We start from the raw sequence: 115,343 nt of genomic DNA, 5'->3' as shown, positions 1-115,343 counted from the left end.
TTCTGCTCGCATTCGTACACGTTTTCCACCCGAACCTAACGGTTATTTGCATATTGGTCATGCCAAAAGCATTATTATTAATTTTGGTTTAGCTAGAGATTATGGTGGTGTTTGTCATTTACGCTTTGATGACACCAATCCCGAAAAAGAAGACCAAGAATACGTTGACTCTATCAAAGATAGCGTCAAATGGTTAGGGTTTGATTGGAAAAATGAAGAAAAGAATTACAACAACCTTTATTTTGCCAGTGATTATTTCGACTATATGTATGAGTTTGCCATTGCTTTAATTAAAAGCGGTGATGCCTACATTGACGAACAAAGCCCAGAAGAGATGCGTCAAAATCGTGGTACATTGACTGAGCCTGGTACTGATTCTCCCTATCGTAATCGTCCTATTGAGGAATCTTTAAAGCTATTCCAAGAGATGCGAGAAGGCAAACATCCAAATGGTAGCATGGCATTACGCGCTAAGATTAATATGCAATCACCTAATATTAACTTACGTGATCCTGTTATTTATCGTATTCGTCATGCTGAACATCACCGCACTGGCAATAAATGGCCAATCTATCCAATGTACACTTACGCCCATCCGATTGAGGATGCATTAGAAGGGATTACTCACAGTATCTGTACACTTGAATTTGAAGACCAAAGACCATTCTATGATTGGTTACTAGAAAAATTAGTTGAATTAGGTTTATTAAAACAGCCCTTACCTAAACAATATGAGTTTTCCCGTCTAAAAGTTAAGCATATTGTGACAAGTAAACGTAAGCTACTACAATTAGTGACCGAAGGACTAGTCAACGGCTGGGACGACCCTCGTATGCCAACCTTAGTAGGTTTAAGACGACGAGGTTACACACCTACGGCCCTACGTCTATTTATTGAACGTCTAGGTGTTTCAAAATCTGACTCTAATATTGATTATAGTGAATTAGAGCAAGCTCTACGCGATGTTCTTGACCCTGTCGCCCCACGTGCGGTAGCTGTTCTAGATCCAATTAAATTAGTTATTACCAATCTTCCCGAAAATCATGAAGAGGCTTGCTTTGCGACTATTAATCCTCACAACCCTGAATTAGGTAAACGAGAGTTCCCATTAACTCGTGAGTTATGGATTGAACGAGATGACTTCCAGGAAGTCCCTCAAAAGAAATATTTCCGTCTATTCCCTGGCAATATGGTACGTTTGAAATATGCCTATGTAGTGAAATGTACTGGTTGCATCAAAAATGACCAAGGCGAAGTCACGGAAGTACATGTAGAATATATCCCAGACACGAAGAGTGGGACACCAGGATCTGATAGTGTCAAAGTAAAAGGCAATATCACATGGGTTAGTACAAAATACGCAACCTCAGCAACAGTTAATCTTTATGATAGACTCTTCACTGACCCATCTCCAGACAGTGGTAACAAAAATTTCCTAGACTACCTCAACCCCAATTCACTAAAACAAGTGAGTGCCTGGTTAGAGCCTGGATTAGATCTGACACCTGGCAATCAATGGCAGTTTGAGCGTTTAGGTTACTTTATTGTAGATCCTGACTCAACACCTGAAAAACCAATTCTTAATCGTAGCGTTACTTTACGTGATACATGGGTATAACATGTCTGATACATCACATATTTTAGAATTTAAAAGTACCAATATTTCTAGTCTTCGTTTGGTCTTAAAAACCACAGATTTTAGTGGTATTGTCAAAACTATTCATCAAAAAATGCAAGACTCTGGTAGCCTATTCGAAGGTGAATCTTTGGTCATTGATGCCTATGGTATTGTCCAACCACTCCCTTGGCGTAAGCTTGTGGATGTACTTGAGCAATACAAGCTTAATGTGCTTGGCATCTATGCCAATGAGCGTCTTCTGCCTACCGTATTAGCTGAAGGATTTGCACATATTGAATTAAGTAATCACCAAAAATCTGATAAGACCGTTGTTGTTGATAGCAAACCTGCTGCTCAACAAACACCCTCATCTCAAGATAAACCACAGGTTAGCCAGCCTGTATCGACAACACCGACAAATACTGACGCACAAGCAAGTTTGGTTGTTGATAGACAGTTACGTTCCGGTGAACGTATTTATGCGGCTAATAGCGATTTAATCGTTATCGGTAATGTAGGACATGGTGCCGAAGTTATTGCTGACGGCAACATTCATATTTATGGTAGCTTATTAGGTAGAGCAATTGCTGGCGCTAAAGGTGATACAAGTGCTAGAATTTTCACCATTTCACTTGATCCACAATTAGTGGCTATAGCTGGCATTTATCGTCTATTTGATGGAGATATTGCACCTGATACCCATAAAAAACCAACAATGATTAGTCTTCAAAACGATACTTTATCTTTTAATTTAATTAAATCTTAATAATTAGTTTTCATCTATCATCACTTTTTTACCCTATAAAAGTGATTTTTGCTTTAAGATTGAACAGTAATATTTTTATAAATAGGAAAACTTCATGTCACGCGTAATTGTTGTTACTTCTGGAAAAGGTGGTGTAGGTAAAACCACGACAAGTGCTAGCTTTGCATCAGGCTTAGCCATGAGAGGTCATAAAACGGTTGTTATCGACTTTGATGTTGGTTTACGTAACCTAGACTTGATTATGGGTTGCGAGCGTCGTGTTGTTTATGACTTTGTCAATGTCATTCAAAAAGAGGCTACACTCAACCAAGCTCTAATTAAAGATAAAAATTTAGAAAATCTTTATATCCTACCCGCTTCCCAAACTCGTGATAAAGAAGCACTCACCATTGAGGGCGTAGAGCGTGTTATTAATGAACTCAAAGAAATGGGCTTTGAGTATATTGTCTGTGACTCACCTGCAGGTATTGAAACTGGGGCGTTAATGGCTCTACATTTTGCTGATGATGCTCTTGTTGTCACAAATCCTGAAGTATCTTCTGTACGTGACTCAGATCGAATTCTTGGTATCTTACAAGCGAAAACAAAACGGGCTCAAGAAGGTGGTGAACCCGTAAAAACTTTCTTAGTAGTAACTCGCTATAATCCAAAACGCGTAGAAGACGGTGAAATGCTTTCAATTAACGATATCAACGATATTTTACATATCAATCTAATTGGGGTAACACCAGAATCACAAGATGTTTTACAAGCATCAAATACGGGGGTTCCTGCTATTCACATGAAAGAGACTGATGTTGCACAGGCTTATGCTGACTTGGTTGATCGTTACTTAGGCAAAGAAGTTCCTTTACGCTTTACTGAATATGTAAAACCTGGATTCTTCAAAAAACTATTTGGAGGTTAATTAAGCATGTCTTTCTTAAATTTCTTACTAGGTGAGAAGAAAAAGAGTAATGAGGTCGCCAAAGATCGTCTCAAATTAATCCTTGTGCGTGATCGTCAAGTTGACTCAGCTCCTGATTTTCTACCTCAGTTACAAAGAGAACTGATTGAAGTCATTTCTAAGTATATTAAAATCAACCCTGAAGATATTAAAGTCAATCTAGACAAACAGGACTCATTAGAAGTACTTGAAGTCAAAATTGAGATGTCTCCTGAAGAGATGCAAGCCGCACGAGTTAAACCATAACTCTTGGGTAATAGCTTCTCATAATCCCTGCTTCATAACCAAAGCAGGGATTTTTATTACTGACAACTTTTTTTGATTGTGATGTGTAGGTTTATACTCAAAAAATCAATAATTTATAATCTAACAAAAAATCTATCAAGCTAAAAATAGATTAAACAGAGTATGTCATACTGTTTAAAGCATAGTGTACTTAAACATTTCTAGCATCTCATCATGTTGCTTAGAGGATATGTCCACATCATTCAATAAACAATATCTCAAGAATTCTACCGCTAGCGTAGCAAACATATGTGCTTGGAAATCTAACTCTTGCTCTGTTTTTCCGGTTTTTGACCTTACGTGTTCGATATATTGAGTTTTAGCAATCTTCTGTAATTCTTGTACAAAATTCATCTCTGGCGTTTGTATTTTTAAAAATAATTTAATTAATGGTCTATACACCTTTACCATAGGGCTAACGCCATAGATAAACTCTCGAGCACTATAGTTAAATCGTTGTACAGAAACAGGAACCAAAAACTCTTTTTTAAAGTTATTCATCAATTCTGATGCTAAACCCTGCTTACTCTTATAATGTTTATAAAATGTTGTCCGATTAATATCTGCAGTATTTAAAATATCCTGTACGGTGATATGTTTATACTCCTTCTCAGCAAGTAATGTTAAAAATGCATTATGGATTAAACTTTTTGTCCGGATTATACGTTTATCTATTTTCTGCTCAGCCATAAATTCACCCAAAATAAACAACATTTTTATCACAAATATACTAGTAAACAACGTTTTATTGATTTTTAGTATTGTAAGCGATTAATGAATTTCATACACTATTAGATTAAGCTAAAAGTATGAAATGTAGGGATTTTTATGAAAAAGATAATACTCCTTCTGATAGCTGTTGCTATTGCAGGTATTGCTTATTGGCAAAACAAGAAGCTTCAAACTACCTCTTATGAAGGAATTGCACAAGTCAATGGTCGTTTAAATTTAAACCGTATTGATATTTCTAGTCTATATCCTGGTCGGATCGAAGAAATTTTGGTCAATGAAGGTGACAATGTTCAAAAAGATCAAGTCCTTGCAAAATTATCAGGATCTCAAATCAACACACAAGTGGCATTAGCCAATGCTCAGAAGCAACAAGCCCAAGAATCATTACAACGCGTTAAAGCCGAACAAGACGCTGCACAACAGCAATTGAACTTAGCGAAAATTGAACTGAATAACGCTCAAAAATTATTTAAAGATAATCTTATTTCACGTACAGAATTAACACGCCAACAAACTAATTACGCCGCTATGGTGGCAAAAGTCAATGCCACAAAAGCAGCTCAACAAGAAGTAGAGGCAACAATCTCGCAAGCCGATGCACAAATTGATCGCGTGAAAGATATGCAAAAAGACTATGCTATTAAGTCACCTATTAGCGGACGTATTGAATATAAAATTGCCGAATTAGGCAATGTAATTCCTGCTGGTGGTAAAGTAATGAGTATTTTAGATACGCACGATGTCTATCTCAATGTCTTTCTACCCTCTTACCAATCTAACCCTATTAAAATAGGCGATGAAGCACGCATTTTTATTGAAGGCATAGATGGATTATTCCCTGCTACCATAGACTTTATCGCCTCTCAGGCACAATTTACACCAAAATCTGTAGAAACTCAGGAAGAACGAGCCAAACTAATGTTCAAAGTTAAACTAAAGATTCCTGAAGATATCATTGCACAATATCCTGGTTTATTTAAAGGCGGTATGACTGCTATAGGATATGTTAAGTACGAAGCCAATGCTCAATGGCCAGAAAGCTTAGCGATTAAACTGCCTAATAAGTAATGATGACCATCACTGATTCTTCTCTTGCCGTTGCTATTGATAATGTTAGCCATCAATACGGTAAAGTTACTGCTCTCAATGCTGTTTCACTAACAATCCCTAAGGGAGCTAGCGTCGCTTTAATTGGACCTGATGGTGTGGGTAAATCTACCTTGCTCTCTCTTATTGCTGGAGTCAAAATCCTTCAGGCTGGATCAATCACAGTTCTGAATCAAGATGTTACTTTAAAGAAATCACGTGATTCATTAGCACATCAAGTTGCTTTTATGCCTCAAGGTTTGGGGAAAAACTTATATCCCACGCTGTCTATTTATGAGAATATTGATTTTCATGCCAAATTATATGGTTTAAATAAAGCCTATCGTAAACAGCATATTGAGCGTTTACTCAGAGCAACAGGCTTATGGCAATTCAATGCTAGACCTGCTGGCAAGCTCTCTGGCGGGATGAAACAAAAACTCAGCTTGTGCTGTGCGTTAGTGCATAACCCTGATTTATTAATCCTAGATGAGCCCACTACAGGGGTAGACCCTTTATCGCGTCGTCAGTTTTGGGAATTGGTTGATAGTTTGCGTCAAGATAATCCCGCAATGACCGTCATTGTAGCAACAGCCTATATTGATGAAGCAGAACATTTTGAACATTTAATCGCTATGGATGATGGTCATATCATTGCCAATCAGTCCACTCAATCGGTTATTCGTGATACACAAAGCAAATCCTTAGAAGAAGCCTATATCAAACTATTACCTGAAGAAAAACGAGGGGCACTGGATGGCTTAACTATTCCTCCTTTTGAGCCGTTAGCTAATGAACCTCCAGCAATGGAGGCAAAAGGGCTGAGCAAAATATTTGGTGATTTTAAAGCAGTTGATAACGTTAGTTTTACAATTCCTAAAGGGGAAATTTTTGGTTTTTTAGGCTCTAATGGTTGCGGCAAATCAACCACCATGAAAATGCTAACGGGTCTGTTAGATGCCACTGAAGGTACCGCTACCCTATTAGGGCAGCCAATAAATGCCAATGATATTTCGACACGTAAACGCGTTGGTTATATGTCGCAAGCCTTTTCTTTATATGAAGAACTAACGGTTTATCAAAACCTAGATTTACACGCCAAACTCTACGAAGTTCCTCAAAAAAAACAGGCGATTCAAGCGATTATGGCACAGTTTGATTTAACCGAACTTGCACATAAAACACCTTCATCTCTTCCTTTAGGGATTAAACAACGTCTACAGCTGGCCGCCGCCTGTTTACACAAACCTGAAGTCTTGATTTTAGATGAACCCACCTCAGGTGTTGATCCAGCCGCAAGGGATAATTTCTGGGAATATCTAATCAAACTTTCGCGTGAAGATAGAATTACTATTTTCGTGTCGACTCACTTTATGAATGAAGCACAGCGATGTGACCGTATTTCTTTTATGCATGCAGGACGTGTATTGGCTATTGGCACCCCTGAAGAACTCCGTCAAAATCAACAAGCGCATACCCTAGAAGAAGCCTTTATTCGCTATCTAGAACACGCCGAAGATAATCGCTCAGAAATCAGTACCGAAAGTGATAACAATGAAAATAACAATGCATTCACCACAGAAAACCCAGTAGAAAATACGCACGCCAACAATTCTTTCGGCGCATGGTTTGGTTTAGTATGGGCTTTTGCTATACGTGAAGGCAAAGAATTGTTACGAGATAATATTCGGTTATTTTTTGCCATCTGCGGTCCCATTATTATGTTATTGGCAATGTCATCCAGTATTTCATTCGATCTTAATCCTTCCAAATTTGCTGTTTTGGATTGGGATAATAGCAGTGAGAGCCGTGAACTCATTGAACACTTTCAAGGGTCTGCTTATTTTATTGATCAGGGACAAGTCTATTCTCCTGAGGAAGGGCAAAAACTCCTACAAAATGGTACGGTTAAACTAATTATTGAAATACCTGATAAGTTTGGTGAAAAAATCTTTAAACAAGAATCGCCTGAAGTCGCTTTCTATGTAGATGGTGCTTATCCTTTATTAGCTGAAAACCTCAGTGGTTCTATTAAAGGAGTCATTGGTGAATATACAATGGAATTTATAAGAAAACTAGGTATTCCGCTAACCATAAACCTACCTCTTGAAACGCGTTTTATTTATAACCAAAATTTTCGTAGTGTATTTGCCATTGCACCGGGGCTGATTATGCTCACCCTGACGCTTATTCCTGCAATGATGACGGCATTAGGTATTGTGCGAGAGAAAGAAATCGGCTCTATTATGAATTTGTATGGATCGCCTGCCAATAAACTGCAATTTCTACTTGGTAAACAATTACCGTATATTGGATTATCATTTATCAGTTTTTTATGTATGGTGGCGATTGTTATCCTTGTATTTGATGTTCCTCTAAAAGGAACTATGCTTGGCTTAAGTCTAGGAGCATTATTACTCATCTGCGCCTCAACAGGTTTTGGTTTGCTTATGTCTAGCTTCCTACAAACCCAAATCGCTGCTATCTTTGGCACAGCGATTGTCACGATTATTCCTACCCTTAACTTCGCAGGTCTTATTTACCCAACAGCAGCCCTAGACAAAGCGCTTTACATGGTTGGGCATTCTTTCCCCGCAACCTGGTTTCAAGGCATCACCTTAGGTGCTTTTACCAAAGGATTAGGTTTCACTGATTTTCTACAAAACTTTGCTATGCTAGCCTTGTTCTATTCTATTTACCTCAGCTTAGCAACGTTATCACTCAAGAAACAGGAGAAATAAATGTGGCGATGGATTAAAAACGTTTATTTTCTCACGATTAAGGAATTCAAAAGCTTATTTACAGATCCTGTATTACTAGGTTTAATTGTCTATATGTTTACGATAGGCATCATTATGGCTGTCAATGCAGCATCAACAGAATTAAAAAATGCTTCTATTGCTGTTGTAGATAATGACCAATCAACTCTTTCACATCAATTAAAAGACAGCTTATTAGAGCCTAACTTTAAACCTCCTGTTGATATCCAAACCAACGAAGTCGATAGAGGAATGGATGTGGGCAAATATACTTTTGTATTAGATATCCCTGAGAATTTCCAAGCAGATTTATTAGCTGGATTTAACCCTAAGATTCAATTATTAGTTGATGCCACAGCAATGACACAAGCCGCCATTGGATCATCTTATATTCAAGAGATTTTCAGCCGAGAAATCAATAATTACCTAAACACCAATAGTGCCTTAGCTAGTCCATTTACAACCTCAATGCAAGTCCTCTACAACCCAAACTTCTCCAGCAAATGGTTTATGGGAGTAATGCAAGTTGTAGGTAATTTATCATTAATCACCCTCTTGCTTTCAGGAGCTGCTGTTATTCGTGAGCGTGAGCGTGGAACTATTGAACACTTACTAGTAATGCCTGTTGTGTCCAGTGAAATTGCCATTTCAAAAATTTTGGCTAATAGTGTGATTATTATCACGGTTGCCATCATGTCATTATTTCTGGTTGTCCGTGGTTATTTACAAGTACCGATTGACGTCACCTCTGTTCCTCTCTTTGCATTAGGAGTATTTACCTTTTTATTCTCTACGGCTTCTTTAGGTATCCTATTAGCCATTATTGCACCTACCATGCCACAGTTTGGCTTGCTATGCCTACCCATTTATATTGTGATGTATATGTTATCGGGTGCCACCTCTCCTATTGAAAATATGCCTATATTTTTCCAAACTATTACCCAGTTTTCTCCACAAACTATTCTTAGTTCATTTGCACAAGAAGTTCTATTCAAGCATGCAACGTTTAGCCAAGCATGGGAATTTCTTGCCAAAATGTTTGGTATGGGTTCTCTTTTTTTATGCATTGCTTTAGTCCAGTTTAAATCAATGCTTTCTCGTCAAGGTTAATCATAATGAAACACTTTCGTTTAACGACTTCACTCCTACTACTAAGTATATTGACAGCGTGTAGTACCACAACAGTGAATATACCTCCCTCAAAAGTGACTTTACCAGACAGCTTTGAACATGGACAAAAAGCAAAAGGCGTTATTGATGTAAGCCAATGGTGGACTTTATGGAAAGACCCACAACTAAATTCCCTCGTTCAGCAAGGTATTGCAAATAACCTTGATATCGAATTAGCACGTACACACCTTGCCGAAGCACGTGCGACTGCTCAACTAGCCTCTGCAGATAAAGGACCCTCTATAGGACTTAGTGGCTCCGTAGGAGGCTTTGGCTCAAATGTCGATTTACCCTATATAGGAAAGCAAGATACAACAGGTTATAACGCTATGGGTGGTTTATCTGCCTCATGGGAACCTGATTTCTTTGGTAAAAAACAAAGTGATGCTGATGCAGCCAATTATGCGGCACTTAGCAAAGAAGAGGAAATTTATGCTACTCAAGTTGCCGTCGTCAGCCAAATAGCACAATCCTATTTCAACTACAATGCGTTGTGGCGACAACATGATTTATTAAAGAAAAATATCGATGTTCTTGAGCAGCTACTTCGATACATGAAAGGACGTTTCCAAGCAGGACAAGTCACTCGTTATGAAGTGGATGAAGTGGAAACTAAAATATCGGTGTTACATTCTCAGCAAGCTGCCCTACTAGCTCAAGCAGAAAACTATCAACGTCAAATCGCCGTATTATTGGGTAAACCACCCCAAGCCATCACCCTACACCCCAATACTAATGTATTAACCTATGCCCCTGCCGCACCATCTGGACAATTACCAAGCAGTGTTATGGAACGTCGTCCCGATGTTCGCGCGCATGCCTTAGGTATCAAAGCCAGAGCCGCACAAGTAGCAAGTGCTAAGGCTGACTTATTACCTCGCTTTGATATTAAATTTCTTGGACAAGGAGGACGCATTGGATTTGATAGTGATTTATCTGGGGTAAATATACTTGCCGGTGTTATCAGTGCCGGCGTACAACTACCCATCTTTACCAATGGTCGCATACAAGCCAATATTGATGCGGCTGATGCTCGTCTAAAAAGCAGTGTTATTGAATATGATAAAACATTGTTAAAAGCACTAGCAGAAGTTGAAAGTAGTTACCATTTGCACGATGCACTTTCAACACGTATTCAACTCTTGAAAAAATCAGCATCATTACAACAAAAACAGGCAAAAGACGCTTTCACTCTCTTTCAACATGGACACAAAACACTTGATAATGTCCTAACAGCCCAATTAGGTACATTAGACGTACAGAACCAATTAGATCAAGCGCAATTACAACGCCATGAAAATATGATTCGACTCTATCAAGCGTTAGGCGGAGGTTGGTAACGAGATAAGCTAATTTCTCTTATTAATTCCATAGGGTTATAGAAAAACTGTCATTAACCGAAATAAATAGAAATACCGAAGAGTAGACGACTACTGTCAATCTCTGATAATCTGAGTCCATAGTTAGCTTCTATGAGGAGAATATAATGAAAGCTCTAAACAAATTAACAATAATTTCACTATTAGCTCTTAGTATGACTGCTTGTGGTCATTTAAGCACTCGCGATAAAAGTACCATCGGTGGTGCTGGTATTGGTGCTGTTGCAGGCTCTCTACTTTCTGGCGGAAGTGCATTAGGTACTGTTGGGGGCGCTGCAGTGGGCGGTGTCATTGGTAACCAAGTTGGTAAATAATTTTCTACCTTTTCAAATTTTTCCCCTATAAAAAATAGCCTAGTTAGTTCATCTTAACTAGGCTATTTATTTTTTGTATTGGAAAAAGGTGTTCTCTTCTGACTCTAGACGTTATTCATCAAGAAAGTTCTCAAAACAGCACACTCTCCAAACATTGAGACGTTATTTCAATGCTTTATAACGAATACGTTTTGGTTGAGCACCCTCTTCACCTAAACGACGTTTTTTATCCACTTCATATTCTTGATAGTTACCGTCAAAGAATACCACTTGTGAGTCACCCTCAAACGCTAAAATATGCGTAGCAATACGATCAAGGAACCAACGATCATGGCTGATTACCATAATACTACCTGCAAACTCTAATAAGGCATCCTCTAAGGCACGGAGGGTTTCTACATCTAGGTCATTTGACGGTTCATCCAGTAACAGCACATTACCGCCTTTAATCAGCGTTTTAGCCATATGTAAACGACCGCGTTCACCACCCGATAACATACCGACTTGTTTATTTTGATCAGACCCTTTGAAGTTAAAGCGTCCTAGATAGGCTCGCGCAGGCATTTCAAATTTACCTACTGTTAATAAGTCTGCACCATTAGCAATATATTCAAATACTGTTTTTTCATTTTCCATGCCATCACGTGACTGATCCACAAATGAAATATTGGCTGTTTTACCAATAATCACCTCTCCTGAATCTGGCTGCTCTTTACCAGTAATCATTCGGAATAATGTCGATTTACCCGCACCATTAGGACCAATAATCCCTACAATAGCCCCTGGTGGCACTTTAAAACTTAAATCGTCGATTAATAAACGATCCCCAAATGCTTTGCTCACATTTTTAAACTCAATCACCTCATTACCTAAGCGATCGGCAACAGGAATAAAGATTTCTTGCGTTTCATTACGTTTTTGATAATCATAAGAAGAAAGTTCTTCAAAGCGTGCTAAACGTGCTTTAGATTTAGCCTGACGACCCTTAGGATTCTGACGCACCCATTCCAATTCTTTCTTAATTGTTTTTTGGCGAGCTGATTCTTGACTTTCCTCTTGTTCCAAGCGTTTCTCTTTTTGCTCTAACCAAGAGCTATAATTGCCTTTCCAAGGAATGCCATGACCACGATCTAACTCTAAAATCCACTCTGCTGCATTATCCAAGAAATAACGATCGTGGGTAACAGCAACCACAGTCCCTGGGAATTTTTGTAAAAACTGCTCTAGCCAATCCACACTCTCTGCGTCTAAGTGATTGGTTGGCTCGTCCAATAACAACATATCTGGCTTAGATAATAATAATGCACAAAGTGCCACACGACGTTTTTCACCACCTGATAGATTACCAATCACCGCCTCCCAAGGAGGTAAACGCAAGGCGTCTGCGGCAATTTCCATTTGGTGTTCAATATCATCTGAGCCACTAGACGCAGCAGCGGCAATAATCGATTCTAATTCTGCTTGCTCTGCAGCTAATTTATCAAAATCCGCATCAGGCTCTGCATATTCGTTATACACCTGCTCTAAGCGTTGACGAGCCGCAAAAACAGCACCTAATCCTTGCTCTACCGCTTGACGTACTGTATGCTCTGGATTAAGCTGTGGTTCTTGAGGTAAATAGCCGATATGTAAATTAGGCATAGGGATTGCTTCACCCTCAATTTCCTTATCCACACCTGCCATGATTTTTAGTAGTGTTGATTTTCCTGAGCCATTTAAACCGAGCACACCAATCTTAGCGCCGGGAAAAAATGATAAAGAAATATCACGAAGAATCTGACGCTTAGGTGGAACAATTTTTCCCACGCGGTTCATTGTAAAAACATATTGAGCCATAACTCACCATAAAAAAATTAATTAACTATCTTAATATTGTAAAAGATTGCTCTTTATTTTGTCTTTGTTCCCCCCTATTTGCTGTTGAACAAGTGATAAGACTATAATGGTCACGTGATAGACTTTACCTAAGGCTACTGTTATGCAACAAACCTTTACACCTGAAGAACTTGAATTACTTGCCAAAACTGTTGATGCGCTTAGTGCCTATATGGGGAAACCTGTGCTAGGCGAAATTGATCAGACCGAAGAGGGCTATGAGTGGATTGCCTTTGGTACACCACTAGAACAAGGAAAAGAGGTAGATAGTGATGCCGTTTTAATGCAAATGGGTGGTCCTGCTGCTCGTTTGGTTGGTGCTAGTGCACTCTTAGAAGATTTTAATCGTAGTGTATATCAGTGCGAATTCCTCTGGGGCATTCAGATTGGTGAACCACCGTTACGCTTTACGCGCATTGATTATCAAGGGGATGAAGTTGATTGGTCCGAAGATTTGTCCATGTTACTTCCCTTTGGTTTAGATGATACGGACATCATTGCCGAGATGGAAGCTCAAGATATGAATGATGACTATGGTGACTTTGACGATGATGATATCGATGAAGAGACTCCATCACCTGAAAAAGGGACTTATTTAGGCAGAAAAGTCTGGCATTAAGCCTGTGCTCTTATCAAGGGCTGAGTTTTGACAATCTTCTTTTAATCCGTTGATTGTCATCCTTCATAGTTTACCTGCTACTTAAACCACATCTGAACTATGCTATGCAAATTTGCTCAAAACGCCGTACCTTTGTGCATTATTGGCGTTTTAGCATATACTACATTGGCATCCTCTCCGTTCTAAAGGACGGGATATAAGGTATGAGTGGATAAAAAAACATTAGTTTAACTATAAATTAATGTGCCATGACATTATTATTTATACATTACCCTTGCTATCGGTGCAGTGATCGCCACCAAGAGTTTGGCTTTCCAGTCTGTTAATTGTCCCCACTCGGGTACTGCCTGACCTTGTTTAGCTAACACACGTTTAAAACGATTATAGCGAATCGCTGCTTTGATAAACTCTTTGGGCTGATATTTAAACCATGGTAGGCAATCATTGACCATATCTTTGGCAAGCCATAACAACCCCAAAGCATGCTTATCCCCTACACTATGCCCTTCTCTTGACAAAGAATCCTGACTATCAAAATAGGTACGATACACTTGATTAATAAATAAGGTTTTATACCCATCTCTGGCAATACGTCGCCACACCAAACTCTCTGGTACAAACCCAGCAATATCTTCAGGGAATGGATATTTTCTCAATACCGCTGTATTAAGACAGCCGAATTTCTCACCTCTGACTTTATATTTAAAATACATATCAATCGCTGGAATCGCCATCACATCACGAGGATACGGATCACCCACAATCTCCCCATTAGGCTTAGCACATAAGCCTGTAATCCCAATAAACTGCTCACGATTTTCAAGTTGCTGCCACGTACTCCACATATGCGCTAAGGCATCTGGCTCAATCGTATCATCACTATCTAAGGCAACTAATAACTCGCCATGAGCTTCTCGCACACCGTGATTAAAGGCTGTTTTTTTATGTTGATTAGGCTGCCATACATAGCGAATAGTAAGCTTTTGCTCATCTATCCATTGCTGAACAAGTTCTCGCGTATTATCTGTAGAACCATCGTCCACAATCAACCATTCAAATGATGTAAATGTTTGTTGTAATAAACTTTCATAGACTCGCGGTAATGTTGATGCACGATTATAGGTCGGTGTCATCACCGTTATCGGCAATTCAGATGTTTGTACTATCTCAGCCATCATCAATCCATAAAAAACTAAATTTCTTAATTTATAGCGTCTAGTGTATGGCTAGACTCATAAATAAAAGCCAAGAATCATGACGAATCTTGGCTTTAAATTTTTGCTAACAGCATAATAAATTATCTGTTATCGGCTAGGTTAAACTGATTATACGCGTTTAACTTTTTCTAGCATTTTAAAAGTACCCTTTGGAGCGCCTACAAACAAACGTTTGAATGCTTTACCTAAGCAACGGCGTTCTAGAGTATTACGACGATTGCGTTTGATTTCTGCCATCATGATCTCCGAAGAACAATTTTGAGTGAATTTACTAGTTTAGCCTAATTTTCACGTTATCGGGTTGTTTTTTAATTTTTCATGCTAAATCTGTTGTTTTTAGTATATTCATCTCAACCATTCGCTATCGTAGCACAGTTTATCAACTGTTCAATTAAGTAATTGACCAGTTAGTTCGCCATTTTTATTGCTAGTGCTATAGCCTCTCTTAACGAGCTTTCATCAGCAATGCCTTGCCCTGCAATATCAAAGGCTGTGCCATGATCCACACTTGTACGAATAAACGGTAAGCCTACCGTCACATTCACACCTGTATCCACGCCTAAATACTTTACTGGAATCAGTCCTTGGTCATGGTACTGCGCTACGACAATGTCAAACTCCCCCTGACGAGCCCGCATAAAAATCGTATCTCCGGGATAAGGACCTCTGACATTGATACCCTCTTGCTGTAGCTTTTGGATAACAGGCGTAATCACGTTGATTTCCTCGTGACCAAAGCGTCCCTCTTCACCTGCATGAGGATTAAGACCAGCCACGGCAATACGTCCATTCGATAGTCCTAATTGTTGACAAGCTTTTTGTGCTAAGCGAATCGTAATTTCTTCACGCTCTGCGGTCACTTGACGTGACACCTCAGCCAAGCCTATATGAATGGTTACTAAAATGACTCTTAGCTCATCATTGAGTAGCATCATGCCTACATGCTCTACCCCTGCTTGTTGGGCAAGAATTTCCGTATGACCGGGAAAATCGTACCCTGCCATTTTTAAAGAGACTTTATGCAACGGTGCTGTGACAATAGCGCTAATTTTACCTTGCATGGCATGCTCTATCGCTGTCGTTAAAAAAACATAGCTGCCATGCCCTGCTTCAGCACTCGTTTGTCCCAATATCAAACGCTCATCAAACCGTATCCCACTATCAATCACTGGGATACGAACCAAAGCATCAGCTTTCTTTTGCTTATCTGCAGTGACTGTGGCTTGTGTTTCTTGCCATAGTTGAAAAGCTTGTTCAGGTGTTTCACAGGCAATAATCTCTGGGGTTGGTAAGCCACAAAATGTAGCCGCACGCTGTAAACTAAACACATCTCCATACACAACACAAGGTCTATCTATCCCTTGATAAAACAATTTAACAATCAATTCAGGACCAATACCTGCAGCATCACCCATCGTAATACCAATAGGTGCTGATTGGAAGAAAAGAGGAAAAGAGGTTGTAGACATAAGATAAGCTGTAACTGGAATCACTAATACAATCAATATGCTATCTTACTCTTATTATGCCTATCATAGATTATAGGCAAAGTGTTTTGTATAAGTTTGTTTGAAATAATAGGTATTCTTAAATCCTAAATACTCAGCAACTTGGCTTGGTGTCCAATCTAATGCTAATAATTCTGAAGCTTTTAACATACGACATTTAAGTGCATATTTGGCAATGCTATCACCTGTTTTTATTTTAAATAACCGCTTTAAATCACACTCATTCAAACCTACACGCTGTGATAGTTTTCTTATCGTAATCGTTTGCCTATATTCCTGAGTCAAAATATGAATAGCATCATTAATAGCTCTTTCTTTATGACACACATTAGCATCTTGTTTATGTTGCAATAAAATAGCCAATAAGCTTAATACAGCCCCCTCTAACTGAATAAGACCTAATCGATTCTGAGCAATAGGCAAATGAAACAAGTAATTCGCATGATGTAAAAAATCCTTCTCCAATTCTGAAAGAATTTTTACACGGTTATTGGTTTGTCGAAAAAAATCTAAAATGGGACTTTCGTACTCTTTTCCAACTAAGTCATCAATCAAACTTTTATCAAAATCTATAGATAACATTATTAAATTTTCATTTGCTGGCAACTTAATACCTACATTACCTAAATTCCCTTGTCGAAGCATAACCATAGGAGACGTGACTCCATACGTCTTATTAAAATCAGAAAATGTAACCTCTTGAGAACCACTTAAAAAAACATTAATACCAAAATAATGAAGCGGCAAATTACGTTCAATATCAGTACTCTCATTTAGCCTTAATTCGCTACGAACAATATTAATATCCTTAAAATTAGAGTTATCAACGAAGCCTTTCCCATATTGTTCTTTCAAATGATAGACTTGATAGTTATTAAAATAGTGGGTCTCTACGAAGAACGTATCGTTTGCCATTGCTTTTTGATGTATATCAAAATAAGTAGATTTCATCATTTTACCTATCCTTTTAGCAAGTATATTGCTCTTAACATTCGTCCTCTACGCTGCATTCTCATGGAATGACAAAGGAATACACATAGGTATCCCATGGTATGGGTCTTGAATAACCTTATTTTTCAACTGAAATAGGTCATAAATTTTCTCTTCTGTCATTATTTCTTGAGGAGTACCTGTATACGCAATAGCATGATTTTTAATCGCTATCATATAATCGGCAAACCGTGCTGCTAAATTTACATCATGCAATACCATGACAATTGTTTTCTTTTCCTCTTTATTTAATTTACGTAATAACTCCAAAATATCTAGTTGATAAGGTAAATCTAAATAGGTAGTAGGTTCATCTAAAAATATATAAGGTGTATCTTGTGCTAATGTCATGGCAATCCATGCTCTTTGTCGTTGTCCTCCAGATAATGAATCTAGGGGTTGATCAACAAAAACATCACTTCCTGTCAAGTGCAATGCTTTTTGGACACACTCTTCATCAAGATGACTCCATTTTGAAAATAAATGATGGTATGGATAACGACCATATCTAACTAATTGTTTGACTGTCAGCCCTTCTAGTATGGCTTGATTTTGGGATAACAACGCTAAAACCTTAGCCATATCTTTTGGTGACGATTTATAAATATTTTTTTGCCCTAATAAGATTTCGCCGTGAGTAGGTAATAATTGACGCGCAAATGCTTTTAATAATGTTGATTTACCGCAACCATTTGATCCAATCAAAACTGTTATTTTCTCACTAGGTATGTCTAAAGTTAAATTTGAAAAAATTTCTTTTTGTTGGTATGCCAGGGTAATTTTCTTAGCTTTTAACATACTCTACCCCCTCTATCATGCATTGTATTCTTTGAGTAACTGTTCTTTTTGGGCAATTATCACATAAAATACCTTTTTCAATTCTAAATTCCTGACAGCAAGTTTGCCTATTAAATCCAAAACTCAATTGAGTCAATTTATTCAATGCTGGCAATGTTATTGTGCTAGCTTGAATAGGCAACTGACATGCGCTTAACCATTTATATGCTAACGTTTCTATCTCTTCTTGATGATATCTAGTTACTAAAGAATTATGATAATGTAATGCTGCATTTAAACAATCAGCACATAACTTATCTGCTAGCTTTCTTTTGAACACATACTGTTGATTAAACGCTTCATAGAGTACATGAATAAATTGTTGAATTTGTTTTCCAGCAAACGCAATTACCTCATCCTGATCAGCTGTAAACAGAGGCTGATTAGAAAAGCTATACCCTTTCACTTCATACTCTTTAATATGCAAACCAAAGTTTTCTAAGCTAGGAACAATGCTTGCAGATTGTGCAACCCCAACAACAACATAAATCGCTTGCCAAATTAATAAATTCCACGTTCGACAGGTCCAATGAATCGAACCTGATTCAGGATGTTGTTTAGATATTGCTTGATAGAGTTCATTAATTTTTTCAACTAGCTTATTCATTTCTTGTTTAGAAACTCGCGTAATATAAGCTTGTCCACAATCAACTTCACCATGTAAAAATGGTGCTAATTGATATATCTCCTCTACTATATGTTCAAGTACATGAAGGCTATCCGTGACTAAATCATGGGTATGTTTATTATCTAATAATGAATTTAATTGCATAATGATTTTTTCCACTCAACAATAAGCAAAACACAGAGATAAATACCCCCAATAAATGACGTAATAATACCGACTGGTAAGAATGCATCATAAGGCAATAGTCTTGAAATTAAGTCTGCTATTAGGACGAGGATAACACCAGTTAAAGCAGTAGGCATAATCAAAAAACGATTACTCTTAATCATACGTTTCACAATATGTGGTGATATAAGAGAAATAAATGCGATTGGCCCTGCCGCCACAACAGCTACAACAGCAAATAAAGTTCCCAATAATAGTATTTTTAACGAGACTAAAGGAACATTAACACCTAAAGTAGTAGCCATCATAGGACTTATATTTAGTAAATTAAGCGGTCGATAAAAAACAACTAGTGCTGACAGTAATAATGGCAAAGCCATCCAGATAGTTATCACATCAGACCAATCCCGTTGAGACAGACTACCACTCATCCATGCTGTTAGCTGTGTTGCCGCTTCTGGTCTAATTCCGATAATAACAAACTGTATTAAAGCCAGTGCCATTGCATTTAAAGCAAGTCCGGCTACAATGATTTGCACACTCGAAAACTGGCGACGCCCCTTAGCTAAGATAGCTAAAAAAACGATTATTAAAGCACCGAATAACGCCCCAATACTTTCAGAGACTAAACGAGGCCATATGATAGTAACCGCCGCAAGTCCTAAAGAAGCACCGGTATTAACACCTATCATATCGGGACTACCCAAAGGATTTCGAGTAAGAGTCTGAAAAATAGCACCCGCTAATGACAAAGCGATACCAACACCTATAGCAACCAATGTTCTTGGCAGCCATAATTGTTCAAATAACCATGTAGAAATGCCAGTAGCATTTCCTTGTATTAACTCGGACAATAAGGGTAATAAATTCTGACTTCGTCCAATAGTCATCGATAATAAAACCAAAGGAATCATTATCAGCACTAAAACAAGATTATAGTATCGCGCTCTTGATACAGGCAGTAGCATTAAATTCACCATTATTTTTGTTTTCCTAGACAAACTAAAACATACAGTAATGGTGCACCTAGCAAAGAAGCCATAATCCCTGTCGCAATTTCTGATGGGGCAATAACAATACGAGCCAAGATATCAGTACCCAATAATAAGCACGCACCAACAACCGCTGACACAGGTAATAATTGTTGATAATTCATCCCGCAGAGATAACGAGAAATATGGATCGCTCCAAGCCCAACAAAAGCAATTGGTCCTGCTAATACCACTGTTACTGCTGATAAGCTAGATGCTACTAATAGAGTAATAATTTGAATAAATAATATTCTTGCCCCTAATGACTGTGCTGATGTTTTTCCTAAACTCAACACATTAATGCTCTTACCCAACCCCATCGCCACTAACATACCCAATAACCATACTGGTAATATATGCACTATCTCTGAAAAAGTCACATTGGTAAATGTCCCACTTATCCAAAAGCGATATTTATCCATCATAGCTATATTAACTTGTGTCACAGTCTGTACATAAGCGAATAAGCTTACAGAGATAGCCGTACCAATTAAGATTAACCGAGAATAATTTTCATCATTACCATGTAACCCAATTAAACTGACAAATGCCGCTACCGTTGTTGACCCTAATAGTGCTACCCAGAAAAAATCAATCTGTAACCATGGAATAAATACTGTACTAACAACAGCAGCAGCCGCTCCCGCATTAATGCCCAATAAGCCACTATCGGCTAAATAGTTCTTCGTCAATCCTTGTAATAACGCTGCTGATACGCCAAGCGCAGCGCCACAGAGCATAACGGCTATACTACGCACCAATCTCATCTGAAAAATAGTTCTATAATAATCTTTATCAATAGAGGTGATGTGCTTAGAGAAAACCTGCCATAGATGCTCAATTGTCATCATTTTTGAACCAAATAAAATGCCACTCAAAAATAAAGCAATGATGATAAATAAACTAAATAAGACTATCTTAGTTTTGGTCAAATGTTTCACTACTATAATAATCTCCTCTTAATGCGATACGGCTAAATTCTGCTCTATGGTTAACAATAAAGGCAATAACCTCTTCAATAACCACGGTCTACTTATTGGAGAACCACATAGCATCGCCATTATGACACTTGGATCATGTATCCCTAAATATCCTCCTGTTTTCATGGCGTGAAGTGTTGAAAACAAAGGATGTCGTTGCATTATTTCTTGACTCTCTAAGCTAGGAAAACTAGCAATCACTATATCTGCTTGATTTAACAAGTCCACATTTTCAATGCCAATATTCACGGCAGCAGCTCCTGCATGAGTCGGCATGTTCGCCACTATTGGCAATAGAGTTAGTCCTAAACTTTCAAGAAAATCTATACGTTGATCTCCTCTTGAATAACACCAAAGATGAGGAGAATTTTGATCTGTATAAATAAAAACAAATGTTTTTTGAGCAAGCTGTGGATGATGTTCTTTAAACAGGGCACTTTGCTGTTTCTGATCCTCAATAAGTTGCAACCCTTGATCATATTGACCTAATGCCGCCGAAATAATTTCAATTTGTTGATTAATAGGTGTCAGCCAAGGTTTTTCTGGAAACGGGATAACATTGACAAAACTACTTAATTGTCGATACAAAGCTCTTGATATATCGGATTGTGGGGCTAAGATAAGATCAGGCTCTAGCTCAATAATTTTTTCTACATCTATTTCTGGAAATAAAGGGATAACAGGTGGCAAACTTAGCTGATTTTGTTCTGTATATTCCACCATCCAAGGTAGATAACCTTTTGAATCAGTTCCCCAATAAGTTGTAGAAATACCAACAGGCATTACACCTAAGCTCAAACAAATCTCATCAGCTCCTGACCCTATCGTAACAATCCGTTGAGGTAATGTATTAACAGATGTATACCCAAACGCATGTCGAATCTCTACAGGAAATTTCTTATTCTGCTGAGTATACCTAATCAGAGGAGATACAGCTGATGGTTGGGGTGAGCACCCAGTGAAAGAGGCCACCCCATATAGGCTTAAAATTGAGACAAATTGCCGTCTACTAATGCCCATAATTTACCACTTATAGGCGATATTCGCTAGGATATTGCGCCCTTCTCCATAATAGCAATAATTCAAACCTGCGCAAGATGAGACATATTTTTTATCGAATAAGTTATTGATGCTAATACTTGTTTGCAAACCTTTTAGTTGGCTATTTAAACTTCCTAAATCATATTTCACCCCAATATCCACTAGCGTTACAGGAGGCACCTTAAGCGTATTAGCATAATCTGCCCACACGCCGCTGACATGACGTACACCTCCATTTATAGATAAGCCATTATCAAAGTTGTAATTACTCCACAATGCTGCTGTTAGTTTTGGCGATTGGTAAGGTGTTTTTCCATCCAGACCGATGGTTGAGTGTTTAAATTTAGTCTGGTTATACGCAATAGCTGTTTGAACAAACCATTTTTCCGTTACATCAATCTTGGCTTCGAACTCAATACCTTTAGAATTAACTTGTCCACTAGGTATATAGTAGTTACCATTGACCACTCGATTAGCAACGTTTTTTTGACGTAAATCATAGAATGACAAGGTATACAAACTATTAGAACCCTCTGGTTGATATTTAATACCCGCTTCCCATTGTGCACTTTCAGTAGGTTGTAATAATTTGCCATTAATATCACTATATGTGTTCGGATTAAATCCAGTGCTATAGTTAATATAAGGAGAGATACCATTTTCAAAGGCATAAAGTAATGACGCATTCCATGTCGTTTTACCGCCATCATACTCTGATCCTCTTAAACCAGTTACTCTATTAGTAATGGACGTTGATACACGATCATGACGCAAACCAATACTTGCAAACCACTGACCGAACTGCATATTCTCTCTTACATAAAAGCCTAACTGGCGTAATCGTAGTGTTTGATAACTAGGATAATCTGTATATCCTACATTCATCCCATAACGTGGATTAAGCACATTCAACATAGGAATACTTGAATAATTATAAGCTGCATCAGACTCCGTCTTACGGTGTTGATAATCACTACCTATCACGACTTCATGCTGTAGTGAACCTGTTTTAAATTTGCCTGTAATTGAATTATCCAATGACCATGATTTCAAGTGTTCTGTGGTTTCTCCTCCAGCACGATATAAATCAAATGATGTATCCGCCCAACCTAACTGCCATGTTTGTTTACTATATGTATGAACATCGGCAAAACGAATCTTAGATGCAAAAATCCAATCTGGTGCAAACATATGAGTCAGCTGTGTACTGAAAATTTGTTGACGGCGATGGAATTGATCGCTAGGCTCTGCATCAGAAAAGCTACGGGAGAATTTAAACCCATTATATGAATTGATAGTCCCCTCAGCAGGCAATCCACCATGATAACCAGCTCTAGGATCATTTTGGAAATAGGCTTGTAATAATAGATTAGTTGATGGTGAAATATTCCAGCTGAGTGAAGGAGAAATGGCATATCGATTACTTCTATGATCATCATTTTGTGAATGCGATTTTTTCAATAATCCTGTCAAACGATACGATATATTCTTTGATTTATCAAAGGTATCTGTTAAATCAAAACTCATTCCATGTTGATCTCGATTGCCTCCAAATACATTAATTTCATGATAAGCCTCATGCAAAGGGCGTTTAGTTGTTGCTGCAACTAAACCGCCTGGAGTTGCGCGCCCATAAGAAGAAGAAACGGGTCCTTTAATCAAATCAATTCTTTCAATAAAATAAGGATCTATTTGCATAGAACTATATGTATTTGAATCACTCAACAAACGTTGCCCATCAATCAATACATTATCTGTCATATTTTCATTAAAGCCACGGATAGCAACATAATCATAGCGACGAGCGGCACCAACTAAACCACTAAATGCACCTGCAGAATAATTAAGTGCTTCTGATAGACTTTCTAGTCGCTGATCCTCTATCTGTTGACGTGTCACAACAGATACCGCCTGACCCGTATAAAGTAATGGCAATTTTGTTCTTGTCGCAATATTGGAACTATTCGTTGTATAGCCAAATGTTTGGCCTACTAAATCATCATTATTAAGCGTTGTTGCTGAGATAGTATCTAGTTTTACGACTTCCTCATCTGTTGTATCAGCATACACTAATAAAGGATTTGCTAACATAACCAACAAAATAAAAGGCTGTTTAAACGTTATTTTCATTCTAAAATATTCCTCTCATAAATATTTATTCGTATTTTAAATAAGAATAATTCTTATTTAAATATCATTTTTGGTAATTTTTTTCATAAAAACAGGAAATATATTGATTTTTAAAGACTTTATTAAAAAGTAAATGTTTTATCTAAACCACAGCCTTTTCAGCTAGTAATCGTTTTACAATTTACCTATTATTGATTTTTCTTCATAGCGTTATGTCTTCTCAAATTCGCATTTTCGGTGCCAAACAAAATAGTCTTAAAAATCTTAATGTTTCTTTTAATACGGGCGAAATCACCGTATTAACAGGTGTTTCTGGTTCAGGGAAAAGCTCTCTTGCTTTTGATACCTTATATGCAGAAGGACAGCGTAAATATGTAGAAACCTTTTCACCCTATGCTCGTCAATTCTTGGATCGTATGGATAAGCCTCAAGTCGATGCGATTGAGGGGATTCTACCGGCAATTGCCATTGATCAAACCAATCCAGTCCGTAACTCTCGTAGTTCAGTTGGCACGATGACAGAACTAAACGATCATTTGAAACTATTGTTCGCCCGTATCGCAAAGCTCTACTGCCGTCAATGTGGCAATGAAGTAAAAAAAGATTATGTTGGCTCAGTATACAAACAATTAGGTCTATTTAGCCAAGCTGCTAATGATCCACGCCTTGTACTCACATTTGCTGTTCGTGTACCGAGTAACTATACAGAGGAAGAAGTCAAAGGCTTTTTAGAACAGCAAGGGTACACTCGCATTCATGATGAGCAAATCAACACATCTAGTTCAAAAACAAAAAAATTCGCTAAATCACCTAAAGAGACAGAAAGCTATCGTGAATTATTTGTTATCCAAGATCGTTTCCGTTTTAGCAAGGCAGAAAAAGAACGCGTTTCTGAGGCAATTGAAGCGGCATTCAACTATGGACAAGGACATTTACGTGTCTATGCACTCAATGATGAAGGGGAAAATGCCTATCAATGGAATTTTAGCCAGCATTTACACTGTGCTAACTGTGACATCAGCTATTCACAAGTATTACCTAGCACATTCTCATTTAACTCTCCCTTAGGGGCTTGTGAAGCGTGCCGTGGCTTTGGACGTACTATGGGCATCGACTACGGTTTAGTCGTACCTGATGAAAATAAAACCCTTGCTGAAGGAGCAATTAAACCGTGGCAAACACCTACCTATGCCGAATGCCAAGAAGAATTAATAAAATACGCAAAAAAAGAAGGGGTTCGTACCGATATCCCATGGAAAGCATTATCTGACGGCGAACGTCAATGGGTGATTCAAGGCGATTCAGATTTCAAAGATAATAGCCAAAATTGGAAGACTAAATGGTATGGTGCCGCTCGCTTTTTTGATTATTTAGAAAGTAAATCCTACAAAATGCATATTCGGGTCATGCTATCTAAATACCGTAGCTACCGCCCTTGCGAAACCTGCCATGGTTCACGCTTAAAACCTGATGCTAATTTATGGCGTATAGGCACTTCTACGTCTGAGCGTTTCCCTCACTATCAACGCTTTATGCCTGTCGGTACAGCATGGTCTGAACAACAATTAAACCATTTACCGGGCTTATGTATTCATGATTTGATGCGTCTCCCTCTATCGGATGTCAAACAATTTTTTATTGAGGAAGATTTTAAAGAAGACTCGACCATTGAACTTGTTCTGACTGAAATCAACACGCGTTTAAATTATCTTAATGACGTGGGGTTGTCTTATTTAAGCCTTGATAGACAAAGTCGTACGCTATCTGGTGGAGAAATTCAACGTATTAATTTGACGACTGCCTTAGGAACTTCACTGACCAATACCTTATTTGTACTTGATGAACCATCAATCGGCTTGCACCCTCATGATATGGGAAAAATTGTGCAAGTCATGCAACGGTTGCGTCAAGCAGGTAACACATTAGTCGTCGTAGAGCATGACCCTCAAGTGATGGTAGCCGCTGATCGTATTCTTGATATAGGGCCTGGTCCTGGTGAGCGTGGTGGAGAGATTGTATTTGATGGAACCCCTGAACAATTACGCCATGCTAATACCTTAACTGGACAATACTTAGGAGGACGTTTACGTGTTGAGCCTCCATTACCGATGAAAGTCAGCCCAAATACACCAAGGCTACTTCTCAAAGGTGCACGTGAACATAATCTTAAAAATATTGATGTCGAATTTCCCTTAAATAGGCTCGTTTGTCTAACTGGCGTTTCAGGATCAGGTAAATCCACCTTAATTCAAGATGTACTCTATCCTGCATTACTCAAACACTTTAATAAGCCTACAGAAACACCCGGTGCCTACGAGGCATTGCTAGGCGCAGAGCAAGTTGCTGAAGTGATTATGGTCGATCAAACACCGATTGGTAAAACAGCACGATCCAATCCTGCTAGTTATGTGGGAGCTTTTGATGCTATCCGTAAGATTTTTGCACAAGCACCACTCGCTAGAGAGCGTGGTTACACCGCAGGAACATTTAGTTTTAATAGTGGTGATGGTCGCTGCCCCACTTGTGGAGGAACCGGTTTTGAACACGTAGAGATGCAATTCTTATCAGATGTTTATTTACGTTGTCCTGATTGTGACGGCAAACGTTTTAGACCTGAAATATTAGAAGTTCGTGTCGAGCATTTAGGGCAGTCTGCCTCTATTGATGAAGTATTAGCTATGACGGTTAGTGAAGCACTGCACTTTTTTAAAGGCTTAAAAGATATTAAAGTCAGTTTACAGCCATTGGTTGATGTTGGCTTAGAATATGTGAGCTTAGGTCAACCAGTCCCAACACTCTCTGGCGGTGAAGCACAACGGTTAAAACTCGCTGGACACCTTGTCGCCTCAGCTAAATTAGGTGCCAAAGCAAAATCACTTGCCTACAAAGGGAATCTTTTCTTATTTGATGAACCTACTACTGGACTACATTTTGACGATGTGGCTCGGTTGATGAAAGCGTTCCGTAAGCTATTAGAAGCAGGACACTCCTTAATTATTATTGAGCATAATCTTGATGTGATTAAATCATCTGATTGGATTATTGATCTAGGTCCAGAGGGAGGATTTAACGGTGGTGATATCGTGGCTCAAGGCTCGCCGGAAATGATTAAACAACATACACAATCATTAACAGGACAAGCCTTAAAAGAATATGATACTAGCATCATTATTTCCTCTGAAAACTCTTTGCTAGATACACAAGCCAGCTATCAAATTCAGCACAATCAACCCTCACAAATAGAAATCTTAAATGCACGGGAACATAACCTAAAAAATATTTCTGTCAATATTCCACATAATAAATTTAGTGTTATCACGGGCGTATCTGGGTCAGGTAAATCAACACTTGCTTTTGATATTTTATTTAATGAAGGACAACGCCGATACTTAGAATCCCTAAATGCCTATGCCCGTGCTGTAGTACAACCTGCTGGTAAACCTGATGTTGATGCCATTTATGGCATCCCTCCAACAGTGGCTATCGAACAAAGAACCAGTCGTGGTGGACGTAAATCAACTGTGGGAACGATGACGGAGATACATCATTTTCTTCGTTTATTGTATGTCAAACTAGGGACACAATATTGTCCTTGTTGCCATATCCCCGTAGTGCCTTTTAGTAAAGAACAAATTTTGGCACAAATACTTAATGAGTATAAAGGAGAGCGTATCGCCCTCTTAGCCCCTTTAGTGACTGCTCGTAAAGGTTACTACACGGATTTAGCTAAATGGGCAGAAAAAGCAGGGTATACACAATTAAGAGTAGATGGGGAATTTACTCCTGTAAATCCTTGGCCTCGTCTAGACCGTTATAAAGAGCATACGATTGAGTTACCTGTCTTAGATATCACTGTCACCAACAACAATGAAAAAACCTTAATGGAAGGCATTAGCCTTAGCCTACAACATGGTCAAGGGGTGATGAGTATTTTGCATAACTTACAAAAAAAATTACCACTTGAACAACAACAGGCAGAGCAACGTTATTTTTCAAGCAAACGTGTTTGTCCAAGTTGCCACACAAGTTATCCTGAACCAGATCCTCGTCTATTTTCTTATAATTCGAAACATGGCTGGTGCCCTAGCTGTTTTGGTACGGGTTTAGCGATTGATGGGTTTGATGCCGAACAAACAGGTGAAGAAAGCGTTTGGCAAGCCAATGAAGAGGATGGGCAATATTTAGCACTCTGTCATTCCTGTGAAGGCACGCGACTAAATCCCGTCGCACGAGCTGTGCAATGGCAAAATCACTCCATCACTGAGATTAGTGCCATGTCTGTTGAAGAAGCTCAACATTTTTTTGCAGGACTAAAATTAGATAAACGCGAAAAAGAAATTGCTCGAGATATTTTGGTAGAAATCAATAATCGTTTAAATTTCATGCAATCTGTTGGACTATCTTATCTAACCCTAGATCGTTCCTCTCCTACCTTATCTGGTGGTGAGGCACAACGGATACGATTGGCAGCCCAGTTAGGCTCTAATCTACAAGGTGTTTGTTATATTCTAGACGAACCAACAATAGGTTTACATCCTCGTGATAATAGAATTTTGCTCAATGCACTGAGCAAACTGGAAGGTAATGGCAATACATTAGTCGTTGTTGAACATGATGAAGATACCATTCGCAAAGCAGAGCACATTATTGATATTGGACCAGGCGCAGGCGTTCGTGGTGGTACTGTCGTAGCAGAAGGTAGCTATGAAGATATTATTAATAATCCGCAATCATTGACAGGTAAATTCTTAGCTCAACCTATTCAACACCCGATGAAATCTAGGAGGTTAATGGATAAAAACCAAGAGTGGATAAGTATTTCGGGAGCGAATTTACATAATTTAAAAAATGTTCAAGCAAAGCTTCCTCTCGGCAAACTCAACGTGATTACAGGGGTATCAGGTTCAGGAAAATCTAGCTTGGCACGAGACGTTCTTCTCAGTAACCTAAAAAATGTAGTTGGGCAGTCAGGAGAAAAACCTCTCTGGCACGGTTGTAAGACAATTGAGGGCTGGGAAACACTTGACCGTGTGTTAGAAGTAGATCAAACGCCGATTGGTAAAACACCACGTTCATGCCCAGCAACATATATTGGTTTCTGGGATGATATTCGCCAGCAATTTGCACAGACAAAAGAAGCTAAAATGCGAGGTTGGACTGCCTCACGTTTTTCCTTTAATACGAGCGCAGGACGTTGTCCTATTTGCGAGGGGCAAGGTATGCGGACGGTGGAAATGAGTTTCTTACCAGATATTAAAGTTCCTTGTGAAGCATGTAATGGTAATCGCTTTAACCCTGAAACATTAAGCGTACGGTTACGTGAACACTCTATTGGTGATGTGTTACGTATGGAAATTGACGATGCTATTCCGTATTTTGAAGCCCATCCAAAAGTATTACGAGCCTTACAACTAATGCAAGATGTAGGACTTGGTTATTTAACCTTAGGACAAGCTTCTCCTACTTTATCAGGAGGGGAAGCACAACGCATCAAACTAGTCTCTGAACTGGTCAAAGCTCGTTTAGATGAGGGAGTTATCAAAACAGGGCGTGTATCCAAACGAGCTCATACCTTATATGTATTAGATGAACCGACTGTTGGGTTATCTATGGCTGATGTTGAAAAACTTATCCACGTTTTACATCGTTTAGTAGACGCAGGAAATACCGTTGTTGTAATTGAGCATAACTTAGATATTATGGCTGAAGCTGACTGGATTTTAGATATGGGGCCAGAAGGTGGAACCAATGGTGGCGAACTCGTTGCTAGCGGAAGTCCAGAAGATTTAATAAAACTCAAGAAACGATCACATACAGGTGCTGTATTGGCTGAGTTTATGAAACGATAACTTACACCACGAAAGTATCTCCCTACCAATAGATGAGTTGTTCACTGGGTAGGGATTTTCAGTTGGTGAAGATTTATAACTACACTCAATAAATATAAACGCGAAACATTAACTGTTTGAAAAAATAAAATCAATTGAAGCGATATATTCTACGGTCTTAAAATCACAACTCTACCTATTTGTCTAGTATGACAGAATAGTTTTGTCCAATAGAACATCACAACCGCTCCCTTTAGCATGAAATCTTTCTCACTAAACCTAGTAGGATTTCATCATGACCTCTCGAAAAAAACCTTCTCTCCCCTTTACCCACCTTGACCTCACCCAAGACTGGGTCTTTAAATGGATGTTCGGTCAGCTCGACCATAAGCACCTCCTCATCGACCTTCTCAACACCATCCTCGCCGATAAAGAACCCCCGATTATTGATCTGCACCTCAACAACACCGAACAAATCGGCGAATCCCTCGATAACCGCAACGTCATCTTCGATATCTACTGCACCACCTCTGATAACACTCACCTCATTATCGAAGTGCAGAATATCGACCACCCCCACTATATTGATCGTACCTTAGCCTATGCCGTCACTGCCTTAAATAAACAAATCAAAGTCGGTGAGAATTGGCATCACCCTTTTGATCCCGTCTACGTCATCTCCTTTATTAATTTTATTCAGTTTCCTAAAGAACCCTTTTTTACCCATGCTTCCCTCATCGATACCGAGACCCATCACCCAATTAGTCATAAACTCAACTTAATTTTTCTGGAACTACCCAAAATCCAGAAAAATACGCTAGACTATCAGAACAGTCGCCTACACACTTGGCTATATTTCATTAAATTCCTTGGAGAGATGAAAACCATGCCACATCAATTTATTACTGACGATACCTTTAGAGAAATCTTTCGCAAAGCCAATGTCGCCAACATGACTGCTCAACAAGTGGAGGACTTTATTCGCCAGAATAAATACCATTGGAATCATATGATTTCCCTTGATGTTAAATATAATGAAGGCAAAGAAAAAGGGATTCAGGAAGGGATTAATATTGGGAAAGAAGAAGGCTTAGCACTAGGCAGAGAAGAAGGTTCGCATGAGGCTATGATCTCTACCGCTAAAAAACTAAAAGCCCGTGGTACAGATATTGCTCTTATCCACGATGTCACTGGCTTACCCCTAGAAATTATTGATAAGCTATAAACACTCACTCACCAGAGAACTAGTGTTTAGTAACGTTAAAAAGTCACTAAACACTAGCTAACAAAATCAATCACCGTTTCTCTTTTCTGAACAATCTCTCATTCCTTGGAGAAATGAAAACCATGCCACATCAATTTATTACCGACGAGACCTTTAGAGAAATCTTTCGCAAAGCCAATGTGGCGAATATGACCGCCCAACAGGTGGAGGACTTTATTCGCCAGAATAAATACCATTGGAATCATATGATTTCCCTTGATGTTAAATATAATGAAGGCAAAGAAAAAGGGCTTCAGGAAGGGATAGCTATTGGTCAAGAGAAAGGGATGTCTATTGGTAGAGAAGAAGGATTGGCTCTTGGGAGAGAAAAAGAAAAACTCTCTACCGCTAAAAAACTAAAAGCGCGTGGTACAGATATCGCCCTTATCCACGATGTCACTGGCTTACCTATCAAAACCATTGAGAAACTATAAATCTTAGAGACACTTAGCTTGAGCTGACTCACATAATTGAATCAACCATATGAGAGACAGCTCAGATTTGCTGAGTATCTCCCTTTTTTCACACAATCACCTTCAATGGTTATTTAAAATCTTTCAACAATTGTTCTAGAGCTAAATTGGCCACTGCCATTCCCATTGTCGCAGTCACCATAACGCTCGAACCATAACCAGCACACGATAATCCTTGAGGTGCCTGATTGGGATTCACCCATAAATCAGGTAGTTGTGCAACTTGGTCATACCATACACAATTAACACTCATTTTCGGTGGTTTTTTTAACGCTCTACCCTTTTGATCTGACCCCTTAGGGTATCCATATTCCTTGCGTAAAATATTTCTAATTCTACCCAACAAATTATCATTTTTTACATAAGCTAAATCAGTATGACGCAGTGAAAATACATCAGTCTTTCCACCTGCCCCACCACACATAATAAATGGAATATGTGTTTTCTGTGCATGGAGTAACATGCCAATTTTCGCTTGAACTTGATCAGTACAATCCAATAGGAGTTGAGGCTTATATTGTTTTAAGTATAAAGATATATTTTCTGAGTCTATAAAATCATCTATAAGATTTAACTGGCAATTTGGATTAATTTCTATAATTCGCTCTGCCATCGCTTCAATTTTTGCTTTTCCAATTGTTGAACTAAGCGCATGAACTTGTCGATTAATATTAGACTCTGCTATATGGTCCAGATCAACTAAAGTTAATTGTCCTATGCCAGAACGAGCCAAACTTTCTGCAACCCATGAACCCACTCCACCAATACCTGCAATCATTACGTGACATTGCATGAAATTTTTTGTTGCTTTTTCACCATATAATCGTGTCAAACTACTAAATCGGCGAACAATTGAGAATTCTTGATTATCCATTATTTTTAGAATTAACTATAATAAAAACTATTGTATCAGTTAAGTTATTTATTCAATTTCGTATTACCGTGGCTACCTTTAAAATTCCTGCTATTCAAAAAGCATTGGCTCACATGCAATCGTTTCGCCTTTGGTCAGAAGAAGAACGCGAAATCTCTATGTTACAAACACTGGGTGAGCTTGAAGAACAAAAAAATATTTGGATTTTTGGCTATGGGTCTTTAGTATGGCGTCCTGAATTTACCTACGAAGAATCTCGTCATGCAATACTAGAAGGCTATAGCCGTTCACTGTGCTTGTGGTCGTGTGTTAATCGTGGTACTCCAGAGCAACCCGGCTTAGTTTTCGGACTAAAACATGGCGGTATCTGTGAAGGAAGAGTTTATCGTATCCCTAATGAAAATATTCTAGGACAATTTCGGATGCTCTGGAAACGCGAAATGCCTTCCGCTTCCTATGTCCCTATGTGGCTTAACTGCCAAACAGAAGAAGGAATTGTCAAAGCACTTGTCTTTGTGATGGATACAGAAACAGATGCCTATATCGGTGATTTAAGTGAAGATGAAACCATTGATATTGTCCTCAATGCATCAGGAACATATGGTCCTTGCCACGAATATGTAATCCAAACCTCTGATGCACTGGCTCGTTCTGGTGTCAAAGATGATGAGCTCTGTTGCTTGAGTGAAAAAATCCGCCAACGCCTACGCTAATAGCAAGTAATTATTGAGCAAATTAAGATTTCTCTCGGTATCATAGTGCATCACGGATTATTTAAGCTTATACTTAATAGTTGTTTAAATTATTGGGTATAACACGATGTCTATTGCTGATTTACGCGAAAATTACGATAAAAATATCTTGTTAGAAAAAGATATCTCCAAAAATCCTTTCGAGCAATTTGGTATTTGGTTTGAGCAAGCCAGAGTTGAAGGTGGTCTGGAGCCAAATGCGATGAACGTCTCAACAGTAGACCACAATGGATACCCACATTCACGTATCTGTTTACTCAAAGATTTTGATGAAAAAGGTTTTGTATTTTTTACTAATTATGACTCTGACAAAGGTCATCAATTAGCACAAAACCCTAATATCAGTCTACTTTTCTTTTGGATGGTTCAACAGCGTCAAGTACGTATACAAGGGAGAGTTGAAAAACTATCTGAACAAGAATCAACAGAGTATTTTAACTCTCGCCCGCTAGGATCTCGCATTGGGGCTTGGGCATCTAAACAGAGTCAAGTCATCACTCGAGAAGATTTAGAACAACGCTATCAGGACTATGAAAAACAGTTTGGCAACGATGTACCAAAACCTCCGCATTGGGGAGGATATCGTGTTGTGCCTAGTAGTATTGAGTTTTGGCAAGGACGTCCATCTAGATTACATGACCGCTTGAAATTCACCTTGGAGCAAGATGGTTCTTGGAACTTAGATCGACTTTCGCCCTAAAGGAGCCGAGATTGTCTGTTAGAGATGCTAATTTTAATGCTCACGCTTTTCGACAAGCACTTGGTCGTTTTGCAACAGGTGTAGCAATTGTCACTACAACCGATACCGAGACCCACTCCCCTATCGGTTTGACAATCAGTTCTTTTAATTCTGTTTCAATGGATCCTCCGTTAGTATTATGGAGCTTACAAAATTCTTCTACTCTATTAAAAACTTTTTTAACGAGCAATAGATATAACATTCATATTCTAAGTGCTGACCATATGATGCTTGCCTTGCAATTTTCACGTGGTACTCAAGAAGAGCGTTTTGCAAGTTTAGACTTTACTTATAACGATTTCGGTATTCCCAGATTACCGGAGTCCTGTATGTCTGCCTATTTTGAATGCCATAATAAAAGTCAATATTTAGAAGGCGACCATCATATTATGATTGGCCAAGTAGAGCGTTGCACCCATAGCGACTCTATGCCATTAGTTTTTCATGCTGGTACTTTTGATTTAACCCCCTCTTCTCTGAAAAAGAAACAATAATGCAACGTAGTGATATTCAATGTATTGTTATTGGCGCTGGTGTTGTTGGTTTAGCCATTGCGCGAAAATTAGCCATGCAAGGTTATGAAGTCATGGTTATCGATAAAGAAGAAGCTATCGGAATGGGCGTTAGCTCACGTAATTCCGAAGTTATTCATGCAGGACTTTATTATCCTCCTGGCAGTTTAAAAGCCAAGTTGTGTGTTCAAGGTAAAGAAATGCTTTATCAATACTGCCATGAAAAAAATATTTCTCACCAACGATTAGGTAAATTATTAGTGGCTACTAATGAGTCACAAATAAAAAAATTAGAGAGCATTAACCATGTTGCACAAACCAATGGTGTTAATGATTTACAGTTTTTATCTAAAGAACAAGCACAAGCATTAGAGCCAGAGCTATCATGTGTAGCAGCTTTACTTTCCCCTTCAACAGGCATTGTAGATAGCCATGGCTTAATGCTTGCTCTACAGGGTGATGCCGAGAATCATGGAGCACAAAGTGTTTTCAACTCACCACTATTATCAGTAGACTATCGTGATGGTTTGTTTTACTGCCAATTTGGTGGAGATGAATCAATTGAGCTTAGTTGTGACATACTTATCAATGCTGCAGGTTTAAATGCACCTGATTTAGCTAGAAAGATTAATGGTTTAAATTCAAACTATGTGCCTCCTAGCTATTATTGCAAAGGTAGTTATTTCTCTTTAAGTGGAAAATCTCCTTTTAAGCGTTTAATTTATCCTATGCCAAGTGAATCTGGTCTTGGAGTCCATCTAACACTAGACTTGGGTGGACAAGCCAAATTTGGTCCAGATACCCAATGGATTGATGAAATTAATTATGAGATTGATGAAAGCCGTAGCGAAAGCTTCTATCAAGCTATTCGTCAATATTGGCCTAATCTCAAAGACAACAGTCTGCAACCGGCTTATACAGGCATTCGACCAAAAATTGTTGGCCCTGATGAAGTTGCTGCGGACTTTGTCATTCAAGGCCCCAAGCAACATCAACTCCCAAATTTAATTAATCTATTTGGAATTGAATCCCCTGGTTTAACATCTTCGCTCGCGATTGCAGAGTATATTTTTGAGGTATTAAAGGAATCTAATGAGTAACGATTATATCCTCACTATTTCTTGCCCTGATAGAACAGGCATTGTTCATGCTGTTTCTGGTTTTTTACTAAATTTGAATGGTAATATTATTGATTCACAGCAATTCGGTGACTCAGAAAGTCAACAGTTTTTTTTACGTGTTCACTTTGGTACAGATTCACAGTTGAAGACAATCCGTGAGGCCTTTGTCCCAATTGCAGAAAAGTTCCAAATGCAGTGGGAACTACATGACTCTACAGAAAAAATGCGGGTTCTAATTCTAGTTAGTAAGCAAGGGCATTGCCTCAATGACTTATTATTTAGAACTTATACAGGATCGCTTCCTATTGAAATTGTTGCTGTCGCTTCTAATCATCGTGATCATGAAGCATTAGCCCAAGGGTATAAGGTTCCTTTTCATTATTTACCTGTCAACAACGATAATAAGCAAGAGCAAGAACAGCAAATCTTGGATATTATTCAACAGCAACACATTGATTTAGTTGTATTAGCTCGCTATATGCAAATCCTATCCAATGACTTGTGTAAAGCATTGGAGGGAAAAGCCATCAATATCCATCACAGTTTTTTACCTAGTTTTAAAGGGGCAAAACCCTATCATCAAGCTCATGCTCGAGGCGTAAAAATTATTGGTGCAACCGCCCATTACGTCACGGCAGATCTTGATGAAGGCCCTATTATTGAACAAGATGTCGAAACCGTAGATCACCGTATGAGTGCAGATGAGTTGGCTCAAGTAGGTAGTGATATTGAGTCTTTAGTCTTATCTCGTGCTGTGCGTAGTCATGCCGAGCATAGAATCTTACTCAATGGCAATAAAACCGTTGTGTTTGACTAATCTATTTCTTAATTTTAAGTTGTTTGGATTTACCCAACATAAAGCGCTCGTTATACGCCATCTGTTGCTTCATATATTGGGTAAATACTTCAATCCTTCTAAGATTCTTTAAGTCTTCGTGGTAATGCATCCAAAAACTTCGAGTAATCGTAAAACTATCCTCTAAAACACTTTCTAATAAAGGCTGACTTTCTGCCATAAAACAAGGCAGCACAGCCAGAGCTTTCCCTTGTAAACAAGCTCTCATCTGTGCCACAACGCTATTGCTACGAAAAATTATATTATTCAGTGGAATAATATCGTCAATATAACGCAATTGGTCCGAAATAATTAATTCATCAATATAGGCAATAAAGCGGTGTTGTGCAAAATCACTTTGTTTCCGTAGAGGTGGCGCCTGTTCAAGATATTCTTTTGTTGCATATAACTTCAACGAATAGTCTGCAATCTTACTACCAATATAAGGTCCCCTCGCTGGACGCTCAATACTGATAACAATATCGGTCTCTCGCTTACTATGACTTACAAATCGTTGAAATGGCATCACATCCAAAGTAATACTGGGATAAAGTGCTTGAAACTGCATCGCAATAGGTGTCAGTACATAACTACCAAACCCTTCTGTAGCAGCAATTTTTAAATTACCACTCAACGAGCTACCCATATTACTAACTTTTTCCATGGCATTTAACAAATGACTTTCCATCTTCTCTGCGTATGCCAATAAGTCCATTCCCGCTTGTGTTAGGGTAAATCCTGAACGGCGAGATTTTTCAAATAACAAGGTATTTAGACTAATTTCAAGCTGTCTAATACGTCTTGCTACTGTCGTATGCTCAACCCCAAGTCTAGTCCCTGCCGTACTTACACGCTGTGTCCGTGCAACTTCTAAAAAAAATCTTAAATCATCCCAGTTCATTTTATTTGTGCATAAATAAACAATTAATGTGCATATATTATATTGATTTTGTTTTTTATACACATCAAAATAAATTAATAACAAAAAAATTGCAAAAACATTACAGGAGACAACAATGAAACATGCTCTAAAATCTATTGTAGTTGCGTGTTCACTCGGGTTTCTTTCGAGTGCCCATGCTAATGATATTCCACCAGTCAAAATTGGGATCCTGACGGATATGTCAGGAACTTATGCCTCTATGGGAGGACAAGGTTCTGTTGCTGCAGCAAAACTTGCCATTGAAGATTGTTTAGCCAATGAATGCAAAGGGATGAAAATTGATCTTATCTCAGCAGATAACCAAAACAAGGCCGATATTGGGGCAGCTAAAGCACGTGAATGGATTGACCGAGAAGGAGTCACAGCTCTTGCGGACTTAACTAACTCTGCTGTAGCGCTAGCTGTTCAAAATATTACCAAAGAAAAAAATCGTATTGCCCTATTCTCTGGGCCAGCAACAACCGTTCTAACGAATAAAGAATGTTCTCCCGTTGGTTTCCACTGGATGTTTGATACCTATTCACAATCTGTGGGTGGCGTAAAAGCGACGATGGAGTCTGGTGGTAAGTCTTGGTATTTCCTTACAGTTGATTATGCCTTTGGTCATAGTTTAGAAAAAGATACTTCAGCGATGATTAAGAAGCTTGGCGGTGAAGTCAAAGGTCAAGTTCGTCACCCTCTTAATACCACAGACTTTGCTTCTTTCCTCCTACAAGCCCAATCATCAGGTGCTAATGTAGTAGCACTAGCCAATGGCTCACAAGATACAGTAAATGCTGTAAAACAGGCAAAAGAGTTTGGCATTTCTGATGGTAATCAACGTTTAGTTGCTCTATTATTATTCTTATCTGATATTCGTGCTCTAGGTAACGAAACAGCTCAAGGCTTAACTTATGTTGATGGCTTTTATTGGGACTTCGACGATAAAACTCGTCATTTTGCCGATCGTTTCGCCAAAGCCTTCAATAACACCAAACCAACAATGACTCATGCGGGAGTCTATTCTAGTGTCTATCATTACTTAAAAGCAGTTGCCAACTCTAAAAGTATAGAGGGCGACAAAGTAGCACAAGCCATGAGAGATATCCCGATTGAAGATGACGTCATGCGCAATGCTTCTATTCAGCCAAATGGTCGAGTTATTCATGATATGTATCTTTATCAAGTCAAAAAACCTGAGGATAAAAAATCGGAATGGGATTTCTCAACACTCCTAGCGACTATCCCTGCAGCAGAAGCCTTCCAGCCTTTATCTGAATCGACTTGTTCATTAACTAAATAATTTTTTATCATAGGAAAAAGTATGACTATCCCTAATATCCCTCTTATTATCGATAACGAAAAGGTCCAATCAAAAACCTCTAAATGGGTTGATGTATTAAATCCGGCTAACCAAGAAGTAGTTTCTCGTGTTCCATTTTGTGAGATTTCCGAAGTAGATGCCGCTGTGGCTAGTGCCAAAAAAGCCTATAAAACATGGCGTAATATGGGTCAAGGGGCTCGTATGCGTATCATGCTAAAATTCCAACAATTAGTCCGTGAAAATACCGCTAAACTAGCTGAGTTAATTACACTAGAGCATGGAAAAACCCTGCCAGATGCTGAGGGTGAAGTCGGTCGTGGTCTAGAAGTCATTGAACATGCATGCTCTATCGTAAGTTTACAACTGGGCGAATATGCAGAAAATGCTGCCTCTGGCATTGACGTTTACACGCTCATCCAACCATTAGGTGTATGTGCTGGTATTACAGCCTTTAACTTCCCAGTAATGCTGCCATGTTTTATGTTCCCAATTGCTGTTGCAAGTGGGAATACTTTTGTATTAAAGCCATCAGAACAAGATCCAAGCTCTACGTTGTTCTTGGTAGAACTTGCTCATCAAGCAGGCTTACCACCCGGTGTATTAAACGTAGTACATGGTGGTCCCGATGTAGCCAATCGCTTATGCGAACATCCTGATATTCAAGCTGTTTCATTTATTGGTTCTACTCGAGTGGGGACTGAAATATATCGTCGTGCCTCAGAGCATGGCAAACGTTGCCAAGCAATGATGGGCGCCAAAAATCACTGCGTTATTATGCCTGATGCCGATAAGGAAGTAGCTCTCAACCAGTTAGTAGGTGCTGCTTTTGGTGCTGCTGGTCAGCGTTGTATGGCAACATCTGTAGCTGTATTTGTCGGTAAATCAAAAGAGTGGATTGATGAATTTGTAGAAAAATCAAAACTACTCAAAGTAAATGTTGGTACAGATCGTAAAGCTGACTTAGGGCCACTCGTTTCACCACAAGCCAAAGAGCGTGTTAAACGTTTAATCCAATCAGGTGTTGAAGAAGGTGCCTCTTTACTATTAGACGGTAGTGACATCACCGTAGAAGGCTATGAGAACGGTAACTTTATTGGTCCAACTATTTTCAACAATGTAAAAGCTGATATGCAAATTTATCGTGAAGAGATTTTTGGACCAGTGCTATGTATCGTTAGCGTTGATACTATTGAAGAAGCTGTTGAATTTATTAATGCCAACCCAAATGGTAACGGTGTGGCCATCTTTACGCAAGACGGAGGTACTGCTCGTTACTTCCAAAATAATGTTGATGTAGGTCAAATTGGTATTAATATCCCTATCCCAGTTCCTGTTGCTTGGTTTAGTTTTACGGGCTCACGTGGATCAAAACTTGGTGTATTAGGACCTAATGGAAAACAAGCAATTGCATTCTGGACACAGACCAAATCCATTACAGCACGTTGGTCTCATCATGAGAGAAGTGTAAACACCACTATTTCAATGAAATAATCACTATATCGTAGTGTACTAAGCAGACCGTAATATTCATTGAGTATTACGGTCTTGTTATGTAGATGGGTGTTTTAAGTCCACTATCACAACACCCTAAAAAAATATGCACAACAATTGCTATTTGTCTAGTATGACAGAATAGTTTTGTCCAATAGAACATCACAACCGCTCCCTTTAGCATGAAATCTTTCTCACTAAACCTAGTAGGATTTCATCATGACCTCTCGAAAAAAACCTTCCCTCCCCTTTACCCACCTTGACCTCACCCAAGACTGGGTCTTTAAATGGATGTTCGGTCAGCTCGACCATAAGCACCTCCTCATCGACCTTCTCAACACCATCCTCGCCGATAAAGAACCCCCGATTATTGATCTGCACCTCAACAACACCGAACAAATCGGCGAATCCCTCGATAACCGCAACGTCATCTTCGATATCTACTGCACCACCTCTGATAACACTCACCTCATTATCGAAGTGCAGAATATCGACCACCCCCACTATATTGATCGTACCTTAGCCTATGCCGTCACTGCCTTAAATAAACAAATCAAAGTCGGTGAGAATTGGCATCACCCTTTTGATCCCGTCTACGTCATCTCCTTTATTAATTTTATTCAGTTTCCTAAAGAACCCTTTTTTACCCATGCTTCCCTCATCGATACCGATACCCATCACCCAATTAGTCATAAACTCAACTTAATTTTTCTAGAACTACCCAAAATCCAGAAAAATACGCTAGACTATCAGAACAGTCGCCTACACACTTGGCTATATTTCATTAAATTCCTTGGAGAGATGAAAACCATGCCACATCAATTTATTACCGACGACACCTTTAGAGAAATCTTTCGCAAAGCCAATGTCGCCAACATGACTGCTCAACAGGTCGAAGACTTTATTCGCCAGAATAAATTCCACTGGAATCACCGGATTTCTCTTGATGTCAAATACAACGAAGGTCTCACCGCAGGGAAGGAAGAAGGCATCGCTATTGGGAAAGAAGAAGGAATAGTCATTGGTCAAGAGAAAGGTAGAGAAGAAGAAAAACTCTCTACCGCTAGGAAATTGAAAGCTCGTGGTTCAGATATTGCGCTTATTCACGATATTACTGGCTTACCGATAGAGATTATTGATAAGCTATAAGCATTCACTCACTAGCGAACTAGTGTTTCGTAACGTTAAAAAAGTCACTAAACACTAGCTAACAAAATCAATGTTTCTCTTTTCTGACAATCTCTCATTCCTTGGAGAAATGAACACCATGCCACATCAATTTATCACTGACGATACGTTTAGAGAAATCTTTCGCAAAGCCAATGTCGCTAACATGACCGCTCAACAGGTCGAAGATTTTATTCGCCAGAATAAATTCCACTGGAATCACCGGATTTCTCTTGATGTCAAATACAACGAAGGTCTCAATGCAGGGAAGGAAGATGGATTAGCTCTCGGGAGAGAAGAGGGCATTGTTATTGGGAAGGAAGAAGGATTGGCTCTTGGCAGAGAAGAAGAAAAACTCTCTACCGCTAAAAAACTAAAATCCCGTGGAACTGATGCTACTATTATCCATGAGATTACTGAACTACCTATGGAAGTAATCAAGCATCTATGACTAGCAAATATTTTTACAAAATCACTTGCTTAATCAATCACATGTATCTCCGATAGTCGCACTTGAGCCCATACTTATTACCCAATAAAAATGGGTTAGTATTCACTAACCCATTCCCAGTCATCATACATTACAAAGCACTAACACTCTACTCTGATTGATATGACTCAATTGGAGGGCATGTACAAACCAGATTGCGATCACCATAAGCGTTATCGACACGAGACACTGGTGGCCAATATTTAGTGGCTGGATTCATTCCTGCTGGATAAGCTGCATCTGTTCTGCTATAGCCATGAGTCCACTCTGTAGCTAACAATGTTTCTGCTGTATGTGGTGCATTTTTCAGCACATTATCCTGAGCATCCACTTCACCTTTTTCTACTTGTTCAATTTCTTTGCGAATAGTGATCATTGCTTCAACGAAACGATCAAGCTCTTGTAAGCTTTCTGATTCAGTAGGTTCGACCATTAATGTGCCAGCAACCGGGAAGCTCATTGTAGGAGCATGGAAACCAAAATCCATTAAGCGTTTTGCCACATCATCAACTGTAATACCAGAAGCATCTTTAATAGCACGTAAATCAAGAATACATTCATGAGCTACACGACCATTACGACCACTGTATAAAATTGGATAATATGGAGCTAAACGTGTCGCAATATAGTTAGCGTTTAATAATGCCATCTGTGTTGCTTTTTTAAGACCTTCAGCTCCCATTAACGCAATATAAACATAGGAAATAGGTAATACACCTGCTGAGCCGAACGGTGCTGAGGCAACAGGTCCTACAGAGTCTTTATCTAACTGACCTTGTTCGTCCACAATACCCGGTAAATAGGGTGCTAAATGTTCACGTACACCGATAGGACCAACACCAGGTCCACCGCCACCATGAGGAATACTAAATGTTTTATGCAAGTTGAAATGTGATACGTCAGATCCAAATACGCCTGGTTTAGCTAAGCCTACCATTGCATTCATATTGGCACCATCCAAGTATACTTGACCTCCAGCCTGGTGAATCAAGTCACAAATCTCAACGATTCTTTCTTCAAACACACCATGCGTTGACGGATAAGTAATCATCAAGGCCGCCAAACGATCACCTACTTGAGCAATCTTTGCCTTTAAGTCATCTACATCCACATTACCATGATCATCTGAAGCAACAATCACAACATCCATACCTGCTAATGCTGCAGATGCTGGGTTAGTCCCATGTGCTGATGAGGGGATTAAACATACATTACGTTGCTCTTGACCATTTGCTTTGTAATAGGCACGAATAGCTAACAATCCAGCATACTCTCCCTGTGCACCTGAGTTGGGTTGTAAACTTACCGCATCATAACCAGAAATCTCGCATAATGCTTCACTTAAGCGCTCAAACAATACTTCATAACCTGTTGCCTGATCATCAGGTGCAAAAGGATGGATATTAGCAAATTCTGGCCATGTAATTGGGATCATCTCTGCCGTTGCATTTAACTTCATTGTGCAAGAGCCCAATGGAATCATTGAGCGATCTAGTGCCAAATCTTTGTCTGATAAGCGACGAAGATAACGCAACATATCTGTTTCAGAACTTACGCTTGAGAAAATAGGATGAACTAAGATGTCACTCTTACGTGCAAACTCTGCTGGCACAACAATATCAACTAATTGTTCAGCTAAGTCATTAATATCAATTGTTTCAGCGTTAATCGCTTCTGCAACGATATCGACTAGCTCTTGAACATCGAATAAGGTTGTTGTTTCATCTAATGAAATAGACACACTGTTTTTACTAACATTACGTAAATTAATCCCTTCTTCTAGGGCAATACCTAATATTTTGTCAGCATATTCTGACTCAATTTGTAGCGTATCGAAGAATGATTGATTAACTACCTTAACGCCTAATTGTTCTAATGCTTTATTTAATACATAAGTACTAGAAAATACACGCTCTGCAATACGACGAATACCTTTGGCACCATGATAAACAGCATACATGCTCGCCATCACAGCAAGCAATACTTGAGCCGTACAAATATTAGATGTTGCTTTTTCACGGCGAATATGTTGTTCACGAGTTTGTAGTGCTAGACGTAGTGCTTTTTTGCCTTGTGCATCCACAGATACACCCACTAAACGACCTGGCATGGTACGTTTTAACGCATCTTTACACGCCATAAAGCCTGCATGAGGACCACCAAAACCAAATGGTACCCCAAACCGTTGTGTCGTACCAATCGCAATATCAGCTCCCCACTCACCCGGTGCTTTAAGTACAGCTAGAGCCAATAAATCCGTTGCTACCGCAACAATAGCTTGTTGAGCATGAGCCTGTTCAGCCAACTCAGTATAATCAACCACACCACCTAAACTATGAGGATATTGTAAAAGAACACCAAAGCACTCTGGCAGACCCTCTGCTTCATCACCTTGTACTACCTCAATACCTAACGGCTCAGCACGGGTACGCACTACTTCCCATGTTTGCGGATGAATATTTTTAGATACAAAGAATACATTACTTTTAGATTTAGATGCACGACGAGCTAATGTCATTGCCTCTGCAGCCGCCGTTCCCTCATCCAATAAAGAAGCATTAGCCACTTCTAATGCGGTTAAATCTGTCACCATTGTTTGGAAATTTAACAATGCCTCTAAGCGCCCTTGAGAAATCTCAGGTTGATATGGTGTATACGCGGTATACCACGCTGGATTTTCCAAAATATTACGTAAAATGACATTCGGTGTATAAGTGCCGTAATAACCTTGGCCGATAAAATTTCTATATACCTGATTTTGACTAGCTACTTCACGTAGTTCAGCTAGAATTTCAGCTTCTGAGGCCGGAGGATCTAAATCTAATTCCTCATTAAGCAGAATATTATTAGGCACAATCTCTTTGACTAATGCATCAAGAGAGTCCGCACCAACCACTTCTAGCATTTTTGCCTGTTCAGCCTCATTAGGACCAATATGGCGACCAATAAATTCTTCTGTTTGTTCAATATGTGTGTGCAACATGATTATTCCAAAATTTTATACTTAAATTAATTAGGCTTGAGCAGCATAATCAGCAGCACTTAATAAACCATCTACATCTGCAGGATTACTTGGTTTGATTTTAAAAATCCAGTTAGCATAAGGATCTTCATTAATCAGTGCAGGATTATCTTCTAATGCAGTATTGAATTCAGTAATTTCACCAGCAATTGGTGCATAAATATCAGACGCTGCTTTTACAGATTCAACAACAGCAGCCGTTTCACCTGCCGCTAATGTTGATCCAACTTGTGCATCACCTACAAATACTAAATCGCCTAATTGATCTTGGGCATTGAAAGTAATTCCAACTAAGAATACATCACCCTCTTTTAAAACCCATTCATGTGATGCTGTATATTTACGATCTTCAGGTAAACTCATTTTTAACTCCTAAGATTTAGCCACGTTGCACACGCGACATATTTCAAATTTAAATTAATAATAAAATTCTTTACGCAATTAATGCTTTGCCATTACGGACAAAAGGTAATGTGGTTAAAACCGCAGGAATCCATTTTCCACGAATTTCTACTTCGACTGAATCTCCTGCCTTAGCACCTTCTGGCATACGAACAAATCCCACTGAAAAACCTAGAGACGGTGACATAGTTCCACTTGTAATCTCGCCTTCACCACTCTCACCTCGCACTTTCATATGAGCTCTCATCACACCACGGTCAAGTAATTTAATACCTAAGAAAGCGTTACGTACAGGCAACTCTTCTAAAATTTTACGGCCAACGAATTGACGCGACTCATCCTTTAAACTGACTGTCCATGCTAATCCCGCTTGATATGGCTGTGTATCTTCATTCATATCTTGACCATATAGATTCATACCTGCTTCAAGGCGCAAGGTATCTCGAGCGCCTAGACCACAAGCTTGGACACCTGCCGCAATCAAATCTTCCCATAATTTAACCACGTCATGACTTGGCAACACGATCTCTACACCATCTTCACCCGTATAACCAGTACGTGCCACCATCGTATCGTCATTAATTAATGCCGCTACAAAAGGGCTTAAATTTTCTGCAGATGCTTTCCATTCGGGACGTACTTGCCAAAGAATCTCTCTTGCTTTTGGACCTTGTACTGCTACCATAGATAAATCAAAACGAGGGGTAATGACCACGTTGTAATCGGCGGATTGCATTTTCATCCAAACTAAATCTTTTTCTGCTGTACCCGCATTCACAACAACACGCCACTTATTTTCAGAGAAAAAGTACACAATTAAATCGTCAATAATGCCCGCCTGCTCGTTTAACATGCAAGAATAAAGTGCTTTGCCTGGCGTGCCAGTGATTTTGCTAACATCATTAGCAATTAGATGACGCAAGAACTCATAAGCACCATCACCAATGATGTCTACATTTAACATATGAGATACATCAAAAATGCCTGCATTTTTGCGCACAGCATGATGTTCTTCGATTTGAGATCCATAAGAAATAGGCATTTCCCAACCACCAAAATCGACCATTTTGGCATTTAAATTGAGATGAGCCTGATATAAAGCAGTATGTTTTAACGAAGCAGAGGACATAAAGCACCTTTAGCAAAAAGAATAGGAGTCACATAAACGTGTGTATTCACCCCTCTGTCCTGGTGCCTGAGAGTTTTAAATCACCTTCGGCGCTTGCTAACAAGTCTCTCCAGAGTACCTACTGCTATGTAAAAAAGCAAATAGTTTGCCGTGCATTTACCTGAGCGATTCTGGGTGAATTGCGCCTTCGGTGGCAGAAAAAACCGCTCTCTCCTGCAACTATTTAATAGGTAGCGTAAGTATAACTCAAAGGGGGAATTCTTTGTTTGTAGCTTAAAATGTTAAGGGAAAATACTCAGCTTTTTAAAGTTTCTAGCACAATAATAGCGTGTTTTTATCATTTCATCAAAGAATTTCAGTGGAGTGAAAAGGCACCACAATAATTACTTTTCTTACTCAAGAATCTGTTGATAACATCCTTCCCTGACTAAATACTATGTCTACGTGCAAAGGCTACTATTCCACTTGGTACGTCTTGCTAAGCAATAATTAAAAGTTTTATTTATTTTAAGTATTCTATTTTCGGGAGAATCATTGGAGGATGGGCTGTCATATCAACAATCTTAATGTATCCATCGCCTTTTATATAGTGCAAAACATATTCAGATGTGAGATGTCCTGAGTTTCCATTATTATATTTTGGAATACCTATATGGTAGTGCCAAAGATTATAATCTTGAGCGTATTTAACTTTGTATAACCAATTAGGATCATTCTTGGGTACATTATCAGACATTTTGTTTTTTCCAGGAAGTCCCAAAAAACCACTGCTAGCCACATGCCTCGCAAAATCCCCAATCTTTATAATATCTTCTTGAGGGAAGTTTTTCATTTCTTTTAAAAAGAGCGTACCAAAAAAAACAGAAATGGACATAATTAAAAACTCTTAACCCATTGCATGAATGAATCATTATCTTGTGTATCTGGCATTTTGACAAAATCTCCTTCAACACGCTTTTTCATTCTCTCTAAATCAAAGTTAAAATTATCATTGGAAAGTTTATTAATAAAAAACTCTTTGATGCACGCTGTATTAATAACACCACCGTTAGGAGTACTTAGATAAGGTAATTCTTCATGAGTCATATCACGCAATTTCCAAGCAGTAAATTGCCCATATTCTCGCCTAACACGGTTAAGAATATATAGATGCTCGTCACTATATTTATTCATTTCTATATGAGCAACAGGTAAGGGACTACTCCCATAAATTTTAAATTGATGGTATATAGATTCAACTACTGGACCATGAGTCCAACATGATATGTTTTCATCAAATAGCTTTTGACCAAACAAGGCTAATGAATATCCTTGTGAATAATATAATAATTTTTGTAGTTTGAGATTAGATATGGTAGCTTCTCCATCCTCTTCATCAACAGGTGAAAGAAAAAAGTCAGCTACATCTCTTACGCTTAGCATTTATAGATGCTCCTGTGATTGTTACGTAACCTCCAAATTAGAGTTAATTATAACATTCATTATCCAATTAATATTTAATAATCGTATTCAATAAGCTGTGTAGATTCTAAGTAAGAATTAAAAAGCTATACAAAATAAAGTTAAGAGATGAAAGCCCCATGCCCCTGCATGGGGAGAATGTCAAAGCTTACTTTTATTATTTTTTAGCTGTTGGCTTACGAATACCTGTAATAGCCACTGTTACGCGACGATCGGGTTGTAAACATGCTGTTAACGCTGGTGTTGCCTTCTCTCCAACGCAGTCTTTGGTCACCGGTTGGCTCTCCCCTGCACTCGCTACAGAAATCGGAGCACTAATACCTCCTTGTTGTAAATACGCTTTCACTGTCTTGGCTCGATTTAACCCTAAGTTATAGTTATACGCCTCCGTACCTAATCTATCGGTATGGCCCACTAAATCAATACGATCTACGGTCGCATAACCTTCTGTAATCTTCGCTACCAACTCATCTAAGGTCTTCTTACCTTCGGCTAATAAATCACTTGGATTGGATTTATCAAATTGGAATAAAGCATCCGCTGCTAATGTCACTTGCTCTTGTTTCACAGGTTTTGCTTCTGGTCCACACCAATCATTATCAACATCTTTTAAATTAACACACGCTGATAATGCACTCACTGTTACTAAGCTAATCGCTAGTCTAGATAATTTCATAGGCCAATTCCTTGAAAAAAGTTAAATTAGGTTGAATAAACAACAGTCCGCAGGGACTGTTGCTGGTCAGATTCTCCGCTTCGCTTCCCCACTTCACCACTAGTAAGTGGCTCTGAAATAATCTGCGCTCAACAGTCCGCAGGGACTGTTGCTGATCAGATTCTCCGCTTCGCTTCCCCACTTCACCACTAGTAAGTGGCTCTGAAATAATCTGCGCTCAACAGTCCGCAGGGACTGTTGCTGATCAGATTATTTCCAGCTATATTTCACGCCGATAGAACCCTTATAGCCGGCACGTTTTGCACCTCCAAAGCTGTGCTCGTAACGTACATCACCATAAACTTGTGTTTTAGTCGTTACGGGTAATTGAACACCGGCACCTACTTCCCACCAGGTTCGGTTATATTTTTCACGAATATTATCAGTACCAATTCTTACTGATTTAGGACTTATAAAATCATGATAAATATTTGCCGTTAAATAAGCTGTTTCGGTATATTTATCCTTATTAGCATCACTATAATGTGTTAAGCGAGCACCAATACGTCCTCTTAACGCATGATAATTACCACTATCTACAGTAGTTGATTTATCCATCTTAAAGCTATTCAAATGAAGCATCTGATACATAAGCTGTGCTTGTGGCTCAATCACCCAATTTGTATCATTAATCGCCCATGGACGACCTGCCTCCGCAGATAAGGCTACACCATAACCATTTTGACCCACAGAGTCTGCATAACGTGGCTTGTATTTATTATGGATATACGATAAGTTACCCACTAAATCTACATAAGAACCATTCTTCGCATATCGTGTATGACTTACCCCCAAGCTAACAGTATCAGACTTCCCTCTACCAGTTAACTTATCCGCAGCTACTCCGATACCTAAGCCTTGTTCATAACGTTCACGATCAAATCTATACTCATCATAAAACTTCGCATCCGTATGTGCATATGTTAAGAATGCACCTGTAGACGTTCTTGCCTTAGTATCAGGGTTATACGTTAAATTGAAATCATGTCCAAATTGGAAACCATAGGTATTTTGTTCAAGATTGAAGCGTTTACGTCCATCTAATTCAAGGTGTTTCCCAAACATACGCCCCCAGACTTGACCTTTTGCATTTTCAGCAATACAACCGCAAGAATCCCAAGCCATTGTGGCTCCATCCCCTCTACGCTCATGTAGAGTCCCTATCGCAGCAAAACCTTGCTCCATATTTACTTGAGGCATCTGAACCACACCTGAAACAGGATGTTTATAAATAGGCACTGGCTTTGGCTTCACTGGCGGCTCTACTGGTGGTTTTGGCGTCACCGGCGGTTCAACTGGTGGTTTAACCGGAGGGGTCACTACCCCTGGCTCCAAAGGCACCCACTGATAATTTGTCTCTGTATCTTCTAACGTAGTTGTCCAATAATAGTTACGTACCCCACTACTCTTATCTTGGTAAGTTAGAAGAACTTCCCCAGCACCTGCTGTATCTGCCATGCCGATGAAATTAGCCTGACCTGCTTGATTACCTTGGTCAACAATCACAACAGGTAGCGTATTGATTGTCGTTTTCGTTGTTGTTTTAATTCCAATTAAGGTTGCGTTAGGATAAGCGATGGACGCGTCCTCATTCGTCACCGTTTTTGATGCAGTTGTTGCTGTTGCCAAATCAACATTGCCATCAATAAAGTTTTCTGTACCATTTGCTGCAATAGGAATAACTTTTGTAATACCCGATGCTTTTCCTTTAATATGCAACACATCTGATACTGAGTCATTACCACCTTCAATCTCAATATCCCCAGGTGCATTCCAGAGCGTATTCATTTTTAATAGTGCTTTTGCCCCAGCAACATAGTCACCATTAATGGCTAGTGTTGCATGACGTAATGTACTATCCTTGTTCATATCAATAATGTTATTGTTATAAACATCACCAGTAATATTGACATTACCTTTTGTGGCAAGAATAGCCTCTGTGCCAATCGTTAAACCTGAATTAACCGTCGCCCCTCTAAATGTCACTCCCTTTTCTTTACCTGTAACTAAATCTCCTGATAAATCTAAGGCTGTACTACCATTAAGATTAATAATTTCCCAATTTTTAAGTTTGTCGCCATTGGTAGCTACCTTCACATTATTGAGATTAAGTGTATCCACCCAACCATCACTAGACAATGTATCATCTCCACCGTCCAATAATAACGTTTGATTACCAGAATATTTTGTCGAAGACACATTAGCTAAGTCAGACCCAATACCTAAATTCATACCACCGATACTTGAACTATCTGCCCACTCTACCGTATCATCACCGTCTTCACCCAACACATTGCCTGCCACCGTTGCTGTCTGGTTAATCGTAATCTCATCATCACCTTTCTGACCATTCACAACACCACCGACAGTTGCGCCGTCAGTAATCAGAATCTTATCACCAGTATCCTCAGCCGCGCTGTCATCCAAGCCATCATTACCACCATAAACGCCACCAGCAACTGACCCTTTAATAGTAATCGTATCACTATCACCAGCACCTTCTACATTACCTGCATCATTAACTCCAGCATGAGCCGTCACGCTTGCTCCTGTATCCACCGTAATGATATCTGGCGTAATACAACCTAAACCATCTTCTGCTGCACTAGAGCCACCACTAACGGTGTGAGAACCATCTACACAGCCGATATTACGCAAGAACCAACTCTTCTCTTCTTCTGGTGTTAATGCAATACCTGCTGGAATAGCATTGCCATTTAACACTGTACGTTTTGTTTGCCAGTCTACAAATTGTACAGGCGCTTGACTACCATAGAATAAGCCATAGCCCCATTTCTGTTTATCTGCACCACCCGTAGAGACTAGACGTGCGTTCTGGAAAATACCTCTTAAGTTAGGATTTTGCTTTAAGACAAAACTACCGGTATTAAACGTTTGATCTGTCGATCCTGTAGATGTCCCATCGACTTGAATCACACGGATACCTTTTTGAGTATGAGCACCTAAACCCGTTGTATTATTAACCTCAACTTCTGTTTGTCCTGTCGAGTCTCCCGTGATATGCAAGAAGTCCGTTTTAGATGAACCTCCTACATCAGTAGAATCATCATTTAACTGAGTATCTAATACTAAACTTGCTTTATTTATGCCATTGTAGTTACCATCAATAGTGAGTTTGTCAGTATCTTGAGCATTTTTAAGTGTGACGATACCATTATCACTGTTAACGAGTCCTTTTGAGCCATCTGCTAATAATGTTTTAACCGTGTAATTATTATTCCCTGTAGCATCATAAGCACCATTAAGTACCGCTTGATTATTGAGATTTAAATTTGTTAATGTTGCTGTGGTTGATTCAGGCGTCGAGTCCCCAGCTTGTTTCTTATTTAAATTCCATGTAAAACCATTGTCTAAGTTAGCCGTTAGTTGAGAAACATCTGGTGCATTACCTGTGCTATTTAATGCAATATTAGTCAAGCCCGTCATAGAGCCTTTATCCGTATTATTGACCATTAAAGTTGCATTTTTCTTAACGTCTATTAGCCACCCATAGTTAGATGCCTTTGCACTACTATTATCGCCACTTAACTCAAACAATGCTGTGGTGGTTTTAGATGCAGTACCTGCATTTACATTGATTAATGGTAAAACATTTTTTGTACCATTACTTTCATCTAATGTAGTAATTTGTGTATTTTTTAATAATACCTTCTGGTTCTGCGATGCAGCCGATGCTACAACATCCGTAGAAGAATAATCAATAGCAATACCTGCAGACTTAAAGACTCCACTACTCGTATCTGCATTGGCAATTAATTGTGAATTATCACCCAATAATCGTACAGTAACGGCTTTGCTTTCAGCTGTTGTATCTAGCACCATATTGCCTTTTGAAACAATATCTGACCCACCAGTCCCTGTTTGACGTAACTTACCAATTTTTAAAGCAGCAGAATCACTACCAGACTTACCGATAGTGATATCTGAATCATTCAATAATACTTTATTATCTACCCCTGAAACATAAATCCCATTAATATAAGTCCCCGAATTTGATGTGCTACTATCAAAGGCGTTAATCGTCACTTTTCCTGTTGACTCAAAAATAGCATTAGAACCTGTCAATCCTTCATTACGAATCACACGAATACCAGATAGTTGATAGCGTCCATGATAAAGAAATGCCCAACTACCAGTATATTGATCTGTTGTTGCTGCCGTATTGGTAATCTTCAAATCAGCATTTTCTACCGTTATTTTTGAGGTCGCTGTCGCTAAATTATCCTCTCCGACAATAGCTGTTCCCACTTGTACCGCATAAGACTCAATAGGTCCACGTATATCAGTTTTTTCTCTAGCAAACGTAACATCTGCATTAAGATTCCTGGCAGTAATTTCACCACCTCTCCATGCTGTTGCCCCAAAAACCCTAACCACTTTCCCTGACTCTGGTGTTAATTTTACCGATAAATCATTTGCTGTTAACGAGCCAGTACTTACCCCAAACCCTGTACTTCCATAATCAGCACGTCTCGGGGAAGATGTATTAGAGACAGCGACAAAATCACCCAAACTAGCATCAGTCGCACTTTTGACCACTGTCTTAACAGCACCTGCTCTAGTATTGCCCCGTGCAGAAATAATCGACATCCATCCAACTGGACTGGTATAATTTAAATTCTCATAAATCTCACATGTACCACCAGCCCAGCCAGTTAATGTAGTACATTGTGCCGCCCATGCACTAGAGCCACTTATCCCCAAAGCAAGAGCAAGTAATGATTGAACAAAAACACTATTTTTTGTTTTTCCTTTAGTCTGTGTTAATTCTGATACTGCAACATACGTACCTGTTTTGGCACAATATTTTGATTGATAAATCTTATTCATAAGAAAATCCTAAAAGCTAGCGCCAATGATTAATATTGAAAAAACTCACTACAAAGTAATACAACCCACTTATAATTATTTCTATTGGTTACATCCCTTCTTATAACATGTTGTACAAAAAAACAAAAATTTAATAATTGTCAACCCGTCCGCAATTTATAAAAAAAAAAAAAAAAAAAAATAACCAGTTGATTAATAATGATTTTTTTCAAGAAAAACCAAAATACATAAAAAAATAAGCGCATCTTTTCTGTGACAAAAAAGATACACTTTAAGCTTTTCTACGTTTTTAGCAGATTGTGCCGTAACACACCAACCTTTAGAAGAAGGTCATCGATGTATAGCGATAGTTTGCAAACTCTGTGCACAAACATAGCCACTTGACCATGCCCATTGGAAGTTATAGCCTCCCAACCATCCTGTGATATCCATCACTTCACCAATAAAGTACAGCCCTGATATTTTCTTGCTTTGCATTGTCTTCTGATCCAACTCATCCACACAGACACCTCCTCGCATTGCCTCTGCCTTTTTGTAGCCGGCTGTTCCTTTGGGCGTAATTTGCCATTGTTTAATCTGCATAGCTACTTGCCTTAGTAATTTATCGGATACTTCCGCCCATTTTTGCTGCTCTGAAATACCTAGCATGTGTAAGATATGTAGGACTAGGCGCTTAGGTAAATAGTCACTTAAGAGTGTTTGTAATTGTTGTTTGCTACCCGCCTTATTTGTCAAAAGAATATTTTCAATATCAATTTGAGGTAATAAATCAATGTATAAAGGGCTACTGCCATCCCAATAAGAGGAAATTTGTAGCACGCCCGGCCCAGATAATCCTTTATGCGTAAATAGGATATCCTCTACAAATCTTGTGGCTTTTTTATCTAAACCTGTAGATAGGCACGCCTCAAGCGATACGCCGGCTAAATGGCTATAAGCTTGCCAATACTCTCCATCAAATACTAAGGGAACAAGTGCAGGTCTAGGCTCTATAATCTTATGACCAAACTGTCGAGCAATTTTTAAGCCAAAATCCGTGGCGCCAATGGGAGGAGCTGCCATGCCTCCTGTAGCAATGACTAACGTTCGTGACTGAAAATCTCCCTTATTTGTCTGGATTAAGAAATGGTTTTCTTGTTTGTCTATAGCATTCACTGTGCAAGGCATCTGCCAACACACCTTGGCTCGTACACATTCGTTATAAAGGACATCAATAATCTGCTGACTACTATCATTGCAAAATAACTGCCCCTTATGTTTTTCATGCCACGCTACCTTATACTCGGCAAGCAATGCCAAAAAATCATCGGGGGTATAGTCGGTCAAGGCATAGCGTGCAAAGCGTGGATTTTGTGAAACATAATTCTCCCACGTTGCTCCACTATTGGTGAAGTTACAGCGTCCACCGCCACTGATACGTATTTTTTCACCAAGCTTCTGTGCATGGTCAATCAAGCAGACAGAGAGCCCGTGCAAACCTGCCTGAGCGGCACACATCATGCCTGCCGCTCCTGCGCCTATAATGATTACATCAAACGTTTTCACGTATTATTCATCTATTAAGCAATCAACGTATAAACGTATTGATCCATCGGCTAAGGTTTCACTACCTAAACCATGGATAAATGTTTCAAACCCAGGGAATTGTTCATTAAACTTACGTGCAAATTGTAAATATTGAACGATTGTTTTATTAAAACGCTCTCCGGGAATCAATAATGGGATGCCCGGAGGATATGGCGTGAGTAATACGCCTGTCACTCTGCCCTCTAAGTCATCAATGCTAACACGCTCGACTTTACGGTGTGCCATACGATTAAACGCATCCGATGGTTTTAGCGCAGGTACCATATCACTGAGGTAAACCTCTGTCGTGAGGCGTGCCACATCATGCTCATGATAAGCTTGATGTACCATCTGACATAGATCAGCAAGCCCCATACGCTCGTATTGTGGGAAAGCTTTACAAAAATCTGGCATCACACGCCATAGCGGATGATTACGATCATAATCATCTTTAAATTGTTGTAAAGAAGTCAGTAAGGTATTCCAACGCCCTTTTGTAATACCAATTGTGAACATGATAAAGAATGAATAAAGACCTGTTTTCTCAACCACAATACCATGCTCTGCTAGATATTTACTCACAAGTGACGCCGGAATACCACGTTCAGCAAAGTTACCTGACACATCCAAACCCGGGGTAATAATGGTTGCCTTAATTGGGTCTAACATATTAAAGCCCTCGGCAAGCTTACCAAAGCCATGCCACTCGGCATCTGACTCCAAGAACCAATCTTCTTGGGTACCAATGTCTTCACTTGCGAGACGGTTAGGCCCCCATACTTTGAACCACCAATCATCACGTCCATATTCGGAAGCTACCTTACGCATAGCACGTCGGAAGTCTAATGCCTCTTTGATGCTCTCTTCTACTAAGGCTGTTCCACCCGGAGGCTCCATCATGGCTGCCGCGACATCACATGAGGCAATAATCGCATATTGTGGTGATGTTGAGGTATGCATCAAGAAAGCTTCATTGAAAATATTGCGATCTAACTTACGATTTTCCGACTCTTGGACAATAATTTGTGACGCTTGCGAAATACCCGCCAATAGTTTATGCGTTGAGTGAGTCGCAAATACCACTGAATCTTTATGACGAGGGCGCCCTTCACCAATCGCATGCATATTTTGATAAAACTCATGGAATGCCGCATGAGGAATCCACGCCTCATCAAAATGCAAGGTATCTACCATGCTACCCAATTTTTCTTTAATCATTTCAACGTTATAAATGACGCCGTCATAAGTGCTTTGCGTCAAGGTCAAAATACGTGGATTTTTATTGACGGCTTCACGAGCAAATGGGTTAGCCTCAATTTTTTTACGAATATTTTCTGGTTCAAACTCTTCCAACGGAATAGGTCCAATAATCCCAAGATTATTGCGTGTTGGGCGTAAGAATACAGGAATAGCACCAATCATGGTAATGGCATGTAGGATAGACTTGTGACAGTTACGATCCACAAGCACGACATCTCCTGCCCCCACATTGGCGTGCCAAACAATCTTATTAGATGTCGAGGTACCATTTGTCACGAAATAACAGTGATCCGCATGAAAAATACGTGCCGCATTTCGTTCTGACTCTGCCACTGGACCTGTATGGTCTAATAATTGTCCAAGCTCTTCTACCGCATTACAGACGTCAGCTCGCAACATATTCTCACCAAAAAACTGGTGGAACATTTGGCCTACTGGGCTTTTTAAAAACGCTACCCCGCCTGAGTGACCAGGGCAATGCCATGAATAAGAACCATCTTGAGCATATTTCACTAATTCACGGAAAAATGGTGGCGCTAAGGTATCAAGATAGCTTTTCGCTTCACGAATAATATGTCTTGCCACAAACTCAGGCGTATCCTCAAACATATGGATAAAGCCATGCAACTCACGAAGAATATCATTTGGAATATGCTGCGAAGTACGTGTTTCACCATATAAATAAATAGGGATATCCGCATTACGGAAACGTAACTCACCGATAAATTGGCGTAAATTCTTAATGGCTTGGGCGACATCTTCTGGAGAATCCACGTCAAATTCTTCATCATCAATGGATAAAATAAATGCACTAGCACGACTTTGTTGCTGTGCGAATGAACTTAAGTCACCATAACTTGTGACAGCAAGAACCTCTACACCTTCTTCTTCAATCGCTTCGGCTAAGGCACGAATACCCAAACCAGAGGCACTTTCTGCGCGATAGTCCTCATCAATAATCACAATAGGGAAACGAAACTTCATTCTTCACTCCAATAATTAGTCGTATTCACGCCTTAATATACGCCATTATTAATACACGTTTATTAACAACTCTTTTTTAGTTTGATCGCTGCTCTGACTACTTCATAACCGTCTAACATATGAGCAACTAACCTGACGTATTATTAATACATATATTATGTACGTGGTAACGTTACGCCTTGTTGTCCTTGATATTTACCGCCACGATCTTTATAAGATGTTTCACATACTTCGTTGCCTCCAATAAAGAGGAACTGTGCACATCCTTCATTTGCATAAATTTTGGCAGGTAATGGGGTTGTATTCGAAAACTCTAAGGTGACATGCCCTTCCCATTCTGGCTCAAGCGGTGTCACATTCACAATAATCCCACATCGTGCATAGGTACTCTTACCCAAGCAAATCGTTAATACATCTCTTGGAATGCGGAAATATTCGACTGTTCTCGCCAGTGCAAAGGAGTTAGGAGGAATAATACACACGTCCCCTTCAAAATCGATAAACGATTTTTCATCAAATTGCTTAGGATCAACAATGGTCGAATTGATATTAGTAAAAATTTTGAATTCTCTTGCACAACGCACGTCATAACCATAGCTACTCGTACCATAGCTAACGATTTTCTGATCATTCACACTACGTACTTGTCCGGGTTCAAATGGGTCAATCATCCCTTTTACTGCTTGCTCACGAATCCAACGATCATTTTTTATGCTCATGCTCTTTTCTCATTAAAAATAATGCAGGTATTTTAACTGTATTTGCAATAGTTAGTGACAGATACCTAGTTTCAAATTTATTAATCTTTAAATACTCTCTTATACAAGAGTTCTAAGCCATTAATTGTCCCTGCTTTAACGTTAGCCGTTAAATGTTTTAGTAGTTTATAACTACCACGAACAACAGTACCACTTCCTGTTAAGGCCTGCTCTACACTCACTGTCCATGCATCACCAAATTTTTTGGTTGCATAAAATAGCTGGTTACTCTCATCATAACCATTATAGGCTGTACTATCTGCAACAGTACGTTTAGGTAAAATATTATTTGCTTCACCTACAGTACCACCACGCACACCAATTTCATCAATACCAATTTGGCGATAAAAAGGCTCCTCTCCACCTAATAATGAACTGCCCACAGAGAATAATAATGCTAAGTCAGCACCACTACTATCAGGTCCTCGTCCCATAATCAACCAAGACAATTTCTCTACTTCACTTACTTCAGGATAGGATACCAAGGTAATTTTTGGTTTTTTTGCCGTCCCAATCACTCGCAAACCTGCCTCAACATCTAAGCCACGACGAACAGCCTCAATATTCAAGGTTGGATTAGTAATATTTCCTCCAAATGAAATATCACCACGTGCAATTTGTAAACGTTGACCATAGGCTTCAATCGCACCACCACGTGTTCGGAACTGACCCTCAGCCGTTAATTTGCCATGATGCTGTACCAAGGTAAGTGATCCCACCAAACCAGAGTTCAATCCCAACCCTACTAGGTAAAAACGAGGACCTAAATCAACGGTCAAATTCATCTCCATATTTTCAGAAGAGTTGGACTGTTCTTGCTGTAATACTTTCTGTCCCGGCTTAAGCACAATCACATCACCATCTACAGCTGGCACACCGTCACTAATATCAACGCTTGCCCATCCTGCATCAGCAGTTAATTTACCCTCTAACTGTATTTTAGGTAAATTAGCCCCAATAGTGATATTGCCACTCATCATCGCAAAACGATCCGCTCGTTGAATAATAGGATAATGGTCAAACAAGAGAGCAATACTCCCTTTGGAGGAGGCAATATCCCATTGTCCCGTTGCACTTAAACTACCGTTCTGAGCAGGAGGATTTTCTTCAATCCATTGACGGGTACGCCACTCTTTAGGCGTAATACGAATCACCGAAGGAAAGTAAAATTGATCAATTTGTACCTTATTATTAGCAAAATTAATTTTTGCCGTACCGTTTAACAAACGAATGCCATTTTCAGCCTCAATGATTTTTAGGTCTCGTCCATTCAAATAACCGGATGAATGCCATTGACCATTAGCTAAGGACTTTAAACTCACATCAAAATCAACAGCACCACCTAGAGACAAAAGATCATCGGTAAAGACAGATGCCCAAGCAATTTCTTTCATAGAGCCTACGGCTTTTAGCTGAGTGCCTCCTTTCAGATTAGGTGTTAAGCCATTGAACTTAGTTTCCACCGTCACTTTAGCATTACCTTTATCATTGGTATCAAAAAGTAGTTGTGCATTCATCGTACTATTTGATCCACCTGTTGGATTAAACGTGGCTTTTAAACTTAAGTTATTCAGCCCTAATGGCAATGGTTGCTTTAAAGGAAGAACTAAATCTCCTGAACGACGAACAATATTGGCATGGCCTTGCAAACTTTTCTTAAAACCAATATCCCAGTCTGCATCAAAAATTAGCTGAGAAACTTTTACAGGATTTTTTTCTCTCACAATAATCCCGCCACGTTGGTTTTCACTCTGACTCTCACTTTGTCCAAGTAATTTATCCAACTGATCTAAAAATTTCTTATCAATAACAAAACCTTTGATTTCCCCTTTAGTCGTCCATTCGCCATTTTTACCTGTAGAGCCAAGTTGTTGTATATCCACATAATGGTTACCGGGCAACGTCAATTTCAAGGTAGATTGACCGACTTGCCATTCAGGTTGTCCATTTTCACCCGCAGGCACAACACTAAGCGTTAAGGTCTGTGGTTGCTCAAGCGCAAAACCTTGATAACTCGCTCCTAGGGTGGTAATCTTGCCAGACCAACCTTCTTTGCCTTGTTCGAGCGTTTTCCAACCACCGTCACCTATCAATTTCGCGGTCATATACTCTGGATTTTTAGGTGAAAGCGCCCCTTTTGCCACATAACTAGCATTCACATCTAAGGCATGCTGTTCAATTGAACCTTTGAGTAGTCCCTTAGCCATTGCGCCACCAGATAGCCCCGGATAGATTTGTTCAAAGATAGGTGCATTGATATCTAACGTTAATACATCCCCAGCCTTACCAAATGCCCCATCGGTGATGATATGGTTCTTACCAATGACAAGGTTAATATTCGCTTTCTCTGCCCAATATAATTTTGGGTTAAAACCTTTACTGTTATTATGTTCAGTCGTATCCGCCGTTGTCTCTTTTTGATGTACAACGAGGTCGACCTTCCCTTTGAGTAATTGCTTGTTCCAACGACTCGTATCATCAAACTGAGCATTAATTGTCGCATTCACCAACTGATTATCTGCTGATAGATTAATCTTGCCTTTGATATCACCATTTAAAATAGCGGGTGGTGTTGCACCAAAGCTCCATTTGCCTAAATCAAAATGCTTGGTGGTTAAATCTATATCTATTAAACCATTTTGCTCACTACTGTTTTGAATAGTGGCATGTCCTTTTAACAAGGTCCCGTCAGATAGCTGAATATCAAATATCCCATCATTAAGCACTAATGGTTTGTTTAAATCTAAAATAACTTTACTGTCAATAACTGTTTTTTCACCACTGCCATTAGCCACCACTGTGTAAACATCTGCGGTGTCTGTTGGTTTAAGATCTATAGTAAGGTCTTTGAGATTAGCAAAAGGATTTTTTTGTAAAGGTTTAGGCTCTTCACCACCTTGACGGACAAGATGAAGCTGCGCATTCATTTGGGGATTTTTATTAAAATCCCAATTCGCATCATAGGTACTATTCTCAATGGCTAAGTCTTTCACTTCACCTTTTGAGCTGATATTACCTTCTTTTTGCGATGAGGCAAGATGATGAATTGTCGTCACTTTACCATTAGGCTGTTTTAAATGAATAAGTGCCTCACCAGCTTGCCAAGTTAATGTCGGTTTGGTAATCACTTCTGCCTGCAAATTACCATCAGTTTCTAGTTCATAATTAGCGTGCTTGACTGTTAAACGAGTCAAATCTCCTTTCCAGTGTAAATCTTGGAGAATATGAGTTAGCTGACTATCTCCCGCTAAACTAAAACGAATAGGTGCATCACCTAACTCTTGGGTTTTACCGGGTGTATAAACGCCATTAGCCTCTAATTGATGATGACGCAGACTACCCTTAAGCCTTGCTTCTACTTGTGCCGCTTCTCCTACATTGGGGTATAGTTGCGATAACTCAGGCAAATTCGCTTTCACTGTGAATACATCATTCGCCTGTCCTAATCTACCATCGGTGATAATGCTATTTTTGCCTATCGTGAGATTAATATTCGCTTTTTCGAGCTGTAAATCCTCTAGCGCCCACCCCTGCATTTGCTCTGTTTGTTCAGCACCATCAGCCACCGCAGCAGGGGTAAACATTTGATTTAAATCTAAAGCAATATCTACCGTTCCTTGAGCTGGTTGACTATTCCAACGACTTCCCTCTGCTAATTGAGCTTGCAACAATACTGTTTGCCATTGTTCAAAGCCAGTCGCCTTAGTCTCAAAATGAGCTGTAGCTGCTACTTTTGAATTCGGCATAATTTTTTGTAAATCTGCGCCATCAACAGACACATCAGCGGTTAAATGTTGAACCTTATCATCCACCATTTCTGAATGCACATCGGTCTTAACATGCAAACCTTCTGCAATTTCAAATGTTGCTTTTAATTGTTCTAAAATCAATGGGGCAAATAAATTAACACGACCATCTGCACTTAAATCAACCTCATCTGCTGATCCTTTCAGTGCTAACGCTAAATTTTTCAATGTCCCATTGGCTTTAAGACCTAAATCCAAATGGCATTCAATATTATCTTTTTTAGCTTCAATAGCGGCCTTAATACTAGGACTTAAACATAAGGGAGACAATGTATTCCCTGTGTTATTATGAGTATTTAACACCAAATCCAAAGGAATATCTGAGTTGTTCATATCTAAAAGTTTTAGATAACCATCCAACAACGTGGTTGAGTAATCATGAGTAATTTCTAAGCTATTTAAATTAATAGCCGCATTTTTACCATTCCACTGTACGCCACTTAATTCTAAATTACCCAGCCCAATGGGAAGCTGACTACCATCCGCCTGAATCAAAGTAAATTTACCTAGCTTTAGCTTGTCAACATCAATATCTACTGGTAACTTTGGTAAGGAAAAGGGTGCATCACCACTGGTCTGCCGTTGCTCTGTGGGGAGTAATTTAACCTGTAAATCACCCACTTCAATTGCATTAATATATGCTCTTTTATCCCATAATTCAGACCATTTGGCATCTATATAAACATCTTTTGCATGAACCTCTATACTTGGTGAAGTAAAGGTAAAATCTCCTGTTTTTAATCCATTCCATACAGACCCCTCTATCGCATCTGCTTTGACCCCAACCAAAGGAAGTATCTGGTTGAATAAGATCTTTGCCCCTGTATTTGTTCCCAATAGCCAAACAATTAACAGTAGCAGCACTATCAAAAAAACAAGGAGGAAGGTACCTAAATATTTGAGTGATTTTCTGATCATAGTATGTTTAGAATGCGATGCCTAGAGAAAAATGTAGTCGAATTTTCTTGTCATAATGCCCATAGGCTAGGTCTAAATTTAATGGTCCAGCGGGTGTTTTAATTAGGGCACCAACACCTGTACCTACTTTCAGTTTCATATCTTTGAAACGACGAGCTGCATCACCGACATCAACAAAAACACCCATTCCAAATGTATCATCAAAATAATGCATATACTCTGTACTTGCCACAGCTAAAGCACGTGTACCAATGATTGAATCACCTGCTTTTTCACCAATGCCATAATATTTATAGCCACGAATGGTTCTTGCCCCACCAGTGCGATAGCCGAAATCATCTGGAAAAATGGTATTATCCCCTGCCCACACATGCCCCACTTCAGCTCTCACCGTAATAATGTCTCTTTTACCAACAGGGAACCATAATTGACCACGAGCAGAAGCCCGATAGAAGTTTTTTCTTTGCTTTAAGTTATGACCAATCCCTACCCCCATCGCAAATAAATTCCCAGAGCGTGGATTGTATTTATCATCTACATCTCGACGCAAAATATCGTATGTTGCAACAAGAGAGGGTAATTTAAATTCTGGATTAACTGGGTCATTCTTCCGCTTAACCATATCATAATTTGCCATCAATGCCCAATTATTCTCAAATTCGACATTACTCTGAGAATCCAACTTAAACTCTCGCTTACGTCGCCAACCAATTCCCACGCGAGTGACCTCTTCATTTTGTACATCAGAATGCCTTGCCATAATACCAAAGCTATCAACTGAACCATTTTGATTAGGAGGTAAATAAAAGTCCAAGAAAGCTCGTTGATTATCAAGGTCAACACCAGCACCAGTTTCCATCGTTACCGGCAAGCCCCAGACAATATTATGACGATATAAAACCTCACCTCGTATACCTACTGAATCATCCACCGACAGTGATCCTGTGATAGTCCGTGCAGGAGCCTCCGTCACTTTGACCTCTAGTGGGAGTTGTGCTGTTCTTTCGGCGTAAATCGCCTCATCTTCAGGATTTTTTACTTTTAAAAAAACCCCTCTAAAATAATTTGTTGCTTGAAGTCTAGATTGCCATTCTTCTAGTTGCTCTTGTGTATAGCGTAAACCAGGTTCATATTGGATATAACGATTAATCACGCTAACTGGGACTCGCCTCAGTCCCAAAACCTCAACATGTCCTAGGGTGACACTAGGACCACTATCCACTACAGTGACCGTATCGACTTTTGAAGCGACAGGGTCCACCACAGCTTGAGAACGAATCATGCGTGCAAAATAGAAGTCTTCTTCTTGAACCTTGTCAATCAAATCTGTCTTGGCTTTACTCCAGTCGGCATTAATAAAGTTTTTACCAACAGGGAGTTTCCAATTATCGCGTAATTGCTTTACACGGCTAGCATATTCTGGATCAGCAATCCGTCCTGTAAACGCATTATTAGCCGATTGAACCACAGAAATTTCTCCTGGCTCAATAGACACATCCCAAGTATCACCACCAATATCTTCCCCAACTTCTAAGGTAACGACAGGATTAAAATAACCTTTTGTTGCTAACGCAGAAACAACAGCCTCATGTCCCTTGCGACGAATACGCGCCGCCTCACCGGCATCTTGATCGTCGGCTTGGCGCACAATAACATTAACCCCTTTATTAACAGCAGTTAATACATCTGGAGGCAATCCACTGGGATCAATAACAACTTCTGGTTTTTTATTAGTGACGGGCTCTTCCGCTGCCTTAACACAAATTGTGCAAGACAGTGAAAGAATCCCCGCCCACATCATGACTTGGGCTGTTCTCATTCTCTGTGATAAAAGCGAATAATTCTTAATTTTACCGTTTTACCACAATTGATGGAAATTTATGTGCCATATCCTTTTTTAAATTTGAAACATTTACCGCTACTTTACGAGCTAATTGTTGATAAATACGACTTATTTCACTGTGTTGTTCACTTTCAACAATAGGTGTTCCTCGATCAGAATTTTCTCTTACTTTGATATCAAGCGGCAATCCTCCTAAGTAATCTAACTGCAACTCTTGTGCTAATCGTTTACCACCATCCTCACCAAAAATATGCTCTGCATGACCACAATGACTACAAATATGCACACTCATATTTTCTACAATCCCCAAGACGGGTACATTGACTTTTTCAAACATAGATGCTCCTTTACGAACATCTAATAAAGCAATATCTTGAGGCGTAGTCACAATCACACTACCGACAACAGGAACTTTTTGTGCCAAACTTAAAGCAATATCTCCTGTCCCTGGTGGCATATCAACGATAAGATAATCCAAATCAGGCCACGCTGTCATAGTTAATAACTGATTCATTACCTGCACAACCATAGGTCCACGCCAAATAGCCGCCTGATTTTCCTCAATTAAAAAACCAAACGAGTTCACCCATACACCATGAGCTTTCGGCGGCACCATTTGTTGTTTTTGATTAATGTCTGGCTTGCCTTTTACCCCTAACAATATAGGCTGAGAAGGTCCATAAATATCGGCATCCAACACCCCTACTCTTGCACCAAACTGTGCCAGTGCTACGGCAAGATTAACCGCTGTTGTACTTTTCCCTACACCACCCTTGCCACTCGCTACAGCAATAATATTTTTGACTGTTTCAATTGGTTTTAGACCATCTTGAACTTTATGTATTTGTACCCCAGTTATAAGCTCCAAGCGTACATTTGTTGCACCCAATGGTTCTAATAATTGTTGAAACTGAGCATATAACCCAGCGACATCTTGGTCATTTAAATGGTATCCAGGCAAAAATCGAAGATGCACGACACTGCCGTCTAAACGAATATCATCCTGTTTAAATTTATGACCAATAGGAACCCCTATCAAAGGGTCCTTGAGCTGTTTTAATTGTTCTAAAATGCTGGCGGAATTTAATTGTGCTGACATGTTACTTTCCCCAAAAGGTGTAAAATAAGACACAATCATACCGTGTTTGTACGTTACTGTCGCTAAACACCCCAATGTTATAGGAGTTTTAATCTATGGATGCGCTTAACCAACTACTGAGAGGATTTTTATTTTTTATATTTACCTTAGTTGGTCTCTTTATCACGTTTTCTTTTTTAGTGATTGGGGTGATAACGTTTGCCATTATGTATCTTATATATACTATTAGAGGCAAAAAATTCTCTGCCTCTGACTATTGGCAACAACAACGAACTAGAGCTAAAGCCACGCAAACACAATTTAATGAGCGTTTTCGTCAGCCTAACTATAGTCGCCGTAAAGCACAAGAAATTAGTGATGTTGAATTAAGAAATGTTCAGAAAGAAGACTAACAGTTGACATCCTCCCCTGCATGAATGCAAGGGGTTTCTACTGTGGTTAGCGATGTTCTGCTAACTCACTTCGGTGGGTTCGTGCTGCTGACAACCTTACTACATTGTTCACTTCACACGTACTACGGACAAGCCCTACCATAAAATAGTGGTTTTTCTCACCTAAAATAACAGCATTACTTTCAGCTAGCTAGCAAGCTTTACATGAAAGATAGACTGTTTTCGTTTAAAATCATACCTTTGCATATTTACAAGACGTTAAGACTATGACTCGTACTATTTTTGTCACTACCGCTTTACCCTATGCCAATGGTTCATTCCATATTGGTCATATCATGGAATATATTCAAGCCGATATCTGGGTACGTGCAATGCGAATGTCTGGTCATACCGTGCATTTTGTAGGGGCTGATGATGCTCACGGCGCACCGATTATGCTTAAGGCGGAAAAAGAAGGGATTACACCTGAAGAGTTGGTTGCTCGTATTGCGGCAGAACGCCCGACCTATTTAAATGGGTTTAATATCAAATTTGATCATTGGCATAGCACTCATAGCCCTGAAAATACAGAATTATCAGGACTTATTTACAAAGCATTAAAAGCCAATAATCTCATTAGCCAACGTACTATTGAGCAATTCTATGATCCTGTCAAAGGGATGTTCCTACCTGACCGTTATATCAAAGGGGAATGTCCAAAATGTCATGCTAAGGATCAATATGGCGATTCTTGTGAGGTCTGTAGTGCTGTATATTCACCAACAGAACTTATCAATCCGTACTCAACATTAAGCAATGCTACACCTGTTTTAAAAACATCAGAACATTTTTTCTTTAATTTATCGGATCGTCGTTGTGTAGAATTTTTGCACGAGTGGACTCAAGGCTCTAGCAAATTTGGTTATAAACATTTGCAAAATGAGGTATTGGGTAAAACACGTGAGTGGCTTGGTGAGAGCATTGGTAACAATAACTTAAATGACTGGGATATTTCTCGTGATGCTCCCTATTTTGGGATTGAAATCCCTGATCAACCAGGCAAATATTTCTATGTGTGGTTAGATGCTCCTGTCGGTTACCTAGCCTCACTAAAAGCGTACTGCGCTAAACAAGGGCTTGATTTTGATGCGTTATTAGACCCTGAAGGTAATACTGAACAAATCCATTTTATTGGTAAAGATATTACGTATTTCCATGCGTTATTTTGGCCTGCCATGTTGAAATTCTCTGGACGAAAAGTGCCAGATCAATTAAATGCCCATGGTTTTATCACAGTGAGTGGTGAAAAAATGTCTAAAAGCCGTGGCACTGGTATTTCTCCATTGAAATACCTTGATTTAGGGATGAATCCTGAATGGATGCGTTACTACATTGCTGCCAAACTAAATGCCAAAGTGGAAGACGTTGACTTTAACCCTGATGACTTTATCGCTCGCGTTAATTCAGACCTTATCGGTAAATATATCAATATTGCTAGCCGAGCCGCCAACTTCATTAGTAAGCATTTTGATGGGCAGCTAGCTTACCTTGGTAATGAGGCTGATATCACACAAGAAATCGAACAGCTCATTGAATCAGCTCGTACAGACTTTGAACATCGTGAATATGGTCGTGCTATTCGTCATCTCATGAGCTATGCTGATAAAGCAAACCAAGCGTTTGACCAAGCTCAACCATGGATTCTTGCCAAAGGAATTAGTACTGCTTCTGATGAAACAAAAGCACAATTACAAGACATTTGCTCTCGAGCCATCGCCAGCTTCAAAGCATTATCTATCTGTTTAAGTCCTGTGTTACCTGCTTTAGCAGAGCGTATTTCTCATGAGCTATTTGCGATAAACCGCTCTTTTGTTTGGAAAGATGCTAGCGAACTTCCTCGTACGATTAGTCCATTTAAGCACTTAATGCAACGCGTGGACGAGAGCCAAGTAGATGCCTTACTTGAACCACCTGCTCCTGTCGTAGAAACACCTACACCTGGTGGCGAAGCAATCGCTGACACAATCACTATTGATGATTTTGCTAAAATTGACCTACGTATTGCCAAAATCGTTAATTGTGAACATGTAGAAGGTTCTGATAAATTATTACGCCTGACACTAGACGTGGGTGAAGGTCGTCATCGCAATGTCTTCTCAGGTATCAAATCAATGTACAAACCGGAAGATTTAATTGGTAAATTAACCGTGATGGTTGCCAACTTGGCCCCTCGTAAAATGAAATTTGGTATTTCTGATGGCATGGTGTTGGCCGGTAGCCACGCTGATGAGAAGTCTAACCCCGGTATTTATGTATTAGAGCCTTTCCCCGGTGCTCAACCTGGTATGCGAGTTCGCTAAGCCTTTACTATTTACACAAGGGAGCTATAGCCTATATGATTAGGCTATCGTTCCCTTTCTCTTTTTATCGTTTATATGAATAATCACCACACGCCAAAAGAACAAGAAATGACTAATATGGATCACGATACTTCTGAAAATACTGCACCCACAGAGGACGGAAAACATCCCTTATTTGGGCGTATTCGTAGCTTTGTTCATCGCCGTGCCCATATTACACCCGGTCAGCAACAAGCACTCGACACACTTATGCAAAAGTGGGGAATTACATACAGCCCTACGTTACTTGATTTTGAGCAAGTATTTAAACGTAGTGCGCCAACTATTCTAGAGATTGGTTTTGGGATGGGAGAAACTACAGAAAAAATTTGTCTGACACGAAAGGATGAAAACTTTCTAGGGGTAGAAGTATTTAATGCTGGCGTAGGCTCAATGCTCAATCGCATTGAAAATTCAGGATTAACAAATATGCGCATTATTCAACATGATGCAGTGGATGTTGTTAATCATATGATTCCCCTTGAGAGTCTTGCTGGCATTCATATTTATTTCCCTGATCCATGGCAAAAAAAGCGACATCATAAACGCCGCCTAATCCAATCCCCTTTTGTAAAACTTTTAGCTGAAAGACTTAAGACTGGTGGTTATATTCATTGTGCCACTGACTGGGAAAACTATGCCGAACAAATGCTTGAAGTACTAAGCGCTGAACCCCTACTACAAAATACGGCTGATGGCTATGCACCCAAGCCTGATTATCGTCCTCAAACTAAATTTGAAACTCGGGGATTTCGCTTAGGACATAGTTCATGGGACTTAGTGTTTACAAAAAAATAAACACTGACATCTACTATCCACGTTATCATTACGTGATAATAAAATTTTTTATATTCTGACATATAGGATTAGTAATGCTATACCCTACTATTGAACCTTATAAAACTGGCTATTTAGATACTAATGACGGTCACTCAATTTATTGGGAACTCTGTGGTAATCCTAATGGTAAGCCTGTCATTTTTTTACATGGTGGTCCAGGAGCAGGATGCACTGAAAATCATCGCCGTCTTTTCAATCCTGAAAAATACCATATCATGTTATTTGATCAACGAGGTTGTGGTCGATCTCTGCCATATGCCTCTCTTGAAAACAATACGACATGGCATTTAGTAGAAGATATTAACCGCCTACGTAACGAGATATTAGCGGCTGAAAAAGCCATGATTTTTGGTGGATCATGGGGCTCTACATTAGCACTTGCCTATGCTGAAACCTATCCAGAGCATGTCAGCGAGCTCATTATTCGCGGTATTTTCACCGCAAGAAAAGAAGAAATCCGTTGGTTCTACCAAGAAGGTGCCTCTTATTTATTCCCTGACTATTGGGAGGACTATGTCAAACCTATCCCGGAAAATGAGCGTCATGACTTATTAAGCGCCTTCCATCGTCGTTTAACAGGTCAAGATGAAACTGAAAAATTAGCTGCTGCGTCTGCATGGGGACAATGGGAGGGACGTACGATTACGCTACTTCCTGATCAGGATACAGCCAACCATTTTTCTGCTGATAGCTTTGTTGTCGCTTTTGCTCGAATTGAAAATCACTATTTTATGCAAAATGGTTTTTTTGAAGATAATCAACTTATTAATAATGTGGATAAAATTCGTCATATCCCTTGCATTATTATTCAAGGGCGCTATGATGCATGTACCCCTGTGCACACGGCATGGGAACTACATCGTGCTTGGCCAGAAGCTGATTTTCAATTAATCCATGATGCTGGACATGCGTTTAGCGAACCTGGCATTATGAGAGCATTAATTGACGCCACGGATAAATGGGCCGATAAACGTTAATAATTGTGTATTATTCACAATTCTTTACATCAGTGGTCTTTGTTTTGTCTTATTCTTCAGTCATAATAAACACAGATACTTGTTTTTAACATTATTTCTAAAGGAGAAAAATAATGGGTATTCTAAATTTCTTACGCGAAGCTGGTGAAAAACTATTTGGTGGCTCTGATGCCAATGCAGCTTCTGCTGATGACTTAAAAAAAGAACTTGCAAAACATCAATTAGATGCTGAGGGCTTAGACATCTCTGTAGATGGCGACAAAGTAACTGTTAAAGGTCAAGCAGCTAATAGCGAAGTAGCTGAAAAAATCGCTATTGCTTTAGGTAACACTCAAGGCGTTGCTCAAGTAGACAATCAACTTTCTGTGGCTCAACCAGCATCTGAGTCTCGTTTCTACACAGTAGTTAAAGGCGATACATTATCTAAAATCGCTAAAGAAATGTACGGTGATGCTAACAAATATCCTCAAATTTTTGAAGCTAACAAACCAATGTTAACTCACCCAGATAAAATCTATCCAGGTCAAGTTTTACGTATTCCTGCGTTATAATTTAACCGATAGATGATTTTTCTACCTTAATAGGACTCAAGACTGAGTCTCTATTGAGAAAAGGCGAATGTTGAAACAACATTCGCCTCTTTTATTTAGCACGAGAGATTATTTAGCGTTTTTTACCAAAACCGCCAAATCCACCCATACCAGCCAAGCCACCCATGCCTTTAAGTGCGCCCATACCTCGCATCAGTTTACCCATACCACCTTTTTTAAACTGTTTCATCATACCTTGCATCTGATCAAACTGTTTTAGTAAACGATTCACTTCTTGCACTTGTACGCCTGCGCCTGCAGCAATACGTTGCTTACGTTTACCATTGATAATCTCTGGCTTACTACGTTCTTTTGGCGTCATGGAACGGATAATACCTTCTGTACGACGTAAGTGCTTTTCTGCCTCTCCTTGATTTAGTTGACTTGCGGCTTGGGCAAATTGTCCGGGTAGTTTTTCTAATAAACTACTCATACTACCCATTTTTTTCACTTGCTGAAGTTGCTCTAAGAAATCATTTAAATCAAACCGATCGCCACTCTTGAGCTTTTTCGCCATTTTTTCGGCTTCAGCAACATCAATATTACTTTGTACTTGCTCCACAAGAGAAACAATATCACCCATGCCTAATACGCGCTGAGCCATACGTTCTGGATGGAAAGCTTCCAGACCATCTAATTTCTCAGATACACCGATAAACTTCAACGGTTTGCCTGTCACATGACGCACGGATAGTGCAGCACCTCCTCGTGCATCACCATCCAATTTAGTCAATACCACCCCTGTCAAAGGCAAAGCATCAGAGAATGCTTTTGCCACATTCACGGCATCTTGACCTTGCATCGCATCAACAACAAATAACGTCTCTATTGGTTTTAAGATTTGATGCAATTCAGCGATTTCTTTCATCATGGCTTCGTCTATACCTAATCGACCCGCCGTATCCACTAGCAATACATCATAGAAATGTCGTTTAGCATAATCAACCGCTGCCAAGGCAATATCTTGAGGACGTTGAGTAGCATCCGATGGGAAGAAATCAACCCCCACTTGCGAGGCTACTGTCTTTAATTGCTCAATTGCCGCTGGTCGATAGACGTCAGCGCTCACCACTAAAACCTTCTTCTCGCTAATCTTGCGACCATTTTTTTTTAGTAGCCCTTGACTTAATAACCTTGCTAATTTACCTGTTGTCGTGGTTTTACCGGCACCCTGCAAACCTGCCATCAAAATAATTGCTGGAGGCTGTGTTGCCAAGGATAACTCACTCGCATTTTCACCTAGATCACCACCCATAAGTGCTGTGAGTTCTTTATGAACCACGCCTACAAGGGCTTGACCCGGATTGAGGCTTGTTGATACCTCTAAACCCATTGCTTTTTCTTTGACACGCTCTATAAAATCGCGTACCACAGGTAAGGCCACATCTGCTTCAATCAGCGCCATACGAACTTCACGCAACATATCTTTGGTGTTAGCTTCGGTTAGTCGTGCCTCACCACGCATGGTTTGCATGATTTTGGAAAGTCGGTTAGTTAAATTATCAAACATATTCGTTTCAAAGTATTCGTTCAGATTTCCCAAATAAGCAAAGTGATATACTTGTAAAAAAACTTATTCTTATTTAGGACGTTTTTCAATAATGATGTCATCTGCTATTGTATTGCACTATCTGGCTGCTTTGGCTTATCTCGGCTTAGGAATCTCAATTTGGTGGGCTTTATATCAAAAAAAACCACTTACCAAGCGTCCTTTAATGGTTTCTATCATTCTATTTGGCTTAATTATTGTTCAAGGTTTTGCGATTCATCTTGGTATGCTTGCTGACGGTATGATACGAATAAACTGGACTCTTGGACTCTCTTTCACACTTTGGTTGGGTCTAATGATTTATTGGGTCGAAAGTAACTTTATTCGATTAACGGGTTTTTTATTATTACTACTACCTATTGGTTTTATCATTTGCCTATTAGCAGCCATCTTCCCTATTTCAGAACATAGTACTAGTATTACCGTTTACAACAACACATTTATGGTACATCTAGTTATTTCATTATTTGCTTATAGCCTCATTGCACTGAGTGCATTACAAGCATTGATTATGACGGGTTTAGATAACTATTTACATCGTCCACAAAATTTTTCTGATACGAATAGCCTAGTTTCTAGAATCCTAGATGCTCAACCACCGCTAATGGTACAAGAGCGTTTATTATTTCGATTAATTTGGATTGGTTTTACCCTACTCTCCCTCTCAATCTTAAGTGGTATGTATGTATCCATTGACTTAACAGGACAGCTATTACCACATGATCACAAAACTTTTTTCACCCTGATTTCTTGGTTAATTTTTGGGATATTGTTATTTGGTCGAATGATGTGGGGTTGGCGTGGACGCATTGCCTTGCGTTGGACCATGCTAGGCTTTGGCTTACTAATGCTAGCTTATACGGGTACTCGTTTTATTTTTGAAGAATTGATTACAAAATAAGCATCAATTTATTTTAAACCTAAAGGAATTTACATCGATGAAGTTTCTGTTGTTTTTTGCGTTTATTTTTGGTGTACTGGCCTATTTTAGAGCAGCCAAGCGAAAAGAGGCTTATCTTAAAGCACAACAACATCAGCAACTCAAAAAAACGATTACCATGGTCAAATGTGAGTACTGTGGCACACACATCCCTGAACATGAAGCATTGATAAGACATGGTCATATCTGGTGTGATGAAGAACATGAGCGGTTGGGTAGTCATTCAACCACAGCTTAATTATCTTGTAAAGTCAAAGAGACAGGAGTAACTGAATGACAACAAATTCCCCTAGTTTACACTTAGATCGTCATGGTTGGTTAGTACCATCCGCAGGGGTTAGACTTGTTCCCTCTCCTAACTTTAACCAACGTCCTGCTAATGAAGAGGCAAGACTGCTCATTATTCATAATATCAGCCTACCACCGAATAATTTTGGTGGCCCCTATATTGAACAACTATTTACGAATCAATTACAGGTTCCAGACCATCCTTTTTTTCAACAAATTGCTCACTTAAGAGTATCTGCTCATTTTCTCATTCGTCGTACGGGTGAAATTATTCAGTTTGTCAGTACGCAGAACAAAGCATGGCATGCAGGCATTTCAAGCTTTGAAGGAAAAGCAGGCTGCAATGATTTTTCTCTTGGTATTGAACTTGAGGGAAGTGATTATGTACCCTTTACTGATGAACAATATTGTAGCCTAACTGCACTCTCTGCGTTATTACGGTACCACTATCCATTACGTGCAGTGCGTGGACATGAACATATTGCTCCTGTCCGCAAAACAGACCCTGGTCCTTATTTTGACTGGAACCGTTACCGCAGTGAAGGTAAGTGGAGTTGGCGTGAACTCCCTACTCTAGGTTAGAAACACTCTCCCTATGAATCCATACGGATTTGATGCAAGAAGCGTTTGGTTCGTTCGTGTTGAGGAGTAGAAAAAAGTTGCTGCGGTGAGCCTTGCTCAACAATTTCTCCATTATCCATGACAACAACCACATCAGCCACATCAAGCGCAAACTTAATTTCATGCGTTACCACAACCATTGTTCTGCCTTCATTTGCCAATGATTTCATGGTATTTAATACATCTTGCACCAACTCTGGATCTAGTGCAGATGTCGGCTCATCAAACAACATTAGTTCAGGCTGTATCGCAAGTGCCCTAGCAATTCCTACTCGTTGTTGTTGCCCCCCAGATAACTGAAAAGGATATGGTAGCCACCCCCTAAATTAATACAGCTCAAATATAGAAATTTCCTTTAAAATTTAATTGATAATTAGGAGTTTTACAATGAGCAAACGTAAGCGTGAAGAGCAGATCATTGCTTTATTAAAGCGAGCAGAGGCCGGCGAGCCTATCGCTGAACTATGTCGCCAAGAAGGTATTGCTGTTTCCACCTTTTACAAGTGGCGTTCCAAGTATGATGGCCTTGAGGCCTCGGAGCTGAAGCGCCTTAGGCAGATTGAGCAAGAGCACGAGCGGCTTAAGAAGATGTACGCTGAATTGAGTTTGATGGCCCGAATGCAGGAGGAGATTATAAAAAAGCTCTAGTGCCTGTAGAAACACGTAAGGCTTGGGCTCGTGACCTACAGGCAAGGCATCAAGTGAGTATCGTTAAAAGCTGCCAAGCAGTCGGTATTAGCCGCACGGCTTATTACTACCGTAAACGCCAAGTTGACGATAGTTTCGTTGAAGAGGTCTTGCTTAGGCTCACCGAACGTCATCCTCGCTGGGGCTTTGTGAAGTGTTTTGACCGCTTACGCGCCTTAGATCATACATGGAATCATAAACGCGTACAACGCGTCTATCATCAGCTTCGATTACAGCTACGAAGCAAACGCAAACAGCGTTTACCGGCAAGGCATCCGATGCCATTGACGCAACCGGTCATGGCACGAAGCAGTTGGTCAATTGATTTTATGTCGGATGGTCTGACGGGTCGCCGTCGGTTCCGTACACTTAACGTGATAGATGACTTTAACCGTGAGGTGCTAGGCATCGACATAGGGGTGAGTCTGCCCGCTATTCGGGTGACTCGCTTTTTAGATCAGCTTGGGGAAGCCCATGGATATCCGCAGTGTATTCGTACGGACAACGGGCCTGAGTTTACTTCCACAGAGTTCACGCAGTGGGCGCAGCAGCGAGGCATTCTGATTGACTTTATTGAGCCGGGATGCCCTTATCAGAACGCCTATATTGAGCGGTTCAATCGAACCTACCGTGAGGAAGTGTTGGATATGCATTTATTCACGACGCTCGATCAGGTGCGTTGGCATACAGAGGCGTGGATAAACATTTACAATACTGAAAGACCTCATGAGTCATTAGATCGTTTAAGTCCTGTCGAGTACAGGCAGAGAGCATATTCTACTTTAAAGCTGTGTTAAGAATGGGGTAGGTTCACTGTGTCTATACCGTAGCCAATGAAAATGGAGAAAATGAATGAAGATTTTTTTGTTTATCTAAAAAGAACTCCCTAACTTATTAGTTAAGTTAGGGTAGTTTTGTATAAATTGTTCGGTTAGTGCATGTGCTAAATCTATACTAACCGCCATTAGGAGTATCCTCAGGAGGCTCTGACCAGGCTTTTGAACGGATATGATTAGGTAAGGGGCGTTGCCCCTTTTTTTGTAGATGATTCTCAGGTAAAAAATAAGGTGGTTGAGGTACGTTTGTTTCTGCTTGAGTTTGCTTAGACGTGATTAGTGTGTCTTTTTCATTAATGTGCTGGGGTAGCAAAAGATTACTTGGCATTTTAAAAATCTCTGGTATCTAGATAATAAAGTTTTGTTGTAGTATCGTTATCGGCAATTTTATACAACAACACTAAACCTTTTTTATATGACAATCACGATATAGCTTAAGCTTATCATTTTAATTAATAGTCATGATATTTGGAATTTTTGAATAGTATAGGATAAATTAATCCAAACATATCAAATTGTAGAAAATAGTGTTAGCGTTCCCATACAAACTACTTAGTTTGTATGGGATTTTTTTGGTAAAAGTGGTCACTTTTGCCGGCAACTGCCTATCCTGCATTATAGTTTTTTAATGTTTATTTAAACATCATTTAATATACTTAATATAAATTTATCTTAAATTTAATCTAATTTAAATATAATTTAATATTTAATTAATGTTTAAATAATATTAAATAATTACTAAACCATATTAATCTATAGTTAAATTGAACCTACCCCATTCTTAACACAGCTTTAAAGTAGAATATGCTCTCTGCCTGTACTCGACAGGACTTAAACGATCTAATGACTCATGAGGTCTTTCAGTATTGTAAATGTTTATCCACGCCTCTGTATGCCAACGCACCTGATCGAGCGTCGTGAATAAATGCATATCCAACACTTCCTCACGGTAGGTTCGATTGAACCGCTCAATATAGGCGTTCTGATAAGGGCATCCCGGCTCAATAAAGTCAATCAGAATGCCTCGCTGCTGCGCCCACTGCGTGAACTCTGTGGAAGTAAACTCAGGCCCGTTGTCCGTACGAATACACTGCGGATATCCATGGGCTTCCCCAAGCTGATCTAAAAAGCGAGTCACCCGAATAGCGGGCAGACTCACCCCTATGTCGATGCCTAGCACCTCACGGTTAAAGTCATCTATCACGTTAAGTGTACGGAACCGACGGCGACCCGTCAGACCATCCGACATAAAATCAATTGACCAACTGCTTCGTGCCATGACCGGTTGCGTCAATGGCATCGGATGCCTTGCCGGTAAACGCTGTTTGCGTTTGCTTCGTAGCTGTAATCGAAGCTGATGATAGACGCGTTGTACGCGTTTATGATTCCATGTATGATCTAAGGCGCGTAAGCGGTCAAAACACTTCACAAAGCCCCAGCGAGGATGACGTTCGGTGAGCCTAAGCAAGACCTCTTCAACGAAACTATCGTCAACTTGGCGTTTACGGTAGTAATAAGCCGTGCGGCTAATACCGACTGCTTGGCAGCTTTTAACGATACTCACTTGATGCCTTGCCTGTAGGTCACGAGCCCAAGCCTTACGTGTTTCTACAGGCACTAGAGCTTTTTTATAATCTCCTCCTGCATTCGGGCCATCAAACTCAATTCAGCGTACATCTTCTTAAGCCGCTCGTGCTCTTGCTCAATCTGCCTAAGGCGCTTCAGCTCCGAGGCCTCAAGGCCATCATACTTGGAACGCCACTTGTAAAAGGTGGAAACAGCAATACCTTCTTGGCGACATAGTTCAGCGATAGGCTCGCCGGCCTCTGCTCGCTTTAATAAAGCAATGATCTGCTCTTCACGCTTACGTTTGCTCATTGTAAAACTCCTAATTATCAATTAAATTTTAAAGGAAATTTCTATATTTGAGCTGTATTAATTTAGGGGGTGGTTACCCCACCTAATGCCATGTTGGGGCGTTCGTTATTATAAGTCCAGAGCCAAGCAGTCGCTCCGTGTTGAACTTCTTCTAGACTGTCGAAGAGATTCTGGGTTAACCAGTCATAACGTACCGTCCGATTATAGCGCTCGACATACGCGTTTTGTGGGAGGATTACCCTAGCTGCTTCTGAACCTTCTTCTTGACCATACCGAGGAAGCTCGGCACATCATCAAAATATATGTCTGGGTCGAAAGTTTTGTAAAAAGCTTCTTCTAAACAGTCAGCATACTTGAATTCAAAATCAGCTATTTCCTGTATTAATTGATGCAAGCATTCTGCTGAGTTATCTTTAACATAAAAATCAAGCACGAATTCTATGTCATCTGTCCCAAAAAAAAGATCATAGTCTTGATTGAAATATGCTCCAACCAATTGATCGAGGTGAGGATAATCTTCGTGCATATTCTTTATGCCCTTATGCTAAGTTTTAATTTTAGTTCTTCGAAATTGGAAAAGAAGTAAGTACATAATACCATTTTCTTTTGAATTTTCTTTTTACAAGCACTACTCTTATATTTGTTGTATCCACAAAACTTTCTGAGCCTTTTTTAACATAAACCCCTACTTTATAATTTGCTGAGTAATTAAACCTAAGAATACTAGATGATTGTCCACCCCACTGTTTAATTAAGTTCTTATTTGCTTTTAGAGCTTGAGAAATAGCTTTTTCTGCTATATCTAAGTTTGTATATGAGCTTACAGCATTCCTGACTCGTGGATCAGTCTTTGCTCGGTGCAACATCTCAGCATTAGACCTAGCTACATGCTTTGTAAGCGTATGCCCTCCCATAAGCTCATGCTCACTCAACTTAATTCTACCGAAACGAATAGCCCCTACCCTGAAAGCACCAGCAATTCCTAGCCCTACAGAAACTCCAATAGGCACAGCGACATCAATTGTTTTAGCTAAGTTGTGCGCTGTCTCGTCATCAGCACCAAGCTCTTTGGCAAGTATTGCTGCGGCTTTGTATGTAGAAGAATTTGTTTCAACTCCCGTCCAAAGTTGGTTTGCGCCAGTTGTAATAGTATCTATACTATGAGCTGCTAGAGCAACACAAGCTTTACGAGCACGCACTCGGCAAAGCCCTACAGATCCTATAAGCTCTAGCGCACCAAAAAGAAGAGAGCCAGCTCCCCACAACCTATTTGATATTGTTTCCCCCTCACTGACAGATTGGTCTGATAAAACAGCAGTCAACTGTACTGGAGTTAGCACAAATTGCAAACCTTCTTCACTTTGCATAAGATTTTCCAGAAAATATGAGTTTTGGATATCCAAGAGAATCGGTAACGAATCGGTAACATAAGTACCTAGCTCTAATAGATTACCCAAAAAGCGTGTCAACCTTATTACAAAAACAATAAGTCAAAGCAGGCACCCTCTCAAACGTTTAAAAAGTATTTACTACTTTCATGTCTCAGCTTAAACAATGATCTACAAAAGCTCTGCCACCACATTTTCTTAAAAGCTAAAAACAGTTGATAATAGCCACTTGTGGCGTTTCCGGCCCAGCCGGAACTTGTTAAAACGGGGTCGTTTTAACGGCGTTAGCCTATCCCGCATCTAGTCATTAATTCTCTTCTTCCTCATTAATTTACATATAATTTTTTAATTTATTTTAATTGCTATTTATTTATTTTTATTTTTGTTTTAATTGTATTTAAATCAGGTTTAAGTAAATAGAATGACGATTTAATTAACTTTATCTTTTTATATATATTTTTATATTTATTATAAATGTCTTATAATTATGTATAAAATTTTTTTAAGTGTTTGGAGGTGTGATTATGCATGATGTGGACAAATATATAAGTGAAGTTATGAGCAAAAAAGCTCACTCTAAAAGAAGTAAACTTGCTCAGTATCAACAGCAGATTTTAAAAATGAGGACTGCGGGGCTAACTTATGCTGAGATACAAGAATACTTATCCAGGTGCGGAGTTAACGTCACAATACCTGCAATCCGGTACCGATGTAATCAATTGTTGAAAGTAAAAACCTCAACCGAAAAATTGCCCGCTGAACCGACTGCTCCAAGCAGCACAGTTACAATAAAGAAAACAACAGCGTTAACCGAAAAAAAATCTAAAGATGGGTGGCAAAAACCCGAATGGGCGACAGTTAATGTAGATATTAATAAATATATTTAATACACTCGGTTTTAAATCGGATCACTCTCAAATCTCTGTAAACATACCTACATCCTCAGTAGATGTTAGCCATCAAATTGCCGAGCGAGATAAACGAACGACTAAACGACTTAGCAAAAAAGACAGGTCGTACAAAATCTTTCTATGCTCGAGAAGCGATCCTGAAGTATTTGGAGGATTTAGAGGATATTTATTTAGCCGAAAAAGAGCTAGAACAAGTCAGAGCCGGCAAATCAAAAACTTACTCAGCTGAAGAAGTAAGTAAAGATATTGAATCTTCTTAAATTTAAATTAATATTTTTATTAACCCCTCTAAGACGGGCTAGACGACTTTAAACCACTCTTGTTCTACCCTATTCCTCAATAAACTCAAAAAAACCGCTCAAATCGCCTAAAAAGGGCTTTGTTTTAGATTCAAAACTAAAAGCTCTACGACTAAAATTAAAAACTTCATAAATTCTCAAAAAAAAAAAAAAGAAAAATCACTTTAGAAATTGAGTTTTTGCTAATTCATGGCTTTATTTATCAGATAGGAAAAGGCGACTTTTTCCGTCAATATTAAAAATTTAAAAATCTTGAGCTTTTAAAAAAAACGTTCTTTCTAAAAAAAAAGTAAAAAATCTAAAAAATAATTTTTGAAAACAATCTTTAAAAAAGCGAAGCTTCCTTTCCCTTTCTGATAATAAAACTGAACCTACCCCATTCTTAACACAGCTTTAAAGTAGAATATGCTCTCTGCCTGTACTCGACAGGACTTAAACGATCTAATGACTCATGAGGTCTTTCAGTATTGTAAATGTTTATCCACGCCTCTGTATGCCAACGCACCTGATCGAGCGTCGTGAATAAATGCATATCCAACACTTCCTCACGGTAGGTTCGATTGAACCGCTCAATATAGGCGTTCTGATAAGGGCATCCCGGCTCAATAAAGTCAATCAGAATGCCTCGCTGCTGCGCCCACTGCGTGAACTCTGTGGAAGTAAACTCAGGCCCGTTGTCCGTACGAATACACTGCGGATATCCATGGGCTTCCCCAAGCTGATCTAAAAAGCGAGTCACCCGAATAGCGGGCAGACTCACCCCTATGTCGATGCCTAGCACCTCACGGTTAAAGTCATCTATCACGTTAAGTGTACGGAACCGACGGCGACCCGTCAGACCATCCGACATAAAATCAATTGACCAACTGCTTCGTGCCATGACCGGTTGCGTCAATGGCATCGGATGCCTTGCCGGTAAACGCTGTTTGCGTTTGCTTCGTAGCTGTAATCGAAGCTGATGATAGACGCGTTGTACGCGTTTATGATTCCATGTATGATCTAAGGCGCGTAAGCGGTCAAAACACTTCACAAAGCCCCAGCGAGGATGACGTTCGGTGAGCCTAAGCAAGACCTCTTCAACGAAACTATCGTCAACTTGGCGTTTACGGTAGTAATAAGCCGTGCGGCTAATACCGACTGCTTGGCAGCTTTTAACGATACTCACTTGATGCCTTGCCTGTAGGTCACGAGCCCAAGCCTTACGTGTTTCTACAGGCACTAGAGCTTTTTTATAATCTCCTCCTGCATTCGGGCCATCAAACTCAATTCAGCGTACATCTTCTTAAGCCGCTCGTGCTCTTGCTCAATCTGCCTAAGGCGCTTCAGCTCCGAGGCCTCAAGGCCATCATACTTGGAACGCCACTTGTAAAAGGTGGAAACAGCAATACCTTCTTGGCGACATAGTTCAGCGATAGGCTCGCCGGCCTCTGCTCGCTTTAATAAAGCAATGATCTGCTCTTCACGCTTACGTTTGCTCATTGTAAAACTCCTAATTATCAATTAAATTTTAAAGGAAATTTCTACATTTGAGCTGTATTAATTTAGGGGGTGGCTACCAAATCATGTTAATATGATGTTTATCAGATATAAAACTTTTTGATTTCTGTTTGAGGGCGTTTAATGGTTGATATTGAAGAGTACATGAGAAAAAATCCGTTCAGCACAAAGGATAAAAAATCTAAGCTGTTCCAGTTTGAAAAAGAAATAAAGGGGCTAAGGGAGGCTGGGGCAACTTACGCCTATATCCAAAAATTTTTAGCTGAACATGAAATAAACAGTAGTATCGTAAACATTCGACAATTTTTAATTAGGACAGATAATTTAGAACATAAACAATCCACTCAAGACAAAATAAATAATAAACCAATAAAAACTAATACTGAAAAAACGGAGACGGATAATTCACCAAAAGAACACCCTAAAAGTGATTATAAAGCCCCTAGTTGGTCTCACCCTAATGTAAAATTGGAAAATTTGATTTAAAAAACTTATAGTATTGGTTTTTTTAAGTGACAGGCTTCATCATAATATTTTCTAATATATAAGGAATACCATTCCATCATTTCAATTCGAGCAGGCATATATTCGGTACGGTGATAGGCTCTTCTGACTGAATTCCTTTCTATATGTCCTAGTTGACGTTCAATAATGTCGGGGGAGAAATTGCTTTTTTCATTCAAAATGTCTGTTGCTAGAGAACGGAAGCCATGCGGCGTAGCTATTCCATGATAGCCCATTCTACCCATTAAATAAGACAAGGCATTTTCAGACATATATTTAGTACTGTCATAGCAATTATAAAAAATATACCCTGTTTCCTGTTTGTCTAGTGTTCTAAGCTCTCGGAATAGTGATAATACCCAATCTGAAAGAGGAACAATCAAAGACATTGCTCCTCCTTTAAATTTTTCAGCAGGGATAGTCCATGTCTTTTGGTCAAAATCTATTTCTTTCCATTCAACTTGACGTAAAGAGCCAACTCGAACAAAAGTAAGAATAGTGATGAGCATAGCTATTTTTGTTTGTGCTCTAGCATTGACCGTGATTAATCGTTTAAAAAACTCTGTTAGCTCATCTTCTCGCAAAGCTAACTGATGTTTAGTAGGAGGAATAACGACAATCCCAGTTAACGATAAGATAGGGTTGATAGATAAAGCACCAATTTGAACGGCATAATTCATAATGGCATTAATTCGTTGTAATGTTCGCCTAGTTGTATCACCTAGCCCTTTATTAGATAAATCATTTAACAGATTCATTACTGTAGGTGGCGTAATTTTTTCAATAGGTATATGACCTAAAGCAGGAATAATAAGGCGTTTAATTTGATGTTGAAGATCATGAGCATATTTTTCACTTAGTCGTTTAGAGCGCATCTCAAACCATAACCAACAGTATTTTTCGAAAGTATTTTGCTCTTGTGCTTGTTGTGCTTGTTTTTTTTCTTTTTTCTCTAGGGCTGGATCTTTACCTTCTGTTTTCATGAGTATTGCTTTTTAGTGAAGGATTCTAGCTTCTTTGAGTGAAATATCTGGATATATACCAATAGATAGCGTTTTTGGGGTTTTGTTTATTCGGTAATGATATTGCCAACTCGCACCACCATTACTTCGAATGTTCAAACATAACCCTTTACCATCAAATAATTTTTTTGGGGTTTTTGTTTGAATTGCATTATTAATTTCTTGTTTAATTAAATAAGTATTTAGTTTCATTGTTTAATTTTTATTTATGAAAATAATTCATGTTAAAATAGATTTTTGGCTAAAATTAATCTACCCCCGAGCCATACATAGAGAAAAAACCACAAGTTGCCATTATTCCATTGATTTATAATGATTTTTTTAGAAAAAATCAAAATAAAAAAACCACAAGTTGCCCTAAAAACTCCACAAGTTGGTGGATTCAAAACACAAGTTGGGGGGATAAAAACACAAGTTAGAAATTTTTTATGAAAATAATTCATGTTCAAATGGTTTTTTTCATTTTTACAAAATAAAAATAAAAACAAACTAAATCTGTGTAGGTAAAAATCTAACTTGTGTAGGTAAACCAATGATAATTTACCTACATAATTTAATCAATAGACTTAAATTTAATTAAAGTAAAATAAAGGAAAAGAAAGGAATTTTTATTTTAACTAGTTGTTTTTATTGATATTTTTAAACTATTTTGAATAAAAATAAATTGTTTTGAATTTGTTGATGGTGCCTGAGGCCGGAATCGAACCGGCACGCCTTGCGGCGGGGGATTTTGAGTCCCCTGCGTCTACCAATTTCACCACTCAGGCTTGAGAGGAAAGAAAGTAATTATAATCCTATTTTTTCTAGCTGTCCAAATTTTTTAACATTTTAATAAAAAGCATAAACTATTTTTGACTACTTGCCCCTCTTTATACACTTTATATCTAGCAAAGAAAAGCGTAAAATAATCCCACGATTAAAGATTACAGAATTTACGCTATACACTCATATCATTCATGATTGTCAAAAAACTCCCCTATAAGATTGGCTCTCTATCGCAATTGCTATTACAACTCGCCATCTTGTTTGCCTTTTGGTATGTTGGTTACTTCATCTCTAGTTATTTTAACTTGTCCCTTTCTGCGGGTGTAACAGGCTTATTTCTCATGCTTTTCGCATTATTACTAGGGGTGATGAAATTATCTTGGGTAAGAACTGGAGCACATTGGGCATTAGGGCATTTGGTCCTGCTATTTGTCCCCTGTGTTATTGGTTTAATGAACTATAAAACGTTATTACTCACGGATGGTTGGAAACTTATTATCGCTGTGGTTATTGGTACAGCTACTGTTATGATTGTCACGGGGTACAGTGTGAAATTTGGATTTCTGTGTGAAGAAAAATTAAAAGCCTATCTGAAAAAACAAGGCAGACCATAATGAATACTATCGCTCTTATATGTTTACTGCTAACAATAGTAATTTATTTACTCTGCAAGAAACTCTATGCACGTTATCCTATTCTTGTGTTTACCCCCATTATTCTGATTTCTACCATTATATTTATAGGGTTGGCGATTTTTGATATTTCCTATCACGAGTACATCACCTACAATCAATGGTTAATTTGGCTGTTAGGTCCTATCACTGTTGCTTTTGCGATTCCTATTTATGAATATCGCTATTTAATTTTAAAACATACCATCTCTATTGGTATTGGCGTGGTGCTTGGGATGTTAGTGGGGGTATTGATTGCCTATGGATTTTCACGCTTATTCGGTTTTAATGATGAAATCACCCATAGTCTAATGGCACGTTCTATTTCCACCCCTTTTGCGATTGAATTAGCTAAAAGCACCAAAGGTTCAGCTGAACTGGCCACCGCTTTTACAATGATGACAGGTATCACGGGCGTAGTGATTGGTGATTTTGTCCTCGGATGGATTAAATTGGACTCTCATTTTGCACAAGGGGCGGCATTTGGTAATGCGGCGCATGGATTTGGTTCTGCCAAAGCCATGCAAAGACATCAAGAAGAAGGGGTTATCGCTAGTTTAACGATGGTAGTAGCTGGCTTATTCATGGTCTTAGTAGGACCTTGGCTTATTACGTCCTTAACCACCTAAAGAATAAAGAGGAGAATCGTTTACTGTTTCGGAACAGACTGACGCTTATTTTCTGGGACATAAATCATTCTGCCATCATTTAAGCGATAAGTAATGCCTGCTCGCAATCCCTCTCCCTCACCCATTTCACCATTAGACTCGTAACGTTTAAGCTCTTTGCCCTCTTTTACCATAATTTTCATCGTCTCTTTTCCAGGATTCTCAACTACCACCACATCTTCGTTTGAAAATGGATTTAAGGGATTCTGTGCGATAGTGACCATTAATACACCAATAATCACTAGAAAAAGGTCTATCAGATTGACCACTGATAGCATAGGATCATTATCTTCTTCATCAAGGAATCGCATTATTTATCCCCATGCTGTTGTTCAAATTGGCGTAGATCTTCTAGTAACCAACGACGACGTATATTCAGTATAAAAAAACAAATACTCGCCGCAATTAACGCTAAAATAACCGCGGAGAAAGCTGTCACCATATTTTGTCCCACAGCACTTGCATCGTTTGAACCTAACGCTAATAATGCTGGTCCCATAGGAATCATCGTTGCTATTAAGCCTAACATAGGTGCAGTCCTAGCAATAATTTTCAAGCCTTCAAGCTTTTTCATAATCCACAGCTCTATATCATCACTGCTCTTGATTCCATATTTAGTTGCATAATAGTTTAAAGGTGAAATATAGTTGCTTGACTGACGTTGTAACCACTCAAACAAAAATCCTCCTAACATCCATAACGCATAAATAAGAGCAATAGCAATTAGGAGTAATACAGGGACTAAAAACACCCTTGAAACCTCATATAAATTTGCTTCGATTTGACTAATAAATTCCATGTTTATCACTTTACTAACTGTTGATATCGTTTCTGTTTAAACCATTGTGTTGCCATACCAGCAGCAATCATCAATAACATACCCCATAAGACCCACTTTGACTGCTGCTGTTTTGGGGTCACCACTTCCTGTAATACTTGTCCATGTACTTGTTCAGATGATGTTTGCGGCACAACCTCACTAGAGGAGTTTGGTGAAGTTTGCGTTACCTCAGGTATTGCTCCTTCATTGAATCCCACTCCTTTGGCTATTTGTTCAATAAACGCTTTTGTTTTTGGTGCCCCTATTGTCACGCCATGATTATTTTCTAAGTCGTGCCAACGCTCTACTAACGCCTGTTGCGTTTCTTTACTTGCTTGCCAATAACCTTTACGAATCGCCTCTATCATTTTTTCAATCATTTGTGCTTGTGCCGTTGGATTGTGTTGCTCAAACCATTTATTCATATCTAATTGATATTTATCTTGAATATACACATCCATCATTGCCTGCCACTGGTCATCACGTACACTACGCTCATCCATCACTTGCCAGCCAAATAAATTATTATTGACATTTACTATCGCCACGGTACCCGCATATCCCTCCGCTTGCATGGACTTAATCCACTGTGGGTTTAGATAACGTACGCGCATTTCATCACTGAGAAACTGCTCAAGCCCCTTTGTTTTTGGTTGCTGCTGACGCAAATCAGAAATCATTAACTGAGGCGCCTTACCATCAAGATGTTTTATCGCTGATGATAATCCTCCTAAAAACTCAAATGGATGATCTGTCGATAACACACCATGAACATTTGATGATCTAGCCATTACGGCCATATCAGTTCCTTTTAACTGCTCTGCAAATAAATTTTCACTCCCTGCTGATTGACCCCAATGGTCTTTACCAAAACTATATTGAAGGCTCTTTAAAAATTGTTGTGCTAATGCACTATCATCATCCCACTCTGTAGAGTGCATCGCCAAATGTGGAACACCTGTCCCATATTCTCCAGGGGAATTACCAAAAAGACGTCTGCCAGCCATGAGTAATGCCTCTTTTTCAGGCAACCCTTTTTTGATCAATTCAGACGCAATACTTTTTGTATTGTCTGCGACTAAATTATTCTGCTCATCTAAGAGTGATAATTTTTGTATCGCCTCATCCAATAAACGTATATACGAATCAAACTGATCCCGATAGACTCCTGTCACTTGCACAACAACATCAATCCGTGGGCGATTTAATTCTTGCGTTGGAATAATCTCCAATGCTATCAATTTGCCAGCTGGATTCCAAACAGGACGTAAGCCTAATGCATAGAGTATTTGAGACTCTGTAATACCCATATGTCTTATGGCTTCTGATGACCATAAACTGAAGGCTAATTTCTTGGGGTACGCCTGCTGATGAGCATCTCGATAAGAGTTGACTAGTTGAGCAAATGCTTGTTCTGCTGACTCATAAGCTGCTTTTGTCGGAATCTTGGTTGCTTCAAACGCATAGAGATTTTTACCGCTTTCAATATCTGGTTGACGAATAGGATCCCCTCCGTTACCTGCAGGTACAAATTCTCCAGATAAAGCCGACAACAATGACTCTAATTCATGGGTATTTTGCAATCGTTGATAATTTTCTTGTGCTGTAGCGGTAAAAGGGGCTAACTCTGGTGCAACGCTTTCTCCATTAATCATTTTTTCTACCGCTAAATAAGCAGGATGTTGAGTTAGCTTATCAACATTATCGAATAATCGTTCTTCATAATTTAAGTTTAAAGCATTATAAAAACTTTCCCCTAATTGCTGCATCACCATTGTAATTAAATGGGATTTATCTGCTTCTTTTCCAAACGTATGTAACCCAAGCGGTGTAGCAACATTCGCCATCTCATGTAAATGATCATGTAACTGTGCCAGATAGTCTGCGAATTTTGCTTGCATATCTTTTTCTTGCCATTGCATATCATTAGATAGCTTACTGTTTATACTTAAAGTAATAATATTCTGCTTTAATTGCTCTTTGGTCATCCCATCATCTGCTTGCTCATATTGATGGATAAGCTCATGTATATCACGCAATTCCTCATATAACCCAGCAGGAGAAAATGGAGGTGTCTGATGACTAATAGTAATCGCTCGACCGCGACGTTTAGCCTGTATTGCCTCGCCTACATTATCTTGGATATATGGATAAAAAATAGGTAAACCTCCTGCTGTTAACCATGAATAATCTTCGGCAGCAAGTCCTCTATCTTTCCCGGGTAGCCACTCTTGCGTACCATGTGTCCCTAAGTTAATTAAGGTATGTTCATTTTCTTGCAGATAAAGAAAAGCTGCCATATACCAATGGTCAGGAATACTGTGTGTATCATGATAATGTTGTTTATTGTTATGCAAATGTCTTGCCAGTTGTGGTAACACCGTAATATTCCCTATTTGCCAGCGAGGGATCAGAAAATAACGCTTACCCTCCACTTCTCTAATAGCTGGATGGTCTGCTAGACGTCCATTATGAAGTAATTCATTTTTACGATAAGAGGGTAACTGATTAAGCCATTGTTCATATTTATCAACTGGATATAAGGCTACCAATCCTTGTTGTCTTAACTCATCAAGCAATGTTGGTTTATAAATAGCACTTAACAAGCGCTGTGCTGTTTTAATCACATTTTCTTCGCTCAAATTGCCTTCAACGTAATAAGCATGATTTTTTAAGGCTTGTGTAATCGACACAATGCTAGTAGGTACATTTAAATTGGATGCGCCAATATTTTTATCCCCTTCAGGATGATTCCAAAACATAATGGCAATTTTTTTATCCGCATTCTTCAGATGTTTAAGTACTAGCAAGTTTTTCAACTTCGTAATTAAAGCATGCGCCTGTGTCGGAATAAGACGCTCTTTACCTTGTGATGTTGCTGATAGTACGATAGGATCACTCAATCCCCAACTCTCAGGGATAGATAAAAATAACGCTGTGGTATTCGCATTAACTCCACTCGCTGCATTTGCCCATTGAGCCAAGGAACCCTCCCTAAACTTCAACGTTTGTATGACAGGAATATTCATTACTTGAAAATCTTTTTTCAGTTGTTCGCCATTTTGTAGATGCGTCATATTGACCAATACATCTACATTATTCTTGCCAACAATCTCTACCAAGCTTCGCTTTCCGTTCGACCAAAATACAATAGGCATCATATGATGGGCTTCACTACGTGCCACTAACTCATCAATATTCTGTGTCAACATATCCCCAATTACTGAAGAATGCGTTAAAAATCCCACCTTACCAGTCACTGTTAAATGCTGTTGTTTTTGGTAGGATTCATACCACCTGAGGTATTCTTGGATAGAGTAAAAGAGTTGTGGCGCATCAGGATGATAAAAAGCACTATCAGGAACACGCTCTGGCATTACCAACAAATCATTATCAATTTCTTGATTCAGCAACGTTAATTTAAGTAGTTGAAAAAAACGTTGGTAGTTTCTCTCTCCACCTGATTGATATAAAGCCGTTAATACTTTTACGATAGATGTATCCAAACTACTCTCTGGTCGCCCACCACCTATCATTAGATAAGGGTTATTTTGTTCTGTCCGAATTTTTTCCCAAACAGATTTAAACTGTGCACGATCATTAGGTCGAGGAGTATCAAAAATAAGCACGTCATTATTATCTATTGGGACGTTTAATGAAGAATTTTTTTGACCTAGCTGTTGAGACACTAATTTTATCCCTTGTTGCTGGGCTATCTTACTCAAATGCATATATTTTTCTTCCGATACAAACGTAGTATGCAACATATGTACCGTCGGCAATGTCTGCCCTTGAGTCAGGGTATGCCAACATAAGAAAAACACACTAAAAATACCTAATAGCAAGCGTGGTATCTGCATTGTTATTAACACTCCTCTCCAACTCACCATCTAGAATCTTGCTGTAAAGCCAGCAAAATAACGGCGCCCCTCGTCTGCACGACTAAACAAGCTAATATCATCTAGTGCTAAGCGTTTATTAGCGATGTTTTCTATACCTGCTCTAACACTGAGATTTTTATTGATGTCATAATTCACATACCAATGCACTAAGTTATAGGCTGGTTGATTCTTAGTCGTTCTATATTGTGAGCCTATGTGCTCAAATCGAACACTCGTACTTAACCCATCAAGAGGTTTCCATGTCACCATCGCATTCGCACGATGGCGAGAACGGTCACTCAACGGTTCTGATAAGGTCTTATTTTTAGCACTCAAGTAAGTATAGTTTGCTTCCGCTTCCCACGTTTCTGAGAATTTATACCCTAGCGTGAATTCTGCACCTTGCAATACCGCTTTATTCACATTTTCGTAGGCAAGACATACCCTTCCTGCCACATCACATTGTTTTTGGCGAGTTGTTTCGATAAGATTATTAACATCATTTCTAAACAGCGTTACCCCTGCAGAGAATTGGTTATCATCATAGGCTGCTCCTAGTTCATACGAGACGGTTGTTTCGGGTTTTAACTCTGGATTGCCACGAATAATACCTCGCCCTCCCATCGCTGCTCTGGACTCATATTCTGCCGATAACTGTTTTAGTGTAGGTGCTTTAAAACCTTTACCAACCCCAGCTTTAATCGTCCATACCTCATTTGGCCTATAGGTAAGGTAGGCTCTAGGACTAAATTCCCAGCCAAAATCTTCATGTCTGTCTGCTCGTACACCTATTACTGCATCCCATTTATCATTGATGAACAACTCATCTTGTAAAAATACCGCATAGTGATTTTGAGCCTTATGCTTTTTCTTATTGATAGTTGGATCATCCAGTGATTCACGTCTGTATTCAGCCCCTGCCGTTACATAATGATGATTGCCTAATCTAAAACTAGCTTTACCATCAATCACACTATCTCTAAACTTATTAGGACCTCCAGCATCTTTATCATCAGTTCGATGAGCGAGACGTTTTAACTCCGTCTGATATACACGCAACATCGTATCCCCCCAACTCCAAGTACCTTGATGAGAAAGAGAATAGCGACGACGCTGCACATCATGCGTTAAATGATAATCAGGCGATTTGACTAATATGGGTTTACTCGGTTTTCCCGGCTTAGATCCTGAACTAGGCAACTTAGACACTGACCCCTCTCGATAGCTTTCTTGTTCTTCATTATTCATATCTATTGATGCATCAATTCTTTGTTGTGCGTCAGGAGTCCATGTGAGACCTATATGTCCTGTTTTAGCTTGTTGTTTATCCAAGGCATAAAATGGTTTTTCCACCTCTTTTAATGGTTCACGATAGCGGTACTCTCCCCAAAGGTTTAAACCTAAAGTATCCTTAACCAATGGTCCGCCAAGATAAAAACCCGTTTTAAATTGATCACCACCTAAACCATGATCATTCCATACGCCATAACTACTTAGTGATCCTTCCCATTTATCTGTTGCCGTCCTTGTAATCATATTGACTACACCACCTAATGCTTCTGAACCGTATAAAGAAGACATTGGGCCACGCACTATTTCGACACGCTCTAACGCTTCTGTTGGCACCCAACCTAACTCAAAATCCGAGTGCGCAATTGCTGAAGCAGAATTATTAATTCGTTCGCCATTAATCAGAATTAAGGTATGATCTGAATTCATCCCTCGAATACTAATGCCTTGCCTACCATTGCCTAAACTCTCTAGTGACACCCCCACACTGGCATCAACTGCCTTTGCTAAATCATTCACAGGTTGTTGTTGTAATTTTTTCTGCGTAATCACAGAAATACTGGCTGGCGCATCTACTAATGCACGTTCTGACGAAGTAGCTGTTACAACGATATTTTCTAATGTAGGAACATCTTGTTCTTGTAATTCTTGGTTCGATAATTGAGTTACTGCTAAAGCCGTTTGTGTGAGTAAGGCACTAATAATTGCAGAATATAAAAGACTTTTTTCCATTTTTCCCCGTTCAAAATATGTTATGTTATAACATAACATTTATTTCGTAAAGCAAAAAAGGGAAATAAATAGACGTTTTTGCTTAATTTATTTAACAATTCAATTAAGACAATGTTACTTAAATCCCTCTTTTTCAATGTCGTTTTTATCGACTATTTCTATTAATCAAAAGTGAAAATAGCGCCTACACTAGCACCAAGCCCTCCTCTACTATCTGCACTAAAAGCCCCTTTCCAGACAATTTTCCCTGTACTGCTCATTCTAGAAATTCCCAATGCATAGCCCGTTTCCCCACGATAAACAGCAGTACCAATCATCATTCCTGTTTGCTCTGGCTTCCATGCTTGCGGAAGGCTTGCGACTGCCATGGCTGAGGCAATACCTGCTTGTGATTGTTTCTTCACAGAGCGTAAGCTAGAGCTTAAATCTGCTGTTTTGCGATCTAATCCATCCAATCGTTTGGTATGCTCTATTTGATTTGCATTCACATGACCTAAAGCACTGGCGACATCATGATGTGTCATCGTTTTACCTGTCTTGGCATCTGTCACTTGAATGTTTGGAGCCGTTACGACACCATTTGGTAAGGCTTTTGAGCCTCCTCCAAGAATAGTAGCAACGCTCTTAGCCGTATTATCTGTTTTGGTATCCAATCCATCTAAACGAGCGGTATGTACGACTTGATTCGCATTCACATGCTCAAATGCACTACCCATATTGTTATGGGTAATTGTTTTACCTGTTTTTGCATCAGTGATATTGATGTTAGGAACCGTTAAGCGTCCCTCTTTAGTAACTGTAACCCCAGCACCAAAATTTTTAGCTACATCTGAGGCTAAATCAAATACTTGTCCGCCTGTGACGGCGTCTTTAGAACCAGACGTAATAGCCCCTTTACCAACATTACCGATAACATTACCACCCATATCAATTTTGGCAGAGGATAATACCGTAATACCTTTACCTACCGTTACCACACCATCAAACACAGGGTTATCAGACAGGTTTAAACTAATCACACCACCGTTAGCGACTGTGCTGATATTTTTATCGCCTTTGATAGTCACTTTATCCCCTAATTGACGATTAAAGTTTCCTGTATCACCAGCAAAGTTTAAGCCTTTAGCGATAGTAGTTTCGTTAGCAAAAATACGATTGTCTTGCTCTGCATCTTTTACATCAATACGAGCAATCGCTTGGTCGTGACCATCTAAACGATTATCATGTTCGACATCTTTTGCTTTTAGACCTGAAATATCGGTCGCATTTTGGGTAATTTTACTATCTTGAGAAGCATTTTGGGCATCTACATAGGTTTTGTCCGCTTTCTTCGCAATCTCAGTATCTTGCTTCACATTTTGTGCGTCTACATAGGTCTTATCAGCTTTCTTACTTAGCTCTGTATCCACATAAGTCTTGTCCGCTTTTTTTGCAATTTCTACATCTTGATCGTTATTTTTTGTTTCTATAGTCGTTAGACGATTATCTTGGGTCGTATTTTTGGTTTCAATTTCAGTAATACGCGTTTCATTAATAGTTGATGAGTCAGCATCTCCTAATAAAAAAAACGTTGTGTAATCGTATCCTGTCATATAACTGCCAGACCGATTTGTTCTAGTTTCAACTGGAGTTCTACAACCATCATTATCATATGAGGTAGCAGAACAACTTAAAAAAATAGATTTATATGTAGGATCTGGTGGTTCATATTCCGCCGCCAGCAAAGGCACGCTAGATACCAGTAAAAATCCTGCGAGTATTTGTTTATATAATGTATTCTTATCGAACTGCATAAAAGTCTCCGATTTTCCTAAAATTGATGAATAAATACTCTCCTGCTATCAAAAAAAAGCTAACGTATTTATTCGATAGCTTTTAACGGCGTTTGAGTATTTTCATTCTAGAAAAACGTCTTATTTCGCTCTATACTTATTCTTTCAAATGTCCGTGAGTATTAATACGTATTACGTGTTTTCTCATATCAATATTCAAGAGGTTTACTAATGACGAATCAACAAGTCGCTGTTTTAGGTGCCGGTATTATGGGGCATGGCATTGCTCAGCTATATGCCATGGCAAATTATCAAGTAGCTCTTTATGATATTTCTCATGATGCCTTAAACAAAGGTATTCATCATATTCAAGAAAGTCTTAAGCACTTTTCTACTATTGGGTTGATAGCTCCAGAAAAAATTTCATCTATTCTGGCTAATATACACCCAACAACATCAATTGAAGAAGCGGTAACTGAGGCGGTTATTATTACCGAAGCTGCCCCTGAAATTCTTTCTCTAAAATATGATTTATTTAAACAAATTGAACAATTTGCAAGTATCGATGCAATCATTGCCTCGAATACATCGTCATTTGCTGTAGAGAAGCTCGCAGAAGGCATTCAACACAAAGAACGCTTTGTGATTACTCATTTTTTTAATCCTGCTCAGATTGTACCGTTGGTTGAAATTCTGGGTAATCATCAAACCCCAAAAGAGGTTCTAGATCGGGTAAAACAGATGATGCAGGCTATCGACAAAGAACCTGTGGTATTGCTAAAAGACAAGCCCGGGTTTATTGCAAATCGTCTCCAAGCGGCTCTTGCTAGAGAAGCCCTTAGTTTGCTTGAAGAAGGAGTTGCCGATGCTCATAGCATTGACACAGCAATTACCGCTGGTCCTGGTTTTAGATGGGCATTTATCGGCCCCTTAGAAACAGCCGACTTTGGGGGCTTAGATACATGGGCAAGAGTGATTGAAAATCTTGCCCCTACATTAAACAAAAGTGAGCATGCCCCTCAATCAATCACTGAGCTAGTTCACAAAGGAGCTCTTGGTGTGAAAACTGGTGCTGGTATTTACTCATATACTCCTGATAGCATTGCTAACAAAACTACGCAACGAGATATAAACTTCTTAAAATTGATGAAATTAAAGCAGAGTATCGAATAATTTAAATCAATATTTTTATCCACTTTTTCCTTTACATACCAAAACTTAACCTTCCCTTAACTACTTAACAAGTATTAACATATAGTTTTAAATAGACATGGTATTATTACCTATATACAGAATGTTTTACTGACGCTGTAAATTTTTTAATTTTTACAAAAGGAAGAAATAATGAGCTTTGATTTAGGACAATTATTCCAGGGCCCAGTACGTGATTTAGTACTTGGTCAAGTAACTAAACAATTTGGCTTATCTAATGATGGCGCTGGTAACCTAGTAAACAAAGGTTTATCAATGGTATTAGGTAGCATGGCTCAAAAAGCAGGCTCAAAAGAGGGTGCTACTGGCTTATTTGATTTGATTAAAAACACAGCCTTCTCTGGCAATGTTAATCCTTTAGACATTATCACTGGCAAATCACAAGCTACAGCAACTGAAGCTGGTAGTTTATTAGAATTAGGCAAAAACTTAATTCCTAGCATTTTCGGCTCTCGTACTGATGCTGTTAGCGCTTACTTAGCAAATAGTGCTAATACAACAAGCGATAAAGCAAAAGGTGTTTTAGGTTTATTAATTCCAACTATTTTTGCTTTCTTTAAAAACAAAATCGCTAGTGGTTTAGGTTTAGGTGGATTTGCTAGTCTATTAGGCGAACAATCTAAATTTGCTGCTAATCACTTAGATACTGAAGCACTAGGTGCATTAGGCTTTGCAAATACATCATTAAACGATGTATTCGGTGGTGTTAATCGTTTAGCTTCTTCATTAGGCACAACAACTGCTGCTGTTGGTGCAACTGCAGCTGGCGTTAGTGCTGCAACTGCGGCAGCGGCTAAATCAGCTACAACAACTGCAACTACATCAGCTGCTAACGCTGCTAAGCCTGTAGTTCAATCTGGTAAATCTGGTGGTGGTCTATGGAAATGGTTAGTTGCTGCTGCTGTTCTATTAGCTGCATTACTAGGTATTAAGAGTTGCTCTAGCGACAAAGAAGTGTCTGCTCCTGTTGAAAACAAACCTGCTGAAACTGCTCCAGCTCCTAAAGCTGAAGAAAAACCTGCAGAAGCTGCTCCGGCCCCTAAAGCTGAAGAAAAACCTGCGGAAGCTGCTCCGGCCCCTAAAGCTGAAGAAAAACCTGCGGAAACTGCTCCGGCCCCTAAAGCTGAAGAAAAACCTGCGGAAACTGCTCCAGCAGCTGCAGCTACTCCAGCTCCTGAAGTTAAAGTTACTGAAGGTCTAGGTGACTTAGGCTGGATGAAATCTGACAAAGATTTAACTGTATCTGGTACAGTTCAAAATGAAGGTATCAAATCTAGTATTCTAGATGCGTTCAAAGGTTTAGCCGCTGGTTTACCAATTGTTGATAATTTAAAAGTTGATCCATCTGTAGGTAAATTCTCATTTGATAACTTTGGTGGTTTAGCTGATATCTTCAAAAACTTCCCAGGTATCAATGGTTCGTTCGCAGATAAAGTATTTAACTTAACTGGTGAAGTGGCTAGTGATGAAGACAAAACTAGCTTAATTGACAAAGTTAAAGCGTTATTAGGTGGTTTATTCTCTATTAATGCTGATGGCGTAAAAGTAAATGCCCCTGCTACAGCTGCTGCTCCTGCTGCTACACCAGCTGAAGAACCAGAAGCCGAAGTAATCGCCGATATGTCAGCTCCTATGTTAGACTTAAACATCGTATTTGATACAGCTAAATCTGACATTAAAGCTCGCTACAACCGTCGTTTAGATGCATTTGCTAAATACTTAATCGACAACAAACGTGGCGGTGAAATCTCTGGCCATACTGATAATGTTGGTGATGCTGCTGCTAATCAAAAACTATCAGAAGAACGTGCTAATGCCGTTCGCAACTACCTAGTTGGAAAAGGCGTACCAGCTGATTCACTTACAGCAGTTGGCTACGGTCAAGACAAACCTGCTTATGACAACAACACAGAAGAAGGTCGCAGCAAAAACCGTCGTATTGAGTTTAACGCTAAATAATCACAAAAAGCTTAAACACATATAACGTTCAAAACGTTGAGGGTGACAGAAATGTCACCCTTTTTGTTTTTGGGGATAAAGTAGCGTTTTCGGCATGCAGGTTTTCATTATAGCGAATAAGTGACTATTCCTAATCTCCTCCATTGGAAACCTGCACGTCAAAATTAAAAAAGATCTACACCACTAAAGGGGTGACAGCATGTGACCACTTTTGTGTCTTGCGTACTTAGCCACTTCTATTGGTGGTAAAAAAACACCACTATTTTATCTCGTGTCATTATTTTTTCATCTATATCTGTTAATTATCTCGAAAATAAGGGAAAACCCTTATATGTAAATTTATTTACATATAATAATCTTTATGTAAATAAATTTCCGTCTCTGACCATGGCTATTGAAACCACTTTCACTAAAGCACTCACTCAAAAAATACATTTGTTGACAGTACCACAACAAAAGATGGCGACTTATGTATTAGAGAACCCTTTCAAAGTAGCTCTCTACTCTATTGATGAGTTTGCACAGGCTGTTCAAAGCTCAACCGCCAGTGCCAATCGTTTCGCTAAAGCCCTAGGATATGCGGGTTATGCTGCTTTTAGACAAGACCTTATAAAAGGTTTCGAGAGTGTATTAGAGTCCGTTCATCGATTAAAAGAAGAGCGCAAAACTGTCACTTCTATTCAGCAAGTATTTTCTAATGTTTTTAACGAAGTGCAAAATAATCTGGAAACTACGCGTCATCAATTAACCAATGATAGCTGTGAAAAGGCTGTACAAATGATTCTTGCCGCTAGCCGTATCTATATTCTAGGCTTTGGCTCAAGTGGCTATTTAAGTGGAATCATGGAAAGACGCTTATTTCCATATAACGATATGGCGGTTTCATTAAGCACCCATGGCGGGATTTCTGAGGCAGCTCGTCGTCTGACTTTTGTCAAAGAAGGTGATTTGATATTAGCGATTTCTTTTCCTCGCTATCTTCTTGATACGATAGAGTTAGCCAAAAAAGCGAAATCGCGAGGAGCAAAAATTCTTGCACTAACCGATAAGTTAACCGCTCCTATCGTACCAATTGCTGACTGCGTTCTTTATGGGCAAAGTCAAACACAATATGGACAAAACTCAGAAGCATCCACCCTTGCTCTTATTGAAGGGCTGTTAGCCGCGGTTGATTATGCTTCCGATAGATCCGTCGAGTTAGCCACCGAGATGGCAGAAACGCTAGCCCCTTGGTTAGTTAACCCTAACAATTAGATATAACATGAGTTTTACTATGTCTACAACTACACCTTTACATCAATCCCAACCTGTTATCGATGTCCGTCATTTAAGCGTTGATTTTATTAGCTCTGAAAGAACTGTACACGCTGTCAAAGACTTATCTTTTGCTGTGAACAAAGGTGAGACCCTAGCTATCGTTGGCGAATCTGGATCAGGCAAATCAGTTACCTCATTATCTCTAATGCGTTTAGTAGAAAATGGGGGTGGGACTATCACTCAAGGTGAAATGCTATTTACTGGACGTGATCAAAAAACAGTAGACCTAGCTAAACTTGATAAAGCTGAATTACGCCGTATTCGCGGTGCAGATATGGCAATGATTTTTCAAGAGCCTATGACTTCGCTTAACCCTGTATTCACTGTTGGTGAACAAATTGCCGAGTCTATCCGTTTGCATCAAGGCTTAAATGCCACACAAGCGATGTCAGAAGCATTACGTATGCTAGATCAAGTACGTATTCCAGAGGCTAAAAATGTTCTTACTCGTTATCCTCACCAGCTTTCTGGAGGTATGCGCCAGCGAGTAATGATTGCGATGGGACTTGCCTGTAAACCCTCTTTACTGATCGCTGATGAGCCTACTACTGCCTTAGATGTAACTATTCAAGCACAAATCCTACAACTCATCCGTGAACTACAAAAAGAAATGAATATGGGGGTTATCTTTATTACCCATGATATGGGTGTCGTTGCTGAAGTAGCCGATCGTGTTCTTGTGATGTATAAGGGTGATAAAGTCGAAGAAAATATTTCTCAAGAAGTATTTTCTAATCCACAACATGCTTACACCAAGGCCTTATTATCAGCTGTTCCTCGTCTTGGTAGCATGGTTGGCAAGAAGCTTCCTGAGCGATTTGAATTACTGTCTATGAAAGAGCCTGACTCTATTAACAACGACATTATTCATCCTGCTCTGCAGCCCGATTATGACCACTCTCCTATTCTTCAGGTTAAAGATTTGATGACTCGTTTTAATATCACTGGTGGTTTTTTCGGAAGAGTCCAAAAACGTGTCCATGCTGTAGAGAAAATTAATTTTGATTTATATCCAAAAGAAACGCTATCACTTGTGGGTGAATCTGGTTGTGGAAAATCAACGACTGGACGGTCTTTACTACAGTTAATTAAAGCAGAAAGCGGCAATATTATTTTTAATGATCAAAATATTAGCCAATTTAATAATGCCCAAATGCAAAAAGTACGCAGAGATATTCAATTTATCTTCCAAGACCCTTATGCCTCTTTAGATCCTCGCCAGACAGTCGGCTATTCAATTATGGAGCCACTATTAGTGCATAACATCGCTAGTGGCAAAGAAGCAGCAGATAGAGTCGCTTGGTTATTAGAAAAAGTAGGCTTATCATCTGATATGGCTCAGCGCTATCCACATGAGTTTTCTGGCGGACAGAGACAACGTGTTTGTATCGCTCGTGCCTTAGCCTTAAATCCTAAGGTTGTTATTGCGGATGAGTCTGTGTCTGCACTAGACGTTTCTATCCAAGCACAAATTATTAATCTGCTCATGGATTTACAACAAGAATTTGGTATCTCTTATCTGTTTATTTCTCATGATATGGCGGTCGTTGAACGCATCAGTCACCGTATTGCGGTAATGTATTTAGGGCAAATCGTGGAAATGGGCTCTCGACAAGCCATTTTTGAGAATCCACAGCACCCCTATACTAAAAAGCTTATTGAAGCTGTGCCGATTGCTGATCCAAGCCGTCGCCACTTAGATAAAAAATTACTCACGGGAGAAATCCCTAGCCCTATTCGTGCTTTAGGTGATGAACCTATCGTCCGTCCTCTCGAACAAGTTGGTGTAGATCATTTTGTTGCGCGCCACCCTGTTGGAATCTATCGTTAACCCTCAGTATTGTTTATCCGCTTAGGAGCATCATATGACAATTACTTCTTTTAAAAAATCACTTCTTGCCTCAGCATTGATGGCGGGTATGGCTTTTGCATCTAATGCCTATGCCGCAAAAGATGCTGTTGTAGCCATTCCATACAGCATTGACTCATTAGATCCATATAACACCAACTCAACATTAAGCCAAGCTATTGGTAAAGGTTGGTATGAAGGTCTTTTCGAGTTCAATAAAGATTTAGAAATTAAACCTCTTCTTGCAACAGGCTATGAAGTAAGCCCTGACGGTCTTGTTTATACATTTAAACTTCGCGAAGGTGTTAAATTTCAAGACGGTACTGATTTCAATGCAGAGGCTGTTAAATTTAACTTTGATCGTGTTTTAGATAAAAATAATGCGCTTGCTCGCTTTAATCAATTTAAAGCTATTAAAACCATTGAAGTCGTTGATCCTTTAACATTAAAAATCACCTTAAATGAGCCATTTTCAGCTTTCATCAATAATCTTGCCCACCCATCTGCAATGATTATTTCACCAGAAGCATTGAAAAAATACGGCAAAGACATCAACCTACATCCAGTAGGAACTGGTCGCTATCAATTCGCCGAATGGAATCCAGGTCAAACAGTGACAATGAAAAAATTTGATGGCTACTGGAACAAAGACGAACCAGCAAAACTTGACTCATTAACTTTCCGTGTCGTTAGTGATAACAATACTCGTGCGGCTGTCATGCAAACTGGTGAAGCACAATTTACTTACCCTGTGCCTTTTGAACAAGTCGATGTTCTTAAAAAAGATGACAAAATTGAGCTTGTTGTAGAGCCATCAATTATCTTGCGCTATATTTCTATGAATACTTTGGTGAAACCATTTGATAATCCTAAAGTACGTCAAGCCATCAACTATGCAATTAACAAAGAGGCCTTAAATAAAGTAGCATTTAATGGTTATGCTGATGCAGCTGCTGGTGTTGTTCCTGAGAAGGTTGAGTATTCATACAAAATCGAGCCATGGAAATATGATGTAGCCAAAGCCAAAGAACTATTAAAAGAAGCAGGCTATCCAAATGGCTTCGAATCAACATTATGGTCTGCTTATAATGACGGCACTTCTGTTAAAGCCATTCAGTTTATCCAACAACAATTACGCCAAGTCGGTATTAAAGTCTCTGTCGAAGCATTAGAAGCAGGGCAACGTGTTCAACGCGTTCAATCGGTTAAAGATCCTAAAGATGCTCAAGTCCGTATGTACTATGCCGGTTGGTCTGCATCAACTGGTGAAGCCAACTGGGCATTAAGTCCATTATTAGCTGGTGATGCTTGGCCTCCTACTTTTAATAACACGGCTTACTATAAAAACGATAAAGTTGACCAAGATTTAGCGGCGGCATTAAAAACTACCGATAAAGCAGAAAAAGCTAAGTTATATGCTGATGCACAGCAACAAATTTGGGCTGATGCACCTTGGGCATTCTTAAACGTAAGTAAAACCGTTGCTGCTCGCAATAAAAAACTAGAAGGCTTCTATGTTATGCCTGACGGTTCTTACTATTTTAAAAATGTTGAATTAAAAGATTAATTCTTTATTAAAAATAGTACAAGGGTAATCTAGCCTTTAGTCACCATAGGGCTAGATTACTTTATCAACCATATCTATAAATGATCGTGAATAATTTATTTATGCCGTTTGCTGTTTTCTGGATAATTTAATGCTGTCATACATAATCAAACGAATTTTAGGAATGATTCCTACACTTTTTATTATCTGTGTAGTGGTCTTTTTATTTGTCCATATCTTACCCGGTGATCCTGCTGTGCTTGCTGCTGGCCCTGAAGCTGATGCTGAGACTGTAGAGCTGGTTCGTAAGAGTTTAGGATTGCATCTACCTTTGCATGAGCAATTTATTCATTACATGGGGAATCTATTTCATGGTGATTTGGGCACATCTCTACGGTCAAAGCGTCCTGTATTAACTGAGATTGCTACTCGCTTTAACCCAACCATGATGTTAACAATTACTAGCATGATTTGGTCAGTTATTTTTGGTTTAACGATTGGTGTAGTTTCTGCTGTATGGCGTAATCGTTGGCCAGATCGCTTGTTTATGACACTAGCCGTCTCAGGTATTTCTTTTCCTGCCTTTGCTTTAGGTATGGTATTAATTCAATATTTTTCGGTGAGTTTAGGCTGGCTACCCTCTGTTGGGGCCAGTTCATGGAAACATTATATTCTTCCTTCAATTACGTTAGGGGCTGGTGTTGCTGCTGTCATGGCTCGTTTTACACGCGCATCTTTTGTTGAAGTGATTAATGAAGATTTTGTAAGAACTGCTCGTGCAAAAGGGCTCTCTGAACCTGTGGTAATTATTAAGCATAGTTTGCGTAATGCACTAATTCCCGTTGTGACTATGATGGGACTACAGTTTGGTTTTCTATTAGGCGGCTCTATTGTAGTAGAGACCGTCTTTGGGTGGCCTGGTATGGGGAGTTTATTGGTAGATGCAGTGTCTGCTCGTGACTATCCTGTTATCCAAGGATTAGTTTTACTTTTTTCTGTCGAATTTATTCTGATTAATTTAATCGTCGATGTTCTCTACGGTGTAATTAATCCAACCATCCGTTATAAATAAATGAGCTGTATCATGACACAAAAAAATTCTTCTACAAAAGATCATATCCGTACACCAACCTCAGAGTTTATTCGGAAATTTAAAAAACAAAAATTGGCTATGCTAGCTGGACTATTTGTTTTGCTATTAGTCATTATTGCTATTGCTGCTCCATGGATTGTTCCTTTTGATCCTGAAAACTATTTCGATTATGATAAGCTCAACTCCCCTCCAACTTGGGAACACTGGATGGGTGTCGATTCTCTTGGCCGTGATATTCTAAGTCGAATTATTATGGGCACTCGAATTTCGCTTGCTGCTGGCTTTATTTCAGTCGCTTTAGGTGCAATTATCGGCACTATTCTCGGACTCCTTGCTGGTTATTATGAAGGTTGGATAGATCGTGTTGTTATGCGTATTTCTGATGTATTACTTGCCTTTCCGGGTATTTTATTGGCTATTGGTGTTATTGCCGTACTTGGTGCTAGCATTATTAATGTCATTATTGCTGTAGCTGTATTTAGTATCCCAGCATTTGCACGTTTAGTACGTGGCAATACTCTTGCCCTCAAAAATATGACCTATGTTGAAGCGGCTCGTAGTATCGGTGCATCAGATTTTTCAATTATATTGAAACATATTTTGCCTGGCACAATTTCACCTATTGTTGTCTATGGGACAATGCGAATTGGTACTTCTATTATTACAGCGGCTTCTTTATCTTTCATTGGTTTAGGTGCTCAGCCACCTACCCCCGAATGGGGAGCAATGTTAAATGAGGCTCGTGCGGATATGGTATTAGCACCTCATGTAGCACTCTTTCCTTCTTTAGCCATTTTCTTGACTGTTTTAGCCTTTAATTTATTAGGTGACGGTCTACGTGACGCCTTAGATCCCAAATTAAAACAATAAATTCTTATGATGAACGTTTTTAATTCAACCATTAACGAATCCACACCACCAACCATTGGTATTCTGCCAAGTGGACCGAATAACCAAATTACTGATATTGCGGGTGTGAGCGTTGGACAGGTAACTTTACAAGAAGGTTCTATCCAAACTGGGGTTACCGTCATTACACCTCATGCAGGTGATATTTTTACTGAAAAGGTAGCCGCGGGAGTTTCTATCATCAATGGTTTTGGTAAAAGCATTGGACTTATTCAACTAGAAGAATTAGGTGTTATCGAAACACCTATTGCACTCACCAATACTTTTGCAGTCCCCATTATTGCACAAGCTCAAATTAAACAAGCTATCCAACAGCACCCTCAAATTGGGCGTGAATGGGCAACCGTTAATCCTTTGGTATTAGAATGCAATGACGGTTATTTAAACGACTTGCATGCTTTTGCTATTGAAGAAAAGCATTACCACCAAGCTCACGCACTACAATCCAACCATGTTCAACAAGGCTCAGTTGGTGCAGGCAGAGGTATGCGCAGTTTTGGTTTAAAGGGGGGTATTGGGACAGCATCCCGTTATAGTCATCCTGATGATAAAGAAAGTCGCTATCTAGTGGGTGCCCTTGTCTTATCTAATTTCGGTAGTTTGCCTTATCTTCAAATAGGTGACTCGCCACTTGGTAAAATTATTACTCAATTAGAAAAACAACAAGAAGTTTCTGTAGACAAAGGATCTATTATTATTGTTTTAGCTACAGATGCCCCTCTAGATGCTAGACAACTTAAACGTCTTAGTTTACGTGCAGGCGCAGGCTTGGCTCGCACAGGCTCAAATTATGGTCATGGAAGTGGCGATATTGCTATTGCCTTTTCTACTACTCAGCGTATCAGCCAACATAAAGATACAATATTAAGTAATCCTAATACCGTACATGAAACCGTATTAAATGATTTATTTAATGCAGCGGCAGAAGCCACTGAACAAGCCATTATTAATGCACTTTGGTATGCGACAGATGTGACTGGTCGCGATAATCAAACAATCCAAAGTTTATTAACTAAACTTAAATCACTTAATTTAATGTAAAGAGAACATCATGAAAATCCTAATTTCAACCGATATTGAAGGCGTAGCAGGTGTAGTTGATCCCCAACAAGTTCGTGCGGGTAATCCTGAATATGAAAGAGCTCGTCTATGGATGACAAAAGAAGCAAATGCGGCTATTTTGGGCGCTTTTGAGGCTGGTGCTGAAAAGGTCTTTGTCAATGACTCACATGCTGGATTTAGAAATATTATTGTTTCCGAATTAGATCCACGTGCTATTTTGATTACAGGCAAACCTAGACTATATAGCATGATGTCAGGGATAGAGTTTAATGTTGACGGCGTAGCGCTTGTCGGTCATCACTCTCAAGCTCAAGGTCGGGGGGTACTCGCGCATACAATTAATAGCTTTGCTTTTGCCAAAATAAGTATCAACGGACAATCCTTAGGTGAGCCCGGTCTATATGGTTTATTAGCAGCAGAAAAAGGAATTCCATTAATTTTTGGTAGTGGTGACCAATACCTAGCTGAAGAAAATAAAGCTCATTTTCCTGAGGCTATTTGGGTAGAAACTAAATGGGCGATGGGTCATACATGTGCGGCGAGTAAAACCATTGAAGCTTCTTGTGAAGATATTCGCAAAGGCATGAAAGAAGCGGTTAGTCGTTTACAGCAAAATAAGTCTTCTTTATTTTCACTCAAAAAACCTTATGTATGTACACTACAAACTACGACCCCAGGTCTAGCTGATTTATTCTGCATGCTACCTAATACCAATCGAGTAGATGGCGTCACTATTACGTTTGAGCAGCCCTCTATTGAATACATCGTTAGAACTCTCAATGTATTTTCATCTATGTCAGCCTCTTTACGCTAAGATTTCCCTAGGTAGAACTTGATTATGACAAAAGCTGTTATTGCTATCCATGGTGGTGCAGGCGCCATTTCTAAAGCCGTCATTACACCCGAAGAAGAAAAACGCTATAAAGACGCACTAACTGAAATTACCGTAGCAGGTGCAGATATACTGAACAAAGGTGGTACAGCACTAGATGCTGTCACGTTAGCCGTGCAAATGTTAGAAGACAATCCTCTTTTTAATGCGGGAAAAGGTGCTGTTTTTACTAGCCAAGCAACCCATGAATTAGATGCCTCCATTATGGATGGTTCAACCTTAAAATGTGGCTCAATTGCTGGTGTTAAACATATCAAAAATCCAATTAAGGCTGCACGTGCCGTGATGGAGAAAAGTAAGCACGTATTCTTTATTGGAGAAGGAGCTGAAGCCTTTGCTAAACTTAATCAGATTGAAATGGTAGATGCCGATTATTTTAGTACTGACTTCAGGCGCGAACAGTTAAATCGTGTTCTCGCTCAACAAAGTGATTCTGTCTTATTAGATCACGATGCTCAAGCATTAGCTCAGCGACCATTAGATGAAAGCAAAAAGATGGGAACTGTGGGGGCTGTAGCTATCGATATGCATGGAAATTTAGCGGCGGCAACATCAACTGGTGGCATGACTAACAAAACAGTTGGGCGCGTCGGTGATTCACCTATTATTGGTGCTGGTTGCTATGCTAATAATAAAACATGTGCTATTTCTAGTACGGGTCATGGTGAAATGTTTATCCGTGCCGTCGTTGCTTATGATGTCTCGGCACTCATGGAATATGCAGGGCTTTCATTGCAACAAGCTTGTGATAAAGTCGTTTTTGAAAAGCTTCCTGCACTTAATGGCTCCGGTGGCATTATTGCTGTGGATAAAGAGGGTAATGTATATCTCCCCTTTAATTCAGAAGGAATGTATCGTGGTTATGCTTATGCAGGTGAAGTACCTGTTGTGAATATCTATAAGGACTAATTATCCCCCCTTGTTCTCTTTGGTTTCTACTACTTTTTGTTGTTAGATCCCAAAGTAACGAAATAAAGAGCTGGATTTTTTACCTAATTGTCTAACTATCAAAAAACTCAGGCTAGCTTTAAAAATAAAGCTAGCCTTTTATTTATGTTCTATTCAGTCTTAACCAACATAACGAGATGGTTAAACAAAATTAACTTTGAACACCCGAACCTGGCATATGCAATCTCTCGCCAGTTCTAATTTCTCTACCACCAAGATTGTTTAAGGCACGAATATTATCCACAGTTGTGCCATAACGTTTCGCTAAAGAGTATAAGGTATCTCCCGCCATCACAGTATGAATAGTCGGGCCATTTGAAGTTCTTTGCGTATACATCGGTGCACTAACCGTTCTAGCACCTACCGAAGAATTATCTGTACTATATGTTGCTGTTTGAGGTCTTGCTAATGCAGCAACATTAGTCCCAGAAGTAGAGCGAGGGGCTGGTGTAGCAGTTGGAACAGTCTGTACAGCCACAGTTGTTGGTGCTGGGTTAGCCGCAACTAAACCACCAATTAAGTCTTCAGACGCTCTCACGGTTTCTAAACCTGCATTACCAGAATTGTCAGCTACCAAACCAGTTGTTCCAGATTCAGTATTAGCAGAAGATGCCATCACTTGCTTTAATATATCATCATTAGCAGTAGCTGGGCTAGGTGTATTCTGCGCCACTGCAGGTGCTGATGTTGTCGTTGCTGATGCCAACCGTACTTGAGGACTTGTGCCTGCTAAACGTACCGCTGGTGTCGTTTGAGCAGGAATATTTGATACTGTCCCTGTCGATACTGAGCGAGGTTGTGTACTTGCTAACAACGTGCTATTAGATGCTATTGGATTGGTAATATCTCTCGTATCAATACCAGCCGCAGAAGAATCTGTCGATAGCCCGGGACTTCTAGGCACAATTAATGTTCTAGAAGAAACAGCAACATTTTGATAACGTCCGTAGCCATTCATAGCTTTTAGAGACTCTACTGAAATACCATATCGTTGCGCAATTGATGCTAGAGATTCTCCTGGTGTTGGCGTATATCCTCGCCAAGCAGATAACTCCCCTTTATAAGAGCTTAAGTTCTTTTTGAATTGCTCCGCATTCTTTTGTGGCAATAAAATCTTGCTACCATGCTGTGCCAATAGTACTTTTTGCTTATTTGCTGGATTTAATAAACGGAATTCTTCATCTGAAATACCCGCCAAACGAGTAACCGTTGATACATCCATATCCTTATCTTTTGATACTTCAACAAAATAGGGTTGATCTGGAATATTTGGTAATTTCACACCATATTTGCTCGGATTAGCCACAATACGTTTAATCGCCAATAGCTTGGGAACATAATTACGTGTTTCGGCAGGTAACCTAAGAGACAAAAAATCAGTGCCTAAACCAGCAGCAGCGTTACGCTCTCGTAAGCGGCGAATAGCGCCCTCACCTCGGTTATAAGAAGCTAAAGCCAAGTGCCAGTCATTCCCTTGGAACTGATACAAATATGACAGATAATCCAAGGCGGCACGTGTAGAATGGATCGTATCTCGACGCTGATCTTTCCACCAATCTTGCTCTAAATTGTAATGTGTGCCTGTGCTAGGGATAAATTGCCATAACCCTGCTGCTTTTGAGCGTGATAAAGCATCGGCATTGTAAGCACTTTCTACAAACGGCAACAAAGCGAGCTCAGAAGGCAAGTGACGCTTCTCTAACTCTTTCGCAATGTAATAAATATAACGACTAGAGCGACTAGCCATCACCTCTAATGATTTAGGGCGAGAAGCATAGTAATTTGTCCAATAATCGACTTTGGGATCCTGATCCAAATCAGGCATTCCAAAACCTTTTCTCACTCTTTCCCAGACATTTTTCTGCTGCTTACTCAGTTCAGCAGATGAATATGAACCATATTTTCCAGACGAAGCACATCCTGTCAATACAACAGATATTGCAACCACAGCATAGCCTAAAACTTTTTTCATTTATCGCCTAAAAAGTGTTTTTCCATTCGCGTAATACGGTAAATACGTCAGATGGTGTTGTTAACCTATGTCCAACATGTCGCTCTGCAGCATGCCAAACACCTTTCTGATCAACCCTTAAAAAAGGGTTCATCTTTAATTCTTGCTCGAATAACGTTGGTATAGTGGGTATACCTTGCTCACGTAACTGCATGGCCTGTTGCTGCCAGCTCCGTAGAGTTGGATTATCTGGCTCAACGGTCAACGCCCATTTAATATTCGATAATGTATACTCATGAGCACAATAAACTAGAACATTTTCGCCTATTTTCTTAAATTTATCAAGACTTTGGAGCATGTTTTTAGAATCGCCCTCAAATAAACGTCCTGAGCCACAAGAAAACAAAGTATCCCCACAGAACAACGCATATTCTCCTGCCTTAACTTGTCCCACGTAGGCAATATGATCCATCGTATGACCTGGAACCTCTAAAACATTGAGAGACCAGTTAAGTTCTGGCATATTTACCACATCATTCTCTCCGACATACGTATCGATCCCCTCAATTTGCCCCATAGGTCCAAACACTTTGGCACCAAATTCATGAGCTAAATCAAGAACACCCCCAGTATGGTCGGCATGATGATGTGTAACTAAAATATATCTCAATTCTAACTTGTTTTGATGTAAATAATCACTGACTGGACTTTTTTCTCCAGGATCTACGACGCACGCATAACGCCCATTGTGAATTATCCATATATAATTATCAGTGAAAGCAGCAATTGCATTTATGTGTAATGTACTCATGGTGATTATCTAGTGGATAAACTACTTATAAAACAATTAGATACATGGTTTGGCTCAGAATTAGGTCAAAATATTTTACTATCAGAACGTCAAAAAATTGATGATATTATTAGCAATTTCTTTGGCTATGTTGCCATTCAAATTGGTATGCCTGATATCAATTATTTAGAAAAAAATCGAATGAGACAAAAGATTATTTTACCAAGTTTTGAGAGTAACAATAACTCTTTGTCATCAATTAAAACATCGGGAAATGAAACACTTTCTTTAGAGTTTGCTAGCAACTCTGTTGACCTTGTGCTTCTCCCCCATACCTTAGAGGTCAGCAAACACCCAAAAAAAATTATTGAAGAAATTTATCAAGTTCTAGTCCCTAACGGCCAGTTAATTATCATTGGCTTCAATCCAAATCATATATGGAACCTTAGAAAGCTCTATCGCTCAGCTTTCTCCAATCCCATTCCTTATAAACGACAGCTTTCTCATCGGCGTGTGCGTGATTGGTGCAGATACTATTCATTTAATATTCTTCCAACAGCACAACCGACTCGTCACTCTTCTAACAGAAAGAAAATTAATTATTGGCAGTTTGTTAAAATGAACCCTTGGATGGCAAAAGACGGTGCCTTTTATATTATCGTGGCACAGAAAAAAACATTAGGGATGCACCTTGTTGGTCCAGCGCTTTCTCAACCTAAAAAAACAAGACATGGTGCTATTGTAACAACCAAAGAGATAAATACTTAATGAACGATTATATTGATATTTGGACAGATGGTGCGTGCAAAGGCAATCCGGGAAAAGGCGGATGGGGCGCTGTTTTACAATATAAACAGCATCGTAAAGAGCTTTATGGCGGTGAAGAAAACACCACAAATAATCGTATGGAAATGCAAGCTGTTATTGAAGCTTTGCAGTCCTTAAAAAAACCACATAGTAAAGTACGGCTGCACATTGATTCGCAATATGTTAAAAACGGCATCACTCAATGGATGCCTAACTGGATTGCTCGTGGATGGAAAACAGCTGACAAAAAACCTGTCAAGAATCAAGACCTATGGCTACAGTTAAACGCACTATGCCAATTGCATGAGATTGATTGGATTTGGGTAAAAGGTCATGCTGGAAACCCAGGCAACGAAAAAGCAGATGAGTTAGCCAATCTAGGTGTTGCACAGCTTACATCATCTACTTGAACGACTTCTTGTTTTACGTTTATTTTTTCTCTAAACAACCTGCTTTCTTAGCATGCTCTCTTGCCGCTTCTGCTGATTTATCACGTTGATACTGAGCAAGAAAATTATCCCCTGGATTCCGTTGCTGTACTGCAGGTGCTTGAATCACTCGACCCATTATTTGTGAGCATTCTGCTGTTTTATTGTCATCTACGGGACCACTAGAACAAGCACTTAAAAATAATCCCATACTTGCTATTAACACTAGCGTTTTTTTCATTCGTCACTCCAACTTAACTATCTCGGTCTAGAGATTTCATTGTAGCCTTTTTATGGAGATATCGCTATGAACTAGACCTAGATTGAACAAGGAAGCTTCTCTTAACTACTTACCATCTAATGTTAAAATACCCCTTAATCTGATTAAGAATGAGCTAAAACGATTTTATTCAAAGGACATAAATATGAGCAACGTTACTATCTACCACAATCCACGTTGTAGTACCTCACGCAACACGCTAGCATTGATAGAAGAAAAAGGGATTACGCCGACTATTGTTGAATACTTAAAGCACCCTTTAACAAAAGTACAAATTCAAGATATTTTAAAACGCTCAGGTTTAACGGCTAAGGAATTAATTCGTCAAAAAGAGGCTCTTTTTACCGAGCTCAATCTCGACAAAGAGGGTGCAACTGAAGAACAATTAATTGATGCGATGGTTGCTCATCCTGTACTAGTAAACCGCCCCATTGTCATAACTCCGAAAGGTGTGCGTCTATGTCGCCCCATTGAAGTCGTCAATGAAATTCTATAAAAGACATTATCGCTATGCCTTTTTAAGGATTTAGACACTAGGGTCTTTAAAATACCACTGCCCACTAATTTTTAAAAATACAGAGTATTCATGATGGACTTTATCTACCCCATTCTCTGTATAGTAGGCATTGAATTCTACTTTCGCTTGATGTGAACCGGGTATATTTTTTACTTGTAATACATCAAGCCCTTTCCACGCTACCTGATGACTCCATTGTTCAATCGCTACACGATCTAATAATGCTTGTTGTGCCGGCACGGTTGTCTTGACAATATAATCAACTAACCCTAGAACATAGGCACTATAGCGAGATCTCATCAATAGTTCTGGTTTTTTGGGGTACGCTATCTGTAAATGATAAGGTTGGCAACATTCTTCATATAATTTACCTGATTGACAATAGCATTTCTTCATTCTTCTCACCCATATACGCTGTAATGATATTATTGCTGAACTGCTACAAAACCACTACAATTTTAGGGTTTACCCTAATAATCAACAATGAACAAGAGAGACAATATGACACAAGACTGGAATCCTAGAGCGGCTGAAGTACAAAACAATCAATTACTAGCCTATGATAAGATGCGCCATACCTGTCCCGTCGCTTACGATGAACAGCTTGGTTATAGTATCTTTAAGCATGCTGATGTAATGGGAATATTAAACAATCCAGATATCTACTCCAACCATGTTTCGACTCGTCATATTGCCGTTCCAAATGGAATGGATGGTCCTCTACACATGGCATTTAGACGTATTAATGATAAATACTTTACACCAGCCAGAATGGCGCACTTTGAGCCTATGTGTAGAAAAGTGATTCGTGACCTTATTCAAACTCTGCCCCGCGATGAACCTATTGAAATCATGGGATCATTTGCGAAATACTATGCCATTCGAATCCAAAATGCTTTCATGGGATGGCCGTCTTCTCTTGAAACCCCTCTGCTCGAATGGATAGAAAAAAATCGACGAGCAACACTTAAGCAAGATAGAGAAGAAATCACCAAAATTGCCATCGAATTTGATCACTATATTCACCAACTACTCAATGAACGCCGTCAAGCGGGCATATCACCAACACAAGATATTACGACAGAATTAATGCATGATCTTGTTGACTTACCTGAACAACATATTCATCGCGTCATGACAGAAGAGGAGTTGATTTCTCTACTTCGCAACTGGACGGTAGGTGAACTATCTACTATTTCTGCATCAGCAGGTATATTACTTAAATTTATTGCTGAACATCAGGACGAGCAACATCGACTACGTCAGCACTTCGACGAAATACCAGCAGCTATTGAGGAAATTATGCGTCTAGAAGATCCTCTTGTGAGTAATCGTCGACGCACAAAATGTCCCGTTCATTTGGGAGGAAAAGATATTCCGGAAAATGCTAGGCTTACCATTAATTGGGTCAGCGCAAATCGGGATGAAAGCGCGTTTGAAAATGCTCTCACTTATAATCCTCACCGTGATCAAACTAACAATCTTGTTTATGGTGCAGGCATACATAATTGCCCTGGAGCACCACTTGCAAGACTAGAGCTACGGCTTTTATTAGAAGAGTTTTTGACTCATACACAACACATTCAACTACTAGCACCACATGAAATAGAGAATGCTATCTATCCTGTTGCAGGATATGCTAAAGTACAGCTTATTATTCGTTCCTAATAAGGAAATTTCATGCAAGCTCAAGCTATTCTAGACTTCTGGTTTAAAGAAACAGGTGCAGACCAATGGTTCACCCTTAACGAGTCTTTTGATAATGATATTCGCGCCCGTTTCCATGAAACTTGGGTTGCCGCTACTCAAGATAAATTGCTTGATTGGCGTAAAGATATTTTTGGTCGTTTAGCAGAAATCATTGTTTTGGATCAATTCTCTCGCAATATGTTTAGAGATAGTGCAGAGGCTTATGCACATGATGCAAAAGCATTAGCCCTATCTCATGAAGCATTATATGCACCAGATTTTTTCTCGCTTTCACGCCAAGAGGCTGACTTTTTATTAATGCCTTTTATGCATTCAGAGGATTTACTCACACAGCACCAATCGCTAATTTTATTCAAAAATTATGGTACGGAAGAAGCCTTCAAATTCGCTGAAATGCATAAAGATATTATTGAGAAATTTGGACGTTTTCCTCATCGCAATCGTATTTTAGGAAGAGAATCCACAGAGGAAGAATTGCAATTTTTGCAAACACCTAATAATCAATTCTAACGACAAACTCCTCGCTTACGGATTAAAAAACATAGCGATTGATAATCTGCGCCCCAAGAGTTAGACTACATTTCTAACCTACTAAGGTGCAGATTATTTTGACGGCTATCTTATTCAGTAAACTTATAAAACTTTACTGTACACGAGTCCAAACTTGCGTGCGTCCAAGTAGAGAAATACCCAAAAAGCCTCTTAATTTAAACTTCTGCCCATTCTCAATTAATTCAGCTTTTAAGTTATATGTTTTGCCATTACTAGGATCAAGAATCGCCCCATCCTCCCATTTATTATTTTCTTGAGCCTTTTTAAGCCCCCACATAATGGACATTCCCTCAATCGGCTTATCTTTTTTATCACCCTCACATTTCACACATAAAGCGCCCGGTTTTTGCTGAAGTTTAAGAATACGGCCTCGCAAATTACCATTAGGATCTTGACTAATTTGTACTAATGCTTTTTTCTGTCCTTCCTCATCCACAGTTTGCCATGTACCTATTGGTGAGTCTCCTACTTGCGCAAAACTGATTGACGACATGAGTGTTAAAAAAATAACGCCTAGTAATTTGTTCATATTGTCTCCTAAGAATGAATACTATTAATGTGAAATTGTGTTAGAAAAAACATTAATAATAATCACACCCACCACAATCATCCCTAAACCGACTATGGCTGGTAAATCTAATGTCTGCTTATAAAAAAAATAACCTATTAAAGCCAATACCACTATCCCAACACCAGACCAAATAGCATAAGCAATCCCTAATGGAATTTGTTTAATAGCTAGTGATAACATATAAAAAGTAATGATATAACCAACTACACTAGTCATGCTAGGAAGTAATTTACTAAAGCCATTTGAGGCCTGTAGCGCAGAAGTGGCAATGATTTCAGCTAGAATAGCAATAATAAGAAATATCCAATGCATTTAACACTCTTTTAACAACATAATATGATGAGAACCCGTTTCTTTTCTGCAAGCCATTTATCCGCCGCCATCGCCGCCATGCTAGTCTCCTATGGCTCTGCAGCCGTCATTATCTATCAAGCCGCGTTAACCTTTGGAAGCACACCAGAACAAATTAACTCATGGTTTACATCTTTAGGGATAGGGTGTGGTATTTTAACATTTTACTTATCACTACGATATAAAGCCCCTATTATGATGGCTTGGTGCACCCCTGGTGCTGCCTTAATGATAGGTATGCAACATATTCCTCTCAGCGATGCTATTGGTGCCTTCTTATTTGCAGGCATTATTATGCTTATAGTATCTTTCACCGGCTTATTTAATCGCCTCGTAAACCTTATTCCTAAAACCTTAGCCTGTGCAATGTTAGCTGGCATTCTAATTAATTTTGGCTCTAAAACATTCGTCGCGATGCAAAGTCAAACCCTACTTGTTGGATTGATGCTTTTAACCTATTTACTCAGTAAGATTCGCTTTAAACGTTATAGTCTATTATTTATGCTAATTGTAGGTTTTATCACGGCTTATTTCGAAGGTTTATTTCATATCGAAGAGATCAAATGGAGTAACCCTCAGCTAGTATGGTTATCTCCCTCGTTTGATATTCAAGCCATGATTAGTGTTGGCATTCCCCTATTTATTACCTCATTGGTCACTCAAAATATGCCTGCTATTACCATTTTACGAATGCATGGCTACACCGATGTACCAGAACAAA

98 protein-coding genes, 1 tRNA gene, 2 pseudogenes and 2 riboswitches (2 of these 103 cut by a window edge) are annotated in these 115,343 nt (G+C 39.3%); of the genes and pseudogenes, 52 read left to right on the top strand and 49 right to left on the bottom strand.

Annotated elements, in window-relative coordinates:
* From BQ4443_RS07355 to minE, 4 genes are all read left to right on the top strand, one after another.
* Positions 1-1,618, top strand: partial view of a glutamine--tRNA ligase/YqeY domain fusion protein gene (locus BQ4443_RS07355; RefSeq protein WP_023951533.1) — the 3' portion only. 143 nt of this gene lie to the left of the window's left edge; the window shows 1,618 of its 1,761 coding nt (coding positions 144-1,761); its start codon lies beyond the left edge, outside the window; it ends in the stop codon at positions 1,616-1,618.
* A gap of 1 nt (position 1,619) precedes the next feature.
* Positions 1,620-2,384: a septum site-determining protein MinC gene (gene minC, locus BQ4443_RS07350; RefSeq protein WP_023951535.1), complete on the top strand. Its 765-nt coding sequence runs from the start codon at positions 1,620-1,622 to the stop codon at positions 2,382-2,384.
* 94 nt (positions 2,385-2,478) lie between these two features.
* A complete protein-coding gene (gene minD, locus BQ4443_RS07345; protein WP_071058489.1) occupies positions 2,479-3,291 on the top strand; it encodes a septum site-determining protein MinD in 813 nt (270 codons plus the stop codon).
* Between the two features lie 6 nt (positions 3,292-3,297).
* On the top strand, positions 3,298-3,576 hold the full coding sequence (gene minE / locus BQ4443_RS07340; protein ID WP_023951538.1) for a cell division topological specificity factor MinE: 279 nt from the start codon (positions 3,298-3,300) through the stop codon (positions 3,574-3,576).
* Between the two features lie 174 nt (positions 3,577-3,750).
* Here the strand turns inward: minE and BQ4443_RS07335 are convergent, their stop codons facing one another.
* Positions 3,751-4,305 carry a TetR/AcrR family transcriptional regulator gene (locus tag BQ4443_RS07335; protein ID WP_052019353.1) on the bottom strand — a complete coding sequence of 185 codons (555 nt, stop codon included), beginning with the start codon at positions 4,303-4,305 and terminating at the stop codon, positions 3,751-3,753.
* Positions 4,306-4,443: 138 nt separating this feature from the next.
* Between BQ4443_RS07335 and BQ4443_RS07330 the strand changes: the two genes are divergently transcribed.
* The 5 genes from BQ4443_RS07330 (at position 4,444) to BQ4443_RS07310 (ending at position 11,055) form a co-directional block, all read left to right on the top strand.
* A complete protein-coding gene (locus BQ4443_RS07330) occupies positions 4,444-5,415 on the top strand; it encodes an HlyD family secretion protein (RefSeq protein ID WP_023951542.1) in 972 nt (323 codons plus the stop codon).
* Positions 5,415-8,174: a ribosome-associated ATPase/putative transporter RbbA gene (rbbA, locus tag BQ4443_RS07325; RefSeq protein ID WP_023951544.1), complete on the top strand. Its 2,760-nt coding sequence runs from the start codon at positions 5,415-5,417 to the stop codon at positions 8,172-8,174. The genes BQ4443_RS07330 and rbbA overlap by 1 nt, the downstream gene beginning before the upstream one ends.
* Positions 8,175-9,302 carry an ABC transporter permease gene (locus tag BQ4443_RS07320; protein WP_023951546.1) on the top strand — a complete coding sequence of 376 codons (1,128 nt, stop codon included), beginning with the start codon at positions 8,175-8,177 and terminating at the stop codon, positions 9,300-9,302. It begins immediately after the preceding gene.
* 5 nt (positions 9,303-9,307) lie between these two features.
* Complete coding sequence (locus tag BQ4443_RS07315) at positions 9,308-10,702, top strand: efflux transporter outer membrane subunit (protein WP_023951548.1); 1,395 nt, start codon at positions 9,308-9,310, stop codon at positions 10,700-10,702.
* 146 nt (positions 10,703-10,848) lie between these two features.
* Positions 10,849-11,055, top strand: coding sequence for a glycine zipper 2TM domain-containing protein (locus BQ4443_RS07310; protein ID WP_023951550.1), 207 nt, complete (start codon positions 10,849-10,851; stop codon positions 11,053-11,055).
* Positions 11,056-11,217: 162 nt separating this feature from the next.
* Here BQ4443_RS07310 and ettA read toward each other — a convergent pair whose 3' ends face one another.
* Positions 11,218-12,891, bottom strand: coding sequence for an energy-dependent translational throttle protein EttA (gene ettA, locus BQ4443_RS07305; RefSeq protein WP_023951552.1), 1,674 nt, complete (start codon positions 12,889-12,891; stop codon positions 11,218-11,220).
* Positions 12,892-13,033: 142 nt separating this feature from the next.
* On the opposite strand from ettA, the gene BQ4443_RS07300 reads away from it, so the two are divergent.
* A complete protein-coding gene (locus tag BQ4443_RS07300) occupies positions 13,034-13,549 on the top strand; it encodes a hypothetical protein (RefSeq protein WP_023951553.1) in 516 nt (171 codons plus the stop codon).
* Positions 13,550-13,806: 257 nt separating this feature from the next.
* Here BQ4443_RS07300 and BQ4443_RS07295 read toward each other — a convergent pair whose 3' ends face one another.
* From BQ4443_RS07295 to BQ4443_RS07255, 10 genes are all read right to left on the bottom strand, one after another.
* Entirely contained in the window at positions 13,807-14,727 is a 921-nt protein-coding gene (locus BQ4443_RS07295; protein ID WP_256330940.1) for a glycosyltransferase family 2 protein, read from the bottom strand.
* Between the two features lie 147 nt (positions 14,728-14,874).
* Positions 14,875-15,006 (bottom strand): hypothetical protein, encoded by a 132-nt coding sequence (locus tag BQ4443_RS12655; protein WP_023951557.1) that lies wholly within the window; start codon positions 15,004-15,006, stop codon positions 14,875-14,877.
* Between the two features lie 167 nt (positions 15,007-15,173).
* Positions 15,174-16,235, bottom strand: coding sequence for a 4-hydroxythreonine-4-phosphate dehydrogenase PdxA (gene pdxA, locus BQ4443_RS07290; RefSeq protein ID WP_031274681.1), 1,062 nt, complete (start codon positions 16,233-16,235; stop codon positions 15,174-15,176).
* A gap of 63 nt (positions 16,236-16,298) precedes the next feature.
* A complete protein-coding gene (locus BQ4443_RS07285; RefSeq protein ID WP_071058487.1) occupies positions 16,299-17,228 on the bottom strand; it encodes a helix-turn-helix domain-containing protein in 930 nt (309 codons plus the stop codon).
* Positions 17,229-17,273: 45 nt separating this feature from the next.
* Positions 17,274-18,062 carry an ABC transporter ATP-binding protein gene (locus BQ4443_RS07280; RefSeq protein WP_023951565.1) on the bottom strand — a complete coding sequence of 263 codons (789 nt, stop codon included), beginning with the start codon at positions 18,060-18,062 and terminating at the stop codon, positions 17,274-17,276.
* Positions 18,049-18,873, bottom strand: coding sequence for a siderophore ferric iron reductase (locus tag BQ4443_RS07275; RefSeq protein ID WP_071058486.1), 825 nt, complete (start codon positions 18,871-18,873; stop codon positions 18,049-18,051). Before BQ4443_RS07275 ends, BQ4443_RS07280 begins: the two co-directional genes overlap by 14 nt.
* Positions 18,864-19,874, bottom strand: a complete 1,011-nt coding sequence (locus BQ4443_RS07270) for a FecCD family ABC transporter permease (protein ID WP_023950988.1) — start codon at positions 19,872-19,874, stop codon at positions 18,864-18,866. The genes BQ4443_RS07275 and BQ4443_RS07270 overlap by 10 nt, the downstream gene beginning before the upstream one ends.
* Entirely contained in the window at positions 19,874-20,866 is a 993-nt protein-coding gene (locus BQ4443_RS07265; RefSeq protein WP_023950986.1) for a FecCD family ABC transporter permease, read from the bottom strand. Before BQ4443_RS07265 ends, BQ4443_RS07270 begins: the two co-directional genes overlap by 1 nt.
* Positions 20,867-20,884: 18 nt before the next feature.
* A complete protein-coding gene (locus BQ4443_RS07260) occupies positions 20,885-21,925 on the bottom strand; it encodes an ABC transporter substrate-binding protein (protein ID WP_023950985.1) in 1,041 nt (346 codons plus the stop codon).
* A gap of 3 nt (positions 21,926-21,928) precedes the next feature.
* The gene (locus tag BQ4443_RS07255; RefSeq protein WP_083331895.1) at positions 21,929-24,076 is read right to left on the bottom strand and encodes a TonB-dependent siderophore receptor; all 2,148 of its coding nucleotides are present in this window, start codon (positions 24,074-24,076) and stop codon (positions 21,929-21,931) included.
* A 212-nt stretch (positions 24,077-24,288) separates the two neighbouring features.
* Between BQ4443_RS07255 and uvrA the strand changes: the two genes are divergently transcribed.
* The 3 genes from uvrA to BQ4443_RS07235 all read left to right on the top strand — a co-directional run bounded on the left by uvrA (position 24,289) and on the right by BQ4443_RS07235 (position 31,602).
* Entirely contained in the window at positions 24,289-29,925 is a 5,637-nt protein-coding gene (gene uvrA, locus BQ4443_RS07250; RefSeq protein WP_071058485.1) for an excinuclease ABC subunit UvrA, read from the top strand.
* Positions 29,926-30,199: 274 nt separating this feature from the next.
* Complete coding sequence (locus BQ4443_RS12185) at positions 30,200-31,129, top strand: Rpn family recombination-promoting nuclease/putative transposase (RefSeq protein ID WP_083331894.1); 930 nt, start codon at positions 30,200-30,202, stop codon at positions 31,127-31,129.
* 113 nt (positions 31,130-31,242) lie between these two features.
* Positions 31,243-31,602 (top strand): FliH/SctL family protein, encoded by a 360-nt coding sequence (locus tag BQ4443_RS07235; protein ID WP_031274917.1) that lies wholly within the window; start codon positions 31,243-31,245, stop codon positions 31,600-31,602.
* Positions 31,603-31,711: 109 nt separating this feature from the next.
* Here BQ4443_RS07235 and BQ4443_RS07230 read toward each other — a convergent pair whose 3' ends face one another.
* Positions 31,712-32,515, bottom strand: a complete 804-nt coding sequence (locus tag BQ4443_RS07230) for a tRNA threonylcarbamoyladenosine dehydratase (protein ID WP_071058483.1) — start codon at positions 32,513-32,515, stop codon at positions 31,712-31,714.
* 113 nt (positions 32,516-32,628) lie between these two features.
* Here BQ4443_RS07230 and BQ4443_RS07225 point away from each other — a divergent pair, with 113 nt between their 5' ends.
* From BQ4443_RS07225 to purU, 5 genes are all read left to right on the top strand, one after another.
* Positions 32,629-33,228 (top strand): gamma-glutamylcyclotransferase, encoded by a 600-nt coding sequence (locus tag BQ4443_RS07225; RefSeq protein WP_052019462.1) that lies wholly within the window; start codon positions 32,629-32,631, stop codon positions 33,226-33,228.
* A gap of 106 nt (positions 33,229-33,334) precedes the next feature.
* Entirely contained in the window at positions 33,335-33,967 is a 633-nt protein-coding gene (gene pdxH, locus BQ4443_RS07220; RefSeq protein ID WP_071058482.1) for a pyridoxamine 5'-phosphate oxidase, read from the top strand.
* Between the two features lie 11 nt (positions 33,968-33,978).
* Positions 33,979-34,500 (top strand): flavin reductase family protein, encoded by a 522-nt coding sequence (locus BQ4443_RS07215; RefSeq protein WP_023953439.1) that lies wholly within the window; start codon positions 33,979-33,981, stop codon positions 34,498-34,500.
* Positions 34,500-35,618 (top strand): NAD(P)/FAD-dependent oxidoreductase, encoded by a 1,119-nt coding sequence (locus BQ4443_RS07210; protein ID WP_023953437.1) that lies wholly within the window; start codon positions 34,500-34,502, stop codon positions 35,616-35,618. Before BQ4443_RS07215 ends, BQ4443_RS07210 begins: the two co-directional genes overlap by 1 nt.
* Complete coding sequence (gene purU / locus BQ4443_RS07205) at positions 35,611-36,456, top strand: formyltetrahydrofolate deformylase (RefSeq protein WP_023953435.1); 846 nt, start codon at positions 35,611-35,613, stop codon at positions 36,454-36,456. The genes BQ4443_RS07210 and purU overlap by 8 nt, the downstream gene beginning before the upstream one ends.
* 1 nt (position 36,457) lies before the next feature.
* Here purU and BQ4443_RS07200 read toward each other — a convergent pair whose 3' ends face one another.
* Entirely contained in the window at positions 36,458-37,375 is a 918-nt protein-coding gene (locus BQ4443_RS07200; RefSeq protein WP_071058943.1) for a LysR family transcriptional regulator, read from the bottom strand.
* A 115-nt stretch (positions 37,376-37,490) separates the two neighbouring features.
* Between BQ4443_RS07200 and BQ4443_RS07195 the strand changes: the two genes are divergently transcribed.
* The 4 genes from BQ4443_RS07195 to BQ4443_RS07175 all read left to right on the top strand — a co-directional run bounded on the left by BQ4443_RS07195 (position 37,491) and on the right by BQ4443_RS07175 (position 41,829).
* Positions 37,491-38,699 carry an ABC transporter substrate-binding protein gene (locus tag BQ4443_RS07195; protein ID WP_023953433.1) on the top strand — a complete coding sequence of 403 codons (1,209 nt, stop codon included), beginning with the start codon at positions 37,491-37,493 and terminating at the stop codon, positions 38,697-38,699.
* A gap of 21 nt (positions 38,700-38,720) precedes the next feature.
* Positions 38,721-40,211 (top strand): CoA-acylating methylmalonate-semialdehyde dehydrogenase, encoded by a 1,491-nt coding sequence (locus BQ4443_RS07190; protein ID WP_071058481.1) that lies wholly within the window; start codon positions 38,721-38,723, stop codon positions 40,209-40,211.
* 219 nt (positions 40,212-40,430) lie between these two features.
* The gene (locus tag BQ4443_RS12180; RefSeq protein WP_083331893.1) at positions 40,431-41,360 is read left to right on the top strand and encodes an Rpn family recombination-promoting nuclease/putative transposase; all 930 of its coding nucleotides are present in this window, start codon (positions 40,431-40,433) and stop codon (positions 41,358-41,360) included.
* 109 nt (positions 41,361-41,469) lie between these two features.
* Positions 41,470-41,829 carry a FliH/SctL family protein gene (locus BQ4443_RS07175; protein ID WP_143000573.1) on the top strand — a complete coding sequence of 120 codons (360 nt, stop codon included), beginning with the start codon at positions 41,470-41,472 and terminating at the stop codon, positions 41,827-41,829.
* 148 nt (positions 41,830-41,977) lie between these two features.
* Here the strand turns inward: BQ4443_RS07175 and gcvP are convergent, their stop codons facing one another.
* The 13 genes from gcvP to apbC all read right to left on the bottom strand — a co-directional run bounded on the left by gcvP (position 41,978) and on the right by apbC (position 65,682).
* Positions 41,978-44,851, bottom strand: coding sequence for an aminomethyl-transferring glycine dehydrogenase (gene gcvP / locus BQ4443_RS07170; protein WP_071058477.1), 2,874 nt, complete (start codon positions 44,849-44,851; stop codon positions 41,978-41,980).
* Positions 44,852-44,881: 30 nt separating this feature from the next.
* Positions 44,882-45,253: a glycine cleavage system protein GcvH gene (gene gcvH, locus BQ4443_RS07165; RefSeq protein ID WP_023950188.1), complete on the bottom strand. Its 372-nt coding sequence runs from the start codon at positions 45,251-45,253 to the stop codon at positions 44,882-44,884.
* 70 nt (positions 45,254-45,323) lie between these two features.
* On the bottom strand, positions 45,324-46,421 hold the full coding sequence (gcvT, locus tag BQ4443_RS07160; protein WP_071058476.1) for a glycine cleavage system aminomethyltransferase GcvT: 1,098 nt from the start codon (positions 46,419-46,421) through the stop codon (positions 45,324-45,326).
* Positions 46,422-46,465: 44 nt separating this feature from the next.
* Positions 46,466-46,544, bottom strand: a riboswitch (glycine riboswitch).
* 15 nt (positions 46,545-46,559) lie between these two features.
* A riboswitch (glycine riboswitch) is annotated at positions 46,560-46,647 on the bottom strand.
* Positions 46,648-46,923: 276 nt separating this feature from the next.
* Positions 46,924-47,295: a hypothetical protein gene (locus tag BQ4443_RS07155; protein WP_071058475.1), complete on the bottom strand. Its 372-nt coding sequence runs from the start codon at positions 47,293-47,295 to the stop codon at positions 46,924-46,926.
* Between the two features lie 2 nt (positions 47,296-47,297).
* Entirely contained in the window at positions 47,298-47,843 is a 546-nt protein-coding gene (locus BQ4443_RS07150; RefSeq protein ID WP_071058474.1) for a Panacea domain-containing protein, read from the bottom strand.
* 196 nt (positions 47,844-48,039) lie between these two features.
* The gene (locus BQ4443_RS07145) at positions 48,040-48,558 is read right to left on the bottom strand and encodes an OmpA family protein (RefSeq protein ID WP_071058473.1); all 519 of its coding nucleotides are present in this window, start codon (positions 48,556-48,558) and stop codon (positions 48,040-48,042) included.
* A 249-nt stretch (positions 48,559-48,807) separates the two neighbouring features.
* On the bottom strand, positions 48,808-53,448 hold the full coding sequence (locus BQ4443_RS07140) for an autotransporter outer membrane beta-barrel domain-containing protein (protein ID WP_071058472.1): 4,641 nt from the start codon (positions 53,446-53,448) through the stop codon (positions 48,808-48,810).
* Between the two features lie 330 nt (positions 53,449-53,778).
* A complete protein-coding gene (locus BQ4443_RS07135) occupies positions 53,779-54,993 on the bottom strand; it encodes a BaiN/RdsA family NAD(P)/FAD-dependent oxidoreductase (protein WP_256330937.1) in 1,215 nt (404 codons plus the stop codon).
* Positions 54,994-54,996: 3 nt separating this feature from the next.
* Positions 54,997-57,258, bottom strand: coding sequence for an arginine/lysine/ornithine decarboxylase (locus BQ4443_RS07130; protein WP_071058470.1), 2,262 nt, complete (start codon positions 57,256-57,258; stop codon positions 54,997-54,999).
* Positions 57,259-57,413: 155 nt separating this feature from the next.
* Positions 57,414-57,977 carry a dCTP deaminase gene (gene dcd / locus BQ4443_RS07125; RefSeq protein ID WP_071058469.1) on the bottom strand — a complete coding sequence of 188 codons (564 nt, stop codon included), beginning with the start codon at positions 57,975-57,977 and terminating at the stop codon, positions 57,414-57,416.
* Positions 57,978-58,057: 80 nt separating this feature from the next.
* Entirely contained in the window at positions 58,058-62,686 is a 4,629-nt protein-coding gene (locus tag BQ4443_RS07120; RefSeq protein ID WP_176752460.1) for a translocation/assembly module TamB domain-containing protein, read from the bottom strand.
* Between the two features lie 61 nt (positions 62,687-62,747).
* A complete protein-coding gene (locus BQ4443_RS07115) occupies positions 62,748-64,559 on the bottom strand; it encodes an autotransporter assembly complex protein TamA (protein WP_256330936.1) in 1,812 nt (603 codons plus the stop codon).
* Positions 64,560-64,590: 31 nt separating this feature from the next.
* Positions 64,591-65,682 carry an iron-sulfur cluster carrier protein ApbC gene (apbC, locus tag BQ4443_RS07110; RefSeq protein WP_071058467.1) on the bottom strand — a complete coding sequence of 364 codons (1,092 nt, stop codon included), beginning with the start codon at positions 65,680-65,682 and terminating at the stop codon, positions 64,591-64,593.
* 95 nt (positions 65,683-65,777) lie between these two features.
* Between apbC and BQ4443_RS07105 the strand changes: the two genes are divergently transcribed.
* The 5 genes from BQ4443_RS07105 to lysM all read left to right on the top strand — a co-directional run bounded on the left by BQ4443_RS07105 (position 65,778) and on the right by lysM (position 70,820).
* Positions 65,778-66,074, top strand: coding sequence for a hypothetical protein (locus BQ4443_RS07105; protein ID WP_071058466.1), 297 nt, complete (start codon positions 65,778-65,780; stop codon positions 66,072-66,074).
* 266 nt (positions 66,075-66,340) lie between these two features.
* Entirely contained in the window at positions 66,341-68,413 is a 2,073-nt protein-coding gene (gene metG, locus BQ4443_RS07100) for a methionine--tRNA ligase (protein ID WP_071058465.1), read from the top strand.
* Between the two features lie 117 nt (positions 68,414-68,530).
* Positions 68,531-69,250 carry a tRNA (guanosine(46)-N7)-methyltransferase TrmB gene (gene trmB, locus BQ4443_RS07095; RefSeq protein ID WP_245587048.1) on the top strand — a complete coding sequence of 240 codons (720 nt, stop codon included), beginning with the start codon at positions 68,531-68,533 and terminating at the stop codon, positions 69,248-69,250.
* Positions 69,251-69,324: 74 nt separating this feature from the next.
* Positions 69,325-70,269, top strand: a complete 945-nt coding sequence (pip, locus tag BQ4443_RS07090; protein WP_023952688.1) for a prolyl aminopeptidase — start codon at positions 69,325-69,327, stop codon at positions 70,267-70,269.
* Positions 70,270-70,382: 113 nt separating this feature from the next.
* Positions 70,383-70,820 carry a peptidoglycan-binding protein LysM gene (lysM, locus tag BQ4443_RS07085; protein WP_071058464.1) on the top strand — a complete coding sequence of 146 codons (438 nt, stop codon included), beginning with the start codon at positions 70,383-70,385 and terminating at the stop codon, positions 70,818-70,820.
* 112 nt (positions 70,821-70,932) lie between these two features.
* On the opposite strand, the gene ffh is transcribed toward lysM, so the two are convergent.
* On the bottom strand, positions 70,933-72,369 hold the full coding sequence (gene ffh / locus BQ4443_RS07080) for a signal recognition particle protein (RefSeq protein WP_071058463.1): 1,437 nt from the start codon (positions 72,367-72,369) through the stop codon (positions 70,933-70,935).
* 91 nt (positions 72,370-72,460) lie between these two features.
* Between ffh and BQ4443_RS07075 the strand changes: the two genes are divergently transcribed.
* From BQ4443_RS07075 to ampD, 3 genes are read left to right on the top strand one after another with little or no spacing between them, the layout of a single operon-like run.
* Positions 72,461-73,309: a cytochrome C assembly family protein gene (locus tag BQ4443_RS07075; RefSeq protein ID WP_023952692.1), complete on the top strand. Its 849-nt coding sequence runs from the start codon at positions 72,461-72,463 to the stop codon at positions 73,307-73,309.
* Positions 73,310-73,346: 37 nt separating this feature from the next.
* The gene (locus BQ4443_RS07070) at positions 73,347-73,586 is read left to right on the top strand and encodes a PP0621 family protein (RefSeq protein WP_023952694.1); all 240 of its coding nucleotides are present in this window, start codon (positions 73,347-73,349) and stop codon (positions 73,584-73,586) included.
* 35 nt (positions 73,587-73,621) lie between these two features.
* The gene (ampD, locus tag BQ4443_RS07065; RefSeq protein ID WP_071058462.1) at positions 73,622-74,218 is read left to right on the top strand and encodes a 1,6-anhydro-N-acetylmuramyl-L-alanine amidase AmpD; all 597 of its coding nucleotides are present in this window, start codon (positions 73,622-73,624) and stop codon (positions 74,216-74,218) included.
* A gap of 11 nt (positions 74,219-74,229) precedes the next feature.
* Here the strand turns inward: ampD and BQ4443_RS07060 are convergent.
* Positions 74,230-74,565 (bottom strand): annotated as a pseudogene (locus BQ4443_RS07060) (ATP-binding cassette domain-containing protein); the annotation flags it as partial.
* 79 nt (positions 74,566-74,644) lie between these two features.
* On the opposite strand from BQ4443_RS07060, the gene BQ4443_RS07050 reads away from it, so the two are divergent.
* Positions 74,645-75,741, top strand: a protein-coding gene (locus tag BQ4443_RS07050; protein WP_371128767.1) for an IS3 family transposase whose coding sequence is annotated in 2 segments (ribosomal slippage) — positions 74,645-74,891 and positions 74,891-75,741 — 1,098 coding nt in all. Because the reading frame shifts where the segments join, the coding sequence is not laid out codon by codon here.
* Positions 75,742-75,898: 157 nt separating this feature from the next.
* Here BQ4443_RS07050 and BQ4443_RS07045 read toward each other — a convergent pair.
* From BQ4443_RS07045 to BQ4443_RS07025, 5 genes and pseudogenes are all read right to left on the bottom strand, one after another.
* Positions 75,899-76,108 (bottom strand): hypothetical protein, encoded by a 210-nt coding sequence (locus BQ4443_RS07045; RefSeq protein ID WP_071058461.1) that lies wholly within the window; start codon positions 76,106-76,108, stop codon positions 75,899-75,901.
* A 453-nt stretch (positions 76,109-76,561) separates the two neighbouring features.
* Positions 76,562-77,658, bottom strand: a protein-coding gene (locus BQ4443_RS07040) for an IS3 family transposase (RefSeq protein WP_371128767.1) whose coding sequence is annotated in 2 segments (ribosomal slippage) — positions 76,562-77,412 and positions 77,412-77,658 — 1,098 coding nt in all. Because the reading frame shifts where the segments join, the coding sequence is not laid out codon by codon here.
* 62 nt (positions 77,659-77,720) lie between these two features.
* A pseudogene (locus BQ4443_RS12175) lies at positions 77,721-77,885 on the bottom strand (transposase); the annotation flags it as partial.
* 8 nt (positions 77,886-77,893) lie between these two features.
* A complete protein-coding gene (locus BQ4443_RS07030; protein ID WP_023953550.1) occupies positions 77,894-78,184 on the bottom strand; it encodes a contact-dependent growth inhibition system immunity protein in 291 nt (96 codons plus the stop codon).
* Between the two features lie 31 nt (positions 78,185-78,215).
* A complete protein-coding gene (locus BQ4443_RS07025) occupies positions 78,216-79,025 on the bottom strand; it encodes an RNase A-like domain-containing protein (protein ID WP_023953548.1) in 810 nt (269 codons plus the stop codon).
* A 545-nt stretch (positions 79,026-79,570) separates the two neighbouring features.
* On the opposite strand from BQ4443_RS07025, the gene BQ4443_RS07020 reads away from it, so the two are divergent.
* Together BQ4443_RS07020 and BQ4443_RS07015 are read left to right on the top strand one after the other, a co-directional pair.
* Positions 79,571-79,933: a hypothetical protein gene (locus BQ4443_RS07020; protein ID WP_023953546.1), complete on the top strand. Its 363-nt coding sequence runs from the start codon at positions 79,571-79,573 to the stop codon at positions 79,931-79,933.
* Between the two features lie 62 nt (positions 79,934-79,995).
* The gene (locus BQ4443_RS07015) at positions 79,996-80,217 is read left to right on the top strand and encodes a type II toxin-antitoxin system RelB family antitoxin (RefSeq protein WP_023953544.1); all 222 of its coding nucleotides are present in this window, start codon (positions 79,996-79,998) and stop codon (positions 80,215-80,217) included.
* A 421-nt stretch (positions 80,218-80,638) separates the two neighbouring features.
* Here the strand turns inward: BQ4443_RS07015 and BQ4443_RS07010 are convergent.
* Positions 80,639-81,735, bottom strand: a protein-coding gene (locus tag BQ4443_RS07010; RefSeq protein WP_371128767.1) for an IS3 family transposase whose coding sequence is annotated in 2 segments (ribosomal slippage) — positions 80,639-81,489 and positions 81,489-81,735 — 1,098 coding nt in all. Because the reading frame shifts where the segments join, the coding sequence is not laid out codon by codon here.
* 141 nt (positions 81,736-81,876) lie between these two features.
* Here BQ4443_RS07010 and BQ4443_RS07000 point away from each other — a divergent pair.
* Positions 81,877-82,239, top strand: a complete 363-nt coding sequence (locus BQ4443_RS07000) for a hypothetical protein (protein ID WP_023950653.1) — start codon at positions 81,877-81,879, stop codon at positions 82,237-82,239.
* 5 nt (positions 82,240-82,244) lie between these two features.
* Here BQ4443_RS07000 and BQ4443_RS06995 read toward each other — a convergent pair whose 3' ends face one another.
* The 3 genes from BQ4443_RS06995 to BQ4443_RS06990 form a co-directional block, all read right to left on the bottom strand.
* Positions 82,245-83,240 carry a tyrosine-type recombinase/integrase gene (locus BQ4443_RS06995; protein ID WP_052019299.1) on the bottom strand — a complete coding sequence of 332 codons (996 nt, stop codon included), beginning with the start codon at positions 83,238-83,240 and terminating at the stop codon, positions 82,245-82,247.
* Positions 83,241-83,252: 12 nt separating this feature from the next.
* The gene (locus BQ4443_RS12170) at positions 83,253-83,471 is read right to left on the bottom strand and encodes an Arm DNA-binding domain-containing protein (protein ID WP_052019297.1); all 219 of its coding nucleotides are present in this window, start codon (positions 83,469-83,471) and stop codon (positions 83,253-83,255) included.
* 490 nt (positions 83,472-83,961) lie between these two features.
* Positions 83,962-84,046 (bottom strand) — tRNA-Leu (locus BQ4443_RS06990).
* A gap of 189 nt (positions 84,047-84,235) precedes the next feature.
* Between BQ4443_RS06990 and BQ4443_RS06985 the strand changes: the two genes are divergently transcribed.
* Together BQ4443_RS06985 and BQ4443_RS06980 are read left to right on the top strand one after the other, a co-directional pair.
* Positions 84,236-84,658 carry a CidA/LrgA family protein gene (locus BQ4443_RS06985; RefSeq protein WP_023950651.1) on the top strand — a complete coding sequence of 141 codons (423 nt, stop codon included), beginning with the start codon at positions 84,236-84,238 and terminating at the stop codon, positions 84,656-84,658.
* Complete coding sequence (locus BQ4443_RS06980) at positions 84,658-85,344, top strand: LrgB family protein (RefSeq protein WP_023950649.1); 687 nt, start codon at positions 84,658-84,660, stop codon at positions 85,342-85,344. The genes BQ4443_RS06985 and BQ4443_RS06980 overlap by 1 nt, the downstream gene beginning before the upstream one ends.
* Before the next feature lie 20 nt (positions 85,345-85,364).
* On the opposite strand, the gene BQ4443_RS06975 is transcribed toward BQ4443_RS06980, so the two are convergent.
* From BQ4443_RS06975 to BQ4443_RS06955, 5 genes are all read right to left on the bottom strand, one after another.
* Positions 85,365-85,694 carry a DUF2149 domain-containing protein gene (locus BQ4443_RS06975; protein WP_023950647.1) on the bottom strand — a complete coding sequence of 110 codons (330 nt, stop codon included), beginning with the start codon at positions 85,692-85,694 and terminating at the stop codon, positions 85,365-85,367.
* Positions 85,694-86,182 (bottom strand): MotA/TolQ/ExbB proton channel family protein, encoded by a 489-nt coding sequence (locus BQ4443_RS06970; RefSeq protein WP_023950645.1) that lies wholly within the window; start codon positions 86,180-86,182, stop codon positions 85,694-85,696. Before BQ4443_RS06970 ends, BQ4443_RS06975 begins: the two co-directional genes overlap by 1 nt.
* 5 nt (positions 86,183-86,187) lie before the next feature.
* Positions 86,188-90,063, bottom strand: coding sequence for a cobaltochelatase subunit CobN (gene cobN, locus BQ4443_RS06965; protein ID WP_023950643.1), 3,876 nt, complete (start codon positions 90,061-90,063; stop codon positions 86,188-86,190).
* 30 nt (positions 90,064-90,093) lie between these two features.
* Positions 90,094-92,106: a TonB-dependent receptor domain-containing protein gene (locus BQ4443_RS06960; RefSeq protein WP_023950641.1), complete on the bottom strand. Its 2,013-nt coding sequence runs from the start codon at positions 92,104-92,106 to the stop codon at positions 90,094-90,096.
* A 161-nt stretch (positions 92,107-92,267) separates the two neighbouring features.
* A complete protein-coding gene (locus BQ4443_RS06955; protein ID WP_071058460.1) occupies positions 92,268-93,899 on the bottom strand; it encodes a YadA-like family protein in 1,632 nt (543 codons plus the stop codon).
* Between the two features lie 210 nt (positions 93,900-94,109).
* Between BQ4443_RS06955 and BQ4443_RS06950 the strand changes: the two genes are divergently transcribed.
* The 10 genes from BQ4443_RS06950 (at position 94,110) to BQ4443_RS06905 (ending at position 106,626) form a co-directional block, all read left to right on the top strand.
* On the top strand, positions 94,110-95,051 hold the full coding sequence (locus BQ4443_RS06950; protein WP_023950637.1) for a 3-hydroxyacyl-CoA dehydrogenase family protein: 942 nt from the start codon (positions 94,110-94,112) through the stop codon (positions 95,049-95,051).
* 171 nt (positions 95,052-95,222) lie between these two features.
* A complete protein-coding gene (locus BQ4443_RS06945; protein WP_071058459.1) occupies positions 95,223-97,049 on the top strand; it encodes an OmpA family protein in 1,827 nt (608 codons plus the stop codon).
* 387 nt (positions 97,050-97,436) lie between these two features.
* Complete coding sequence (locus tag BQ4443_RS06940) at positions 97,437-98,303, top strand: MurR/RpiR family transcriptional regulator (RefSeq protein ID WP_071058458.1); 867 nt, start codon at positions 97,437-97,439, stop codon at positions 98,301-98,303.
* 19 nt (positions 98,304-98,322) lie between these two features.
* Complete coding sequence (locus tag BQ4443_RS06935) at positions 98,323-100,197, top strand: dipeptide ABC transporter ATP-binding protein (RefSeq protein ID WP_071058457.1); 1,875 nt, start codon at positions 98,323-98,325, stop codon at positions 100,195-100,197.
* A gap of 34 nt (positions 100,198-100,231) precedes the next feature.
* Complete coding sequence (gsiB, locus tag BQ4443_RS06930) at positions 100,232-101,782, top strand: glutathione ABC transporter substrate-binding protein GsiB (protein ID WP_023950629.1); 1,551 nt, start codon at positions 100,232-100,234, stop codon at positions 101,780-101,782.
* 130 nt (positions 101,783-101,912) lie between these two features.
* Complete coding sequence (gsiC, locus tag BQ4443_RS06925) at positions 101,913-102,833, top strand: glutathione ABC transporter permease GsiC (protein ID WP_031274457.1); 921 nt, start codon at positions 101,913-101,915, stop codon at positions 102,831-102,833.
* Positions 102,834-102,845: 12 nt separating this feature from the next.
* On the top strand, positions 102,846-103,724 hold the full coding sequence (gsiD, locus tag BQ4443_RS06920) for a glutathione ABC transporter permease GsiD (protein ID WP_023950625.1): 879 nt from the start codon (positions 102,846-102,848) through the stop codon (positions 103,722-103,724).
* Between the two features lie 6 nt (positions 103,725-103,730).
* The gene (locus BQ4443_RS06915) at positions 103,731-104,804 is read left to right on the top strand and encodes a DmpA family aminopeptidase (protein WP_071058456.1); all 1,074 of its coding nucleotides are present in this window, start codon (positions 103,731-103,733) and stop codon (positions 104,802-104,804) included.
* A gap of 10 nt (positions 104,805-104,814) precedes the next feature.
* Positions 104,815-105,639 carry a M55 family metallopeptidase gene (locus tag BQ4443_RS06910; RefSeq protein WP_023950778.1) on the top strand — a complete coding sequence of 275 codons (825 nt, stop codon included), beginning with the start codon at positions 104,815-104,817 and terminating at the stop codon, positions 105,637-105,639.
* 24 nt (positions 105,640-105,663) lie between these two features.
* Positions 105,664-106,626: an isoaspartyl peptidase/L-asparaginase family protein gene (locus BQ4443_RS06905; protein WP_023950775.1), complete on the top strand. Its 963-nt coding sequence runs from the start codon at positions 105,664-105,666 to the stop codon at positions 106,624-106,626.
* Positions 106,627-106,816: 190 nt separating this feature from the next.
* On the opposite strand, the gene BQ4443_RS06900 is transcribed toward BQ4443_RS06905, so the two are convergent.
* Positions 106,817-108,637, bottom strand: a complete 1,821-nt coding sequence (locus BQ4443_RS06900) for a lytic transglycosylase (protein ID WP_023950773.1) — start codon at positions 108,635-108,637, stop codon at positions 106,817-106,819.
* Between the two features lie 7 nt (positions 108,638-108,644).
* Positions 108,645-109,427, bottom strand: a complete 783-nt coding sequence (gene gloB, locus BQ4443_RS06895; protein ID WP_023950771.1) for a hydroxyacylglutathione hydrolase — start codon at positions 109,425-109,427, stop codon at positions 108,645-108,647.
* 12 nt (positions 109,428-109,439) lie between these two features.
* On the opposite strand from gloB, the gene BQ4443_RS06890 reads away from it, so the two are divergent.
* Together BQ4443_RS06890 and rnhA are read left to right on the top strand one after the other, a co-directional pair.
* Complete coding sequence (locus tag BQ4443_RS06890; RefSeq protein WP_023950769.1) at positions 109,440-110,174, top strand: class I SAM-dependent methyltransferase; 735 nt, start codon at positions 109,440-109,442, stop codon at positions 110,172-110,174.
* Positions 110,174-110,623, top strand: coding sequence for a ribonuclease HI (gene rnhA / locus BQ4443_RS06885; protein ID WP_023950767.1), 450 nt, complete (start codon positions 110,174-110,176; stop codon positions 110,621-110,623). The genes BQ4443_RS06890 and rnhA overlap by 1 nt, the downstream gene beginning before the upstream one ends.
* 19 nt (positions 110,624-110,642) lie before the next feature.
* On the opposite strand, the gene BQ4443_RS06880 is transcribed toward rnhA, so the two are convergent.
* A complete protein-coding gene (locus tag BQ4443_RS06880; RefSeq protein WP_023950765.1) occupies positions 110,643-110,882 on the bottom strand; it encodes a hypothetical protein in 240 nt (79 codons plus the stop codon).
* Between the two features lie 184 nt (positions 110,883-111,066).
* Here BQ4443_RS06880 and arsC point away from each other — a divergent pair, with 184 nt between their 5' ends.
* Positions 111,067-111,417: an arsenate reductase (glutaredoxin) gene (gene arsC, locus BQ4443_RS06875; RefSeq protein WP_023950762.1), complete on the top strand. Its 351-nt coding sequence runs from the start codon at positions 111,067-111,069 to the stop codon at positions 111,415-111,417.
* 30 nt (positions 111,418-111,447) lie between these two features.
* On the opposite strand, the gene BQ4443_RS06870 is transcribed toward arsC, so the two are convergent.
* Entirely contained in the window at positions 111,448-111,834 is a 387-nt protein-coding gene (locus BQ4443_RS06870; protein WP_071058455.1) for a YchJ family protein, read from the bottom strand.
* An 87-nt stretch (positions 111,835-111,921) separates the two neighbouring features.
* Between BQ4443_RS06870 and BQ4443_RS06865 the strand changes: the two genes are divergently transcribed.
* Both BQ4443_RS06865 and BQ4443_RS06860 read left to right on the top strand, forming a co-directional pair.
* Positions 111,922-113,106, top strand: coding sequence for a cytochrome P450 (locus BQ4443_RS06865; RefSeq protein WP_031274904.1), 1,185 nt, complete (start codon positions 111,922-111,924; stop codon positions 113,104-113,106).
* A gap of 12 nt (positions 113,107-113,118) precedes the next feature.
* Positions 113,119-113,658 (top strand): DUF924 family protein, encoded by a 540-nt coding sequence (locus tag BQ4443_RS06860; RefSeq protein WP_071058454.1) that lies wholly within the window; start codon positions 113,119-113,121, stop codon positions 113,656-113,658.
* Positions 113,659-113,791: 133 nt separating this feature from the next.
* Here BQ4443_RS06860 and BQ4443_RS06855 read toward each other — a convergent pair whose 3' ends face one another.
* Both BQ4443_RS06855 and BQ4443_RS06850 read right to left on the bottom strand, forming a co-directional pair.
* Positions 113,792-114,229, bottom strand: coding sequence for a DUF2147 domain-containing protein (locus BQ4443_RS06855; protein ID WP_023953317.1), 438 nt, complete (start codon positions 114,227-114,229; stop codon positions 113,792-113,794).
* 24 nt (positions 114,230-114,253) lie between these two features.
* Positions 114,254-114,583, bottom strand: coding sequence for a DMT family transporter (locus BQ4443_RS06850; RefSeq protein WP_023953315.1), 330 nt, complete (start codon positions 114,581-114,583; stop codon positions 114,254-114,256).
* Between the two features lie 24 nt (positions 114,584-114,607).
* Here BQ4443_RS06850 and BQ4443_RS06845 point away from each other — a divergent pair, with 24 nt between their 5' ends.
* On the top strand, positions 114,608-115,343 hold the 5' portion of the coding sequence (locus BQ4443_RS06845) for a benzoate/H(+) symporter BenE family transporter (RefSeq protein WP_023953313.1). Its footprint extends 443 nt past the window's final position; 736 of the gene's 1,179 nt are visible here — the first part of the coding sequence; its start codon is at positions 114,608-114,610; the stop codon falls past the right edge of the window.

The sequence above is a fragment of the Pelistega sp. MC2 genome (genome assembly GCF_900099475.1).
Classification (GTDB): Bacteria; Pseudomonadota; Gammaproteobacteria; order Burkholderiales; family Burkholderiaceae_B; genus Taylorella; species Taylorella indica.
Note: the sequence above shows the minus strand (reverse complement) of the source record. Positions and strands in the feature narration are given on the sequence as shown.

Bases quoted from the DNA above. Each gene is read 5' to 3' on its own strand.
- BQ4443_RS07175 (WP_143000573.1), top strand. From the start codon at position 41,470: ATGAACACCATGCCACATCAATTTATCACTGACGATACGTTTAGAGAA.
- arsC (WP_023950762.1), top strand. From the start codon at position 111,067: ATGAGCAACGTTACTATCTACCACAATCCACGTTGTAGTACCTCACGC.
- BQ4443_RS07335 (WP_052019353.1), bottom strand. From the start codon at position 4,305: ATGGCTGAGCAGAAAATAGATAAACGTATAATCCGGACAAAAAGTTTA.
- BQ4443_RS06950 (WP_023950637.1), top strand. From the start codon at position 94,110: ATGACGAATCAACAAGTCGCTGTTTTAGGTGCCGGTATTATGGGGCAT.
- BQ4443_RS07155 (WP_071058475.1), bottom strand. From the start codon at position 47,295: ATGTCCATTTCTGTTTTTTTTGGTACGCTCTTTTTAAAAGAAATGAAA.
- ampD (WP_071058462.1), top strand. From the start codon at position 73,622: ATGACAACAAATTCCCCTAGTTTACACTTAGATCGTCATGGTTGGTTA.
- BQ4443_RS07145 (WP_071058473.1), bottom strand. From the start codon at position 48,558: ATGAAATTATCTAGACTAGCGATTAGCTTAGTAACAGTGAGTGCATTA.
- ffh (WP_071058463.1), bottom strand. From the start codon at position 72,369: ATGTTTGATAATTTAACTAACCGACTTTCCAAAATCATGCAAACCATG.
- BQ4443_RS12185 (WP_083331894.1), top strand. From the start codon at position 30,200: ATGACCTCTCGAAAAAAACCTTCTCTCCCCTTTACCCACCTTGACCTC.
- BQ4443_RS07075 (WP_023952692.1), top strand. From the start codon at position 72,461: ATGATGTCATCTGCTATTGTATTGCACTATCTGGCTGCTTTGGCTTAT.
- BQ4443_RS07300 (WP_023951553.1), top strand. From the start codon at position 13,034: ATGCAACAAACCTTTACACCTGAAGAACTTGAATTACTTGCCAAAACT.
- BQ4443_RS07230 (WP_071058483.1), bottom strand. From the start codon at position 32,515: ATGGATAATCAAGAATTCTCAATTGTTCGCCGATTTAGTAGTTTGACA.
- BQ4443_RS07105 (WP_071058466.1), top strand. From the start codon at position 65,778: ATGGATGCGCTTAACCAACTACTGAGAGGATTTTTATTTTTTATATTT.
- BQ4443_RS07070 (WP_023952694.1), top strand. From the start codon at position 73,347: ATGAAGTTTCTGTTGTTTTTTGCGTTTATTTTTGGTGTACTGGCCTAT.
- pdxH (WP_071058482.1), top strand. From the start codon at position 33,335: ATGTCTATTGCTGATTTACGCGAAAATTACGATAAAAATATCTTGTTA.
- uvrA (WP_071058485.1), top strand. From the start codon at position 24,289: ATGTCTTCTCAAATTCGCATTTTCGGTGCCAAACAAAATAGTCTTAAA.
- BQ4443_RS07295 (WP_256330940.1), bottom strand. From the start codon at position 14,727: ATGATGGCTGAGATAGTACAAACATCTGAATTGCCGATAACGGTGATG.
- BQ4443_RS06865 (WP_031274904.1), top strand. From the start codon at position 111,922: ATGAACAAGAGAGACAATATGACACAAGACTGGAATCCTAGAGCGGCT.
- BQ4443_RS06995 (WP_052019299.1), bottom strand. From the start codon at position 83,240: ATGAAAACAGAAGGTAAAGATCCAGCCCTAGAGAAAAAAGAAAAAAAA.
- BQ4443_RS06880 (WP_023950765.1), bottom strand. From the start codon at position 110,882: ATGAAAAAAACGCTAGTGTTAATAGCAAGTATGGGATTATTTTTAAGT.
- BQ4443_RS07255 (WP_083331895.1), bottom strand. From the start codon at position 24,076: ATGAAAATAACGTTTAAACAGCCTTTTATTTTGTTGGTTATGTTAGCA.
- BQ4443_RS06985 (WP_023950651.1), top strand. From the start codon at position 84,236: ATGATTGTCAAAAAACTCCCCTATAAGATTGGCTCTCTATCGCAATTG.
- BQ4443_RS06855 (WP_023953317.1), bottom strand. From the start codon at position 114,229: ATGAACAAATTACTAGGCGTTATTTTTTTAACACTCATGTCGTCAATC.
- BQ4443_RS06935 (WP_071058457.1), top strand. From the start codon at position 98,323: ATGTCTACAACTACACCTTTACATCAATCCCAACCTGTTATCGATGTC.
- BQ4443_RS07030 (WP_023953550.1), bottom strand. From the start codon at position 78,184: ATGCACGAAGATTATCCTCACCTCGATCAATTGGTTGGAGCATATTTC.
- BQ4443_RS07015 (WP_023953544.1), top strand. From the start codon at position 79,996: ATGTTAGCCATCAAATTGCCGAGCGAGATAAACGAACGACTAAACGAC.
- minD (WP_071058489.1), top strand. From the start codon at position 2,479: ATGTCACGCGTAATTGTTGTTACTTCTGGAAAAGGTGGTGTAGGTAAA.
- BQ4443_RS07200 (WP_071058943.1), bottom strand. From the start codon at position 37,375: ATGAACTGGGATGATTTAAGATTTTTTTTAGAAGTTGCACGGACACAG.
- BQ4443_RS07225 (WP_052019462.1), top strand. From the start codon at position 32,629: ATGCAATCGTTTCGCCTTTGGTCAGAAGAAGAACGCGAAATCTCTATG.
- BQ4443_RS06910 (WP_023950778.1), top strand. From the start codon at position 104,815: ATGAAAATCCTAATTTCAACCGATATTGAAGGCGTAGCAGGTGTAGTT.
- metG (WP_071058465.1), top strand. From the start codon at position 66,341: ATGACTCGTACTATTTTTGTCACTACCGCTTTACCCTATGCCAATGGT.
- BQ4443_RS07115 (WP_256330936.1), bottom strand. From the start codon at position 64,559: ATGAGAACAGCCCAAGTCATGATGTGGGCGGGGATTCTTTCACTGTCT.
- apbC (WP_071058467.1), bottom strand. From the start codon at position 65,682: ATGTCAGCACAATTAAATTCCGCCAGCATTTTAGAACAATTAAAACAG.
- cobN (WP_023950643.1), bottom strand. From the start codon at position 90,063: ATGCAGATACCACGCTTGCTATTAGGTATTTTTAGTGTGTTTTTCTTA.
- BQ4443_RS07260 (WP_023950985.1), bottom strand. From the start codon at position 21,925: ATGGGCATTAGTAGACGGCAATTTGTCTCAATTTTAAGCCTATATGGG.
- gsiC (WP_031274457.1), top strand. From the start codon at position 101,913: ATGCTGTCATACATAATCAAACGAATTTTAGGAATGATTCCTACACTT.
- BQ4443_RS06955 (WP_071058460.1), bottom strand. From the start codon at position 93,899: ATGCAGTTCGATAAGAATACATTATATAAACAAATACTCGCAGGATTT.
- BQ4443_RS06905 (WP_023950775.1), top strand. From the start codon at position 105,664: ATGACAAAAGCTGTTATTGCTATCCATGGTGGTGCAGGCGCCATTTCT.
- BQ4443_RS06900 (WP_023950773.1), bottom strand. From the start codon at position 108,637: ATGAAAAAAGTTTTAGGCTATGCTGTGGTTGCAATATCTGTTGTATTG.
- BQ4443_RS06870 (WP_071058455.1), bottom strand. From the start codon at position 111,834: ATGAAGAAATGCTATTGTCAATCAGGTAAATTATATGAAGAATGTTGC.
- dcd (WP_071058469.1), bottom strand. From the start codon at position 57,977: ATGAGCATAAAAAATGATCGTTGGATTCGTGAGCAAGCAGTAAAAGGG.
- gsiD (WP_023950625.1), top strand. From the start codon at position 102,846: ATGACACAAAAAAATTCTTCTACAAAAGATCATATCCGTACACCAACC.
- BQ4443_RS06980 (WP_023950649.1), top strand. From the start codon at position 84,658: ATGAATACTATCGCTCTTATATGTTTACTGCTAACAATAGTAATTTAT.
- BQ4443_RS07210 (WP_023953437.1), top strand. From the start codon at position 34,500: ATGCAACGTAGTGATATTCAATGTATTGTTATTGGCGCTGGTGTTGTT.
- BQ4443_RS06970 (WP_023950645.1), bottom strand. From the start codon at position 86,182: ATGGAATTTATTAGTCAAATCGAAGCAAATTTATATGAGGTTTCAAGG.
- BQ4443_RS07020 (WP_023953546.1), top strand. From the start codon at position 79,571: ATGCATGATGTGGACAAATATATAAGTGAAGTTATGAGCAAAAAAGCT.
- BQ4443_RS07235 (WP_031274917.1), top strand. From the start codon at position 31,243: ATGAAAACCATGCCACATCAATTTATTACCGACGAGACCTTTAGAGAA.
- BQ4443_RS07045 (WP_071058461.1), bottom strand. From the start codon at position 76,108: ATGCCAAGTAATCTTTTGCTACCCCAGCACATTAATGAAAAAGACACA.
- BQ4443_RS07275 (WP_071058486.1), bottom strand. From the start codon at position 18,873: ATGCAATTAAATTCATTATTAGATAATAAACATACCCATGATTTAGTC.
- gloB (WP_023950771.1), bottom strand. From the start codon at position 109,427: ATGAGTACATTACACATAAATGCAATTGCTGCTTTCACTGATAATTAT.
- rnhA (WP_023950767.1), top strand. From the start codon at position 110,174: ATGAACGATTATATTGATATTTGGACAGATGGTGCGTGCAAAGGCAAT.
- BQ4443_RS07330 (WP_023951542.1), top strand. From the start codon at position 4,444: ATGAAAAAGATAATACTCCTTCTGATAGCTGTTGCTATTGCAGGTATT.
- ettA (WP_023951552.1), bottom strand. From the start codon at position 12,891: ATGGCTCAATATGTTTTTACAATGAACCGCGTGGGAAAAATTGTTCCA.
- BQ4443_RS07195 (WP_023953433.1), top strand. From the start codon at position 37,491: ATGAAACATGCTCTAAAATCTATTGTAGTTGCGTGTTCACTCGGGTTT.
- BQ4443_RS06945 (WP_071058459.1), top strand. From the start codon at position 95,223: ATGAGCTTTGATTTAGGACAATTATTCCAGGGCCCAGTACGTGATTTA.
- BQ4443_RS07270 (WP_023950988.1), bottom strand. From the start codon at position 19,874: ATGGTGAATTTAATGCTACTGCCTGTATCAAGAGCGCGATACTATAAT.
- BQ4443_RS07130 (WP_071058470.1), bottom strand. From the start codon at position 57,258: ATGAAGTTTCGTTTCCCTATTGTGATTATTGATGAGGACTATCGCGCA.
- purU (WP_023953435.1), top strand. From the start codon at position 35,611: ATGAGTAACGATTATATCCTCACTATTTCTTGCCCTGATAGAACAGGC.
- BQ4443_RS06850 (WP_023953315.1), bottom strand. From the start codon at position 114,583: ATGCATTGGATATTTCTTATTATTGCTATTCTAGCTGAAATCATTGCC.
- BQ4443_RS07315 (WP_023951548.1), top strand. From the start codon at position 9,308: ATGAAACACTTTCGTTTAACGACTTCACTCCTACTACTAAGTATATTG.
- trmB (WP_245587048.1), top strand. From the start codon at position 68,531: ATGGATCACGATACTTCTGAAAATACTGCACCCACAGAGGACGGAAAA.
- BQ4443_RS12180 (WP_083331893.1), top strand. From the start codon at position 40,431: ATGACCTCTCGAAAAAAACCTTCCCTCCCCTTTACCCACCTTGACCTC.
- BQ4443_RS07150 (WP_071058474.1), bottom strand. From the start codon at position 47,843: ATGCTAAGCGTAAGAGATGTAGCTGACTTTTTTCTTTCACCTGTTGAT.
- BQ4443_RS06860 (WP_071058454.1), top strand. From the start codon at position 113,119: ATGCAAGCTCAAGCTATTCTAGACTTCTGGTTTAAAGAAACAGGTGCA.
- gcvH (WP_023950188.1), bottom strand. From the start codon at position 45,253: ATGAGTTTACCTGAAGATCGTAAATATACAGCATCACATGAATGGGTT.
- BQ4443_RS07190 (WP_071058481.1), top strand. From the start codon at position 38,721: ATGACTATCCCTAATATCCCTCTTATTATCGATAACGAAAAGGTCCAA.
- BQ4443_RS12655 (WP_023951557.1), bottom strand. From the start codon at position 15,006: ATGATGGCAGAAATCAAACGCAATCGTCGTAATACTCTAGAACGCCGT.
- BQ4443_RS06960 (WP_023950641.1), bottom strand. From the start codon at position 92,106: ATGGAAAAAAGTCTTTTATATTCTGCAATTATTAGTGCCTTACTCACA.
- BQ4443_RS07000 (WP_023950653.1), top strand. From the start codon at position 81,877: ATGGTTGATATTGAAGAGTACATGAGAAAAAATCCGTTCAGCACAAAG.
- rbbA (WP_023951544.1), top strand. From the start codon at position 5,415: ATGATGACCATCACTGATTCTTCTCTTGCCGTTGCTATTGATAATGTT.
- minE (WP_023951538.1), top strand. From the start codon at position 3,298: ATGTCTTTCTTAAATTTCTTACTAGGTGAGAAGAAAAAGAGTAATGAG.
- gsiB (WP_023950629.1), top strand. From the start codon at position 100,232: ATGACAATTACTTCTTTTAAAAAATCACTTCTTGCCTCAGCATTGATG.
- BQ4443_RS12170 (WP_052019297.1), bottom strand. From the start codon at position 83,471: ATGAAACTAAATACTTATTTAATTAAACAAGAAATTAATAATGCAATT.
- minC (WP_023951535.1), top strand. From the start codon at position 1,620: ATGTCTGATACATCACATATTTTAGAATTTAAAAGTACCAATATTTCT.
- gcvP (WP_071058477.1), bottom strand. From the start codon at position 44,851: ATGTTGCACACACATATTGAACAAACAGAAGAATTTATTGGTCGCCAT.
- BQ4443_RS07320 (WP_023951546.1), top strand. From the start codon at position 8,175: ATGTGGCGATGGATTAAAAACGTTTATTTTCTCACGATTAAGGAATTC.
- pdxA (WP_031274681.1), bottom strand. From the start codon at position 16,235: ATGTCTACAACCTCTTTTCCTCTTTTCTTCCAATCAGCACCTATTGGT.
- BQ4443_RS07140 (WP_071058472.1), bottom strand. From the start codon at position 53,448: ATGAATAAGATTTATCAATCAAAATATTGTGCCAAAACAGGTACGTAT.
- BQ4443_RS07280 (WP_023951565.1), bottom strand. From the start codon at position 18,062: ATGTTAAAAGCTAAGAAAATTACCCTGGCATACCAACAAAAAGAAATT.
- BQ4443_RS06940 (WP_071058458.1), top strand. From the start codon at position 97,437: ATGGCTATTGAAACCACTTTCACTAAAGCACTCACTCAAAAAATACAT.
- pip (WP_023952688.1), top strand. From the start codon at position 69,325: ATGCTATACCCTACTATTGAACCTTATAAAACTGGCTATTTAGATACT.
- BQ4443_RS07310 (WP_023951550.1), top strand. From the start codon at position 10,849: ATGAAAGCTCTAAACAAATTAACAATAATTTCACTATTAGCTCTTAGT.
- BQ4443_RS07025 (WP_023953548.1), bottom strand. From the start codon at position 79,025: ATGCAAAGTGAAGAAGGTTTGCAATTTGTGCTAACTCCAGTACAGTTG.
- gcvT (WP_071058476.1), bottom strand. From the start codon at position 46,421: ATGTCCTCTGCTTCGTTAAAACATACTGCTTTATATCAGGCTCATCTC.
- lysM (WP_071058464.1), top strand. From the start codon at position 70,383: ATGGGTATTCTAAATTTCTTACGCGAAGCTGGTGAAAAACTATTTGGT.
- BQ4443_RS06975 (WP_023950647.1), bottom strand. From the start codon at position 85,694: ATGCGATTCCTTGATGAAGAAGATAATGATCCTATGCTATCAGTGGTC.
- BQ4443_RS07285 (WP_071058487.1), bottom strand. From the start codon at position 17,228: ATGATGAAATCTACTTATTTTGATATACATCAAAAAGCAATGGCAAAC.
- BQ4443_RS06915 (WP_071058456.1), top strand. From the start codon at position 103,731: ATGATGAACGTTTTTAATTCAACCATTAACGAATCCACACCACCAACC.